This is a genomic window from Vibrio sp. JC009, assembly GCF_029016485.1.
Taxonomy (GTDB): domain Bacteria; phylum Pseudomonadota; class Gammaproteobacteria; order Enterobacterales; family Vibrionaceae; genus Vibrio.
Map to the genome: position 1 here is coordinate 979,120 of NZ_CP092107.1, position 115,343 is coordinate 1,094,462.

Here is a 115,343-nt window from a genome sequence, read left to right on the forward strand (position 1 = left end):
GGTGCGCTGCACAAAGTACAGAACCACGGTCGTTAAAGACTTCAACTATCTGATTATGAGAAATACCGCGCGCCTGTCCGTCTTTCTCATTCATGCGGATAATCCAGTAGTAGTAACCGTCTATCTCAACACGGTGGTCGATAATGTCGTTAATATGCGAGTCCTTACCGTCCATCATGGTATGGAAGCTATAACGGCTGTGAGGCGTAATCATCTGCAGAGGATACTTCTCATATAACTCACCGGAGTGCCGCCCTTCCCATGAAGGGATATATTTGGTCATTACCGGACGCTCAGGATCATTCGGGTCAAAACGCTTCAGACTGTTACAGACAAACTCAATCTTACCGCTCTGAGTTTGCAGACCTTCTCTGAACTGACCATTGTATTCCGCCGGAAGCGGGTTCATCTCAGGCACATCTTTCTTTCTGCCTTCGTAGTACCAGTTCCATGCAACCGGATCCCTGTCTTCTTCCTTCGGTGGCGGCACAATGTAGTAGCCCTTCTTGAGGAACTGTTTCCAGGAGATCTTCTCTGGAAGGTCAGTACCGTTAAACAGCCTGCGTACCCATTCCAGCTCTGAAGAACCTTCACTAAAGTAAGCGCCCACTCCCAGCTTAGTTGCTATCATGCGGAAGATTTCATAATCCGACTTGGACTCACCAAGCGGCTCAATACACTTATGCTGAATAGTGATAACCCTGTGGTTACACTGGTTGTAGTTATGGTGAATATAACCGCCACTACTTGCGAACTCACCGATATCCCAGCGCTCGAAGTTCGTACAGGCCGGCAGGATAATGTCGGCAAACTTAGCTTCACCTTCCAGCCAGATGGACTGGTTTACTACCGTTTCCAGATTTGCACTGCGGTACATATGCGCATAACGGTTGGTATCATTCATGGTACCGAAGTGAGAACCGCCGTACTTGTAGTACATCTTGATTGGCGCATGTCCCGGAGCCGGATATTTAAAGTCACAGAACTGACCTTCAATATGCTTGGTATCAGTTGGGTAGCCCTGGGTTTCTCCGTTAAGAATCGCTTCAGGAATACGCAGACGCGGCACCTTCTGCTTAACCGTGTTCATGGTCATAACCTGAGGCATACGCTGATACATATTTACGCCAACGCCTGTGCCTTCAAAGTCACCTGACAGGCCACCTTCCGCGTAACCCGGGAAGAAGAAGCGGGTATCAATCGGCGTGCCCTGCTGCAGACAGCCCATGTTCACACCCGGCTTACCAATGCCCTGCATCGCCATCAGACACACCATAGAACGGGCCCACTCAGCACCGGTTGCGCTACGACAGGCAGAACCGAAGCCCTGAATACCACCAGCAGCCAGATAAACCCGCTTGTTACCCCATTTACGAGCCAGAGCACGTACATCATGAGCCGGAATACCGGTTTCTTCTTCCTGCCACTCCGGCGTCTTCGGAATACCGTCTTCGTTACCCAGCACGTACTCCTGCCACTCCGCAAAACCTTCAGTCTTATCGGCAACAAAGTCTTTATCGTACAGGCCTTCTTTCATCCAGACATAGGCAATCGCCAGTGCCATCGCGTTACTGGTACCCGGATTAGTACCAAACCACTTACCGCCAAGCAGTGCTGCGGTATGGTTATAGAAGGGGTCAATATGAACAAATTCAATACCCAGCTGTTTAGCCCACAGACGACGCTGAGAACCTTCCATTGCACCGTATACGCCACTGGTCGATTCAGGGTCACTGGACCAGAATACGATCATCTCAGCGTGCTTTAGTGCATCCTCTACCGTTGAATAGGTGTCCGGTGAACCCAGGCGGATTGAGTTGCCCCAGTGGTGCATCGCACCCCAATAGAAGCCTTCCCAGCTATCCGGGTTATGTACAACGTAAGAAGTACCGATAATATTGAAAAAGCGTGGTCGTGCTGACAGCCAGTAACCCAGGTTACCCCAGGTATGGTGTGAGCCGGAGCCGTTCATAATCGCGCCCGGACCATGCTCGTCTTTCACCCGGGTAATCTCTTTGGCTACAATATCCGTCGCCTCTTCCCAGCTGATACGCTCATAGCCGGAGATACCACGGTTTTGCGGATTACGCTCACCATCAGGATCAAAGTCCACACGCTTCATCGGATAAAGAATCCGGTCTTTAGAATAGATAGTCGATTTCAGGCCCTGGGTATGCGGGCTTACTGTCACTTTCTTAGTAGGAGTAAACTCTTTACCACGGGCTTTGATTGTCCATGGCTCCGGATCATCATCGGCCAGTTCAATCGGCGTTATACGGATAATCTTGTCATCTTTTACATAAACAAATACCGGACCACCGTTGGTGTTGTTTACATAACGCATTGTACCGTCAGGCATTGGCGTACCAAACTTAACCTGATTGTCGACAATCGCACCCAGGATATCGGTAAAGTGAACGATCAGCTTTTCATTACCACGGGCATCCACCTTAAACAGCTTCGCCATGTCGATAACGTCCTGATAGTCACGCCAGGGCACCATCATCTTCATCGCTTCGGATGCGGTTTCAAACTCCATGACCACATCAGCACTGGTATCTTTACCCGCTTTAGACTTCAGTTTCCCTTTTTCAAAGGTAAAAACCCGGCCTGTTTTTGAAGTACGTACACAGATACAAGCACTAAAATCATTTTTAGCGATCAGTTCCCTAAATTTTCTGTCTTTCTTTGGCAAGAGTTTGATTGCCTGACTCAGGCCAAACAGAGTGACCTTGAACTGCTTATCTGCAGCTATATTTGTAATTTTCACATTGCTACTCCCAATGACTTCATTGATAGCCCTTTAGAGCAAGATGCAAGCCAGATTTGGGAGTTAAATATTTATGATCACCGTCATATCAAATAGTTACGCATTGATGATCCAGGTCAATTTAAGGAGAGTTTCACCTGATTAGCAAGGTGGGATATATCCTATTGTGTGAAATATGGTTATGAAATATCACAGCTACAAAGATAAGCAGGCGTTGTCAGCATCACTTTAAAGCGCATTAAAAAAGTTCCTGACAAACAGAAGCAATGAACTGAAAATTAGTTGAAAATTCTCAGAATTTCCATCTATGCAAGCAGAATTCTCATTTACAACATCGTTTATTTATTAAACTGTGATCCAACTGCCTTCTATGTGAAGAGCGCTTTCTCCACTATAAAAAAGATCTTTTCAGAATCACTTCAGGATTGATACCAGCCCCTGTCAAATCAGAAGTTTCTCAATGGAAGAGATTTTCCCCTTAACCAAACAGCAGTGCTTTAGTGGAGGCTGTAATGATTAAAAAGATAGGTGTACTGACAAGTGGTGGTGATGCACCCGGAATGAATGCCGCCGTGCGCGCGGTGGTTCGTGAGGGATTGCATCAGGGACTGGAAGTTTACGGAATATACGACGGCTACGCAGGTCTGCATCAGGACCTGATTAAAAAGCTGGAACGCGGCTCAGTATCAGACGTTATCAACCGTGGCGGAACATTTTTAGGTTCAGCACGGTTTCCTGAATTCAAAGAAGAATCCATTCGTAAAGAAGCAATTAAAAACCTCGAAAAACACGGAATCGATGCACTTGTGGTCATCGGCGGTGACGGCTCTTATATGGGGGCCATGAGATTAACTGAAATGGGCTACCCCTGTATCGGCATCCCCGCAACCATAGACAATGACATTCCCGGAACAACTTACACCATAGGCTATGACACAGCGCTTAATGTCGCAGTAGAAGCCATTGACCGCCTGCGCGATACATCCGCTTCCCATAAACGGATTTCCATTGTTGAGATTATGGGACGCTATTGTGGTGACTTAACTCTCAGAGCGGCGGTTGCCGGTGGTGCTGAGTATGTGGTTATCCCGGAAACCGGCTTTGATGAAGCTAAGCTGATTGAGGATATCAAAGCGGGTATCGCAAAAGGGAAAAAGCACGGTCTGGTTGCCGTTTGTGAGCATATGACCGATGTGGAACAGCTGGCGAAAAACATAGAAGCCAGCACTGGTCATGTTACCCGAGCGACAATTCTTGGCTACATTCAGCGTGGCGGCTCACCAACCGCGCGTGACCGGATTATGGCTGCCCGTATGGGTTCCTATGCTGTAAAGATGCTGCTTGAAGGGCATGCCGGTCGCTGCGTGGGCATGCTCAACTCAAAAATGGTTCACCATGATATTATTGAGTGTACCCAGGATATGAAGAGACCTTTCAGTGAAGAGCTGTGGGGACTTTCTACTTCCCTGTTCTGACAACAATACGCCAAAGCTCTGCCTGTGGAAGGGCTTTGGCGCAGATACTCTCTGTTTAATCAGACCCACCAGAGCTTCCTACAGCATGTTCTTTAGTTTTGCGAGACCATAAGCGTTTACTGTGCTTGCGTCTTTAATCTCTCCGGATGTAATCATCAGCTCAAACTCTTCTAAACTGAACTCTTTAGAAATCAAGCCCTCTTCTTCATCATCCAGCTTTTTCGTGCCCTTACTAAGATCAGACGCCAGATAGATATGGTATCCCTGGCTTGAATATCCATACGCCAGATATTGAAACCCGACATACTCCATTTTCCCCGCAATCAGCCCTGTTTCTTCTTCGAGCTCTCCTTTAGCAAGCAGAAGGTGATCGGCATTTGGGTCTGATTCCCAAGAGCCTTGAGGTAGTTCCCAGAGCCTTTTACCAACCGGGTAACGATATTGCTCCACAAGATGAATCACATCGTTCTCTATCGGAATAATTACAACGAAATCAGGTTTGTCGACCACACCGAATATTCCTTCAACACCACTGGCTCTGCGTATTTTATCTTCCCGTACACTCATCCATTTGTTTGAATAGACTACTTTGCTTTCAAGGGTTTCGAACTCTTTCATTGGTGATGTTTCCTCTGGATTATTCGTCTTTTATCTCTGGATCCAAAAACAGGGACCGGTCCCGATGATTGGTGATTTAGCCACCTGACTCAAGTAACAGATACCAATAATGTGAGTAAACACCTCACTTTGTTTTGGTAGTTAGCCGACGGCTCGGTTAATCAGGCTATGACATACAACCTAAGCCAGTCATAACCTGAGGATGAACAGATAATTGCTGGAATTGGTATTAAACGACAGTAAAAACGTCTTCCATTGCCAAACGTGATTTTGGCAGACCATGGTTATAGTCACCATCTTCAGCATGGTAACCCATAGCTAAAGCCACATCACATACATAGCCATCCAGTTCATCAGCAAAAACCTCACTTACCAATTCCGTATCAATTCCTTCCATTGGCGTAGAATCGATACCCAGCCTGGCAAGTACATGTAACGCATTACCCAGAGCAATATAAACCTGAGATTTTGTCCAATGACTATTAGAGCCACTTTCATCCCTATGGAGATCGGCAAAGTGAAACGCTCCGTTTAGCATGGCGTCATAGTTTTCTTCAGTCAGGCGACCCAATTCCACATTGATATCCAGTACCTTTCTGTAATCCTCTTTCTGGTAGTTTGGATTGTGAGCAAAAAGAATGACGTGTGATGCCTCTGTTGCATGAGGGCGGTTTGGTTGATACTTGTTCGCAAACGTCGCATCCAGACGACTTTTCGCTTCGTCACTTTCAATAAGCACAAATTTCCACGGCTGTGAGTTAATAGATGAAGCCGATAAGCGGATAGCTTCTTTTATGATGCTTATGTCTTCTTCTGAAATACGCTTGCTGGCATCGTATTTTTTTGTGGTATAGCGTTTAGTCAGGTCTTGTATAATTGAGTGGGTCATATCTTTCTCCTTTTGTTTATCTACCAGTGGTTCCTATCTTTGATTTTGGCGTAGGAAAAGCCATCGTATAAGCATCACGGTTGTACCAATGCCATTGGGGCTGATAAACACAACGCATTAGCTGACAAATTAACTACAAAACAGATTCTAACACCTGCCTTTAGGGTTATTATTTCTAATTAATCAATTATAAATTGACTACATCTATCTATTTCAGAGGATTGATAAGAGCAATACTTCTCCAAAACCAGCCACTTTTCTGCTGGATTCCATATTGAAATCAATTTGCCATTACGGAGTTAAATCATGCGCTCAACCCTAACCTCAGCACTCTTGGGGCTGTCCTTATTCTTTGTTAATACAACTCAGGCTGCCTCCCTGTCCCCCCAGTGGGAGCTCTCTGGTTTTTCCGGGCCAGAATCTGTGTATGTATCTCCAGAGCACCGGTGGGTCTATGTCACGAACATTAATGGCGAGAAAAACGGCTTTATCAGTAAGCTATCCAAAGATGGGCAGATAAACCAACTGAAGTGGGTTGACGGGTTGGGTATGCCAACAGGTATGGGAATGTTTGAAAATAACCTCTATGTCGTGGATGGCAAACAGGTGCATATTATTGATGTTGAAACAGGAAACATCCGCCAGAGTATTAAGGCCAAAGATGCCACGATGCTTAATGACCTGACGATTAGCGATACAGGGCAGGTATTTGTGGGAGATATCGCAGCGGGGAAAATCTACACTATCGTTGAAAACCAGTTAGTTGTCTGGCTGGAAGATAAAAACCTTCCCCACCCTAATGGATTACTGGCTCAGGGAAACACACTGGTTGCTGCAAATCTGGCAAGCAAACTGGCTCAGCAATTTAAACCAGAAGAGTTCGGCTCAGTTTACAAGATTGACCTCGCGACTAAGTCTGTGACACTAATGAATTCCAGTTATCGCCTTGGTGGCTTAGATGGCGTAACTGAATTTAATGGTTCTCTTATTGTCAGTCATTTCCCGGCAGGTGACATTTATCAGGTCACGGATAGCGAACGCGTCTTATTAGGGAAAGTAGATGTCAGTGCTGCGGATATCAGTGTTGATGACAGCTCAGATACACTTTTTATTCCGTTTTTGTTTAACGGCAAAGTCGCAGCGTACAAAATCATCAACGACTAATTACAAAAAGTGAAAACTCTGGGTTTATCTTTTGGTTATTCACTCTGAAAAATGCATTAGAATGGAAGTTCTGATGCATTTTGCTTTTTTGAAAGCTGACGGAAATCATATGGATATTGCCACCCGCCTTGACCTGTTCCTTGACATTGTTTATCAAGGCTCCTTTGCTAAAGCTGCTGAACTCAGACATATGGACAGAGCGGTAGTGACCAAACAATTTAAGATTCTGGAAGAAACACTTGGGGTCAGGTTGCTTAACCGAACCACTCGTTCTCTGTCGCTAACAGATGCGGGGCGCGAGATATTAGAGCAAGCCAAAGTTATCCGAAATGAGATAAATAAAACTCAGCGTTTAGCGGAATCCTTTCACACCGAACCCCGGGGGCTATTACGGGTAACCAGCCATGTGTCATTTGGAAACCTGTACCTCCAGAAAGCCATCAACCTCTTTATGAAAAAGTACCCGGATACCTATATCGAGCTTTCACTGGACGACAGACTGGCAGATATCGTCGGTGAGAAATTTGATATTGCCTTTCGGCTGGATTCCCCTAAAGACTCAACAAATATCGCTAAAAAACTAGCTTCAACCAAACTGGTTCTTCTTGCGTCACCGGACTTTATTAAGGAACACGGCAATCCGCAAACGCTAAAAGAGCTCGTTGCTTTACCGGCAATTACTTACTCGAACGGCCCTTTTACATTGGATAAACTGGAGATGGCAGCTTCCGGACAGGACAAAATGGAAAAATACAGCATTAATGGGCGTTTCAAAGCAAACAGCGTTGACTCTCTCATTAGTGCCACTCAGGCCGGACTTGGTTACTCTATCGCAGATCTGTCTGTACTTAAGTCCAATATTAAAGATCTGGGACTTGTTCCGATACTACAAAACTACCGGTTCCCCAGTGATTTTGGCGCCCTATACGCCGTTTACCCGCACCGAAACCAGACCCCGCTGGTTAAGATGTTTATCGAAACAGTGCAAGAAGTGATTGGCACACCGCCAGTCTGGTATAGCTATGTAGAGAATTACTCTTCTATGTATATCTAATGATGTCTGTCGATGGTTAACTTATGTGCTACCGGTGAGTATCGTCATCTATGAGTCTTGCATCCATTTAACCAGCGGCTTTCTTAAACCAATCCGGCTGTGCCCTGCAGGAAAATGGTCAAAACGGGTAAACTCCTCAAATCCCAGGCGCTGATAAAACGCAGGCGCCTGCCAACTCTGAGTCCATAACCATAAGCCTGAAAGCTCTTGCAACCTGGCGTACTCTTCTGCTCTCTCCATAAGTTGCCTGCCGAGTCCGCTGCCACGACAGCTCTCATCAACCCAAAGCTCATCAATATACAGCCAGCCCCACAACAGGTCTGCCGTCAATGCTCCAATAAGATTGCCGTTTTCATTTTCAACGGTCCAGTTTAAACGCTCCTTTAAGTAAGGCGGTGCCATTTGCGTGTGGCTATGAGACTCAAAACCTGCCGTCAACTCATCTTGTTTCTTCGCGTCAAGCGCGCCTTTAGTAAAATTAATCTTCGCCATATTCCGTCTCTGTCATTAGCTTATTTAAAATGGTGGCTCTAACCCGGCTCATTCAGCCATAACGATTATATGAAAAGATTCAAAAAAATCATGAATTTTGCGCCCTTTCAGCCATTTTCTCATCTGTATATAGACTAGACTTATCTATCTACAGAGTTGCTATATAAGGAGTTTATTATGTATAAACATGTTTTAGTCGCAGTAGAACTTTCAGATGACACTGACACCCTGATAGATAAAGCCTCAGCCTTTGCCAAGAAGTTTGATGCAGAAGTCTCACTGGTTTATATCGATAGTGCGTACGGAGAAATCTATACCGGCTTTTTTGACCTGACAGACGAAGAAGGCCGTCATAACGTCGGTGAAAGAACCATTAATTATATTGACCGTTTTATCGAGCGTTCTGAAGTGCCAATCAAAAGCGCCTTAGTGGGCTCTGGCAACATTAAAAATAAACTACCCGAGTTACTCAACCAGGTAGAAGCCGATATTATTATTTGTGGTCACCATCATGATTTCTGGAGCCATATCGTTTCCACATGCCGTCAACTGATTGATTCAAGCTCGATTGATATCCTGATACACCCTATTGTTAAATAGAAAAAATATTCCACTTAGTTGCAGTACACAGCACCGGTAAAGACGGGCCTGGTACTGCAAACTTCACAGTTAAAGCAAAAGCTCCTCACTCACAGTGACCCCAATCACACACGCCAAAATGGCCCATTTAACAAAAAGACCAAAAGTGATAGAAGTCACATATATAACTAAAAAGCCACCAAGATATTAAGTGACGCAGATCACGCAAGCAAATTCAACGTTAAGAGGTCTTTCATGTTTCCCGGGTACCAGATAATTGAAAAGCTGCATGAGAGCTCCAACTCCATCGTATATCGTGCGCTTCGCCAGGCTGATGATAAGCAGGTAACCCTTAAACTTTTGCCGCAAAAACCACCGACAGCAAAGCAGCTTATTCGTTTTAAACGTGAATACGACATTTTGAATCAGTTGAATTTGCCGGGAATTATTCAGGTCCTGAGCTTTGAAAACATGGACTCAGGGCCGATGATCGTGATGGAGGATATTGCTGCCGATTCCGCAGATAAGCTTTCACTGGCGGGAAATATCAGAATCGACCATTTTCTGCAGCTGGCAATTCGTATTACTGAAATTCTGGGGCAGGTTCACCAGCAAGGCGTCATTCACCGAGACGTAAATCCATCTAACATTCTTCTGCGCTTTACAGAAAGCAGAGATCACTCCGATGAATGGCTGGATGACATCAGACTGATTGATTTTGGCAGTGCCACCAGTGAGCATCAGAAGAACCAGGACTTCAGCAGCCCGGGCCAGTTAGACGGTACTCTGAAATACATCTCCCCCGAGCAGACCGGCCGAATGAACCGGCCGGTGGACTATCGCACCGATTACTACTCGCTTGGCGTCACGTTTTACCAGCTACTGACCGGAAAGCTGCCCTTTTATAGCCAGGATGCTCTCACACTGATACACCAGCATCTGGCTAAGAACCCTCTGCCTCCGCACGAAGTGAAAGAGAATGTTCCTGAGATGCTCTCGGCAGTGATTTTAAAACTGATGACCAAAAGCTCAGAAAAACGTTATCAATCTGCTGAAGGCATAATCAGTGACTTACAGAAATGCCTTAGCCATTTTCAGTCCAGCGGAACCATTCACCCGTTTAAGCTGGGTGAAAAAGATGTTTCCAGTCAGTTCTCCATTCCTCCGAAGCTGTACGGCCGCAAACAGGAAACAGCACAGCTTCAGAGCACTTTTGCCCAGGTTGCTTCAGGCACAACAACGCTGATGCTGGTGAACGGCGTGGCCGGTGTTGGCAAGACGGCTATGGTCAAAGAGATTTATGCCTCACTGACCAGAACAAACGGCAGCTTCCTGTCGGGTAAGTTTGATCAGTACCAGAGAAATATCCCCTATACCGCAATAGCGCAGGCATTTAACGGGCTCTGCAGCCAGCTTCTGGGCGAGTCAGAAAAGGAGCTAAGCCGCTACAGAGAACGAATTCTTTCCGCTGTAGGAATTAATGGTCAGATCCTGATAGAAGTGATCCCCCAGCTTGAGCTGATCATCGGGCCACAACCTCCGGTAATTCAGGTGGGCCCGCAGGAAGCTCAGAACCGCTTTAATCTGGTATTCGGCAACTTTATAAAAACGCTCTGCCTGCCCGAAAACCCCATGGTTCTGTTTATCGACGACCTGCAATGGGCAGATATCCCTTCACTCACTTTGCTGAAAAACCTGATGCTGGATCCTGGTCTGTCACATCTTCTGGTGATTCTGGCTTACCGGGATAATGAAGTGGATGACAGCCATCCGCTTACCTCAACCATAAATGCCATAGCAGAAGAAGACGGAAAAATTACCACGCTTCACCTGGACAATCTGAAGAGCCGTGCCGTTTCAGAGCTTATCGCCGATGCTTGTTTCTGTACGCCGGAGGAGAGCCTTCCGCTGGCAAACCTTGTCTGGAAAAAAACAGCCGGAAACCCGTTTTTTACCCGGGAGTTTATCAAGACCTTATATCTGGATGGTTTGCTAACCCTCAATACGGAAAAGCGCCGCTGGGAATGGAATCTGGACGAAATAAGAACCCGGAACGTAACCGATAATCTTGTGGAACTCCTGACCTCCCGAATGAGGCGCATGCCTGAGCAGAGCCAGAAACTGCTTCAGAAAGCCGCCTGTCTGGGTAACCGCTTTCATCTGCAGGTGCTGTATCAACTGTGTCAGCAGGGCGGTTGCCGCAGCAGGAAGAGTCTGATACCTCCGATGGAGGAAGGCCTGCTGATCCCACTGAATCAGATCCCATGGATGATTTCCAGCCAGTGGGAAGATGAAATGAAAGAGAGTGAATTTAAATTCGCTCACGACAGAGTTCAGCAAGCTGCCTATTCCATGATCCCGGAAAACGAACTGCCTCACATCCATCTGGAGATGGGCAGGCAGTTGCAAAAGATGGCTGTCGATAGCGGTAAGCTGGACGAGCAGATATTTGATATTGCCCAGCACCTGAACAAAGGCCGCAGCCTGCTCACCAGTAAAAAGGATAAAGCCGGGCTGGCACAGCTAAATATCACTGCCGGATTGCGTGCTAAACAGTCATCTGCCTACCTTTCCGCTCTCGTGCACTTCCGCATAGCCCGGGAGCTCTTAGATAATAACTTCGATAGCCACTACCGGGAGATGATACAGTGCAGCACAGAAGAAGCGCACCTCAGCTTCCTGATGGGCTCATACGAACAGATGCAGCAGCATATCGACCTTGTCATCAGCAAAGCCCGCAGTGAGCTTGATGCGGTTCAGGTCCGCAACGTTTATCTTCAGTACCTGATTGCTCAGGGGCGTCAGGGGGAAGCGGTAGAGCACGGCCTTCAGGCGCTGATTACCCTGCAGATCACGCTTGATGAGCAGGCCGCTGAATTTGATGTCGAATCGCTGACGGAACTTCCTGATATGGAAGATCCGGTAAAACTCGCCGCAATGCGGATCCTCAACACCATAATTACTCCCGCCTGGGCCGCTAATCCGCACGCCTTTGAAAAGATTGGCATCACCATGACCAATCTCTCCTACCACTACGGTAACTGCGATTTTTCTGCCGTGGGCTATGTATTTTACGGCGGGCTTTTATGCGGTCAGGGTGATATTGAACGCGGCTATCTGATGGGCAAAGCCGGCGTTGACCTGGCTGATAAAAGAGGGGCAACGCATCTTCAGGCCCGTATCCGGGTGTTGTTCTGCGCCACGGTAATGCACTGGAAACGCCCGCTGGATGAGAATGTAAAACTCTTCTATCAAGCCTATGAGCCGGGCGTAACCACAGGGGATCTTGAATACGCCTGCTACGGCCTGGTTGAGCCGGATATTTATCAGTACCTTATGGGTGCCCCTCTTCCCGGGCTGATAGACAGGTATCAGGACAGTTGCACAAAAATCAAAGCACTGAGACAGGAGTTTCACTTCCACTATCTGGCGCCTGTGTACCAGTCTGCGCTAAACCTTTCCGGACAGGAAACTACCCAGAATCCGGCACTGCTTGAAGGACAGATTTTCGACTACCGGACAATCATAGGTGAGCTGAAACAGGACAGGCAATATACCCTTTTATGCACCTCCTTTCTGACCATGACCATGAACGCATTTATTCTTGGAGACTATGAACAGGCGCTGGTTTATGCAGAAGAAAACGAGATCTATAAAACCGGTGGCGGAGGCATGTATTTTCTTCCGGCCCATAATTTCTACCACTCACTGTGCCTTGCAAAGGGAAAAGATCTTGCTGACAACGAATCGCGCAAAATGGTGCTGGCACAAATAGTAAAAAACCAGAAAGAGCTTGAGCCCTGGGCCCGGAGTGCTCCCGGAAATACTCTGCACAAATATCACCTGGTGGAGGCGGAACGCGCGCGAATAGAGGGCGATGGCTATACTGCCCTGAGAAACTATGAAAAAGCCATAGAGCTGGCCGGTAAGAACGGGTTTATTCATGAGCAGGCACTGGCCTTGGAACTGGCTGCCGATCACTTTGCACAAGAGAGAATGCCTTTAGTCCGGGATGTCTACCTGAACAAAGCACTGCATCAGTTCCAGCAGTGGGGCGCGCAGGCAAAAGCAGAGCAGATGTTAAGGCAATACCCTGAACTTTCTGCAAACGAGTGGCACCACCTGGAACCGGGAACGGTAAGCACGCTGAGCCACCAGAAAGAAGCGCAGATAGATTTATTCAGCATCATCAAAGCTGCTGAAGCCATCTCTGAAAAGCTGGAACTAAACAGCCTGCTTAAAGCTATGCTGCGCATTGTGATTGAAAGCGCCGCAGCAGAAAAGGGCTGCCTGTTACTTCCCCGAGAAAACGAATGGTATCTGGAAGCCGAAGGCAGAATGGGAAATGATGATATCCGTACATTTACCTCAGTTTTACTCAAAGAGTGTCACCAGGTGCCTTTGAACGTTATCCGCTACGTACTCAGAACACAGGAAACCCTTCTTTTAGAAGATGGCGGCACAGAAAATAACTTCTCTTCCGATCCCTATATCGCAGCAAATAAACCCAAATCTATTCTCTGTTTCCCTCTGGTCCAGCAGGGAGAGCTCAGCGCCATCATATACCTGGAGAACAACCTTGTCCGGGGCGCCTTCTCACCCGACCGGATGGAGTTACTAAAACTGCTCTCCTCACAGATGGCAATTTCTCTGGAGAACGCACGTTTGTATACCCAGCTTGAAGAGAGAGTTCAGCTACGCACCTCTGAGCTGGAAATAAGCAACCAGCAACTGGAAATCGCCAGAGATAAGGCAGAGGATGCCGCCAAAGCCAAAAGCGCTTTTCTTGCCAATATGAGCCATGAGATCAGAACCCCAATGAACGCTATTATCGGCCTGACCAACCTGACTCTGAAAACAGAACTTGATGGCGTGCAGCGCGACTATCTGAGCAAAATTGAAGGCGCCGCTGACTCACTGCTTAGCATCATCAACGACATTCTGGACTTCTCTAAGATAGAAGCAGGAAAAGTTGAAATCGAGAATGTTGAGTTCTCACTGAATGATGTCCTTAAAAAACTCTACGACCTGTTTTCTCTCAAAACAGAAGAGAAAGGGCTCGGCTTTGAGATAGAGATTGCCTCAGGCACAAGCCGGGAGCTGTTGGGTGACCCCATGCGGCTGGGACAGGTACTGGTCAACCTGGTGGGCAATGCCGTGAAATTTACCAAGACAGGAAAAATCCTTGTCAGAGTAAAAGAGCAAAAAGTCGTGCTTAACTCCGCCGGTGAGCAGGCTGAACTTCTGTTTGAAGTTATTGACACCGGCATAGGCATCACGCAGGAGCAGCAGGAAAAACTATTCCACGCATTTGAGCAGGTAGACAGCTCCACCACCCGGAAATTCGGAGGCACAGGACTTGGCTTAACTATCAGCCACGCCCTGGTGGAAATGATGGGTGGCTCTGTGTCTGTATCCAGTGAGCCGGGCAAAGGCAGCCGCTTTAGCTTCACAGCGCGCTTAACCCGCGCAACGTCAAAAACCGGTCAAGCCACATCAGAGGCGCGGAATAAAGAGCCGGATATCAACCAGCTAAACGGCCGCCGTGTGCTTCTGGTTGAGGATAATAAAGTAAACCAGATGGTTGCTGAGGCACTTTTAAAAAGCCAGGGCATAGAAGTCGTTGTAGCTGAAAATGGCAGAATCGCCGTAGACACGGTTCGCAACAATGCTCCGTTTGACACCATTCTTATGGATATACAACTGCCTGAAATGGATGGTTATCAGGCAACCAGACATATCCGGGAAATCTGGTCAGAAAGCGAGCTGCCAATCATTGCTATGACAGCTCATGCTATGGATCAGGAAAAACAGAAATGCCTGGACGCCGGAATGAACGATCACATAGGCAAGCCCATTGTTCCGCAAGCCCTGTTTGCTACTCTGGCCAAATGGATAAAGAATCATGCTGTAAGGTAGTTTGGAGCAACCGAGCTGCCTTGAGCTCGGTCACTTTACGCAAGCCTGGATCTGACCAGAATACTGGCAACCGGTAGGGAGACGAGGGCAACAATGCCCATGGGGATAATATGCGCGATAACCTCTGCTGCCGGCAGGGCTTTTAAAAAAATTCCCTGCACGATAATCAGGTAGTGCTGAATAGGCAGCCAGTAGGCGATATGCTGAAGTATCTCAGGCATATTGGCAACCGGCGTTGCAAAGCCGGACATCAGCATCAGGGGCACAACAATGGCAAAACACCCCAGAATAGCCTGCTGCTGAGTATTCGATACGGCTGAAATCATAAGCCCTAACGATGAAGTAGAAATCAGAAAGGCAATCAAAGCCAGCTGCAGCCACCAGAAGGATCCCATAAAAGGAATGTGAAACAGGAATACCCCTGCCGCAATCATCAGATTTCCCAGCACATAGCCGACAATCAGTGGCGGAATTGTCTTAGCGGCGATGATTTCTCCCGGATGACAGGGCGATACCAGCAGTTGTTCAAAGGTCCCTAACTCTCGCTCTCTGGCTATGGACAAAGCCGTCAGCAGCAGGGCAATAACCATAGAAAGCACCCCCGAAAGACCGGGGACAACAAACCACTGATAATTAAGATTACTGTTAAACCAGTGGCGAACAGTAACCGGACTTACGGTGGTCTGCGCCGGATTCACCCTTGAGATAAACTGCTGGCTGATGCTCTGAATATACCCGGTGACCACCTGAGCCGCATTTGCCCTTCTTCCGTCAGAAATCACCTGAACCTGAGGATTTTCGCCCGAAGATAAGGCCTTAGAAAAATCAGAAGGCACAATAACCGAAACCAGACTCTGCCTCTGGTTCATACGCTGTTCAACTTCCCGGTACGAATAGACACTCGCCACATGCCCGACAAAATCGGCCTTTGAAACCTGGTCTAAAAACTGCCGGGAATAGTAACCATTATCCTGATTAAAGACCGTGATATTGACGTTATACACATCCAGCGTAATGGCATAGGCGAAGATAACCAGCTGCAAAAGCGGAGGGGCAACTAAAATGATCCGCGTTTTCTTATCATGCAGAATGCAGAGAAATTCTTTAATAATCTGAGCTCTTAATGCCGGGGAAAATAACATAACTCTACTCCTCCAGTGTCTTAGAGGACTTTTTGTGAGCGATAATAAAAAATACCAGCCCGATAAAAAGCATTGCCGCAATATTTGGGATAAACAGAGGCCATATATCCCCTGCCAGAAAGACTGTCTGGATACAGGCGATATAATATTTCACCGCCAGTACATAAGTTAAGAGCTGGATAACATAAGGCATGGAGTCAATCTCAAACAGGAAGCCTGATAGCAGATAGGCAGGAAGAAATGCCGACATCAATGCCAGTATAGAAGCCACAAACTGATTCTTTGCGACTGTAGAGATTAACAGCCCCTGGCCTAAAGCCGGAACCAGAAAACAGGACGAAAGCAGAAGAACCGCCCACCAGGATCCCACCAGCGGTACATCAAAGGCGTAAGTCGCCAGCAAGACACAAATCACTGTTGCAATTAAACCCAGTCCAAAATAGGGGATCAGCTTGCCGATAAGGATTTCGTTAACCTGGGCAGGGGTAGAAATCAACGCCTCCATTGTGCCTTTCTCCCACTCCCTTGCAATAACCAGAGCGGTTAACAGGGTGCCTATCATGGTCATCACTATGCCGATGGCGCCTGGGATCAGAAACCGTTTACTTTCCACTTCCGGGTTAAACCAGACACGGTTTTCCACATTAATACTCTGCCCCTGAATATCTGACAGGGTTTGCTGAGCCCATAACATGGCGACGTTCTGAGAATAATTGGCAACAAAGTTGGCGGTATTGGGCTGAGAGGCATCGGTAATAATCTGGATCAGATTGCTTCTCTCTCCCGATGCAATTCTTTGTGAAAAATTATCGGGGATAATCACCACACCATTGAGTTTTCCCGAAGCCACTTTTTCCTGAGCCTGCCGCAGGTCACGTACCGGCTCAACGATAAAATAACGGGTCCGGCTAAAGGCAGAGGAGAGAGACTCAGACCAGGAGGAGTTGTCCTGCTTCACCACCGCAATGGGAAGCTGCTTAATATCCAGAGAAACTGCAGTTGCAAACAGAACCAGCAGCACCACGGGAAGAATAAAGGCGATAACAATGGCCGATGGGTCACGGATCACCTGCAGTGACTCTTTAACGATTAACGCTCTGACGCGTTTTAGACTGAATGTGCCGGCCATATCACTCGTCCTCATTTTCAATCAGCTTAATGAAGGCTTGCTCCATTGTCGGATCCGGATTATCCGGGGTACTCCAGCGGCGTTTAAGGTTATCCGGACTGTCCAACGCAATTAGCTTCGAGCGGTACATCAGGGCAATCCGGTCGCAATATTCCGCCTCGTCCATAAAGTGAGTGGTGACCATTACCGTCATGCCTTTGGCGACAAAGCCGTTAATATGAGTCCAGAATTCACGCCGGGTGATGGGGTCCACCCCGGACGTAGGCTCATCCAGAAACAGCACCTTTGGACGGTGCATGACCGCACAGGCCAGAGCCAATCTCTGCTTGTAACCAAGCGATAGATCATCCGGGTTGGCATTAAGGTAAGGCTGCAGACGGAAGGTCTCAATCATGTCCTGAATCCGCTGCTTTTTCACTTTACCGGTCAGGCCGTACACTCCGGCGGAAAAGTCCAGGTTCTGCTTAACCGAAAGCAGGTTATAAAGTGAGAACTTTTGCGCCATATAGCCCAGTTGCATTTTTGCCTGAGTGGACGCGCTTGCCAGATTCACACCCGCCACTCTGGCGCTTCCCGAGCTGACCGAAAGCAGGCCGCACAGCATTTTAAATGTGGTCGACTTACCCGCACCATTGGGCCCGAGCAGGCCAAAAACCTCTCCGCGCTGAACTGAAAAGGAGACGCTGTCGGTGGCCTTAAAATGACCAAACTGTTTGGTTAGCTCGGTGCATTCCACCACGTTTTGCAGTTCATTACTGATCTGCTCCATCTTCTCCGCCAGGTCTGATCGCCCGGACGGAGCCCCGCCCAGCAGATCTATAAAGGCATCTTCAAACCTTGGCGGACACTCCACCACCTGCGCCTGCTCCTGCCCGGCAAACTGCTCCAGTTCCTGACGCTGCTCTGCACCGGAGAGCACCGCACGAATGGCCTGCCCCTGAATCACACCATCAGAGCTAAAAGGCATATCCAGAAGGTGGCGCAACACATCCCTGCGCCTGTCGTAGACATTGTTCAGCTTATAACTGCGGTGGGCAAGCCGCTCAGTCAGTACATCGGGTTTTCCTGAATAGAGCAGTGCTCCCTGATTCAGAAGCAGTACTTCATCACACTGTTCTACCTCATCCAGATAAGCGGTAGCCCAGACCACAGCCATCCCCTCATCAAGCAGTTGATCAACCATAGCCCATAAATCGCGACGGCTAAGAGGATCCACGCCAACGCCAGGCTCATCCAGCAGCAAAAGTCTTGGCCGGGCCATCAGGGCGCAGGCAAGCCCCAGTTTTTGCTTCATACCGCCGGACAGATTGCCCGCAAGCCTTTCGGTAAAAGGTTGCAGGCGGGTAAACTTAAGCAGCTCTGAAAAAAGGTCAGATTGCGCTCTGGTATCGATACCGCGAAGCTGAGCGTATAACTGCATATTTTCCATTACACTCAGATCTTCATACAGACCAAAACGCTGAGGCATATAGCCTATCTGCTCTGCCAGTTCGTCATGAAACTCAACAGAATCTTTTCCTACCACTTCGATAGAGCCTTCCCCGGGGTTCAGTAAGCCCGCAATCATCCGCATCAGGGTGGTTTTCCCGGCACCATCCGGGCCCACAAGCCCGGTAAGCACTCCCGAGCGAACCGAAGCTGAGACATCATCTAACACCTTGCTGCCGGAGAAAGATTTGCTGACATTGCAGATCCTTGCCACCACATTCTGACTGGTCATAACCAAAGCCTCACTGCAGAGAAATGGTAACGGGTTGCCCCTGATTTAATCCTCTGTCGTCGCCGTGAACCACTATCCGGATGCGGTAAACAAGGCTGGTTCTCAACTCAGGTGTCTCTACCGATTTCGGGGTGAATTCTGCCTTAGGTGAAATATAGCCAATTTGTCCCTCGAAGGTCTGCTGACCGGAATCGGTATAAATCGTCACGGTATCACCGGAAGCAATTTGTCCCAGCATGGTCTCCGCAACGTAAGCACGGACATAAGTAGGGTTTCTTAAAGACAGGGAAATCACAGGACTTCCCGCACTCACCATTGAGCCGGGTTCCAGAATGCGGGTAAGCACAATTCCGTTTTCAGGCGCATAGAGTTTTGTGTCCTGCAAAGCGGTCTCTTTGATTGCAAGCTCTGCCCTGGCGACATCCACTTCCTGGCGGGCAATGGCGATGGTTTCCGCTTTTGTTCCTTCCTCCAGCAGAGACAGGCGCTGCTTAGCTGCGGCCAGTGCGGCACCGGTTTCACTGTAGCGGGCCTGGGCATTGTCCAGATTATCGGCACTGGTTGATCCGGTTTTGATCAAATCTTTCTGACGGTTGTACTGGTACCCTGCGTTTTTTAACGTAGCGGTAAGCTGAATCACTTCCTGTCTTGCACATTCAACTTCCTGCTCACGCGGGCCCTTTATCAAATCAGCGAGCTTTGCTTCTGCAACCAGCAGCTGGGCCCTGGCAAGATCAACCTGTCTCTGAAAAGGAATATCGTCAATCTCGGCAAGTAAATCCCCTTTTTCAACCTGCGCACCATCTTCAACATACATATGTTCAATACGCCCGGACTGACGAAAGGCCGGTTTGACTTCCCGGATATCGATATTGCCATAAATGACACTCTCATCATTCCGGGGCATATAATAATTGCTGTAGCCATACCAGCTTCCGGCAGCAATAATAACCAGTACAAGTGGGATTAGTTTCTTGCTCATAGCCGATTTACCTGCAAAGTTACTGACGAATTATTTAACTCTTCTAAGATAACTTTAGGTGTTTATCGGAATAACATCATTGATTTTTAAGAAAAATAATTATTCAGGAAAACCGCTCCTGAATAATTTGAAAAATATGGGGCAAGGTTTAATACCTATCTTTCATAGACCTCTACGCAGTTCTTTCCATTACGTTTCGCTGAGTAAAGCGCTTTATCTGCATTGCTAAGAAGCTTATCAAGAATAAAGTTTTCATCGGGAATCGTGACCGCTAACCCAATGCTGGAGGTCACCTTTACTGATTTGTCATTGACAATAAACGGACTTGAGCTGACAGATTGTAATATTTCAGCCGCTTTTTTTCTTGCTGCTTCTGTATCAACCTCAGGCAGAAAAATAACAAACTCTTCTCCTCCAAACCGGGCAAATATATCGGAATCCGTAAGCTGAGAATTAATGCGCTCAGTGAACTCTTTCAGAATAGAATCACCCACCAGATGACCATAGCTGTCATTCACTTGCTTAAAGTTATCTAAATCGGTGTAAATAATGGAAACCGGCTGATTCTTATCCTTTGCAGCCTGCAGGTAAGATTCAACATGATTAAAGAAGTAGCGCCTGTTTCCGATTTGAGTAAGCGGATCTTTAAGAGCCTGCTCTTCCAGTTTGCGGGACTGTTCCATAAGTTTGCTATTGGATTCCTGCAACTCTATGGTGCGCTCAGAAATAACCTTCTCAAGACCTTCATTAATCGTTGCTAACGCTTCTTTAGCCTTAATAAGGGGAGTCATTTCCCTCGCAATCCCAAAGATCCGGGTTTTACCGTCAGCAGAATTAAGGACAGGGATAATCATGGTATTCCAGTGCCTGGTTTTACCATGAAGTAAAAAAGTTTCGTCGTAGGTGTGGGGAATGTTTTCTGCAAGACACTTCCGGTAACGAAAATCGACACTTGCGTGAATGGCATCATCCAGCAGTTCTTTTAACTTTTTTCCTTTATATTCATTACCCATCTCGAAATTACGGATCTGAGCGGGATTAAGATCCTCTATTGAGAACTCATCGTCCTCATCAAGAACCATGATAAAAATATTGTCATCCGAGTGCTGCCAAAAGTGTTCCAGTATGCTCATTTTACCGGCATGTATAGATGACTCGTAACTTAAGTCTGGTGATTCATCACTCATAAAACCGCTCATATCTTCCCTGATACCCAGACCAAAATAATAGTACTATTACTGCTTTCCGCCAAAGGTAATATTGCTGATTTTTGATTCGAAACATATTTCATCCGATCCATATTCAAAGTTGACGCCTCACAACCTATTCGGCTAAGGTTTTGTGCGGTAGATATTTGATAGAAAGGATGAATTGATGAAGTCTCACCTGACATTTTATGACTTTGAATCTAATGAATTATCTGATTGTGGTCAGGTTCTGAACATTGAGCTTTCAAATCACGGACTGGACTGGCCGGGAGTCATAATAGAAAAAGGCAATTCACCGCATTTTTATCCAACCAATGTTTATACGCCCTATTTCTATTTTGCTCTGGCGCTGGATCAGGATCTCAACTGGAGCGCAGAAAGAGATGGCAGCCTGACATCGTTAAAAACCAGTCCGGGAAATATCTGGATCAACCCGCCGAAAACCCCCTTTACCCACGACATTTCAGAGCCCTGTTACTTTGTTATTCTGGCCGTGGAAGAGAAAGAGTTTCTGGCTAACTGCCCACTCAACCTTGAGGGGAAAGAGCTTCAGTTTCTGAATAACTACAATGTGCTGGACGAAACAATTAAAGGAATCATTGAACTGTTTTTATTAGAAACACAGGCGAAAGGCCGGAACGGAAAGGCGTATTTAAGAAATATGTTGTCCCTGCTGGCAACCCATTACATTCAGAACTATTCCAACTACTTCGACCTGCAGGATGTTCAGCTCTCTTCGTCCAAGTTTGACCAGGGGCAGGTTGATAAAATCGACCAATACATCAGCGACAACATCGGCAAACATATCTCGGTGGAAGATCTCGCAGACCTGCTAAGATGCAGTAAGTTTTACTTCCTGAGAGAGTTTAAAAAACTGGTTGGCGTTACGCCCTATCAATATCTGATGAATAAACGGCTGGATCAGGCCAAAGCTCTGCTATCTTCAGACAAAGTTAACATTGCTTCCGTGGGACACGAGCTAGGCTTTAATGACCAGTCCCATTTTACAAGGGCGTTCAAAAGCCGATTCGGAATGACACCAGGACAGTATATAAAACAGTCCGGTGCTTAACCATATTCCCCGGGATTCGGGGTTTTCAACCCGCCCGGCTGGCGCTTTTAGCAAGCTTCAGCCCAGCGGTTCATATCCACATCTGTGACATTATCATTGATAACGGAGATAAACGGCAGCAGCTCCAGCGAATGATAAGAGTTAAATCCATAGTCAGTCACAACTGCACTGCCCTGAACCACACACTTTCCGCCCATACTTACGATGAAGCTCTCAACCATCATCGCTGATGATTCACAATAGGTCTCAATTTTATACACACTGCTCATACTTCTTGCTCTACTACATCTAATTACTGCTTTTTATTTGTAATACAATATATATACAAACTCAGGTTAGAATTCCAGCACTAATTATGAAAACTGTCACTTTCTGTACAATTAATAACCATCTTTTCAGTTTTGAGACAATCTTTGCATAACCAGGAACAACTCTGTTAAGCCACATCAGGCAAACTATGCTGAATTCTTTCATGTGCTCTTATCAGGGCATTGAAATTATTACTCATTCTTTCAATACCCCCCCTATACTGAGCCATTCTCTGATCTAAATCGTTACTGTGCTCCCCAAGAGACCTTAGCTTATGTGAAAATTCCTGCAATTCGGCTCTGCGTTGATTAATCTGTTCCACAGCTGTGCTGACATTGTCGTAAACCACATCCATTGCCTGTTTTGATTCGTCAGCATTTAAGGTAAGTACGTCCACCCTCTGTTCAATGCTGGTCGTAGAAGCGTGAGTTCTGCCTGCAAGCGTCCGCACTTCATCGGCAACAACCGCAAATCCACGTCCTTGTTCCCCCGCTCTGGCAGCTTCAATCGCAGCGTTCAGCGCCAGCAGGTTAGTTTGATCTGAAATGCTGTTAATTTCCTGGGTCAGGCCATTAATCTTGTCAACACCTTCACTCAGATTGATGACCATCTGCCGGGAGTCAGTGATGTGTTCAGCATCCGCCATTGTGCCTTCTTCCATTTTATCCAGCGCTTCGATGCAACTTAAAATATCCAAATCCAATGCTGCAACCTTGTCTGAAATAGCACAAGATCTCCCAGCAGAATAATCCGCAAAGGTGTCCAGATCTTCAGATAGCCTTGCAACAATATCTGAAACCAGTACAGATAACTCACGAACACTCCCGCTCAGAGATTCTTTTAGCTCATCCCGTTGGATCTGACTATCATGCCGCTCAGAAATAACCGCAAGCTCTGCTTCATTGAGTCTTTTAGCCAGTTTCTCAACCAGAGCTTTACCTTCGGTAATACTTGCTACACTTTCTGCCGTAACCAGATCATCAACAAGCAGGCCGGAAAGGCGATTATTAAAGTCTTTTATTGGCTGAACATAGCAAAGATGAATCAGCCCCAGATTGGTCACTGATAATAAGAGAATAAAAACTAGATCTCCATAATAAAATATTTCATCAAAGTAGTTATCGGTTAATAAAAATAGAAAAATAAATGTTAGATTAATTATAATTATTTTATTAAACGTACTCATAATTACCACCTGATACTTATTCTTAAAAAGTATTTTTCAATTAACTCATAATACTCCTCATAACTGAGCCAATTGTTGATAAAAGTAGCAACTATCTTTTCCTGATTTCCCATACATAAAAACTCACTTCCCATAAAAAAAACGGCTTATAACAGCCGTTTTTTTATCGAAAATGATTTATCAGGTACGGTTTCCAAAATAAACCGTACATGCGTAAAACACCACTCCGGCAAAAATTACGCCCATCATCCAAATATCTGTCTGATCCATTATTCTTCTCCTTCAGTATTTGTGCCGATTATTTTTGAAACCACCACAGAAATAACAATCACTGTAAAAATTAATCCTGCTGAGTGTAAAAACAGTTCTGCTGCAAAATTCATTATATTTCTCCTTAGTACGAAGTCGCTGGCTGAGGCTTACTGAATTTCGCAGGTTCAGCATCCGAGGAAAGCGAAAGTAATACTACCGTCATTATCAGTGCTACCGCTGCGGTAATGTGCGCATTGGCCAATGGCGCTGTTGAAGGGAATGCATCCACAATCATTTGCTTAACCGGACGGATAGTCCACGCCAGGTTACATGCCCAGGATACCAGCAGTGTTGCTGTTGCCGCTTTTGCATTACGCTTCCAGAACAGACCCGCAACTGTTACGAAGAACAGTGGAGCAAGCCATGCAAACAACCAGTTGATAGCAGGTACAATCGCAGGCTGGTTGAAGAAGGTCAGCACTGCACCAACGATACCGAAGATAAGGATCATACGCTGCATAGTGCGCTTCTCTTCAACAGGTGTCATATCCGTCTTAGAGTTAGCCTGAATAATGTCCTTAGTAAAGATGGTTGCCGGAGCCAGTACCGTCATAGCGTAAGTAGACAGCAATGCGCCCATAAAGCCAGCCTGAAGCAGAACGACCAGCCAGGTTGGAAGCAGTTTAACCACCAGTGTTGCACCCGCCAGCTTAGGACCAAGCTCTGCAAACTCAGGAATTGTCGCAGCCGCAAGGCCAACCAGTACCGGGAATACACCGAACAAACCATTGATTGGCGCGGCAATCCAGATGGAGCGACGGATAACCTTTTCGTTCTTGGCTGACATTGCCGCAGCCATACCCTGCTGGTTAACTGACTGAGAAAATACCACTGAGAAAATAGTTGCCACACCAAAGCCAAACAGCAGATCAGGTGTACCAAAGATGCTTAGCTTGAATTCAGTTCCATTGTCCACGTAGAACTGTTTAACACCTTCCCAACCCTCCGGCAGAGCGAATGCTAGATAGAAGCCTGCGATAATAATCGAACCGTACATCACCACTGCGTTAACCAGGTTAACCCACATGGTTTGCTTGATACCGCCCATGGTTACATAAGCCAGACCAAGAATCGCACCGACGATAACAGATACAGGAAGAGACCAGCCACTGGATGCGGAAAGTGCGATACCCAAAGCTTGTGTTTCCAGAGAAACCAGTCCGAACACAACCATACCACCCACACAGGCTGTCAGGTTGCGCATCTGTTTACCAAACATATCACCCTGAAGTTCAGGGATTGTGGCACAGCCAAGGCGACGCACCCAGCGGCCGGTACCCAGACAGATTACACACATTAGAATGGTATGAGCAAAACAGAACCAGAGTGCTACCGCACCCATGCCAAACGACATTTCCATTAAGCCATATACGTGAGCAGAACCAAGGTAAGTAATTGCCAATGTAACGGAGAACATTGCCATATTGGCATCTGCACCACCGCGCGCCATATCTGTTACTGTACCCGCTGCTTTATCTTTTTGATTTAAATACCATCCAATACCACCGATAACGACGACATTGTAGATAAGTACCATTAGTAGTACGGAGTTCATATTCCGTCCCCCTGTTTCACATGTTATTTAATTATTGAGTTGAATACCTATTGGACTAAGTAGATATTGCATTACTACTAAATATAAAAAATGGAACTAAATCACCCTTCAAAATATATCCTATTCCATCAGCGGGAACCCACTTCCCGCCAAAAAAACAACCGTAAATACAACCAGATAGAAACAGAGGGCGTCAGTATAATTACTGACGCCCTCTGCTTATCTAAACTTTTTCTAAACTAGTTTTAACTTGTCGCTTTAAATTCATTTACCTGCTCCCTGTGGTTCGCCAGGAAAAAGTCTTTAAATGATTTAACACAGTGCGTCATAAATCGCTGAGGCAGGTAATAAATATTTAAATACCAGTCATCAGTTTCATATTCATCTAATAATGTCACCAGGCTTCCATCCTGAATATGTTTCTGCACAACAAATTCCGGTAAATAAGTAATACCGGTAGAATGAAGTGCTGCGGATAACATTACCTTAGCATCAGACACTTCTATGGATTTCACAATCCGGATTGGAACCGCTTCACCGTTTTGTTTATAGACCCACTGGTTCTGATTTTGCAGTGCTTTTGAATAGAGGCAACGGTGATTAACCAGATCCTGTGGAACCAGAGGTTCACCATTTTTTTTGATGTACTCAGGAGAAGCGACGGTTATAAACTTTTGGGTAAGAAGATTTCGACGAACCAGTAGCAGTTCTGAATCTTTGTTTGCCGCATAACCTGCAACGGCAGAGATAATAAAATCGTGGTCCTTGTAGTAATCCATCCCCCTTGGGGTCATGGTTAACTGAATATTCACCAGCGGATTATCTTCAATAAATTCGCTGATAATAGGCAGCACCACTTTTTCGGCATAGATAGGCGTACAGCAAACCTTGATATTACCGCGGGTTTCGGTGGTGAACCCGGTAAGCTCATTAATCATCAGATGAATATCATCTGTGATTTCCGAGAATTTGCTGTAAAGGAAAGAACCGGCTTCCGTCAGTCTTTCATTCGGGTTATTTCTTTGATACAGGCTAATGCCCAGTTCTTCTTCCAGGTCGCTTAACCAACGGGAACCGGTACTGGTTGAAATTCCCATGGTTTCCGCTGCTTTAGTAATTGAGCCGGCATTAATCAACTCGATAAAAAACAGCATGCGAACCAACTGCTGAGGATCTATAACCTGAGACCCATTTAAGCTAGCTGTGTTTTTTAATTCCTCGTCCAACATAACAACATCTCAAACTTCGTATTATTATTCAGGCATTGTATTACAGATCACGTTCTGTAATTAGCTGACAAATGTATTACTGAGACCTGAGGCAATAAAAATGGGAGTGATGCCATCGCAAAACTCCCAAAAACGTTGAACCAGATCTATTAAGGCAGAAAAGGTTTATTACTCGTAGCTTTTCCAGCTTGGGAAGTTCGACTTATTCAGATTCAGGATCTGACGAGCTTCATCCGGAGTTGCAATTTCAAGGTCGTTGCACTCAAGCATACGCTTAGTACGCTCAACAAACTCAACGTTAGACTTAGCTAATTGACCGCGACGGTAGTAAACGTTGTCTTCCATACCCACACGGATATGACCGCCAAGTGCGATACATGCGTTGATGATCGGAAGGTGACCACGGCCGATACCCAGACCACCCCAGGTAAAGTTATCACCCCAGTGACGACGTACTTCATCAAGCATCTGAAGAAGAATATGAACTTCAGCCGGAGAACCACCCGGTGCGCCCAATACAAACTGGAAGTGAGGACGGATGAATGGGTTATGCGCTTCAGGCTCACCCGCTTCGCGTGCTTTCGCATTCGCCTTTTCAATCGAGTTGCGGTAGAACAGCACGTTGTGAATCATACCGATATCGAAGATTTCGATTTCAGGAGTAACGCCAACCAGAGGCATCTCTTTAGCCAGTTTGCCCAGGAACACAGGTGTATTTTCAAATACTGTTGTGTGTGCCCAGTTCATTGTACCTGCATCGAAGGTTGCGATTTCAGGGCGAAGCTCCTGGAATGGCAGCATACGGATTTCATCTTCGATACCCAGACCACCGGAAGTAGTCAGGTTGATTACGATGTCACATTCAGCTTCACGAACATAGTTCACAGTTTCCTGAAACTTAGCGATATCCATAGTGGCGTTTTGATTATCATCACGTACATGAATATGAGCAATCGATGCACCTGCAGCATGACACGCAATGATTTCATCTGCTTCTTCACGTGGCGTTACCGGCACATCAGGGAACATATCTTTCTTTGGCCAGGCACCAGTACAAGCAACGGTAAGAATACGTTTATTTGCAAGAGACATAATTATTTTCCTCTTATTTTTGATGCGCCATCAGCGGGAAAACCCTGAATCCGGCGCGAATTTATCTAAGCCATATTCCCTGAGGAACAAGCCTGAAATGTATAAATCGGATTACTATTCGTGAGGTTAAGACGCTTTAAGCGCGCTCAATAACCACTGCACAAGCCTGTCCGCCACCGATACAGAGAGTTGCCAGACCGTAACGCTGTTCACGCTTGGTAAGCTCATGAACCAGAGTAACCAGAATACGTGCGCCGGATGCACCGATTGGGTGACCAAGAGCAATCGCACCGCCGTTTACATTTGTGATTGCAGGATCAAGATCCAGACCTTTACACACTGAAAGTGCCTGTGATGCAAAAGCTTCGTTTGCTTCAACCAGATCCATATCTGCCACGTCCAGTCCGGCGATTTTCAGTGCCTTCTCGGTAGCAGGAACCGGAGCGTAACCCATGATTTCTGGATCAACACCGGCAGCAGCCTGAGAAACAAAAGTTGCCAAAGGTTTCAGGCCCAGTTTATCTGCTTTTTCTCGGCTCATCAGTACAAGAGCTGCCGCACCATCGTTCAGACCGGAAGCATTCGCTGCCGTTACCGTGCCACTGCCATCGCGAATAAACGCAGGACGAGGTCTTGCAACGCTTTCCATTGTCGCGCCAAACTTAGGGAACTCATCGGTATCAACCACAACGTCACCCTTACGGCCAGGAATGGTGTGCGGAGCAATTTCATCTTTAAATCGGCCGGAAGTTACCGCAGCTTCGGCGCGGTTTTGCGACTGAACGGCAAACGCATCCTGCTCTTCGCGGGAGATTTCATATTTCTTAGCAAGATTCTCAGCCGTGATACCCATATGGAAACCACCGAAAGCATCCGTCAGACCATCATTCAGCATGGTGTCAGTAAGCTGAGAGTGACCCATTTTTACGCCGTTTCTGTGTGACTGCAGCACATGCCCTGCATTGGACATAGACTCCATACCACCGGCAACAACGATTTCAGCTTCACCCAGACGAATCTGGTTTACGCCGTCCATCACCGCCTTCAGGCCAGAGCCACACACCATAGAAACCACATTCGCGGTTCTTTCATTCGGGATACCGGCAAACTTAGCAACCTGACGCGCAGGGTTCTGACCAAGACCACCAGACAGCACGTTACCAAGAACAACATTATCTACCTGCTCAGGTGTGATGCCCGCTTCTTCAATCGCAGCCTTAACTGCCGTGACACCCAGATCAATTGCGGAAACATTCGCGTAAGCACCAAGATAGGCGCCAATCGCTGTACGTTTCGCGCTGACTATTACTACTTCTTTCATCATCGAAGCCTCAAAATGTAGGTAAAAAATGATTCCACCACCCTAATTCAGGTAGGTAGGTGAGACTTGGGAAGTCGGATGGTGGAATCAAACTTAATTAGGTATTAGTGGTCACCATATGGGTATACGCGATCCGGTACTTCGTTCACCTGATCTTCATCGATAACCGCCATCAGACGTGACATAGAGCCGTCACCACAGTACAGGTTCAGTGGAACACCAATGATGGTGCAACGCTTACCAGCAATTTTCGCTACATTACCGCCAACGTTTTCCCAGCCTACTTTACCGTTACCAAGAAGCAGCTTGTGACATGGTTCCCATACGCCGTTACACATGCCTTTCTCTTCAACCAGGCCGTACAGCTCCTGATACGCTTCTTCACCGTGGATCTCTTTGTACAGGTCACGGTCAAAGTGAGCGAACTCTTCGATACCGAATTTCTCGATATACTCGTGACGCAGAGGAAGGCCGGAATAACCTTCAAGCCCCATAGACAGACGTCCAGCCAGCTTTTCACCGATAGAAGTATGCAGCGGATGGTCAAGAGCCTGCTGGTCAACACCAAGCGCCTTGATATCGTGCTTCATGCACCAGTGACCAACAGATGCACCCACACCAGTTGCGTAGTGGTAGTACTGCTTGCTGTCGTCCCACTGCTCTGCCATACCTGTGTAGATGATAACGATCATGTCTTTCAGCTCTTCATGAGTCACACCGGTTTTCGCCAGTGCTTCATCCATGTGCTCAGCCTTAATCAGAGTCCACTGCTCAAGGTGAGAAAGGTCCAGACATACTGCATCACCACAGTAAGCTTCCAGATCCATCTCGTGAGTGTAGCGGGCACGACGGCCATCAAACTCAGTTTCGATAACGTGACGAGGTGAGTCCGCGTGAGTACCACAGTGCATTGGCATCTTGAAGAACTGAGTCAGTACGCCAGACTTAGCCAGACCGTGTGCACGGGTAATTTCAGGCTGAGGGAAGTAAGGCCACTGTGGCGACTGTGAGCCTACCGGGTGTGAAAGATCGACAATTACTTTGCCGGCAAAAAAGTTATGGTTCTTGTTAGTCATTGTGACTATCTCCAGATGATTAGCTTTATTCTGAGCGACCCTGGTTTCTAATCCTGGCCGCTCAGTTATTGTTAAATTAGTTTTCCAGTGAACGACGGTACTTCGTCTGATCAATCAGATATTTAAATAAACCGTCTTTAGAGGCTGCAGTCTGCTCGGGCGTCCAGTTCTGGAAGCCTTCACCAGTCTTAAAGCCTGATTTTCCGTCTTCTACCAGCTTCTTCAGCGTTGTACTTGGTTCAATTCCTGAGTACAGGTGCTGGAACATATAATCATGAATGTTCAGGCTAAGCTCAGTTGAAACCATGTCTGCATTTTCAAACGGAGCCAGTTGAGGAATACGGAAACCGAAAGAGTTCTTGATGCACTCATCAATGGTTTTCGGATCAGCGATACCTTCGTCCGCCATGTAGAAAGCTTCACGCCACAGAGCATGTTGAAGGCGGTTTGCCAAAAAGCCCGGAACGTCTTTCTTACACTCAGCCGGAGCCTTGCCACAGTCAGTCAGCAAATCCATCGCAGCCTGAATTACGTCATCTGCACTGTCTTTTGTGCGGATCACTTCCACAAGCGGAATAAGTACCGCCGGGTTCCAGAAGTGCATACCGATAACACGGTCTTTCTTCTCAACAGCCTCTGCAATTTCAGTAATCGACTTCACTGAAGTACCGGAAGCAAAGATACAGTCCGGACGAGCATGCGCTTCCATTTCACGGAAGGTATCGTGCTTGATATCCATCACTTCAGGAACCGATTCAAAGATAAGATCCGCATCTGCATAGGCTTCAATCGCATCAGCTGTGATAGAGATTCGGTCCAGAATTGCATCTTTCTTATCCGCATCCATCAGGCCTTCGCGGATAAACATATCCAGCTGAGGAGCCATATCTTCCGTCGCGCTGCAGTTAGCCACGTTACGGGTTTTGATGGTTACATTGCGGCCGCCACCAGCGAAGATCTGAGCAATACCAACGCCCATCATGCCCGAGCCACCAACAATGGTTATATTTTTAATATCGTTATGATTCATAGTATTTTCCTGTTTCTGCCCAGGCAATTAACCTGCAGTGCAACCGCCGTCCACGTAGATAATCTGACCGTTGATAAAGTCCGATGCCGGAGATGAAAGGAACATAACCAGACCAATCATATCTTTAGTTTCAGCAACGCGGCCCATTGGCAGACGAGCCAGGAATGGAGCGATACGGGCAGGATCTTCACAGATTTCCTGAGTCAGAGGAGACTTGATAAGAGTCGGTGCAATGGCGTTCACATTGATAGTGAAGCCTTCTTTCACACCCTTGATAGACCATTCGGTGGACATCTGCTTGGTCAGTGAGTCAACCGCAGCCTTAGAAGCAGAGTAAGCAGTGTAACCATCAGGGTGACCACAGAAACCGCGAACACTTGATGTGTTTACAATCTTACCGTGTCCCTGTTTCATAAAGTACTTACCAAATACCTGACAAGGAACCAGAGTACCGGTTACGTTTACGTTCAGTACCTGGTTAAATTTATCAACCGGCATCTCTTCTGCAGGAGCACGGAACGCCATGCCCGCGTTGTTTACCAGAACATCGATACGTCCATACATTTCATGAACCTTATCTACGATAGCCTGCTGTGCTTCAACGTCTGTCACGTCACCAGTGATTGCCGTACATTCACCACCAACTTCAGCCACAGATTTTACTGTCTCTTCCAGTGTTTCAAGACGACGCGCCGTCACGATAACTTTTGCGCCGTGCAGAGCAAATGCCTGTGCATAAGCCGCACCAAGCGTACCGTTACCACCGGTAATTACCGCAACCTTGTCTTTCAGGTCAAAGCAGTTTGTCGCGAAGTTGTTGTCCCAGGTAGATGTCATAACCATTTTGATATTTCCTTAACTAAAATTTGTTTATGCTGCTGTAATTGTGACCAGTACTTTTGCCTGGCTACCGCCGCTAACCCATAGCTTGCGCTTTTCGTTTGGCAGCATAGAAATTGAAGAACTCTCACCAACAACGAACTGTTCACCGGCTTCATTTTCAACCGTGATTTCGCCTTCAAGAACAAAGTAGCTTTTCTCTGTTTCAGCACCGAATGTACCTGCGCCGTACTGCCACTCAGCACCACCGTCTGCTTCAAAAGTTGACAGACCCTGCCAGAATTTTTTCAGGCCGGTCTCTTCGCCCTGAATTTTCACGCAGGTTACGCCAAAGTGACCCGGTGGCTGATATTCATTCACGTCCTGGATTTTTGTAAGTTTCATTATTCTTCTCCGAATGTTTTTATTTCTTGTGGAACAATCAGTTCGGTACCTGTCTTCTGAAGTACTTCTTCAACTGTGGTGTTATAAGCCACTTCTTTCAGTACCAGACCTTCAGCTGTAGGTTGGATAACGGCCAGCTCAGTAACGATTAAATCAACACAATTAGTCGCTGTGAGAGGAAGGGTGCAGTTATCCAGAATCTTTGGTTCGCCTTTTTTGTTGCAGTGAGTCATCATGATGATCACTTTCTTGGCGCCGTTCACCAGATCCATAGCGCCGCCCATACCGGCTACCATTTTTCCGGGAATCATGTAGTTCGCCAGATTACCCTTGCGATCCACTTCCATGGCGCCCAGCACAGTTGCGTCAACATGTCCGCCACGGATCAGGCTGAATGAAAGTGTTGAATCAAAATAGCCGGCACCTTCAGTTGCGGTGACCGGTGTGCCGCCTGCATTGGTCAGATCCCAGTCTTCTTCACCTTCAGCCGGCGTTGAATCCAGACCGACCATGCCATTCTCAGACTGAAATACAATGTGCTTTTCCTTAGGAACAAAGTCTGCAACAGAAGTTGGCATGCCAATGCCCAGGTTCACCAGATCGCCGATATTCAGTTCTTCGGCAACGCGTTTTGCGATTAAATCTTTCATCGACATCTGCCTTACCTCACAATGTAATCAACTAGAACAGAAGGAAGAGTGAAAAAGTTGGGATCAACTTTATCCGGCTCGTAGATTTCATCAGGTTCAACTAAAACCAGTTCAGCAGCAGTCGCCATAACCGGGTTAAAGTTCGCTGTGGTTTTGTTAAACATGGTATTGCCGTACACATCGGTAACGGTTGATTTGAGAAGCGCAACGTCTGCTTTAAGCGGCTCTTCCAGCAGGAACTCCTCTCCTGCAACAGTGACCTTCTGCTTGCCTTCTTCCACCAGAGTGCTAAGACCTGTTTTGGTAAGCACTCCACCAAGACCGGCACCGGCAGCGCGAATTTGTTCTGCCAGCGTGCCCTGAGGAATCAGGTCGACTTCCATGTCACCGGAGTTCATTTTCTCACCTGCGATACGGTTCAGGCCTATGTGAGAGGCGATAAGTTTCGAAACCTGGCCATTCTCGATCAATTTCCCTACGCCTTTCTCTGGTAATCCCGCATCATTACAGATGATGGTAAGGTCTTTAACACCGGACTCTGCAATGGCATTCACCAGGCTTTCTGGTGTGCCAATTGTCATGAACCCACCAACCATTACGGTCATCCCATCTTTTAGTTTGGATGCCGCTTGTTGGGGAGTTATAATCTCTTTCTTAAGCATCGTTGAACGTCTCTTTACCGTCTAAGTGGGCCCAACTTTACTCCTTATAGAATTTTCCAGAACAGCATAAATGAAAGGACGTCTTTCATCGGTGAAAGGTATTGTTTGAGAAATATCACAGAAATGGGGGTTTTATGTACGAGTTCACAAAACCCATGCGCCATATTCCACCAATGAAACGGAGGTGTTTCACTGGCGCAAAATTATTTTTGATTTAAGAAGAGAATTTAGTAGCTTTGAGAGGAATTGAAGTGATTAAAAAGCCATCAAGCTTAAATAGGTATTGATTGATGGCTGATTTAAAAATCAAACCGGATAGTCGTAATAGCCCATCTGCTCAGAGATGGTTCTGCCTGCATCGTGAAGCAGTTTTACATAATAAGACTTACGCTTTTCATCAAAACGTATAGTCGGGAATGAGATAGACAGGCCATAAATAATATTACCAAAGCGGTCATAGACTGGCGCACCGATACAGTACACGCCCAACTCCTGCTCTTCATTATCTTCCGCGTAATGCTGCATCTTCACGGTTTCCAGTTCCGCCAGCAGTTGCTCTACGTTTTCCAGAGTCTTATTGGTACTTTTTACAAACTCAACTTCTGCCAGCGCATCACGCACAAACTCTTCGGAGCGGCCTGACAGAAGAACTTTACCTATCGCGGTGCTATACAAAGGGTTACGACGGCCAATTCTTGAATACATACGCAGACTGTAGCTGGAGTCGATTTTATGGATATAGATAATCGAGCCCTCATCCAGAGCACCAAGATGCACGGTTTCTCTGGTCTGCTCTGAGATGTAACGCATCTGCTTTTCAACCAGCTCAACGACATCCACATACTCCAGTGACTTTGAGCCCAGCTCAAACATCTTCAGGGTAAGCGCGTATTTATCTGCTTCATCCTCCTGAGCCACATAGCCCAGAGATTTCATGGTCTGCAGAAAGCGGTAGGTGGTTGCTTTTGAGGTCATTAACCGCTGTGACAGCTCTGAGACACCAATCTCTTTTTGCTGACCCAGAGCTTCAAGAATACTGAAAACCTTTAATACTGACGATACTGCTTCCGGCTGTGTAGACTTTGCCATGACTTAACCTTATTCGTATAACGTCCCATCATTATAACCAACTGAATTTATGAAACTAGTAATTTCAAAACCGCTTTTTAAAATTAGGAAAACACAAATGTATGAATAAGGGTCTGGGTTGTCTGATTCTTAAACTTAAGCATACCAACACTTCACCATCTAACCAGCTCACATTTTTAACATCTGATTCACGCCGAGCGTGTTTTTTTGGCTAAAGTTATTGGGTTAGGGTGGAATGTTTATCTGTTTGTGAGAATTTCTCAGCGGATTGTCACCAAATTGTACAACCTGTGTAGATTTCGCATGTATTTGATGCAAAATTAAAGAAAACACAACATCAAATACTATTTGTATCGATTATTAGTTTCCATTAAGGTGTTCTTGAAACCGATTACAAATTAACAATAATTAAACATATAAATGTAGTTTCATAGGGCTAGATTTTACAACATCAGTAGGTAGTTTATGGGTAAGGGATATTACGCATATATTCAGTTTATTTTAGCAATTCTTATTCTATTCAATTTTACATTACTCACCGGACTTCCTTCTGTCGTCTTGTGGGGAACGGGTCTGCTGCTTCTTGCTTTAAATTTTGCTGTAGCGATTAAAGCTCAAAGCCAGACCGGAAAGTTACTCAAGCAACAAAACCAGGATCAAAAAGAACTCGAAACGCTAAGAGATAAAACAGACAAAATTCAGCAGCAGCTTAACGATACCTACAATATCTTCAGCCAGATAGCCCCTATCTGGCAGCGTCAGTTACAAACCTGTTCAGAGCAGATGGACGAAAACATCGGCGTTCTGACCGAGAAGTTTGCCTCACTGACAACAGAGATGAATCAGGTAACCCAAGCCTCAAACTTCGGCGATGAAGGCAATGTGCTGCATAACGATGAGAGTGATCGTCAGCGCCTGGAAAACATCTCTGAGAAGTTTATGCAGATCGAAAACTCCAATAGCCAGTTGGCCTCCCGCATCAATAACCTGACCCAGTACACCTCTGAGCTTGAGTCCATGGCCAGCAACGTTGGCGATATCGCCGACCAGACCAGCCTGCTTGCTCTTAACGCAGCAATAGAAGCGGCGCGTGCCGGTGAGTCCGGAAGAGGCTTTGCCGTGGTTGCAGATGAAGTGCGCAAGCTTTCTTCCCAGTCAGGCGAAACCGGTTCTCATATTATCGAAAAGATGTCCGAGGTAGGTAATACCGTGCAGGAACTGTCCGGCGTATCTGACCAGACAAGCCAGTCGATCACCGACGCGATAAGTTCCAGTCAGGAAGTGATCGAAGGAGTTATCGGCCACCTGACCGTTCGCTCAGACAAACTGAGGGCTGAAGGTAACACATTGCTTCAACTGAGCCAGCAGACTCAGGCAGAAATCGAAGACATGCTGGTTGCTTTCCAGTTCCAGGACCGGATCAGCCAGATTATTGCTCAGGTTATCGGCAGCATGGATCAGATGTCCGCTCTGTCTCAGGAAAGATATGAAAAACGGAATTCAGGAGAAGTGCTGGAACCATTGGATATAGAAAATCTGATAGAAGAGATGAAGCAGGACTATGTGACCTCTGAACAATTTAAAAACCATAGTGGTGACGGTTCAGGCCGTGACGGCCAGGAAGCCGCAGCGTCCTCAATCTCATTTTTCTGATTAATTAATGTAAGGAGTCATTAAGTGTCAAAGAACATTTTAGTTGTTGATGATTCAGCCTCTATCCGCCACGTGGTTGGCGTTGCACTTCGCGGTGCAGGTTATAACGTCCTTGAAGGGAAAGATGGAAAAGATGCACTGACCAAACTGGATGGCACAAAAATCCATCTGATCATCAGTGACGTTAACATGCCTAACATGGACGGTATCACCTTCCTGAAGGCGGTACGGGCAAACCCGCGCTATAAGTTCACCCCGGTCATTATGCTTACTACCGAATCGGGCCAGGCAAAAATGGCCGAAGGTAAAGCGGCGGGAGCAAAAGCATGGGTGGTTAAACCCTTCCAGCCAAAACAGATGCTGGATGCCGTAGCTAAATTAATTCTGCCTTAATTAAGGCCTGAATATTCCCCTGATAAAAACAATCCGTTAGTGGCTAGGTTGTGGGAGTACAAGAATGGGAATGGTTGCAAAAAAGAAAAATGAAACGCTGAAATTCCAGATGGATAGCGAAATGACTATCTATAACGCAGCCGAATTGAAAGAAGAGCTGTATAAAAAATGGAATAAGGTGACGGAAATTGAGCTGAACCTTTCTCAGGTTGATGAGCTCGACTGCGCAGGAATCCAGATCCTGCTGCAACTCAAATATGACAGCGAACGCTTCGGCAAGCAGATACGCTTTGTCGAGCACAGCCCGGCGATTATCGAAGCGCTGGAAATGCTGAATCTTATCGGTCACTTTGGTGATCCGGTTGTTCTTTCTGCTGAAAAACCGGAGGCATAACCATGAGTGACGAAGCTAAACAGATATTTGTCCAGGAATCGGAAGAGCTGCTCCAGGAAATGGAAGATGCCCTGCTGATGATGGAAGAAGATCCGGAAGACTCGGAACACCTGAACAGTGTTTTCCGTGCCATGCACACCATCAAAGGCTCTGGCGGCATCTTCGGCTTTGACTATATTGTCACCTTTACCCATCCGGTCGAAACCGAGCTGGATAAAGCCCGTTCAGGTGAACGCCCGGTGGATCAGGATCTCATCGCCCTGCTGCTGAAATGTAAAGACCACGCCGCTGCACTGGTGGATTTTGCCTCTCAGGCAGACACAGGTTCTAAGCTTCCCGATGAGCTGGAGCAGAACGGCCAGGCGCTTATCGCCGAAATCAGTGCCGAACAAACCGGATTGACCCGTTCGGAAGCGGTTATTGTTTCTGCCGATTCAGAAACACCCTCAGTTGAAAAAATGTTTGAAGAAAGAGCATATGCCGACAAGCACTGGCTTATCGCTCTGGACTTTAAACCCGATACCTTCAGAAATGGCTTTGATCCCCTCTCCTTCCTGCGCTATCTGACCAACCTTGGTGAAATCATTGAGGTGATGACGTTGTACCGTATGGAAAGCAACGAAGATGAGGAGATGGATGCAGAAAGTTGTTATCTCTCTTTCCGCATTGCCTTTAACAGCTCTGCGACAAAAGCCGAAATACACGACGTATTTGAGTTTGTCGCCGACGACTGCGATATCAGGATACTTCCTCCGCAATCAAGACAGACAGAATATATTGCGCTGTTGCAAGAGGCTCCGGAAAACGAAACCCGTCCGTTAGGTGAGCTCTTGTGTCATATCGGCGCCCTTACGGAAACCGAACTGAATCTTGCCCTGGATCACCAAAGCGAAACCACCTCCGAGCAGGAAGAAGACAGAAAGCCACTGGGCAAAATCCTGGTTGAGCAGCAGGTAATCAATAAAAGCGTTGTCAAAGAAGCGCTGAAAAAACAGGAAACCATAAAGGAAAAAGTCAGCAAGGAAGCCCGCTCTATCCGGGTTGATGCCCAGAAGCTGGGACAGTTGATAAACCTTGTGGGTGAACTGGTGATTTCAAGCGCCTCTATGCGCACCAAAATCAGCAAACTTAATCTTCCTGAAGTCAATGATGCGGCCTCCAATATGGAACTTCTGGTTGAAGAGATCCGGGATAATGCCCTGCAACTGAGAATGGTCCAGATTGGCGAAACCTTCTCCCGCTTCAAACGTGTTGTCCGGGACGTAAGCCGGGAGCTGGGCAAAGAGATCAATCTGGAGATTAACGGCGGCGAAAGCGAGCTGGATAAATCCGTTATAGAAAAACTGAACGATCCCCTGACCCATCTTGTGCGTAACTCACTGGACCACGGTATTGAAATGCCGGAAGAACGTGTGGCAGCGGGCAAGCCTGCAAAAGGTGTCCTGACACTGAACGCCTATCATGACTCCGGGCATATTGTCGTGGAAGTTTTCGATGACGGTGCCGGGCTGGATGTGGAAAAAATACGCGCCAAAGCGGAAGCCAAAGGCATTGTTCAGCCTGATCAGGTACTAAGCCGTCAGGAAGAGCTGCAACTTATTTTTGAGCCGGGACTCAGCACCAAACAGGAAGCGTCTAACCTTTCAGGCCGTGGCGTAGGTATGGATGTGGTGAAGCGGAATATCGATTCACTGCGCGGCTCTATCGAGCTGGACAGTGAACGCGGCAAAGGCACACGAATAACCATCCGGCTACCGTTAACGCTTGCGATTATCGATGGCTTCCTGGTGGGCATTGAACAGGAGTCCTACATTATTCCGCTCAGCATGGTGCAGGAATGCATTGAGTTCGGAGCTGACCAGCTGCAGCAAAACAAGAATTACGTCAACTTCCGTGGCGAGGTAATGCCTTTTATTCATTTGCGCAGTTTCTTTGGTTTACCTTCAGCAGAGCCGGTGCAAAGGGAATCACTGGTTATCGTCCGCTTCGGCAGAGCCCGTGCCGCGCTTGTTGTTGATAACCTTCTGGGCGAACAACAGACGGTTATCAAGCCATTGGGCGCAGTATTCCAGAATTTGTCCGGTATCAGCGGAGCAACGGTTCTGGGCAGCGGCGACATCGCTCTGATTCTGAATATTCAGGAGCTTATAGAAAGGGCAGAGCAAGTTACCGGAATTGCAAACAAGCTTCCTGACAAGGCAGCAGAATTACCATTATATGAAAACTAACCACAAGGACTCTGGATCGTGACACAAGAACTAGCAACGTTAAATCAATCCACTGCAGTGTCCGCCGGGAGCAGCGTGACACAATACCTGACTTTTATGTGTTCAGGAGAGCGGTTGGCCGTTGAAATCCTCGACGTAAAAGAACTGATCGAGGTCACCAATATGACCCGTGTTCCCATGACGCCGGATTTTATCCGTGGTGTTATCAACCTCAGGGGCAGCGTCGTTCCTGTGGTGGATCTTTCCGCCCGTCTGGCCGGAAAAAAATGCTCACTGACCAAACGCAGTTCCATCGTTCTGGTCGAGGTCACTCAGGGCGAACATACCCAGACACTGGGAATGCTGGTCGATGAAGTGAGTGAAATCCTGGAGATAGAAGAAGGCAATATCCAGCCACCACCAAGTTTTGGCGCGAATATCCGCACTGACTTTATCCAGGCGATGGGCAATGTAAACGGCGAATTTATCATTCTGCTGGCAATAGACAAGGTACTTTCCGTAGAAGAGCTTTCTGCTCTGAATGAAATTGCCTCCTATGCGGGCGCAACCAATAACGAAACCAGCGAGCCACTTACAGGCATTAGCGTATAAATAAAGGGCAGTTCAAAAGCTGCTTAAGATTACAACATAGAAAAAACAACACAGTTGGAGTAGACACCTATGTTAAATAAACTAAGACTCGGCACACAGATTGGTCTGGGATATGGGGTTTTAATCATTCTATTGATTGCCGTCTCAGCATCATCTTACATCGGCCTTCAACACTCAGTTAAAGGCTTTAATGACTATCGCGAATTAGCCCGCGACGCTAACCTGGCCGGACGTGTTCAGGCCAATATGCTGATGGTTCGTCTGTTCGCAAAAGACTTCCTGATCAAGAACTCTGATAAATCCAAAGGCGATTTTGAAGAACGTTTTGCCCTGCTGAAAGAGCTGGTCGGTGATGCTGAAACGGATATTCAGAAGCCGGAAAGAGCGGAAAAGGTCGATCAGATCAACAATCTTATCGGCGGTTACTATACCAACTTTGAGCAGGTGACCGACCTGATTCAAAAGCATGATGAAGTGCTTTATGACAAACTTGGCCCTCTTGGCTCAGAAATGGCCAATGCGCTTGATGAAATCGCAACGACAGCCCATAACGAAGGCTATGACGAAGTCGCTTATTTTGCTTCCCGTGCCAGAGAAACCCTTCTGAACGGTCGTCTGTCTCTGGTCAAATATACTGATCAGAATCTGCAGAGCGATATGGATAATGCCCTTAAGGAACTGACAACAAATCTGGACGCCTTTTATGAAGACCTGGATCTGCAGATTGTCAATCCTGATCGAAAAGTGCTTCTGAACAAGTTCCAGAAAGCCAGAGAGCAGTATCTGGCAGGTGTTAAAACTATCCATGAGGTCACCGTTGAGCGTAACCGTATTATCCAGAGCGAACTGGACAGAATCGGTCCAATCGTTGCTGATGCCAGTGAAGAAGTAAAACTGTCAGTACAAAAAGATCAGGATATCCTTGGTCCTCAGGTAAAACAGGTTAATGAAAGAACCATTCAGACCGTTATCTGGGTTAGTGTCCTGGCTATCGTTGTCGGCATTGTTCTGGCTTACATCTTAGCCCGCATTATCCGTCGTCCGCTTGGTGGTGAACCACGCGAGATGGAAAATATTGCCCGCGATATCGCTGACGGCGACCTGACCATTAAGTTTAATGATCCGGACAAAGCCACAGGCGTATACGCCGCAATGATGGATATGACCAATGGCCTGAACGAAGTAATACAACAGGTTCGCTCTGGTTCAAACAACCTGAGTGCCGCTTCCCAGCAGGTAAATGCAACCGCGCAGGGCATCAGCCAGTCAGCCACTGAACAGGCATCCGGTGTTGAAGAGACCACAGCAGCTGTTGAACAGCTAAACGCTTCTGTGCAGCAGAACACTGAAAATGCCCGCGTAACCAACAATATGGCAACGACGGCAGCTCAGCAGGCAGAACAGGGCGGACAGGCCGTGGTTCAGACCGTTGAAGCAATGAAACAGATTGCGGACAAGATTGGCCTTATTGAAGATATCGCCTATAAAACCAACCTGCTTTCTCTGAACGCCGCTATCGAAGCCGCCCGTGCCGGTGAGCATGGTAAAGGCTTTACCGTGGTGGCCTCTGAGGTACGTAAGCTGGCTGAAAACAGCTCCACAACCGCGCAGGAAATCAATGAACTGGCGACACACAGTGTTGGCATTGCAGAAAACGCAGGCAACCTGATCGCTGAAATCGTTCCTAGCATCAAGAAGACCGCCGATCTTGTAGAAGAGATCACCGCATCTTCTGAAGAGCAGGCATCCGGTATCGCCCAGATCAATGAATCCATGGTGCAGTTGGATAAGGCAACTCAGCAGAATGCTTCCGCCTCTGAAGAGCTGGCTGCAACTGCAGAAGAGCTGAGCGGACAGGCAAGCCAGTTGATTCAGGCTGTCGCTTTCTTCAAGGTTCAGGACCTGATGCGGACAGGCAGTATCAATGCGCAGCCAATTGCTACCCCTGTCAATGCGAAAAAGGACAACTACGACAATCTGGATAACGCAGAGTTTGTAAACTTTTAATTGAAAAACAACAGCATAACCCTGAAGCTTCAGGGTTATGCTGCTCCAGATCTGACTTAGCTAAAACTCTGTCTCCGGTTTAAGGAGAACAGGACCGAAAAGGTCTATAATTAGAGGATAGGCTCTATTGGATCGACTCTGGGTAATAATAACTTTTGAAAAAATCGGTAATTGATTTGTTTTCAGGCTTTAATCTATCAAGCAGTAATAAGAGCAACCTGGCCGCAGAGCTGGCAGGCAGCCGCCTGGCAGAAGTCACTCCTGTCAACCGCCATGAGTTTATGCTCTTTAAGGAACTGCTCTACAAACAGGCCGGTATTCATCTGGCGCCGTCTAAAACAACGTTGCTGGAATCGCGTCTGGGCAGCCGTCTGATCTTTTACGGCTTCAAAACCTACTTTGACTACTATCAGCAGGTTCTCAGAGATGAGAATGAGCTACAGATTTTTATTGATCTGCTGACCACCAACGAAACCTTTTTCTTCCGTGAAATTGCGCATTTTGACTATCTTCAGCAGCATATTCTTCCCCATTACCGGTACAGCCCAATGCGGGTCTGGAGCGCGGCCTGTTCCTCCGGGGAGGAAACCTACAGTCTGGGAATGATTCTGGACGACACCTTGGTAAACCGGAACTGGGAACTGATAGGCTCGGATATCAGCCAGAGGGTTCTGGAAAAAGCGGCCGCCGGTCACTACCAGATGCAACGCCATGAAGGCATTCCGGCACAATACCTGAAGAAATACTGCCTGCGCGGAACCGGCTCTCAGGAAGGCACGCTTCTGATTCATCAGGGTTTGCGCGAACGGGTTCAGTTCAGCCAGGTAAACCTGAATGCCCAGCTTGCCACTATGGGCCAGTTTGACGTGATTTTCCTGCGCAATGTTCTTATCTATTTTAATCAGGAAAAGAAAGAAGATATTGTAAGACGGGTAGTAAACCAGTTAAAACCGGGTGGCCACTTATTTATCAGCCATACAGAAAATCTTCAGGGAATAGATTTAAAATTAAATATGATTCGCCCATCTATTTTCCAGAAATCGGGTGGCACTAATTAGTTTGTTTGCATATAAAACATATGTCATATTTAATATAACGAATAAAAAATAATTGGATTAACGCCATGATAAATGTTCAGTTAGTTGATGATTCAGCTCTGGTTAGAAAACTTCTTCAGGAACAGTTAGAAAAAGCGCCGGGAATTACCATTTCGGGCTCAGCTAGAGATCCTATCTTTGCCATGCGAAATATGGAAAAGCAGTGGCCGGATGTCATTATTCTGGATATTGAAATGCCACGTATGGATGGCATCACCTTCCTGAAAAAAATCATGAGCGAAAGGCCAACCCCTGTCATTATCTGTTCTACCCTGACAGAAAAAGGCGCAGATACCACGATGCAGGCAATGGCTGCCGGTGCTGTAGATATTATCACTAAACCTCAGTCGGAGTTGCGCTCGTTTATGCAAGAATCAAGAGACAGGTTGGTTCATTCAGTAAAAGCGGCCGCTCAGGCAAGAATGGCTAAGGTCCGGGCCTCATCCTCAACTGGAGCAAAATTAAAACCAACACCTCCGGAGCCAACTGAAAAACTGACAGCGGATGCCGTTTTACCCGCTCACTCAGACAGAAAGGTGTTCAATACCACAGACAGGGTGGTTGCTATCGGCACCTCAACCGGTGGCACTCAGGCACTGGAAAAAGTGCTGACCCGCCTGCCCCGCACGGCACCGGGCATTGTGGTTGTTCAGCATATGCCGGAGCAGTTTACCGCCGCTTTTGCAGAAAGATTGAACCAGCTCAGTGAAGTGACCGTAAAAGAGGCAAAAACCGGCGACAGGGTCATGCCGGGCACAGTGCTTATCGCCAATGGCGGTAAACATATGCTGTTAAACAGAAGTGGCGCGCAATACACTGTGGTGATCAAGGACGGACCTCTGGTAAGCCGTCACCGCCCGTCGGTGGATGTGCTGTTCCGCTCCGTTGCAAATGCTGCAGGCCAGAACTCCATCGGCATTATCATGACAGGTATGGGCGATGATGGCGTCAAAGGCATGCTGGAAATGAAGACCTCCGGCGCGGACACCTATGCCCAGGATGAAGCCTCCTGTGTGGTATACGGAATGCCTAAAGAGGCAGTCAGGCATGGCGCAGCCATGTATGAGGTTTCCCTGGAGAATATTCCGGAATTGATCGCTTCTTTTTCGTGAGATTAATTCCAAAATTAAATTTAATGTTTCCGAATTAATTATAGGTTAACCCAAAATACAAGGTTATTGATTATTTTATAAACGGGCATGATTATCCTAATAACATCAAGCCCGTTTAATTTTATGAAAGATAGATTTTAACACTCAAAACAGCTCACTAAAATGAGTTAATTATTAATAAATGGATTTATCTAAAAACTATTTATTCAATATAAATACAATTCCATCAGATGATTATTCCTTACGTATTAACTTTAACCAAAAACACCAATTTTTTTGATAAGAAACTTAACCAAGTTTGAATTTTTGTCTAAGATAACTAAGTAGGCACAAATAATTTATACATATTGCCGGGCTAGGGACGTAAAAAGAAATGAGTAAAACAATTTTAATTGTTGATGATTCCGACTCACTCAGACAGGTCGTATCCATCGCACTAAGCGGTGTCGGGTATACTGTACTAGAGGCCAGAGACGGAAAAGAAGGCTTGCTGCAACTGAATGATAACCGGGTTCACCTGATTATCAGTGACTTTAATATGCCAAATATGAACGGCATAGAGTTTGTCAGAAATGCCAAGCAGATAAACAAGTACAAATTTACCCCAATACTCATGCTCACCACAGAGAGCCAGAAGCATCTTGTCGAAGAAAGTAAAAAAGCCGGGGCCATCGCGTGGATGCTCAAGCCATTCCGGCCTGAGAAGATGATAGATACGGTAAGCAAGCTTATTGCTTAACCCTCTTCTGCCGACAAGTAACCGGGGTCAATTCACATGTCTTCCACTGTCTTTCAGCTACCTGAAGAATTGATGGTCTATAACGCATCCGAGATACACGCTGAACTATATAAAGCAATGCTCGGAGCCTCTTCGATCTCACTAGATGCCGGTAAGGTTGAAGAGATAGATGGTGCAGGTTTTCAACTGCTGCTCTGGTCCCGGGTTAAGTGCCAGAAATTGAGCAAAGGCTGGGAGCTTGTTAAACCAAGTGAAGAAGTGAGTAACTGTTTTGCGCAGCTTAACCTTCCTCTTCCGGCCGGTATCGATGAGGAGGAGTTATGATCCCGGGAATGGAACAGGCGGTAATTACCTTTGTTACCGAATCAAAAGAGCTGCTTGAAGAGATGGAAGCCAGCCTTCTCCAGCTGGAAGAAAATGGTGCGTTCGCGGATGATGAGCTGATTAACTCCGTATTCCGCTCTATTCACACCATTAAAGGCAGTGCAGGGATCTTCGGCTTTGAGCACGTAGTAAATCTGACTCATATTGCAGAAACCATCCTGAGCCAGGTCAGAAACAGTGAAACCAGGCTGGATAAATCTTTAATCAAGCTGTTTCTTTCATGCCGTGATATAACCGATGAGCTGGTTCTCAACGCCTCTGAAGACCGCGAACCTGACTGTATACTGCTGGACAAGTCACAAAATTTGATAGAGGCACTGACCGCATACCAACCAGATATATCCGGTGCGCCCTCGTCCTCATCAACACAGGACTCAGCTCAGGATAAAGAAGAGCAACCAGACAAAAGCAGCAATACCAAAGAAGCTCAATGGTATATCTCCTTCCGGCCAAGGCCTCATGTTTTTCTTGACGGCATTGACCCCCTTTCCTGTATCCGGTATCTGAACAAACTCGGCAGAATCAAGCATCTGGATGTCATTCAGGATCAGTTGGCAGGGACTTCGGATTTTGACCCCGAGCTCTGTTATCTGGGGTTTGAAATTGCCTTTATCGGTAATGTCAGCAGACAGGAGCTTATTGATGTTTTTGAGTTTATTCAGTCCGATGCTGATATCACCATAATTCCGCCTGACAGCTCCGTTCAGGACTACATCTCTCTGATTAAAAGGCTGCCTGACAACAAACAGAAAGTCGGCCAGATCCTGGTTGATGCGGGCGCATTAACCCGCAAGGAGCTGGAGTCCGGCCTTGCACTGCAAAATGAGCTGAAGGAAACACAGGGCAAACCTCCGCTGATTGGTTCAATGCTGAGTGAATCCGGTAGCGTCAGCCCGGAAGTGATTCAGGCCGCCATTGAAAAACAGACAATAAAGGCCGGTAAAACCATACAAAAAGTCCAGACACTGCGGATAGAAAACGACAAGCTGGATACCTTGATTGATCAGGTAGGGGAAATGGTCATTACCGGAGCCAGAACCAATCTGCTGGCACGCGAAACCGGCAGTGAACCCCTGATCGAAGCCATGGAACTGCTTGGCCGTCTGGTGGAAAACATCCGTGACAGCTCACTGAAACTGAGGATGGTAAAAATCGGCAACACCTTTAATACCTTCCGGCGTGTTGTCCGGGATATTGCCGAAGGCATGGAAAAGAAAGTGATCCTGAATACTAAAGGTGATGAAACCGAGCTGGACAAAACCTTTCTGGAAAAAATCAGCGATCCGCTTATGCATATTGTGCGCAACGCTATCGATCACGGAATAGAAACACCTGAGGAAAGAATTAAAAAAGGAAAGCCCGAGTCCGGTGCCATTGTATTGAACAGTTATCACGATTCAGGATCCGTTGTGATTGAGGTCAGTGATGACGGCAGAGGCATAGACAAAACAAGGGTGCTGGAAAAGGCACTGGAAAAAGGGCTGATTTCAGAACAGGCCAGACTCAGTGACAGAGAAATTTATGCCCTTATGTTTGAGCCTGGTTTTTCCACCGCCGAACAGGTTACCAACATCTCAGGCCGCGGCGTCGGCCTTGATGTGGTTAAACGCAATATCGAATCCCTGCGCGGAGAAATAGAGATTGATAGCGAGCCTAATCAGGGTTCAACTATCCGTATCCGCCTGCCGCTGACCTTGTCGATTATCGACGGCTTTATGTTTGAGGTCGGAGGCGAAATGTATGTGATCCCGCTTGATACTGTCGTCGAATGCATCGGGCTTCACGACGTCACTCAGGAGTGCCATGTCAGGGGCAGCCACTATATAAATCTCAGAGGCGAAGCTTTACCTTTTATCAGGCTCAGGGAGCTTTTCGACTGTCACAATAAACAGGGCAATGACTCAGAAACTCTGGTTATTCTCCAGTCCGGAAAGCTAAGGGCCGGCATAGTGGTAGATACGCTCAAGGGAGAGTTGCAAACGGTAATTAAACCGCTGGGACAAGTGTTCAGACAACTCAAATGCTTCAGCGGCGCAACCATATTGGGCAACAGTGATGTAGCAATGATTTTAGATGTACCGGCGTTAGTCCGCCTGGCAACGTCAGTACATGAAAAGAATAACAACGACACCGGATTAGCGTTGAGCCAGGAAGAAAGCACCAAGCACCTGGATTTAACCGCAGAGCCGTTAACAGCCTGATAGACCGGTAGAGGAATTGTCTATGGAAAATATTTGTAAACAAATAGCCGCAATGGAAATTGCTTTCGTTCTGATGGATAAAGACTGCACTGTATTAACAGCATCAGACAAAGCCGTACAACTATTCGGTTGCAAAGCGGGTAACTCTCTGTTTCAGGATAATAAGCTACAGTTTCTTAATCCGGATTATGAAAGCTACCCATTTGAATCTGAGTTGAGAGCACGTCTGGCAAAAACGCCATCTTCGGATATTGAGGTGGGAATTACCTCTGAAAGCTTCGCCATTAACTGGTACAGGGTGAAGTTAACCGGCTATGAAGACAATTATATTCTCTTTCTGGAAGATATTACCGAACTGGTAGGGACAAGACGCCTGAACAAACAGCTGTCTGAACGCGACTCTCATACCGGCCTGTTCTACAGGGAAGCCTTTCTGACCGAAATCAAGACTCATTATGATCAGGGTACGGTTTGCTGTATCCGCATCTGTAATTACCAGAGAATTAAAGAGATCTGGGGAACCGCTGTTGCCAATCTGGTCTTTATGGAAATACTGGCACGGGTTCAGTCTGAATGGGAATACGCCATCTGCTGTAAACACTCCATAGACAGTTTTAATATTTTTGTTGATTCCGGACATGAGCTTGAGATTGAGCCGCTGTATAACCGCCTGAATGAGCCCTTTCATTTCAACGGACATAACTTTTTCAGCAATATCGCCCTTGGCTACTATCAGGAAAAAGAAGGTGATGAGCTGGAGCGGAGCCTGAACAAAGCTGAAATGGCGATACTGGATGTGATTGACAGCCGTCATCGTCTGGCAGAATTTCAGGAAGAGCTGGCCAGCCATATGGAGCATCAGACCCGGCTTGAAGCTACTTTCCAGCACGCCATAAACTCAGGCGCAATAGACGAACAGTTTGAAGTGGTTTTCCAGCCGCTGAATGATGAGAAGAGAGGCACGCCTGCCGGCGCCGAATGCCTGATGCGCTGGAAACTGGATGGCAGCTATGTTTCACCGGTGGAGTTTATTCCGATTGCAGAACGGCTGGGAGAGATTTCTGAACTGACTTACCTGACCATCCGCTCAATCGCCTCCATCATCAAAAAGATGCAAAACAGCGGTCTGGACTACAATCAGTATATTTTTGCCGTCAATATCAGCGTGGTTGAGATATTAGATGTCGATTTTGTGGACAAGATCTGCAACTACATCAACAAACATCAGCTTAGCCCTAAACAGATAAAGCTGGAGCTTACTGAGTCGGCGTTTATTGATAATTTCAGCTATGTGAATTCTGTCCTGACCAAACTACAGCACAGAGGCTTCAGGATATCCATTGATGACTTTGGTACCGGTTTTTCCAGTCTGAGCTACCTGTGCCGGCTGAATTTTGATGAGATAAAAATCGACAAATCCTTTGTTGACGATGTTGTCTCAAACAGAAAAATTCAGACCGTGTTCAATACCATAGTCTCTCTGGCCCAGAACCTGGACAAGCCGGTTGTAGCAGAAGGGGTTGAATACAGTGACCAGCTAGCTTTCGCCAGAATAAAAGGCATTCAGTATGTGCAGGGGTATTATTACAGCAAGCCGCTAAGCAGTAATGATTTTGTCGAGTATCTGCTTGAACATCAGGTAACAGCTTAACTCCGGCACCTGGCAAACCTCAGCCAAAATCTCATTCCCACGCCCACCGCGTGGGAATGTTTGTCTTAGCAACTACACAAGGCAGATAAAAGGCGCGAACTAGACAATCTTCTCAGCAGAAACAATCACACCATCCGTATCTGCATATAAGTAATCACCGTTTTTCACTTCAATATCACCAAAGGCAAGGTCAACACCCTTTGCACCTTCAGTTAACGGGATGTATTTGCGCGAACAGGTACCTAACGCATACAGGGCTACCGGAATATCTTTGATCTGGAAGGTGTCTCTGATGTAGCCATTAACAACGATGCCTGAATAGTTGTTGTTTCTTGCAAACTTCATCAGGTTTTCACCCACCACGGCGTAGTATTCACGATCCACATCAACCACAACAACTTTACCTGTGCCATCTTCGTCACGAAGCAGTTTGATCAGTTCCGAATTGTTCTTATCCAGTTTTACGGTTACGACTTCACCCTGACATTTCTCAGCGCCACCGAAATTTGAATAACCAGGGCCTAAAACACTGACTCGTTCCGGGTACTCGTCACAGATATCTGCGGTAAAAAATTCCATATAAATTCCTTCCTTAATAGGTATTGGTCACTCCCGCATAATAGCACTCTGTGAACATTTTTTTACATCTTTTTTGAAATCATGTACGGTTACGCTACTTGGTCAAAAAAACACTAAAACTCCCCATAAAAAGACTGCTTCAGAAGCCGTTCAGAGCAAGTCTGATTAAATATAAAAATAGACCATTCCGGGGAGTCATAAACACAGGATTTCAGGTTAAAAACACAATATGAAAGTAGTTACGGGCGTAGTCGGCAATGATATCCACGTTGTTGCTAACCGACTCATTGAACTCTCTCTCGACGCCAGAGGCTATGAGGTGTTCAATTTAGGTGTAAATACGCACCTTGAAGAGTTCTTCGATGCCGTGGTGGAAACCGGGGCAGAAGTACTTTTGATCTCTTCACTTAACGGTGAGGCCGAAGGCTGGAGCCGTGAGGTCAGAGCGTTAAAATCCAAATACAAAGGATTAGATGATCTGATCATGATGATTGGCGGTAACCTGACCGTTGGTACCGGTGATCCGGAAGAGATTCAGGAAAAGTACAAAAAGTATGGCTTTGACCTGGTGTGTCACCAGGTAGACTTGAACGTCGGCCTTGACCTTTTGGATGATTTAATAAGGGAGAGGAATTTAGCATGAGCCTGCTTCAGGAAGAAAGAGAGATCATTTTAAGCAACGAATATGTCGACAACTTTGACTTCGACGAAGTAAAAGAATTTGTTGCCGGTGCCAGCAAAGAGCTGTTTATCTCTCACCATTTCAAAAACAAAAGCAAGATGTTAGTACAGCCACGTGGCGGCTTCCCTACTTATAAAAAACAGTTTGCCCTTAACGAATTTTTCGTCAATGCCAACGTTGATGTACTTCCGCTGACAATCGATTCCAACACACGTCTGAATGACTACGGCACGGCGAAAAAGATGCTGCGCCTGAGTGAAGAGAACGATGTGGATATGCTGAACGGTTACCCGCTGGTGAACCACGGCTACCGTACTACGCGTAAGATGATTACCCACTTTAATAAGCCGGTCAGTCTGCGCCACGGTACGCCTGATGCGAGGCTGCTAACCGAAACGGCTATCGCTTCAGGTATCTTCGAGATCGAAGGCGGACCTATTACCTATCTTCTGCCGTACTCAAAGAACTTCCCGCTGGATAAAGCCTTTATGTACTGGAAGTATGTAGAGCGCGTGTGTGCGAAATACTCTGAGCTTAACGCACCGATTAACCGTGAGTCCTTTGGCCCGCTTACAGCGACGCTTGTACCGCCGTCAATCACTATCGTTATCCAGCTTCTGGAAATGCTGCTTGCCCTTGAAGAAGGCGTAAAATCTTTCTCTGTCTCCTTCTCTCAGACCGGTTCTATGAATCAGGATATCGTGATGGGTGCGGTCATTAAGAAAATGGCAAGACACTATGCAGAATCTATTGGCTGCGGCGATGCTGCCATTCATCTGGTTTATCACCAGTGGATGGGCGCATTCCCGACCAATAAAAGTTATGCAGAGCAGCTGATTAACATGTCTACCGTTATCGCCGCTATGGTTGGTGCAGATAAGATCATCACCAAGACCCGAGAAGAGGCGTCCGGTATTCCGACGAAAGAAGCGAATGCAAAAACCGTTGCCGATACTCAGTACACGCTGGGCATTCTCAATGGCCTGCCTAATATTGTTGACGAACAGGAAGAAGAGATCCTGACTGCCGAAGTGATGGCAATTATGGAAGCTGTGTTTAACGACCCGGCCGATACGCTGTGGCGTAAAGTCTTTAACTCCATCAAGTGTGGCATTATCGATGTGCCTTTCTCACCGCACATCATCAACCACAACAAGATGATCACCATCAGGGACGCCAATAAGAACATCCGCATCATTGATCGCGGCGGTGTGCCAATCCCTGATCGCTGCTTCGAGTACGAACGCTCGCAGTGCGACCTGAACAAAGACACCACCAGTATCGTTAGCGACATAATTCATGATATAGGCATTATGCAATGAGCCAGGAAAAACTATTTATCGACATCGGCAGTACCTACTTCAAGGTTTCCGACTCACAACATATCGAGCAGCACTTCAGGGATTTCAACAAAGACATCCTTGATGACCTGATGCAGAAATGCGGCACACGGGTGAGCCAGTTCAACCAAGACGATATCTATATCTGCTCTTCCGCAAATGGTGGCCTGAGCACGCTGATTATTGGTGTGACAAACTCATTCTCGCTGAAGTACGCGACAAACATTGCCTTTAACTCAGGCATCAACATCATTGATACCATCCTGTATCAGAACATTGAAGACTACTCTGTTCCAAGTGATCTGGTGGATGTGGTTATCGTGGTTGGCGGTGTAAACAGTAACGGCTCTATTTTTGGTGATGAGCTGTACAACTATCTGGAGCAGTTGAACTACTCCAACATTGTTTACGTGGGTAACGAGCAAGATGCTCAGTCTGTGGCTGAAAATGTAGAGAACCTGGTGACGCTGCCGAACATCATCGACAGCCGTCTTCATATTGTGGAAGAACACCTGAAAGAGTATCTGACCAACCTGTATCAGCAGGATATTGAAGGTAAAGAGGACATTAAGAGCCTGTACCAGATCACCTCTAATCAGATCTTCTCAACACCTTACATCGTAAATCAGGCGCTGCCTCATATTGATGCAGGCTACTCTGTGGTGGACCCGTTTATCGTGCTGGATATCGGTGGTGCAACGACGGATATCCACTACTCCAAAGATCTGGTTATCGATGAAAATATCGTAACCGAAAACGAATATGACCGTCTGGTATTCAAAAAACTGGGCGTGTACAAATCCAAACAGTCACTGATCTTTGCAGCGCAAAACAACGAGTTTGTTTATGAGCTGTTGATGCACCTGAAAGTGACGGAAAACATCTTCGAAGAGCAGAGCGAAAAAGCCACCAAGATACTGATGCAGCTTGCTATCTTCCTGGTGCTCTGCAAAATTTCTCATTACCGTAAAGCCTATATCAACCTGAAATTGCTGGCGATCAATTCTATAGTAATCACAGGTGGTATTACTAAAGTGCTTTCAGTTGAAGAGGTTGAAGACATCATCGCCTTCTTCTACAAGAAAATTATGACGTCGGAACATAAGCCTGTGACCATTATGGACAGCAACTATGATATCTGGACGTTAGGCGCAAAAGGAAAACTAGAATGTCAATAAACTGTATCCGAACCCTGCTGGAAAGTGCCGTTAAGACACATGCGGATAAAACCGCTGTCACTTTGGACAGCAGCAAGGTTACCTACGCGGAGCTCTATAAAAAAGTCAATCAGGTCGCACTCTACCTGAAGGAACTGGACCTGCCTAAAGATTCACGAATCGGCATCTACTCCAATAAGCGGATTGAGCAGGTCATCGCCCAGCTTGCGATCCTTTCAACCGACTATATTCTGGTGCCGATGTCGAAAATGCTCAAGCCAGAGCAGGTGAATTACATCATCAAAGATTGCGATATCAAGTGCATTATCACGGATAAAGCGAAGCTGGAAAGCCTTGATGAGATCAACTACGAAGGCCATGTCATCTCCTATGATATCGCCGGCAGCGAGATTGCTTCGTTTGAAGAGATCTACAAGTACTACAACAAACCTTACGAGTGCGACATCAGCGGGCACGACTCCGCAGTAATTACTTACTCCTTTGGCCTGTCAGGCACACCAAAGGGGATAGTTATCTCGCACCGTAACCTGATTGACTCAGCTCGTGTGGTTTCTCTGTATCTGAAACTGACTGAAGACGATGTTATCTCAGGCGTTCTGTTCTTCAATCTGGACTATGGCCTGAATCAGGTGTTCTGTAGCCTGTACAAGAAAGCGACCCTGGCACTGCACCGCTTTATCCTGCCGGATGAGTTCTTCAGCCACCTTATTGACGATCAGGTGACGGTTCTTCCGGTTATGCCGGTTTACATCTCTCAGATGTTTGAAGAAGGCACAGCCCGTATTCCGAGCCCTGAACTGTTCGACAAGGTTCGTATCATCACCTCTTCCGGCGGTAACGTTAACCGCAGAATGGTGGATGACTGTAAGCAGACTTTCCAGAAGGCTGACTTTTACTCAATGCATGGTCTGACAGAGGCCTTCCGCTCTACTTACCTGGATCCGTCTCAGATTCAGATAAGACCGGAATCTATCGGTAAAGCGATCCCGGATGTGGAGCTTTATGTCCTGAATGAAGAGGGCAAAGAGTGTGCACCACGTGAAGTGGGTGAGCTTATCCACCGTGGCGGCTATATCTACAAAGGCTACTGGAATGCACCGGAAGAGACAGCGGAACGTTATAAGTCGGTTTCTATCCTGAAGGATGCGATTAATCTTGAGGGCCAGCTGGTCGATGAACTTGTTGTGGCGACCGGCGATTATGTTTACCGCGATGAAGAGGGTTACCTCTACTTCGCCTATCGTAAAGATGACATGATCAAAACCCGCGGCTTCCGCGTTTCTCCGTATGAAATCGAATCGGTAGTAGCCAAGAACCTTCCGGATATCGACCGCTGCGCCGTATTCGGTATGGAAAACGAGCTTATCGAAGAGGAAGTGGTACTGGTTTACTCAGCACCAAGCCAGATCAGCGAAACTGAGATCCTGTTTGAGCTGAACAAACACCTGGCGTCCTACATGATCCCGGCCCGTATCGTTTACAAGAAGCACATGCCGCTTCTGCAAAATGATAAAAACCGGGTGAATAAGGAAGCACTGAAAGAAGAGCTGTCAGCCTATTAACCTTTTATAGGGACAGGCACCTCAACTACGGGGACAGACACCTTAATTATGAGGAAAGGCACCTTAATCCTGTATTTATTAATTCGGACGCCAGCACCATGCTGGCGTTTTTATGGGGACAGGCACCTTAGTTACAAGGACAGACACCTTATTAGGTATTCAACGGATTTCTAATCAACCCAAAGCGGGCAAAACTCCTGCGGTGATCAAAAACTGCGCGGCAATAATAACAAAGCCGCTACCAGCAGCCAGAGTCAGGCTCATGCCACCACCCTTTACTTGGTATAGGTTGTCATATGTTGCGTTGGAACGTGCTTTTTTCACCATAGCTACCGGCAAAAAGATCGCCAGAACCACAAGTGCAATCGCAGCGTAGCCTAACGCAGTAATAAACCCTTGCGGATAAAAAAGCGCGAAACACATCGGAGGCAGAAAGGTAACCAGTGCAGATAGAATGCGGTTCTGACTCTGTCCGCTTTTCTTCATCGAGTCACCAAGGAATTCAAACAGACCAAGGCTCACACCTAAAAATGAGGTCAGCAGTGCCAGGTCTGCAAAAATACCGATTATCTGACCCAATTTACCAAAGTGAATTTTCTCAGACAGTGCTCCGATAAGCCCTGTCAGCCCCTTATTATCAAACAACTCCTGCTGACTGATCACCCCAAGCGTCACCGCCTGCCAGAACAGGTAAATAACCAAAGGGATAGCAGAACCGATAACGATAGCCTTCTTTAGAGATCGGGTATCGCCATCCAGATAATTCACAATTGCCGGAATACTGCCGTGGAAACCAAACGAAGTAAAAATAACCGGAATAGCTGCAACAACCAGCCCCTTTTCCAGCGGCATGTTAAGCAGATAAGCTTCGGTGACATTAGGTGCAAGGAAAAAAAGTACTATAACCATTACCGCAAGCTTGGTTGCGAAGAGAAGCCGGTTAATACGGTCAACTGTTCCAGTACCGATAGTTACAACCGAAGCCACAATCAATGTAAAAATAACTGTCGCAGTCTGGTTGCTTATGGATATGCCCGACAGTTGCCCGATACGCTGTCCAAACTGAGCCCCGCCACCAGCAATATAAGCGGCGCACAGAGCATAAAACAGAAACAACATGGAAATACTGGCAATCCATTTACCTCTGTTACCCAGAAACTGTTTTGCCAGAGTATGCAATGTGGCGCTAGCCGGAGCATGCTGATGCAATTCCAGCATCAATAATGCGGTATAGGTCATCAAAGCCCACAGCAGCAGCATCACCGCAAGAGAAGTAGTAAAGCCGATCCCGGCAGACGCGAGAGGAAGAGCAAGCATACCGGCACCAATTGTGGTACCCGCAATGATCAGTGTGCTTCCAAGAACTTTTGAATTTAGCATTGTAAGGATTTATTTACGCCATTAAATTAAGACAGGGACAGACCTTAACCTTCGATACAAACCTATTCAACGTAATATGTAAATTTGCAACCACAGTAATTGTAATGAATATTTTACACCAACTTTGCCGGGACAGGCACCTTATCAATGAGGACAGACACTCGATCTATTTTCACACCAGAAATAAGTCAAAGACGCGTTTATAGACGCCTGTTTACCCACAAACCACCAAACTTAAAATCTCTATTTTTGGGAAACTACCGCTTGTTGGTTTCTATCTGCATACGAAACCCAAATCGCTTTGGATTTGTTATCAAATTAGGAAGGGAAAATGCACTGTAGGTTAAGTTAAGGAGTACCCAACAACCCTATGTCGATTAAGCTCAGGAATTGCTCTTTCAATACTCCGTTTGTGGCCAACCAATAAAGCGCGCTTACATTCGAGACAGGTACATATTTGTAACCATTCGCTCTGTTCAGATTTTAGTCGCTCCAAAATCGGAGGTAGACTATTATCAATACTCATCTTACCTTCCCGAAGTTGCCGCCCGGTCCAATCGACTAATTCAATATAGTCCATCAAACGAAATGGTATTCCTTCCGCATTAGTCCTGCTTCCTGCAAAAGGATACAATCCTGCGGGTGTTGCTTTTGTTTCGATTAAATTATCTATCCGCTCTTTGATCGAAGTATGCTCAGATTTTTCCGGAGTTTCTGCTTCACCCGCCCGAACCGGATTTAAATCAACGTAGGCCATGGCTGCCAGTACTGCTTTATCATCGACCAAAGCCTGACTCTTAAAGCGACTCTCCCAGAAATGCCCTCTACATTCGTCTTCCAGGTTGGCTTTTTTAGCTATATCCATATTGAGCTCTTTCATAAACCAGCTTAGATTGAACAAACGTTCACGCCAATCATCAATGATAGCCTGAGCTTTTAGATATTCTGTTTCAGATTTCAGTTCTCTGCTTAGAAGTCGCTGAATTAATACAGGTTGATGATGCTGAGATGACCAGCGCTCAATAACCTCCACATCTGATAATGCTTTAGCTTTTTTTCTATTGAGGTGCACCACTAGGTGATAATGATTACTCATAACTGCATAGGCGCAAATATCAATACAGTACATCATCGATAGCTCTTTGATACGGGCTTCTATCCATTCTCTGCGGTGTTCATAGCAACGCTGTGACTGAGCATCGTATCCACATAAATAGGTCCTGCGTACACAACGGGAAACACAGTGATAATAAGAGGTTACATTGGGGTTTACCTGCTGGCTTCTGGCTGTAGTCATAGTGGTCACCTAAATAGAAAACGCCATAAATGGTATCTGTTTTAGGTAAGAATTAATTTTTTGATTCAGTAGGTTACGAGCCAAAGAACATAAATCTGCAATAAGGCGGTCATGTTGCATCGGGTGCCTGTCCTAATAACTAAAGTGCCTGTCCCGATAATATTCTCTCACTTTTTGCTGTTAACTCTTTCCAAACCCAAAAAAGTCAGTAGACTCGGGATCCTGTTTTAAGTAACCCTGTTTTTCTCCGGAGTGTGTTAATTGGAAAAGCATGAAGAAGTATTAGTTTCCCTCAGACAAATTATCCGAGCGATCGATCTGCATTCAAAAAAGCTTAGTAAAGAAGCTGGTTTAACCGGGCCGCAGCTGATTCTGATGCGCTCAATCAGAGAACTGGGCGAAGTCACGATCAGACAGTTGTCCAACCACACTAATATGAGTCCTGCAACCGCAACGACAATTCTGGACCGACTGGAGCGTAACGGCCTGGCCGAAAGGATCAGAAGCACAACGGACAAAAGAAAAGTGCATGCCAATCTCACTGAAAAAGGCCTGCAGTTGCTCGACTCAGCTCCGCTTCCCCTGCAAGAGAATTTCATCAATAAATTCCAGAGCCTGGAAGAGTGGGAGCAAAGCCTGTTGCTCTCTTCCGTTCAGCGCATTGCAGGTATGATGAACGCTGAATCTTATGATGCAGCACCTGTACTTGAGCTGGGCAGTATCACCGACCCAGGCGTAACATCCAAGTAAGCACTTTTCCGCAGCATCCCGCATAAGAAACACCCTGATACCTCTTGGCCTCGCTGGCTGAGAGGTATTTTTTTGCGACTAACTCTTTATAGCATTAGTTTGAACAATAACGTTATTTAATATATCACTAAAAAGACCAGCTAATTTCGTTAGACATCTACCCAGAGAAAATCGAGGGTAATCGCTTATATTCAGAGAGTTAATTCACAAAAATTTCAGTAAATTCACTCATACTAACATTTCTATCATCTGCATCGTGAATTTATGGTTACAGATCTAATAGTTTGAACACTAACTAAAATGCATGTATGCTTATTAACGTTTTAGATACATGGACAAAAAAGGATTTAACCATGAAATGGAATTATGCAGCGCTTGCACTGTTTGCAAGTGCGTCTGTTCAAGCCAGTGAATGTGGCCACGTAACTATCGCAGATATGAACTGGAGCTCTGCCAGTCTGATTGCCAATATTGACCGATTTGTTCTGGAGCACGGATTTGAGTGTGATGCAGAACTGGTTCCTGGCGATACCATGCCGACTACTGCCTCAATGATCGAAAAAGGCCAGCCCGATATTGCCCCGGAAATCTGGACTAACGCGGTAAAAGAAGCTATCGACAACGGTGTGAGCGAAGGGCGTCTTGCCTACGCAGGGGAAGCACTGGTTGACGGTGGTGAAGAAGGTTTCTGGGTTCCGAGTTATTTGGTAGCTAAATACCCTGAACTAAAAACAATTGAGGGTGTTAAGCAGCACCCAGAACTATTCTCACACCCAGAAAACCCTGACGCTGCTGGCTTCTACAGCTGTCCGGCTGGCTGGAACTGTCAGATATCCAGCGGAAATCTGTTCAATGCACTTAACCTTGATAAAGCTGGCTTTGAGCTTATCGATCCGGGTTCAGCTGCCGGTCTGTCAGGCGCTATTGCAAAGGCATACGAACGTAAAGAAGGATGGTTTGGTTACTACTGGGCACCAACTGCCATTCTGGGTAAATACGAAATGGTTAAAGTGGACTTTGGCACCGGCGTTGATAAAGAAGAATTCCTGAACTGTACTTCAATGGAAGACTGTGATGCACCGAAAGTCACTATGTACCCTAAAGCTATAGTAAACACCGTTGTTACAGACGCTTTCTCGAAAAAGAATCCTGAAGCGATGCAGTACCTGGAAATGCGTGGTTTAAAAAATGCAGATCTAAACAAAATGTTGGCATGGATGGAAGATGAGCAGGCTGACGCTGAAGAAGCAATGTTCTACTTCTTTGAAACATACCCTGAAATTTGGAAAACATGGGTATCAGCATCTGTAGCAGACAAAATTGCTGCTGAGCTCTAATATAAAATTTTGTTGTATTTAGAGTAACCTGAATAAGGTTACTCTTTTGATTTAAAGGATATAGTCATGGCCGATAGTAGTTGGTTGACCAGCTTCCCGGAAATGGAGCGTTCCAGTTTACGTGCCATACGTAAAGCACTTGATGGCGCATATAAAGATTTCTCTCGTGAATATGGCGACTTAATCGAATCCATATTTGACCCTCTTCTCTCTTTTCTTATCTGGTTTGAGAAGCTGCTTTTAAGCACTCCGTGGTGGCTGGTATTAATTATCTCGACGGGTTTAGTTTACCTTGCCAGTCGCTCAGCCAAGCTTGCTGCCGGCTGTGTTGTTTCTCTGTTGCTGATTGGTTATTTTGGCATGTGGGAAGATACGATGCGCACACTAAGTATCATAACCGTGTGTACATTCCTCGCCATCGTGCTTGGTATTCCAATTGGTATTGCAATGGCACGTTCAAATCGTGTACAGGCTATTGTGACGCCTATGCTTGATGTCATGCAAACCATGCCAGCATTTGTGTACCTTATCCCTGTCGTCATGCTTCTGGGTATCGGTAAAATTCCAGGCCTGATTGCGGTTATCATTTATGCAATCCCGCCTGTAATTCGTCTGACCAACCTGGGCATCCGCCTGGTGGATAAAGAAGTAATGGAAGCCGCAACCGCATTTGGTGCCAACAAATGGCAACGATTGGTAGGGGTGCAGCTCCCTCTGGCCATGCCAACTATTATGGCAGGTATCAACCAGACTATTATGATGGCCCTTTCCATGGTGGTTATCGCTTCTATGATTGGTGTTAAAGGTTTGGGACAACCAGTACTGAAATCCATCACCAACCAATATTTCACCCTTGGCCTGCTTAATGGTTTCGCCATTGTTGCTCTGGCAATACTATTCGACCGCGCTTCTCAGGCTTATGCGAAACGCACCCAGGCACACTTGGGAGGAAACAAACATGACTAAGCCACTGATTAAGATTTCCGGCCTGTACAAGATTTTTGGCCCGAAACCAAAAAGCATTCTGCCTATGGTCAAAGAAGGCCAAAGCAAAGACGAAGTGCTGGCAAAAACAGGTCACACTGTAGGGCTAAAAGATATCAACCTTGAGATAAACAAAGGTGAGATCTTTGTGATTATGGGCTTGTCCGGCTCAGGTAAATCTACTCTAATCCGTCACTTTAACCGCCTTATCGACCCTACCGAAGGGCAGATCGATGTAGAAGGTGTGGATGTCATGGAGTTTTCAGCCAAGCAACTGGAAGAGTTCCGCAGACATAAGATGTCGATGGTTTTCCAAAGATTCGGGCTGTTCCCGCATCGCAAAGTTCTGGAAAACGTTGGTTACGGTCTTGAAGTACAGAAAATCCCAAAAGAAAAGCGCCTGGCACAGGCCAGCGAATGGCTCGAAACGGTTGGCCTGAAAGGCTATGAAGATCAGTACCCTTCTCAGCTATCAGGCGGTCAGCAGCAGCGTGTCGGTCTTGCAAGGGCTTTATGTACCAATGCCGAAATCCTGCTTATGGATGAAGCCTTCTCCGCACTTGATCCGCTTATCCGAAGTGAAATGCAGGACCAGCTGATTGAACTTCAGGAAACTCTGCATAAAACCATTATCTTTATCACTCATGACCTGGACGAAGCTCTTCGCCTTGGTGACAGAATTGCTATCCTAAAAGACGGTGAGCTTGTGCAGCAAGGAACGCCGGATGACATCCTGCTTAACCCGGCTACAGATTATGTAGAAGCCTTTGTGAAAGATGTGAACCGAGCACGGGCACTGACTGTAGAAACAGTTATGCAAAAACCTGCGCTGCGTATTACGGCAACCACGATTGCAGAAGCGCTTAAGCAGATGAAGATGAAGAATCAGGACTACGGCTATCATGTAACCGAAGACGGTTATCAGGGCCTGATCACTGAAGAAGGTCTTAAAGATGCAGCCAACAGCGAAGGCGACTTAATTGAGCCAACGATTTACGAGGATGTCCCGACCATATCTCCGGAAGCGGCCATCGAAGAGGTCCTTACTGAGTCGATCTCTTCTGATTACTCTCTGCCGGTAATTGATGAAGACGGTAAGCTGAAAGGTGCTCTAGAGCGTGAAAAAGTCGCTGATATTTTCTCAGAAAAGTCTCAGGCAAGTGAATCCGAAGAAGTAAAAGAAGGCTGATAACCAGTGACAAAAAGTGTAATGAAAGCCGTAGTCACCACCGGAAATGGTGGCTACGACAAATTGGTTTACAAAGATGTTCCAGTTCCTGAGTTAGAGCAAGGCGAGGTACTGATAAAAGTACTTGCAGCCGGGGTGAATAATACCGAAATCAACACCAGGCTCGGCTGGTACTCCTCCTCCGTTACTGCTTCGACCAACGATACTTCCGATGAAAGCAGTGAAGCGGATGAAAACAAGGCAGACGGTGGCTGGAATGAAGGTACGCCATTCCCATTCATTCAGGGTACTGACTGTTGTGGCACAGTGGTCGCAGTTGCTGATACCAGCGACGAAGACTTGATGGATAAACGAGTGCTAATCAGACCTTGTATCCGCAAAACGGATTTCAGCTCTCTGGAAAATATCTGGATGGGTTCAGACTTTGACGGCGCATTTGCTCAGTACGTTAAAGTGGCTGCCAGTGAAGTATTTCCAGTAGCTTGTGATTGGTCAGACGCAGAGCTGGGAAGTATTCCCTGCGCCTACGGTACATCGGAAAATATGCTTCATAGAGCAGAGCTTAGTGCAGGTGAAACCGTACTGATCACAGGTGCATCCGGCGGTGTTGGCTCGGCTACGGTACAACTGGCAAAGCGCCGCAATGCAAAAGTAATTGCCATTGCCGGTAAAAGTAAGCATAAAAAAGTTCTTGAACTGGGCGCTGATATCGTACTGGACAGAAGTGACGACTGGCTGGCACATCTGGGCGAACAGTCTGTTGATGTTGTGGTAGACAATGTTGCAGGCAATGGATTCCCCGCCATGCTAAAACTTCTCAAACGTGGTGGCCGTTTTGTTTCTTCCGGTGCCGTAGCAGGCCCAATAGTCGAGCTGGATATGCGGGATATGTACCTAAAAGACATCAGGCTTATCGGAACAACCGCCTGGGATGAACCCGTCTTTCCAAATCTGGTGAAATATATAGAGCAAAACGAAATCCGCCCGGTAGTCGCAAAAACCTTCCCGCTTGAAGAAATCGCGCAAGCACAAGAAGAACTCCTTATGAGGACACACACCGGAAAGTTTGTTCTGATCCCTTAACTCCTACGGGGACAGGCACCTTAATTGTAAGGACAGGCACCCAAATTAAGGTGCCTGTCCTCGTAAGAAAACCCACAAACTAATCGAAATTAAGATGCCTGTCCCCATAAGAAAACCCAGCCCACAGAATTACAAATGAAAGGAAGCTAAGCTAGTCCTATACTCACATATACACAGGTGCCATACAGGAGTATTTAGGTTTAGATGTACCGATACTATGCAAAGCTCCAGAAGAGCGTTGAACATCTTGCTGTTCAGGGGCAAAAACGCTCTACCACTGAGACTCTCAGATTAAACCACTATATCTGGCTGGTGCTTGTTGCTACTGTAGTCAGCCTTCTCTTTATCGGTGTAAATATTGCGGCAGGTACCTACCCGCTGGCGATAGCTCTCGCGCTTTTCCTGTCCTCCATGATTGGCAGTTTGTGGATGATTCCGCGAACACTCAATGTCTCACTTATTTACCATATAAATAATCTGGTATTTGTTTCCATGCTGACCTTTGTATCCGTCAAAGGTGGTATAGATAATGGCAGCATACTATGGATATACACTTACCCGGTGCTGTCTGTGTTTCTGTTTGGTAATACCATCGGCTCAATATGGAGTATTGTTCTTCTTATCCTGAATATCTATTTCCTTGCGTTTCAGCAGGGCTCAGAGGGAGATTACTCCTTGGGATTCACACTGCGCTTTGCCATTGCCTATTTAACTATGCTAACCGTAACCACCCGGCTTGAATATGAGAGACAGGCCTATATCCAGCGAACCAAAAGACAAAGACGCTTTTTGGAGAGAGAAAGAAAGTCTCTTCGTGGGGAAATATACCGCAGAGTTGAACTGGAAGAGCAGTTAGTCAAATTAGCCAATACCGATGGGTTAACCGGCCTATATAACCGTCGCTGTTTCTGGGACGAAGCGCTGGAAGAACTTGCTGTATCCCAAAGATACAAAATTCCTATGTCACTGGCGGTAATAGATATTGACCACTTTAAGAAAATAAACGATAGCTATGGCCACCAGGCAGGCGATGCGGTACTCAGGTATTTCGGTGAAATCTGCACTAAAGAGCTAAGAAGCACAGATATTATCGGCCGTATTGGTGGCGAAGAGTTTGCGGTATTGCTTCTGCATACAGATACTCAGCAAGCCTCGGATATCATGGAAAGGTTCAGAGAAAATATCAGCCAAAAGTCGGTTCAGTTTAAGGATAAAGAGATTCCATTTACCATCAGTATCGGCATCAGCTCTATCAGCACCCAAGCTACCGATCTTGAGCTTGCCTATAGCTGCGCTGATATCGCCCTCTACCAGGCTAAGCAAGATGGGCGAAATCAGCTCAAATTGTCGGATATTCCACAAAGCTAATCTGATATAAATTAAACTTATACCAATCCCAGTAATTAGCTGTTCAGTGATTGCGCAGGAAAAATCGCTAAGAGCAAGGCAAAATTTGCAGTAACTAGTGGATCTAATTACAAAAATTTTAACGCCGCTATTAGCGATTTTGACAAGCAAGGATGAACAGATAATTGCTGGGATTGGTATTACAGCTCAGATGATCAACAAAATCCATAAACTGATTCATATCACGCCAGGTTAGCCGAACTCCAGTAAGCCCCATGCTCAGGCAGAATATGGCAGATCAGCTGATACTGAGCATCATTAATCTGGTTATCCTGCAAGGCACAGACAATCGCCCGGTGTTGCTCAAAAGAGCGCTGGAGGTGGTCTTCGTTTCCGCCAAGGTGGTTTCTTGCCGTGGACATCCGCGATGAAATCAGGGCATAAGACTCCTGAAAATAACGGTTATCACACAATGAAATCAGTGTCTGGTGAAACTGGTTATCCAGGTTCAGATATTCCAGCGAGCTTGAATTATTCAGGCACACTTCCATCTTATCCAGAATAAAGCACAGCTCCTGAATCAACTGCTTAGGGTTATTCTTCCATGCCAGCTTCAGCCCTTCCGACTCAATAAAATAGCGAAACTCCAGCAACTCATTAAATTCCTGAGTGTTAAAACTGAATACAAAAGTACCACTCTTAGGTTTGATCTGGACAAGGCCTTCACTCTGCAGCCTTTTTAAAGCATCACGAATGGGCGCTTTGGTCGCATTTAGCTTGTTCGCCAGTACCGTTTCCGAAAGTTTCATTCCCATCGGCAAAGTACCGACAATAATCATTTCTCTGATTCGCCGATAAATAACATCTTTCAGCAAGTCCTGTTTCATCTTTCCGCTCACACTCTTTATTGTATTATTATATACCCTACAGCCTGCATCTAAAATGTCAAGCGAGAGAAAAAAAAGGAGCAGCAAAGCTACTCCTATATGCCTTGATTACCGATATTACAGCAACATAGATGGCAGAAACAGCGACAACTGTGGAATAAAAGTTACCATCATTAGCATAACAAACATGGCAATCAGGAAAGGAACAATGGATTTTACCAGCTCTTCCAGGGAAACATTTGCCACACCCGTTGCCACAAAAAGGTTTGCGCCCAGTGGCGGGGTACAGAATCCGATTGCCAGGTTAACCGTCATAATGATACCGAAGTGAATCGGATCGACACCCAGAGCCTGAACAATAGGCAGCAGAATCGGTGTAAGTATGATGATGGAAGCGATGGTCTCCATAAACATACCCACAATAAGCAGCATAATGTTGATGAGCACCAGCACAATCAACGGATTCTCGGATACCGCAGTAATGGCATTGGCTACTTCAACAGGCACACGCTCCAGTGTCAGTAAGCGACCAAAAGATGCCGCCATCACAACCATAACAAGCACCGTAGCCGAAGTAAGTCCTGACTTCAGAAATACACTATTCAGATCCGAAAGTTTCAGGTCACGATAGATATAAAGACTAACCATCAGCGCATAAACTACCGCAACACCGGCCGCCTCTGTTGGCGTAAAGATACCGCCGTAGATACCACCCAAAATAATCACAGGAACAATCAGAGCCCAGATAGAGTGCTGACGCCAGCCTTTAGGTGCCGCACCATCTATCGACGAAATCGCATCTTCCATATTCTTCGAAGCACGGCTTGCCGGGAACAGGTTCTTATTAACCGTCATCTTAGCGACAAACATATAACCCAGACCAAACAGCAGCCCCGGTAGTACACCCGCAAGGAACAACTTACCAATCGACTGGTTTGCCGTAACACCATAAATAATCAATGGAATCGAAGGCGGAATCATTACTCCGGTAATACCAGCCGCAGCGGTAATTGCCGCAGAGAAAGGACGCTTATAGCCCACACGCTCCATTTCCGGAATCATGTTTGAACCGATAGCCGCAACCGTTGCAGGGGATGAGCCTGAAATCGCAGCAAAGAACATACTCGCCAGTACATTTACATAGGCAAGACCCGCTTTAAAGTGACCAACAAGATTATAGGCTGCACCAACGATTCGCGATGACAAACCGCCACGCTGCATGATCTCACCGGCAAGAACAAACAGAGGAATTGCGACAAGCGGGAAGGAGTTGCCGCCCATAACGGCACTCTTGGCAAGCAGAGTAATGTTAGGCGTCTTAGGCAGATATTCCAGTACCACAAGGGACGAAACACCCAGACAAATTGCAACCGGCGCACCAAGTAAAACCAGAAGCAGGAATACACCAAATAAGGTTACCGTAACCATTATTTACCTCCTTGGTGAGAAAGTGTGGATTTTGAATCTGTAGACTTCACAGGCACTTTCACCAGAGAAGAGATATCCTGATACAGATTTTGAACAAGGCGCAAGGCACTAAGCAGCGCACCAGCCGGCAGTGATGCATACAGCCACTGCATGCTTACCCGGGTTTCAGTCAGAGGCCAGTACAGTACAATTGAGCTCTGGCGGGCAATAATCGGGCTACTGATCTGACTCCAGCCATAAAGAAACATCTTCACCATGCACCAAAGCACCACCAGGTTGACCGCGATACTGATCAAATCGAAAACCCGCTTAGGGAACAGATTGATCAGAGCCGTAACCGCAATATGCTTACGGGTTCTAAAGCCATAACTCACACCCACCCAGATAAACCAGATAAAGCACCAGCGCACAAACTCTTCACTCCATGGAAGTGAATTACTGAACACGTAGCGCATCACTACCTGCAGGAAAATCCAGAAAACAATATTCACCAGCAGAAAGTTAATCAGCCAGGCTTCTATATTTTCGTCAAATAACTTCAACCATTTCATCTTATATTCCTCTGATCCGGCCCCCAAAAAGAGTGCCGGACCATGCCACGTATGGCTGTTACTTATTCAGGGCTTCGATCAGCTTAGGCTCAACCAGCTTAGTGTACTTTTCACGAATTGGTGCAGTCACAGCCTGGAACTTCGCTGTCTCTTCCGGAGTCAGATTAGTGACCGTTACACCGGCTGCTTTAATAGCAGCTAACTGCTCTTTTTCTTCGCTGGCAATCACGTCTTGCTGATAATCAATTGCACGCTCAAGCGCAGAATCGATCAGAGCCTTATCTTTCTCAGACAGACTTTCATAGAAGTCAGGGTTAGCCAGAACCATATGAGTTGAGTATACGTGACCAGACAGAGTCACACAGTTCTGCACTTCGTAGAAACGGGAAGAGTAGATGTGACCCAGAGGGTTCTCCTGAGCGTCAACCACGCCTTGCTGTAGCGCAGAGTACACTTCGTTGAATGACATCGGAGTCGGGTTTGCCCCCATCGCCTTAAAGGCATCCATATGCGCTTCAACCTGCATGGTACGAATTTTCACACCATCCAGATCTGACGGCTGCTTGATAGGACACTTGTTACTGGTGATATTACGGATACCATTTTCCATCCAGCCAAGACCTGTAATACCGAAGTCCTGAACTTTACCCAGAAGCTGCTGCCCGAATTCACCATTCAGAGCCTTAAGAGCAGCTTCACGGTTAGCAAATGTGTATGGAAGGCCAGGTACAGAGAACGCAGGGTCCCAGCCAGCCATAACTTCTACAACAGGCGCTGTCATCTCAATGATGCCTGACTGCACAGCTTCAGTAAGCTCACGGTCACCACCAACCTGCCCGTTAGGGTAGATATCAACGGTAATATCGTTATTGGATTCTTTCTCAACAATCTCTTTGAACTTCACCCAGGCTTTGTGCATGTGGTAGGTGTCAGCGGCTCCGTGACCAACCCGGATATTCGTTTCTGCAAAAGCTTGTGTACTTATCACGCCTGAAATTGCGATAGAAAGGGCCAGGCACAGGGTACTCTTTTTCATGTTTATATTCCTTTGATTGACATTTCAGTTTGCCATTTCATTTTCACCTGATATTTCACTCATTTTACGTGATCACGATCGTCTTTCCTAAAAAATGGGGGTTTTTTGGTCGTTTTTGGTGACTCCAATCACACAAACTAACATTTTAGATTGCTGACATCCGATTTGAGGAATTAAATAAACGCAAAACTAACATGTCAGATTTAGGAAACACATCATGAAAAAAGTCGTTGTTATCGAACCTGGATACCTTGATTACAAGGAAGAAGAAAAAGTGCTTAGCGCTCATCAGGCAAAGTTCACTTCACTGCCAATCGGCACACCTAAGAGCCAGATTCTGGCAGAAGTGGCTGATGCAGATGCCATTATGGTTCGTGAAGCTATCGTTGATTCTGAAGTTCTGGACGCAGCGCCAGAGTGTAAGGTTGTCGTCCGCTACGGTGTTGGTGTCGACAATATCGACCTTAACTACGCAAAGGAAAAAGGCGTCTATGTAGCAAACGTGCCCGATTACGGCTCTGAAGATGTTGCTGAGCATGCAGTATCACTTCTTGTTTCAGCTACCCGCCGTGTCGTAACCCGGGACCGTGATGTTCACGACGGAAAATGGGGCATCGGCCAGGCTGAACCTATCCCTCGTATGGGCGGTAAGGTTCTGGGTGTTGTTGGCTTTGGCCGTATTGCCCGCTGCTTTGCAGAAAAAGCCTCCGGCCTGGGCTTCAGAACAACTCTGGTTTTCGACCCGGCATTAACAGAAGAGCAGGCAAAAGAGGCCAATGTACAAAAAGTTGACCTGGAAACTCTGGTTCAGGAATCCGACTTTATCTCTTTGCATGCGCCTTTAAATGAGCATACACGCCACATGATCAACGGCGATCTTATCAGCAAGATGAAGCCGATGGCGGTACTGGTAAACACCAGCCGTGGCGGACTGGTTGATGAGCAGGCGCTTTACGACGCACTAAAAGAAAACCGTATTCACGCGGCAGGTATCGACGTATTTGAAACCGAGCCAGTCCCTTCAGACAACCCTTTACTCACGCTGCCAAACGCAATCTGTACCGACCACACAGCCTGGTTTACTGAAGAATCCGTAGTGGAGCTTCAGCACAAAGGAGCCATGGAAGTACTGCGCGTATTTGACGGCACCAAACCAAACAGCTGGGTTAACCAGTAATACCAAATTAAATCGATTTTTAACCAAAGGAAATAAACCATGTATAGCAAAGAAATCATTGACGGATACCGCGAAATCTTCTCAACCGCATCCATTGCAGATGCCTGTGATCTGCTGTTAGGCAAAACAATGTACCTGCCTTTTGATGTAAAAAACCGTATCAATGAAAAGAAAATTGTTGGCCCTGCTGTAACCATCGTAGAAGAAGCAACACTGGAAAAAGTGGCTCCTCAGCATGCGCTTGATGCTATCGATGAATCAAACGAAGGCAGCGTTATCGTTATCTCTGGTGACGCTGCACTGGAAACAGTTGCAGTATGGGGCGGTCTGATGACAGCTGGTGCAGTAGCAAACAAACACGAAGGTGCCGTTCTTAACGGCGGTATGCGTGATATCGCTGAGATCCGTCGTGACTACGACTTCCCTGTTTACGCAAAAACAATTTCACCGGGTACCACTCTTGGCCGTTTCAAAACTGTAGCAGCGAACAAGCCGGTACAGATTGGTGAAGCACTGATCCGTCCGGGAGACCTGATTATCGGTGACGTTGACGGCGTAGTTTGTGTTCCTCAGGAGCATGTAGAAGCGGTGCTTCGTGAATCTCAGTCTATCGATTCACGCGAACTTGAGCAGGCGCAACTTATCATCCAGAGCGGCTCTCTTCGCGAAGGTCTGGCTAAGTACGGCCGTATTTAAGATTTCTGTCTAAGTAAAAGCTGGCCGGTTCGGTCCTGTTTCCGGCTGGCTTTCTGCACTTTTTATTTGAGATAACGATTATGAGTATTGATATTGTTTCATTTGGCGAACCGCTATTTGAGTTTTCCCAGATCCCCGGCCAACAAAAAGAGATCTCTTACCTGAGTGGCTTTGGTGGTGACACTTCCAACTTCTCTGTCAGTGCTGCGCGTCAGGGCGCAAAGGTCGCTATCCTTGCACACCTTGGCAGCGATGTTTTTGGTGATCAGTTTGTCGACCTGTGGCAACAAGAAGGTGTAAACACGGACTTTGTGGTTCGCAACCCGGACGCACCAACCGGCGTCTACTTTATTTCCCACGATGAACGTGGCCATCACTTCACCTTCTACCGCAAAGGTTCTGCAGCATCACTGGTTACTCCGCAACAGATCCCAACAGATGCAATCGCTCAGGCTAAACTGCTGCACACCTCTGCGATTACCCATGCTATCAGCGACTCTTCAAGCGACTCTGTTTTTGAAGCTATTGATATCGCGAAACAGAACGGCACTCAGGTTTCATTTGATACTAACCTGCGTTTAAAACTCTGGCCTCTTTCAAGAGCAAGAGCGGTAATTCATGAAACCATCCGCCATGTAGATATCTGCATGCCAAGCCTGGATGAAGCGCAGCTACTGACTAACCTTGAAGATGCCAACGAAATCGCAGACTTCTACCTTGGCCTTGGCGCTAAAACTATCGTGCTGAAGATGGGCAAAGACGGCGCAATGGTCGCAACCCGGGATAAACGCTTTACCGCTGGCGGTCACAAGGTAGACACAGTAGATGCAACCGGTGCCGGTGACTGCTTCTCAGGTGCATTCCTGAGCCAGGTAGTAAAAGGCGAATCCCTGGAGACGGCTCTGGCTTACGCGAACTGCGCAGCGGCTCTGACCACAACAGGCTACGGCGCGGTTGCTCCGATCCCAACAGCAGAAAAAGTTCTGGCCTTTAAAGCAGAGGTAAAAGCCTGATGGAAAAAGCGCTCGAACTACTGGCTAAAACCAGAGTAGTACCGGTTATCCAAATAGACAATCTGGATGACGCGATTCCCCTGGCAGAGACGCTGGTAAAAAACGGCCTGCCGATTGCGGAAGTCACGCTGCGTTCTCCTGTTGCCATGGATGCAATCAGGTTAATTAGCCAGAAACTGCCTGAAATGCTGGTCATCGCAGGCACAGTCACCTCACCAGAGCGGGCCGCACAGGTAATGGAAGCCGGAGCCAGCATGGTGGTCTCTCCCGGCTTTAACCCAAAAACCGTCGGCTACTGCGTTTCTAACGGCATCGATATTATCCCCGGCGTAGCAACACCGGGCGAAATGGAACAGGCGATGAACTTCGGCCTGTCCACCGTTAAGTTCTTCCCGGCTGAAGCCAACGGCGGTATCGCAACTCTTAAAGCCGTTTCAGCACCTTACAGCCAGCTGAAATTTATGCCAACAGGAGGCATTACGCCTGCAAATATTCAGGACTACCTGGCACTACCGTCCGTAACCTGCTGCGGCGGATCCTGGATGGTGGATAAAAAACTGATCGCCAATAAAGACTGGGGCAAGCTAGCAGAGCTTATCCGTAAAGCAGTCGAACAGGTTCAGATCTGAAATTGATTAATTGCTCCCAACTCCGGCAGCTCTGCTTAAAACAGACTGCCGGAACACTCTATTTATAACAAAAGAAAGCAGGTTCAGGCTCATAACTCTATGCTAACAGGTGCCGATGACATGACAGCAGACCATGATAACTGTCTTAAAATGAGACTTTTTTACGCATAGCCTTAACCGCGCCGTTTCTCTTCTTGGCGTCAACGCGGCGACGCTGAGAGCCCTTGGTCGGTTTGGTGGGCCTGCGTTTCTTTACCTGGACCATGGCGGAGCAGATAAGATCTTTCAGACGGTTCAGAGCATCTTCTTTATTTTGCTCCTGAGTCCTGTAGGACTGAGCTTTGATAACAATAACGCCCTCTTTACTGATCCTTGAGTCTGAAAGAGCGAGCAGCTTCTGCTTATAGATATCCGGCAGAGCAGAACGCCTGATATCAAACCTCAAGTGGATGGCACTGGAGACCTTGTTTACATTCTGCCCTCCGCTACCCATTGCCCGGATGGCCGAGAGCTCAATCTCCCAGTCTGCAATTTCAACATTGTTGGATATCTTCAGCATAAAAGTGTCTGTCGTAAAATCTAGACAGGCACTTTAACTCACTAACACACCATTATCCAAACCAATAAGCATCTACAGGTAATTCCGCTAATCAATTCCATTTACTTATTGCGAGCAAAACATCCATACACTCAAAAAATGTTTTTTATTTACAATAACATAACACAGAAGTTCAGAAATACCATGATACTGCTTCCCAAGGTTACATTCATCAATGTTAAGGTGGTAAAAATGAAGCAACTACGTAGTTTGGTTAGTATCAGTGTCTCGGCTGCCCTGTTATGCACTTCAGGTACAACGCAGGCAAATGTTCACAGCAAGTCAGTGGTTGAACAGGGTCAGAAACTTGAGATCATGGATACACGTATCGGTAAGCTGAAGTTTGAAAATGATCATCTGGTCGGTATTCCTACAGAGGAAACCAGAGATAAGATTTTCGATGCCATCGATTTCCAGCGTGCGTCTCAGGCGTATATCTGGTCCGTGCCACTAACCAGCTTCTACGCCTGGAAGCAGTCCTTCTACGACATGGGCGGTGAAGATGGACAGATTAATTTCTTTGAAAGCTATGAGTCGCGTTTTGGTGGCCTGACATACAACACCACAACGCCGTATGTGCTTGCTTTCTTCAATGTACTTAAGCAGCCAACCATGATCACCATCCCGACAAATGAAGTTCGTGGCGCGGTACACAATATGTGGCAGATTGGCCTATCTCAGATGACCAAGCCTGGAAAGTACGTCATCATTCCTAAAGACTCTGATATTCCGGCTAACCTCCCTGCCGGAGCAAAAGTTGTTGAATCCGATACCAACTACGCATTCCTTGGCATTCGCCTGATGGCGAAAACCCGCGATCAGCGTATGAAGGATCTGAACAATATCAAAATCACTGACCTGAATGGCAAGCCAATCAGCAGCAACGGCATCAATATGCCAAAACGAGGCCTGGATGCCAAACACCCTCGCGGAATGGCTTTCTGGGAGCTGCTAAATGAAGCGATTCAGACAGAGCCGGTTCACGAGCGTGACCGCATGATGCACGATATGCTCCGTCCGCTGGGTATCGAAAAAGGTAAACCATTTAAACCTAATGCAAGACAGACCCGACTTCTGAAAGAAGGTGCTCTGGTTGGCGAAATCATGACCAAGAACATCGATTTCAGCAAAACCGGTCGCCTAGAGCATGCAGAATATGGCCCGGAAGGAAACCGCTGGGAAATTGCAACAGCATCAACACCAAACCAAAACCGTGACTACGGTATGGATCTGGACGGCCGTGCTGCCTGGTTCTATGAAGCGGTAAGTAACGATATTGCCATGCACGGTATGGTCAATGGCGGCTGGGGTCAGGTATATCTTGATAACTACCGTGACAGCAACGGTAACGGCCTGGACGGCAGTAAGCACTACACGCTAACGGTAAGAGGTGATGTGGACTACGCCGAAACCTTCTGGACAGTAACGGTTTACAACATTGAAAACCGCGGGATTGTAGAAAACGATCTTAAGCGTGCAGATGTGGGCTCTAACGTCCCTGGCACCCAGAAAAACAAGAACGGAGACTATGTGTTCCACTTCTCGCCAACGCAGCCAAAAGGCGTAGCAAAAGCAAACTGGGTACAGACAAACCCTGATGAAAACTGGTTTGTATACTTCCGCGCCTACTCTCCGAGCAAAGACTTTGTTGCTCAGAAACCGGAAACCATCCTGCCAAACTTCGTAGAAGTTAAATAGCAGAAGCCCAAATGCCCGTATCCGTTACGGGCATTTTTCTATTCCATGCAATCTGTTTTCTATGACCACAATTGCCAGCTAATACCAATAATTAGCTGTTCAGTGATTGGTATAACATAGTGTTTGGTTGTTTCATAATCTAGTCCTCTGAAGTTATTAAATAGTTTTGTTAAGACAACGAGGAGCATTATATTTTTCTTAGTGAGAATGATAATAAGAGATTGAGAAGGATCACTTTTAATGAAAAACTGATAATGGGAGGATTGGTTGGCCGACAGCAACAAAGTCATAGTTTGAGTCAGGACTGAAGCGCTCAATCTTTACTTTTTGGTTTTAACTGTCCACGTTTCCTCCAATGACATGTTGATTATTTCACGCATAATTTCATTAGGCTCTGGTGGATTTTCTAATGCATACATTACTGACTCCAGTACAAACATGCTAACAGTGGTATTAGACAGAATTGCCGTCTCTTCCAAAGCGAGTTTTTCTTTCGTTGAAAGCCGAAACTCTACCCGTTCTTTTATAAATGAAGACATTTTGTACTTCCTCTCATCAAATATGAGAGGACTCCTTAGGTTCAATTAAATAAAAATTAGAGAAGTGAAAAACACTTACAGTGTTTTCCCGCACATATGAATTCTGGTACTTGGCTAGAACGATGTCCATTGATTTGTACAGAATCTAACCGTAACTTTACAATAGAGTTGGTAATTTGAGGTTATATGCGAATTCCGTTACCACTCAATTGGTTTACCATCCCGGAAAAAGCCGCCTGTCGGGCCGTTGTCCGGAAGCGTTGCAGCCCAGACGATTCCTTCAGCGCCATCTTTCACCGGGCGACCGCCAAGTCCGCCCATGTCTGTGGCAACCCAGCCGGGGCAGACGGCATTAACTAAAATATGATCACCTCGTAATTCATCTGCCCACATCAATGTCAGCGCGTTTAGTGACGCCTTAGAAACACTGTAGGCAGGCGTTCCTCCTGACATGCCGTGCAGAGCACCACCGCCACTGCTGACATTCACAATGCGCGGATGTGAAGAGTTGCGTAACAGAGGCAAAAAAGTCTGAACCATCCGCCATGGGCCGTAGACATTGGTATCTAAGGCTTCCTGAACCACCTCTAAATCGGCATTTATTGCCTTCTGCCAGGTGTCATAATGAATAGCGGCATTATTAACCAGCACATCCACCCTGCCAAATTCAGCGGTCACGCGTTCATTTAACCTTTCAATGCTGGAAGGATCAGCCACATCCAGCTCAGCCGGAACAATATTCTCAAAGCCCAGCTCTTTTGCCGTATCCTGAGCTTTCTGCAGTGAGCGCGAAGTCAGAATAACCAGATAGTCCTGCGCGGCAAGCTGTCTGCTCACCTCTTTTCCCAAACCTCGGTTTGCACCTGTTACGATAGCAATTGGTTTCATTGTAAAGCCTTCCTGTAAAACCGGAGAAATAACCATTGTTAATAAATATATCGGATATCACCGGTTTTGATTAGATGCGGCGCCCGGAATAGACTATTAGGTGAAACCTAACAATAGCGGAAGTTAAACCCGCTACACGCCTAACTGCTCCAGCAGGAAGTCTATAAATACCCGCACCCGCTTGGCCTTCTGAGTATTGCGGTGAAAATAGATATACAGCGCAGGATAGGGATACCAGTACTCTTGCAGAACAGGCACAAGTTTCCCTTCTGCAAAAAAGGGCTCAACCATAGGGTCGACAATACGCCCTATTCCCAGCCCTTTTATCGCCGCATCCATCATAAGGTCAGTGTCGTTGCAGACCATTCCAATCGGCATATCCACCAGCACTTCCGAGCCGTTATTATTCAGCTTAAGAGGAGCAAGCTGATTGGAAGACATAAAACGGTACTGGATCAGCTTATGTTGTTTCAGATCTTCCGGTGTTTTTGGTTCTCCGTATTGACGAATATATTCTGGAGAGGCAAACAGCGTCTCTTTCATGGGAGTCGTAAGCGGGCGGGCAATCAGGCCCTCCTCGATTCTGTCCCCAAAACGGATGCCTAAGTCATAACCCTCGCTGATAATATTTACCGCCGCATCAGAGACCGAGATCTCTAACTCGATATTCGGATACCTAAGACAAAACTCGGCATAAACAGGCTGAATCAAATACTGGGATACAAACCGCGGCATAGTGATCCGCACCTTACCTGACGGCACGTCACTCAGTTCACTGACATTTTCCACGGCAATATTCAGATCAGCGATGGCGTTAATCGTCTGGTCATACAGCATCTGCCCGGCTTCGGTCAGATCCATCTGCCGGGTGGTGCGGGTAAAAAGCGGAAGCCCGAGCTGCTCTTCCAGCGTTTTCAGCGCCCGGCTTACTGAGGGCGGGGCGAGTTCCATTTTTCGCGCAGCAGCAGTAATACTGCCTTCCTCCGCAATAGTGTGAAACATCAGCAGTTGGTTATACATGGTGCCGTTCATTGCTTTACCCCCCGGAAAATTTATTATTAGTTTGTACCTAATAATCTTTTAAGTAAACATGATCTAAAAATTAATATTCTTCCTGAGTAAACTGTATTCATCAATTTGAGAAGATTTCTAACTGAAGAGATGAACAAGATGAGTAAAGTACTGGTAATTTCTGGTCACCCGAATCTGGCCGAATCTTATACAAACCGCGTAATTCTGGATGAACTGAATACTCAGCTAAGCGATGTGTCTGTACGCCGTCTGGACAGTCTGTATGCAGATTCAAAAATCGATGTTGCCGCAGAGCAGAAAGCCCTGACTGAAGCTGAGGTGATCGTACTGCAATTCCCGTTCTACTGGTATTCAGTACCGGGTTTAATGAAAACCTGGATCGATGAAGTCATGACATTTAACTTCGCCTTTGGTCCGGAAGGCGACAAGCTAAAAGGTAAAGACTTTATCCTGTCATTCACTGTCGGCGGTCCGCAGGAGTCTTACCAGCCGCTGGGTTACAACCACTTCAACATTGAAATGTTTATGTACCCGCTACAGCAGATGGCTTATCTGGCCAGCATGAACTACCACGCTCCGGTTTATACCCATAGCATGGTTTACATCCCTGGCGTGTATAACACACAGGAAGAGGTGGAAGAGCGTGCACGTAACCACGCTGAACGTCTGGTTGATCAGATTGCGGTTATCACAGAGTCTGCTGACAGCCGTATCCGCAAGTTTGTTGCAGAGTGGTTCAGCAAATTTGACCGTATGGCACCGGAGAGCAGCTACTTTACTTCGCACCTGGCACAAGATGTCCGCTGGGTTATGCCTGACGCTGAATTCAACGGCCATGAAGGCTTCCGCGACTGGTACGCCATTGCACTGCGCACCTTCAAGCCGGGCTGTCAGCATCTGGTTGATCAGGTACAAATCACAGAATCAGAAGAAGGTTATGACGTTGAACTGCGTATCCGCGTCCTTGCTGAAACCTTTGAAGATTCCATATTCAAAGGCGAAGAAGCTAACTTCCTTGCCAACGAAACATGGAAGCTGACTCTGGATGATAAAGGCCAGATTACTATTTCAGACTACCGTGTTGCAGTTGTAGACTAACCTGAATCTGTTAAGAGATACGAGGGCACATATGAGGCAGATACAAGCCAAGATAGGCTTCTGAAAGCCGGATGCCCTCTTCCGCCATCTCTGCCTCTATACAATGATGCTCGCGATAGGAAAGTGAATACACTTTATCTGCGGCCTGCAGAGCAATGGCGAAGATATTGATACTGGACGGAAGCGTTGGAATATCGAAAAATCTACGATAGATAGATTCAACGCGTCTGCCCAGTACCATGAAGAAGTGATTGGTAACTTCCTGAAAAAGCTTTAACGTGCTGATAGCAAAATCCCGGTACGCTTAGCCCGGGGGATTTTGCGATTGTTCGTAGCGCTCTTTAGCAGCCTTTAATTCAAGCCTGGTCCGCACAAAAAGATACAGCCAGGCAGGGCTGGCAAGGGCATTGATAATGATAAACAGGAATCCGGCTAACCTGGCAGTATTACTTACATCCGGCGCCAGGTAGGTAGCAACGACAGCCGCGATGGCGAGTGCGAGCCCCAGCCAGGTTGCAAATCCCATTATCTTTGCCCTGACTTTCCATCTTGCGTAATCTGCTTCTTCAGAACCCATAAAGGTTATTCCTGATGGCCGTCGAATTAGTGAGTATGATTTCATTCTACGGAATATCGGTTACGCTCTACTGATCACAATCAAATTGCCTGAAAATCCTGCGTTTTCAGGTACCTCACCTCAAGGTGTATTTAATTTCCAGGAACTTATCAATATTACCAAGGAACAGGTCAATCAGATGAGGGTCAAAATGCTTCCCCCGCTCTTTTTCAAACAGGTCCAGAATTCTGTATATATTCCACGCTTCTTTGTATGGGCGATCCTGAGCCAGAGCATCAAAAACATCAGCCACGGCGGTAATTCGTCCGTAAATATGGATATCCTCTCCCTTTAATCCGCGCGGATATCCGCTACCATCCCATTTCTCATGATGCTCGTGAGCTACGGTTGCAGAGGCTTTAAATATCTCTCTCTGAGAGTGCTTAAGCATTTCATAACCAAGCTCAGCGTGGGTTTTCATTATCTCAAACTCTTGCCGGGTTAATTTATCCGGCTTATTTAAGATGTCATCTGGAATGCCCACTTTGCCAATATCATGCATTGGAGAGGCCTGCTTAAGTAATTCGGCTTCTTTATCGTTCAACCCGTAGAGTCTGGCCAGCAGATAGGAATACTCAGCAACACGTTTAACATGCATGCCCGTCTCTTTTGAGCGGCTTTCTGCGATGGCACCTAAGGTAAAGACAACTTCTTTCTGTGTTGCCAGGATTTCATCAGAGAGCTTGGTAATATCGGTAATGTCATGCATCAGGACCAGATTCTCTATAACCTTACCGTCCAGATCGAGAATAGGCACAAACAGGTTGGAAACCGTGTACTCCTGACCATCTTTGGCCACATTAACCAATATATCTTCAACTCTTTGTTTTTTAGCAAGCTTTGTCCGGATTTCACCACCTACGCTGGGGTGTGCAAACGCACTGTGCCTGAATTTCTCGCTTTTTGTTCCTATCAGTTCGTCATGGCTGTAACCGCTAAGCTCAACCATCTTTTTGTTGGCGTAGGTGATAACATAGTCGTTGTTGGTTTTTACCACCGCAATAGCAGAGTTAACGGCATCTTCGTACTGGCTGGTATAGTGGATTTTTTCCTTGAGTGTTGCGGTGGTGATATCAAGCTTGTCTTCCAGGATTTTCCGGTATTCCTGAAGCTCTGTAACATCATTCCGTATGCTGAGATACTCTCTGACTGATCCGTCTTTGTTGTAGATAGGCGATATCTCAACCAGCACAAAATAAGGCGTTCCGTCTTTCTTGCGGTTTTTGACTAAACCTTTCCACATTTTGCCTGAGGTAATGGTATTAAGCAGTTCATCACGAATTTCTTTTACGGTGTCAGAATCCGTTAGCTCATCGTGACTCATCCCCAGAAGTTCCCTCTCGGTGTAACCGGAAACGTCCACCAGGTTCTGGTTTACGCTACTTATATGCCCGGTTTCATCCGTGGTGGATAATATCGCAGCTTCATCCACGCATTTTCTGAACTGCCCTAAATAATGAATCGTCTCATCCAGCTCTTTCCCTGTCTCTGCAATAAAATTCGACAATGCATTCAGGCGAACGGATTCCATATCTTTTTCCGTTGGCTCCACCGTAATAGAGAGCTTTTCAGAAGGCGTTGACTCATTAAGAACCACATAAGTGGTGGTATCATTCAAAAAACTGTTGCAGACGTTTATCTTGTCGTGGAAATACTCACCGTAGGTAATAAAGCCTGAGGTTGGCGCCACTTTATTCAGATACCGGATTTCCGAGTTTAATGACACTCCAATGATTTGCCTTCTTGCCGCACAGCTGTATATGTAAGCGGCTTCATTGTAGAACTCATAACGCTGAAGCAGATCTTTCTGGTTTTCTTTCTCAATTTGCTGAGCGTTAGCAAAGCCAAACCGGACCGTCGTTCCCTGCGGAACATCGCCTGCGTACGTTACCGAACCAGTGGTTTTATCAGCGGCAACCGGTCCCCGGGCGATATTAACCTTTGTTTTGGTAAAAAGCAGCGGAAAACTATTTCCGTAAACGGCCGGATTACTGGCCACCTCAGCACCAAGATACTTCTCATAAATATCAAGTGTGGGTTTACCGTTGATCTCATAAACCGTATTACCCTCTGATTTTGTTATCGTAAACTCCGCGCCGATTTCCTGCAGGTTCATCCGGTAATTTGTATCTACCTGCAACACATCTGAATCCAGCAGGCCAATTACCACATCATCATCAAATGTTTTCTCAGTACATACGGTACATTTCTGAAATCTGATACCGTCTCCGGCATTCCCGCCCACAATGGCCAGATCCGGATGCTTTTCAGTAAGGCTCTTTAAAAGCTCAGGTGAGTTAAAACGGTAAGTATTAGCAAATATGATTGCCAGCTTTGTTCTCTGATTTATCCTGGTATGAAGATGGCTGACTATCTCTTCAGGCGACAGGCCCGAATAAGAGATAGTCTCTGTGCTGGTGCTTTCAAAAACAGACAGGGAGATGATCACGTCATCGTCGATGATATCCCCGTCCGCAATAACACCTGCGGTAGTCGTGCCAATTATTGATGCTCTGGGGAGCACTTCTCTGATATCAGCCAGCACAGCGCTGATCTCATCATTTTCTTTGCCACTGATAAATACCTGGATAAGCACCTGGCTGTTATCCGGTATTCCGTTAACACTGATGAAAGCCTGAAATTTATCGAGTGATTGAAATGAGTGGTTATAAAGTCTCAATGCAGTCCCTGCCGTTTATCGCCAACATATTGGAGTTATAGTTCTAATCAATCTTAGTTCTACAATAAGTACCAAAATTGGATAGAGTTAACGTTTTGTAAATAATTCAGGCTAAATGCAGTGGTTGTCTAAATATTGAAATTCTTTGCCCAAACCGGTGGCGTACCGACAATTTCCTGTACCGTATCAATAAAGGCTTTCACCAGTGGCGGCTGATTTCTGTGGGAGTACATCGCATAGATGTCACCATATGAAGGTAACTGATACTCAGGCAGCAGTTGAACCAGTCCCAAAGATTTGATGTCTTCAGAAAGCATAAAATGGCCTATCTGCGCATACCCCAGTCCGGCCTTAACAGCTTCTAAAATCAACTCTGTTTCGTTAACCATATATTGCCCCCACATGTTATATGAGCGAGGCTCAGCAATATCAGGGCCGGATGAAATCTGCAGCTTGTTCATAAGAATGTCGCCGTTTGAATAGATGATGGAAGGCAGTTCCACCAGCTCCTCAGGTGTCTGAGGTAAGCCATGCTTCTCAATAAATGCCTCAGAAGCCACCAGAGCAACACTGTTGTCAGCAAGTTTTCGCGCTATCATGCTGGACTCACGGATAGGGCCGATACGAAATACAAGATCAAATCGTTCACCAATCATATCAACACGGTGATCATCAAGATAAAGTTCGATACTGGCTTTTGGGTATTTGACCGCAAACACCTCAACCGCCTTTTGCAGATACTTGCGGCCAAACATGGTTGTACTGGATATCCGGATATGCCCTTGCGGCTCGCTGTGAAAGGTTTCGGCAATCTGTTTTGTCTCATTCAGCAGATCGGTTACCTTTTCTGCCTGCAGAACGATTTCCTGACCAACGCTGGTTAACGAAACAGAACGAGTGGTTCTGTTAAGCAGCCGGACACCTAATGAGTCTTCAAGCTGCTTAATCTGTTTGGACAATACTGAACGGTCAATATTGAGGCGGTCTGCTGCTTTAGCAAAGGATCCATGTCTGGATACTTCTAACAACAACTCAAGTCTGCTGGCAAAATCCATAACTTAACCTGATATATAAAAGAACTTTATTAGGTATATTGTGGCATTTTTTTTCAAATAAAGGTTTATGAATGGATAAGCAAAGCCCCCTGGTGATTTAACTCATCAGAGGGCTTTGTTTCAGTGGATATAGCTACAGATCACTTTCCTGTTTTCTTTCGGGCCATCGCCTTCGACAACAAATATACGCTGCCACTCACCCAGAAGAAGTTCGCCATCTTTTACCGGAACAGTTAACTCACAACCACACAGCACCGATTTTACATGAGCATCAGAGTTCGGCGACCGGTGAACATAATCATCTTTCTCAGGAAACAGCCTGGAAAAGATCATCTGCGTATCTTTAGTGACCGTATCCATTTTGTCACTGATCACCAATCCGGCTGTGGTATGAGGAAGAAAAAGCTGAACAATGGCTTCTCCTGATTCATCATGGATAAACGCAGAGACCTGCTCAGTGATATCGGTAAAGCCATCCCGGCCCAAAGTTGCGCAGCTAAGCTCAGTTCTCTTTAGCATAGCGGTAATCCTCATACATTCTTCTTAATGCCGTTCTCCAGTCATCCAGCTCAACGTCAAAGGTATTCTTGAAAGCAATGGCATTAAATGCGGTATAGGTAGAGCGCTTGTCATATTTGCTTTCAGAGTTGGAAGTTAAGATGCTTTTGTGTGGCAATCCTGCAATTCTGGCAAACTCAACCAAGAGATCATAACGGGAACCCAGCCCTTCATTGCTGATATGGTAAATACCAAACAGTCCGGATTCAGCCACTTTCAGCATGCTCTCTGCGGCGTCCTTAGTATAAGTTGGATTGCAGATCTGATCGGTTGCCCCTTCCATCAGAGTGCCATCCTTCATATTCTGCCAGGTCTGGAACATCAGGTTTTCTTCCGCTGCTCCTTTAAAGCCAAACAGCATCGGAACCCGGACAATGTAATGGTTAGGGCACACTGACTGAATGGCCTTTTCTGCCAGATACTTTGACTGACCATATACGTTGTTTGGATCCGGCGTATCAAATTCAGAGTATGGCCATTTGGTATCACCGCTAAACACTGAATCCGAACTTACCTGCATAAAGGCACTGCCAAGTCTTGTCGCCATCAAAGCCAGGTTTTTCGGGCCAAGTGTATTTACCGCAATGGCAATATCACGATGACGCTTACAGTTGTCCGGGTGACGATAGCCTGTTGCGTTAATAATTAAATCCGGGTTGATGGCTTCCAGTTTCGTTTTTATTTCATAAATCTTTGAAACATCACCTTCTGACGGATCTTTAAATCGGATAACTTCATGCCTGGATTCAAATACGTCGGCAATTTCTTCACCGAATAATCCACTAGCACCAAAAACTGCTACTTTCATGTTTCACCTATTGAATATTAAAAAGTGGCTCATAGAGAGCCACTTATATTTAGTCTTCTAATAAGGTAGCCCGACAAAAACTACCTTCGGCTCCGGTTATTTTCAGAGGAAAAGCGTTAAGCGTATAAACACCAGGTTCGATGTCTTTTACATAAGCACATTCCATAATAATAACTTCGTTACCTAACAGAATCATATGAGATGGTTTATCCGGAGAAACTTTGGCATCAACACTTACATAATCAACACCAACAAATTTAACTCCCTGATCTACTATATATTGAGCAGCTTCGCTCTCTATATAAACATAATCATCTTTAAATTCTTCCATTCGGTATTTTAGGTTTGAAGTTTTAAAAATAATTTTGTCTGCTTCGAATTTAATATTGGATAAAAATTCTTTACTGACGGCTGGATATTCATCCGGTACTTCTATTACCTGGCACTTTCCGTAGAAACGCTCTAGCGGAATATCATCCATTGTTTTCCCGCCTTTAATATAGTGGCAGGGTGCATCTAAATGTGTTCCTACGTGGGAAGGTGCCTGAATATATGAAACCTGATTTTGATCTCCATTTTCAAAACTTCTCAACCATTTTCTTTCGAAAGGCGCTAATGATGGATATTTCATCATCCCTTCCGAAAACGGGACTGAGATGTCATGAATTTTCATTAGATCATTCCTAGGTTCACCAGTGCTTCTTTAATGTTTGCTTTTTCTTCTTCCGTTGCCGGTACAAATGGCTTGCGAGGGTAACACTTCACGATGCCACGAATCTCAAGCATTGAGTAGATAGCCAGCTGAGTAGACTTAGCAAGGTACATTACATCGCGCATTTCGTTGACTGTGAACTGGGTTTCACGACACTTGTCATAGTCCCCTTCCATACCTTCTTTGTACATCTTCTGACAGATTTCCGGGAAGGCATTTGCCAGGCCAGGAATAAAGGCTTCACAACCAAGCGCTCTTGCTGAAAGCCACATTGCTTCTGTACCAAGTGCCAAATCAAACGAGTCATCTTTCAGTACACGTTCATTACGGGCATAAGTAAGGATGTCGAAAGTTGCATCTTTAATACCAGCCAGACCTTTCGCTTTCAGGCGCTCAATCACATCCAGTGAGATTTCATAACCCTGGAACTGAGGGTTGTCATACAGGTATACCGGAATATCAACGCTATCAATCAGGTCGCCATAGAAATCTTCCAGATCCTGAGAGTTATGCTTGAAGTAGTATGGGCCAACAGCGGCTACCGCTTTTACACCAACACGTTCTGCGTGTTGTGCCAGAGCAATCGAGTCACGGTTATTTGTAGAGCCTACCATAGCAACAACAGGGATCTTACCTTCGGTTTCTTCAACCACTACTTCAGCAACCTGCATACGCTCTTCCACAGACATCAGGGCACCCGCACCGTATGAGCCACAGATAAACAGGCCATCAACCTCATCACGTAAGTAGCGAACCAATTTTCTCAATCCAGGGATATCAAGGTCACCATCTTTAGTAAATGGGGTAATCATTGGGGGTACAACACCTTTCATTCTAAACATTTTCAAATGCTCCTTCGTTCACTTTAGATTTAATTAATTCAAGAAACTCTGTTTCTGTTTCACTGTTAATTAGTTTTTCAATAAGTTCTTCGTCGTCGAAGACCTCTGCAATATCCTGAATAAGTTCGATATGGCTTGTGCTGTCTGTTGCAGCAAGAGCAATAATTAACTTCACAGGATCGTTTTCTTCATGGCCAAATATTACGGGCTCGGCCAGGGTAATAACTGAAGCGCAAACTTTTTTAACCCCTTGTTCAGGTCTCGCATGAGGCATTGCTACATTTTTAGTAATAACAATATATTGCGCTTCATCTTTTACTGTCTGAATCATTGCATCGATATAGCGTGATTCAATAAAGCCACCATCTAACATTAATTGACCAACAGACTGAACAGCTTCATATTTATCACCGGCCTCTACCTTCACTTTGACCAGATTATTTTTTAACATCTCATACAACATCTAATATCGTCCTCCTGTTAAGGGATTAGATTAATTAACCAGGCCAGAGCTGCACCGTAAGTTGCACTATCGGTATAGTTGTATACAGCACCTGAATCAGCAGCGATTCCCTGGTATTGATAAATGAATCCCCATCCGAAGGCAGAAATAAAGCCTGCAACCAGGGTTGTGAAAATTACGCCTCGGCGGCCACCATAAACATCAGCAAATACACCTAAGATGCCGCCCTGCCAGAAGTTAATCCAAACCGCTGGTAGCACGATAATCGGAGCGTTCATCATCACCATGACCAGCGTAGCCAGCACAGCACCAATCAGGTTGAACAGGAAGCCGATAAATACAGCGTTTTGCGCAAATCCAAATACAGTTGGGTAATCCAGACCAGGCAGTGCACCCGGAACAAACTTCTCAGCAATACCTTCAAATGCAGGAACCAGTTCGGCAATCAACATACGCACACCTTGCAGAAGCACTGTCAGACCACCGGCAAACTGCATTGCAAGAAGAAGCAGGTAGATAATCCAGTTTTGTCCGCCAGCCGTTTTGCCAACGATTTCAGGACCCGCAACCGCACCCAGTGTTACCCAGATAACCGCAGCGATGATCGCCATACTTACCGTAGAGTCACGCAGCCAGGCCATGCTTTCAGGCACATTGATGTCTTCACAGGTTTTGTCAGGATTACCAACCCACTTACCAACCACACTGGCAAAAGCGATACCTGTTACTTCATGACAATAAACTGTGTATTCATCGGTCATTTTTCCTGATTTGCGCATGAAGTAGCCGATAATGGTCGGGCTAATCCAGTACTGAAGGCCACAAATAACACCAGACAGAAGCACCACACCCCAGCCAGGAAGGTTTGTTGCGGCAACCATGCCCACAATCCATGCAGACCAGTGCAGCATCAGGTGTCCGGTAATGGCGACATTCTTGTAGCGGGTTATTCGCGCCAGTAGCAGGTTCAGTGCGAAGCCGATAACCACCGCCAGGCCAACCTGCCCCGCGAAATCTTTCATCACAACACCCATGACGAAGAATTCTTGCGGCTGTACACCTTCCACACCAATCATCTCGCGAATCCAGGACACGATTGGGTTAATCGCGTTCTGTAGCAGGATGACACCGGCCATCAGTACGTAAAAACCAATGATGGCTTTTACCGTACCCATCAAAATATCACTGCTGGATTTTCTCTGAAGTAACAGACCGACTAATACGATCAGACCAAACAAAACCGCCGGCTGACCAAAGATTTGAGTTGCAATAAAATTTAAAAATTCCATCTGTGCACCTCAGTTTTTATTTAAATTGGTCAATAATTGAAGATATCTTTTCACCAAGCTCTTTTTTACTCACCATGTTGTCCATGATAATAGTTTGCTTGGCATCGCAGTTTCTTATTTGTGGAAATATATCCGGTGTAGTAATCAATACGTCAGGTTTTAATCCACCCGCGCCTGAAACATTTGTATTTTCAGCTTTTACCTTTACACCATGAGAAGTGAAAATTTTCTCGGCATTCATTTTAAGCATAAGACTAGAGCCTACGCCTACAGAACAGACGCATAATACGTTAATCATAATTTATACCTTATTGTTTACGTTATATTATTTTCATCATATTTGATGATTATTAGAAATTCTTATCTTACTTTCTTTATCTCGATATATCTTGCAATAAAGAATAGAGCTCTGATGATGTGTTTACCGCTTCTATTTTTTCTACCACATCATCAATATTAAATATTTCTGCAATATCCATTATCACTTTGCTATGCTGGTTGTTATCTATTGCAGCTAACACCAGTATTATTTTTATTTCTACTTTTTTATTATTCTTAGTAACAAGTATTGGCTCATCTAATACTGCCAGGGCAACACCTATCTTTAATACCCCCGCTTTAGGTGAAGCATGTGGCATAGAAAGACTGTCTCCGATTAAGAAATAATGATCATATTTATTTTTATGTCTGATTATTTCTTCCACATAACTGTCTTTAATATAGCCATACTTAACAAGTGGTTCACTGGCTTTTGTTACCGCCTCTTCCCAATTGGAAGCCTTTAAGTTGATCTGACAACATTCAGGCAGAAGAACATCCATTAAGTTCTGTGATAAATCCGTATTCCGGTTCAGCCCTAACAGCTTCATCAAATCCTGCTCAAGCTGTTCCTTATTATTAATCGTACAGTGCTGGTCAATAATATTAAGCATTTTTGAATACTGACTCAGCTGTATATCCGAATACCCGGTAGATAAAAAGTACGCAACAATACGTCTGATATCTTCCTGAGTAAGAATCGGATTAATCACAATAACAGGCTTACTCAGTGTCACTGACATATCTACTGTGGAAATCACAATATCTATATCGCTAAGGTTATAATCATTAATGTCTTTAATCGATAACTGGTCGACAACCCTGATATTCGAAAATTCTGTCTCTATTCTGTTGGTTAAAATCTTTGAACTGCCAATCCCCATTCCGCAAACAACAATGGCACGGTACAAATTCATCTTCTTGTGCGGCGTGACATGTTCCAGGCCAAGCTCAATATAGATAACAAGGTAACCCACTTCATCATCGGAGATATCCGTTCCGTAGTAACGGTTAAACCGCTGAGCCGCCCTTTGGCACACTATGTAAGAACGGTGATAGTCCTTTTTAATTGTCTCCAGCTCCGGATTTATAACACTGACATCATACTTGATGCGTAAAACCGCAGGCTTAACATGCACAAACAGATTGTTTTTCAGCTCATAGTTGTCGTTCAGGTTTACGCCGTACTCAAGCTCAACCTCTTCAAAGATAAGATCCACCAGTTTTCTGGACATGTCATCTTTGTTTATCGATTCAACCTCGGTTAACTGAGCGCCCAGTATATGCAGAACCAGGTAAGCCACTTCGTTCTCATCCAGCTTGATTGCATACAGATCCTCAAGAGGCATAAGTACATTGGTAACAACTTTATATTCATCCAGTTTTTTTAGCTGGGATAACTCTTCTTTATCCAACTGAATCGGCTTGTTCATTTTTAGCCGTTCAATAGATAATGCTATATGCATAATGATACCGGCGTAGGATAGATCGGTAATTTTTATGCTCAGCTTAGACTCAATTATTGAGATTCTATTTTTAATATCGTCAGTATCTAAATTGTCAACCAAATTATTCACAAATTTATTGATACTGTGATTTTTATTATCATTTAATAAAAAATAATCTGATTGAAAGAAATACTCTACCAGTCTCTGTTTATTAATATTGCTGTAGATCACATCCATGATTATCTTTCGGCGAGACTTCTCATCAATGTTTATTAAAAATCCATTTTTATCCCTGGTGTATCCTACTTTTCTGTCTTTCAGCTCATTTTCAATTTTGCCAAGATCATGCAACACCGTCGATTTAGACACAAAGAAATTATCAGCCAAATCAGTAGTTTTTAACGGCTCGTATGACTGTAACAGCATGATAAGAGTCATGTTATAACGCTCATCATTTGTTGCATATACCCGGGTTTTGCTACCGTCTATATCAATAAACTCTTTTACTTTTTCTCTGTTATTAAGAGTGACTCCAACATGAGGTTTTGTCTTTATATCAATGCCGTTCGATGCTGCCCACTCGGTTAGATCACGCAAGTCATACTGAATGGTTCTTACACTCACATTATTTAATTCCGCAATTCTTTTTGCTGTCACCGGAACCTGTGAGTTATATAAAATTTTCAGTATCTCTTGTTTTCTAACTGACAACATAATCAAACCTCATCTCTTATGCTTCTATTCTATGATTACAGTTTCGAAATGCAATAAGTACGTGGTGGATGATTTTGCGTGTTTAATAAGTGCAATTTCGTGCGTTCATTGCACTTATTAAAAAATGAGATCTAACACACAGAATGCTGACTACATTATATGGTTAGAGCAAGAGAGAAAATAAACGACTAGCCGTCTATAGCGCTTCAGTACTCTGCCGCTATCATTACGCAGCGGACTCAGCAAATGGTGCAACCTGAGATGAAAAGCGCACAAGGTGATGCAAGAAGGCCTGAAACAGCTCTCCCACAGAAGATATTCCAAGTTTTCCGTAAGCACTTTTACGATGCACTTTTACCGTGCAAACAGATATATCCAGGCTATCCGCTATCTCTTTATTGCCAGATCCCTGAATAATTAAGGAAACCACATCTCGTTCCCGGCTTGTAAGGAGATCGCTGGCGAAATGCGTCAGTGACAAACGAATCACCTTGGCAAGATCTTCGCAACCATCTCCTTCCCAAATATTAGGAAAGTCGTATATTGATGAATTAGGATGCAACATAATAAATACTCACAAGATAAATACTCCCATCAAAGGGAACTTAATTAAAATAATAATTAGGGCTGTAATTCATCATATAGGCAATATGCAAGCCAATTGTTTAGTAAAAACAAATCACATTATAATCAATGAGATAGGACCCACCCTTACAGAGTAATTTCAACTCCGCCTATCCATACCTGTGATATTTCCTAGTTGTGTGATATATCACAACGAAATATCATCAGCTAACTGATAAATTAAGGTATCTTAGGCAACTTTAATTTAAGACCATGGAAAGAAATAGTTTTTACCGTCATGCTATAGAAGCATTAACAGGTAGCTTAAATATTGAAGAAGGGTTAAAAAACTGTATCACATTTTTATCGACTGTGATCCCTTGTGATGTAATTTCTGTCCACCTGTGGGATGAAAACTTAGGCTCTCTAAAAATTCACGCAACAGCAGACAGCGAGCAGGGGCACCTTTGCGATATCATTATTCCCGTTAAAAAAAACTGGCAACATCTTCCACGTTGGGAATATGACCTTGATATAAGGATAGTGAATAACTATCTGGACGATCCTATCAGCGTTATGGTCCAGGAGAATTTAAAACCTATTTATGGAGACCATATATATTCGCACCTGATATCCCGTGTAAAAGTTGGCACCGAACGAATCTGCGACATTGTATTGCTTGCAAGGGGTGAAAACCGCTTTACCACAGATGATGCAAAACTTTTCACCTCTCTGGACTCTCCTTTCGGTATTGCAGTCTCTAACAGCTTAAAACACCTGAAAATATTAGAGATGCACGCCAAGCTAGTGGATGAGAACGCTCTTCTCAAAGACAGAATTAAAAAGTTTTCCCAGTCTCAGGTAATCGGAACCAATAGCGGGCTGAAACAGACAATGCAAAAAGTCCTTGAAGTGTCCGCCACCAATGCTCCAGTGCTTATTTCCGGAGAAACGGGGGTTGGTAAAGACATCATTGCAAATGCTATTCAGCAGCAATCCCTGCGTAAAAATGAACCTTTTATCCGGGTTAACTGTGGAGCCATCCCGGAAGAACTTGTTGATAGCGAACTGTTCGGTCACGAAAAAGGATCTTTTACCGGCGCATTGGAGAAAAAGCTGGGGCGCTTCGAAAGAGCTCACAAAGGCACCATCTTTCTTGACGAGATTGGCGAACTTTCAAAAGCCGCTCAGGTAAGGATGTTAAGGGTTTTGCAAAATGGTGAAATCGAAAGAGTGGGCGGCAATGAGACTATCAAGGTCGATGTACGCATCATTGCTGCAACCAACCGCTCTCTTGAGGAGATGGTAGAAGCAGGTGAGTTCCGGGCCGATCTCTATTACAGGCTGTGCCTTTATCCTATAAAAGTACCGGCCCTGAAAGACCGGTTGGAGGATATTCCGATATTTGCCAACTATTTTATTTCACAAAGCAGCCAGAAGTTCCATATCCCCACGCCTGAAATTGCCTCTGGAGAAATAGATAAACTGCAGTCTTATCACTGGCCGGGCAACGTTCGTGAACTTGCTAATGTTGTAGAGCGAGCGGTGATCTGCGCTCAGGGAAAACCTGTTAAGTTTGATATTCATACAAACGAAGACAGGCCTTCTTTTGTCAGTTCTTTGAATAACCAATCAATTTCAGCAGTAGCAACTTTGAATGAACTGAATAAAGAGCACATAGAAAGGGTTCTGAAGTTAACAAAAGGAAAGATACAAGGCCCTGACGGTGCCGCACAAATTCTGGATATTAACCCTCATACGCTACGAAGCCGGATAAAGAAGATGGAAATTGAATATAAAAGCTAACGCGACAGGATAGAAGGCTCTTTAATTATTTAACGCGAATATCAGACCATGGATACCGCTTCTGACATCGCAAAGCTGGAGTCAATTAAGCGCCGGGTAGAAGGATGAATGGCTTCCTGTGCCAGATTCCCGCTCACCAGGGTTTCAACAATACACCCGTTATCCATAACATGGATGGTGTCACAAAGGGTTTCAGCCAGGGCCAGATCATGAGTGATAAATATGCAGGCAAAACCTAACTCTTCTCTCAGTTCTTCAAACACAGCAAGAACCTGCTTTTGTATGGTGGCATCCAGAGCCGAGGTCGCCTCATCGCAAATAAGCAATGAAGGGTTGATACCTGTAGCCCGGGCAAAAACAATACGCTGTAGCTGTCCACCGGAAAGCTGATTGGGATAACGGGTGAGAATATCCTCGGCCAGTCCTACCTTAGCCAGCAAGGCTTTGGCATGAGTGTCCGGATTGATATCTTTCAGCCTTTTGAAGTTTTTAAAGGGCTCCAGCAGATACTGCTTCACCTTCATTCTTGGCGGGAAGCTACTCAGGGGATCCTGGAAAACCATCTGAACCTGCTGGTAATAGTCCATAAGGTTTATGGAACCTATCTCTTCTCCCCTGAGAAGAACCTGCCCGGAATCCTGACTATGGATCCGGCAGAGCAGACGGGCCAGTGTGGATTTACCCGACCCGCTCTCGCCGACGATTCCAACACATTCTCCTGCCCGGATTTTAAGGTTAATATCTTTCAGCACATGGGTTACTTCCCCCTTCTGCTCAAAGAATTTGTCCAGTTGCCGGATTTCTAACAAGGTTTTTTGTGTACTACTCACTTCTTGTCGCCTTTAGGTGAGGAATGGCCCGCACTAACTGGCCGGAATAGGTATCTTCATCACGTGAAATAACCTGTTTCACTGAGCCATAATCGACTATCTGCCCATTTTTCATTACCAGCAAATTGTCAGCAATGGATGCACAGGCGCTGATGTTATGGCTGACCATGATGACCGAGGTACCATACTGTTTCCTGCGGGCATTTAGTTCCTTAACCACCACTTCCTGTGTGGTCACATCCAGTGCAGAAGTGGGTTCATCCGCCAGAATAAGCTCAGGATTCATAGCCAGTGACATTGCGATGGCGATTCTCTGCTTCATTCCGCCACTAAGCTGCCAGGGGCGGGAGCTTAAGATGGCTTCGGGATCCTTAAGCCTGAGCTTTTCTATCTCCTCTAACGCCAGCAGTCTCGCTTGTTGCTTAGTCAGGTTTTTATGGTTACGAATCGCCTCAACAAATTGTCTCTCAACGGAAACCATCGGGCTCAGTGATGCACCGGGATTTTGAAAGATCATCGCAATCCGTCCTCCCCGCAACTGTCGCCACTGCTCTGCTGAAAGCGCTGCGGTATCCACCCCGTCAAATTCATACTTGCCGTTCTCTGTCACAGCGCCACTCCCCAGCAGATTGATAAGAGCGCGGATCAGCGTCGTTTTGCCGGAGCCGCTTTCTCCTACAACTCCGAGGATCTCTCCGCGCTGAAGACTAATGCTGACATCCCGGAGAGCCTTATGCCCTCCGGGGTAGCTGATTGACAACGACCGGACATCAACAAGTGGCCGGTTATCTTTATCAGTCATTGGCAAGCTTCAGTCTTTCATCGATGTAGTAAACTTCAGAAACGAATTTATGCACGCCAGAAATTCGTTTGTTATATACCACGTTGCCTTTCTGATAGAACAGGAATATGCCCGATACGTCATCCATCAGCATTTTGGCACCTTCCGCGCCCAACTGAGTACGTTTTTCTTTATCTATGGTGCGGCTTAGCTCGTCCATCAGTGAGTCAAACTTCGGGTTGCTGTATTTACCTGAGTTGCCGTGAGAATCTGCGATGAAGCTGGACAGGAAGTATTGAGGATCCAGTGTCGGAGCTGAAGTCCATCTTTCAAACAGGAAGTCGTACTGGCCCTGCTTAGCGGCTTCAGTATGGTTTTCCATCTGCTTCACTTCCATACCAATGCCCACTTTTTTCAGCTCAGACTGCATCGCGATACCAATGTTTCGCGCCTGAGCACCGTGGTTGGTCATACTGATATATTGAAGTACGATATTTTTACCATCAAGCTCGCGGATACCATCGCCATCTGTGTCAACAAAGCCCGCTTTATCCAGCAGCTGAATGGCTTTTTCCTGATCGTAGCCGTATGAGTCCGCGCCTTTGTGGCCGAATGGCAGCAATTGGTTAAAAGGACCGCGCGCTGGGATACCACCGGCAATTTTCTCTGCGTATACATCTTTGTGAATCGCATGGTGGATCGCTTGTCTGAACTCAGGGCTCTTCATCCAGGGCTTAGCAAAGTTGGTACGGACAAAAAAGATCCTTAGATTCGGGCTGCTGAGCACTTTCAGGTTCTCATCTTTTTCAAGGACCGTCAGATCCGCCGGGCTTATCTGTGGTGCAAAATCAAGTTCACCAGACTGCAGAGCCATAGCACGGGTGCTTTCATCAGAGATGTATTTTACATTAACCTTGTCGACTCCAGGCTCTCCGCGCCAGTGGTCCGCATGTTTTTTCATCACGATGCCGGTTTCAGATGAGAAGCTCTCCACCATAAATGGACCGGTAGCCACAGGCTGGTATTTAAATCCATCCGGGTTCTCTGACGCCGCCTGCGCATCAATAATGATAAACACTGGATCAGCCAGCATATTCAGAAGTGTTGCGTATGGACGTGTGGTTTTTACAGTTAGCTTGTTACCATCGGCTTCAATTGTATCAACCGGGATTTTCATGTCTTTACGGTTGGTCATTTCAAGCGCTCTTTCCAGAGAAGCTTTTACCGCTTTTGCATCCGCAACTTTGCCGTTGTGAAATTTAATGCCGTCCCGGATAGTAAACTCAGTGGTCAGTTCATCAACCTGTTTCCAGCTTTGGGCAATAACCGGCTTAAATTGCAGGTTTTCATCGATCTGAATCAAGTTTTCACCAATGCCTACGCGGGCAACGGTCCAGCCGTTCCAGCTTGTGGTCGGCTCGATATCACCATCCAGCCAGAACACAGACATGTTTACGGTACTTTCTTGCGGCGCGGCCTGCACTGCCGACATAGGCAGCATCAGTGCCATCGCGGTTACCAGGGGAGTTAGTATCTTCATCTATTTTTTCACTCTTCGGATTATGTTATGGGTTTTAAATTCGTTCAGGATTTAAATATTTACGTGTCGCATCACCCAGGATGTTAAACACGACAACGACAGCAAAAGTAGCCAGGCCGGGGTAAATAACCAACCAGGGTGCGCTCTGCAGATATTCTTTACCTTCGCTCAGCATATTTCCCCACTCCGGGGTTGGTGGCTGGACTCCCAGCCCGAGGAAGGAAAGCCCGGCAAGCGCGAGCATCATATTGCCGATATCCAGACTAAGCTGAGTCAGCATCGGCGGAAGAATAGCCGGCAGAACATAGTGACGGATAAGCGTGAACCGGCTGGCTCCCGCCATACGACCGGCAATAACTGCATCACTCTGCATCGCCGTCCTCACCAGCACTCGGCTAAGGCGGGCAAATTTAGTCCACCAGATAATAGCGAGGGCACATATGGTATTGACGATGCCAGGGCCAAGCAGGCCAACCACAGCAATGGCAAAAACAAGGTCGGGGAAAGCGAGAATGGTATCAGCCACACGCATAATACAGGTATCAACCGCACCGCCACGCATACCTGCAGCGATGCCGATCAGGATCCCCAGTACAAAAATCATACTCAGCATGCCAAAGGTCATACCCAGTGAGATACGGGCGCCATACAATAAACGGGACAGAATGCAGCGGCCAACCTGATCGGTACCCAGCGGATACAGCGCACTTGGCGGCTCCAGAATATGAAGAAAATCGGTTTCCAGCGGATCATGGGGTGCAAGTGAAGGGCCAAGCAACGCAATGGCGACCAAAGCTGTTGCAAGAAGAACCGCCAGAAAAAACTGATGCCTTTTATCGATATTTCTGCTGATCATTTATTCGACCCCGCCAGCATCAGTCTTGGGTCTAATATCTCAGCGACCACATCAGCAAAGAAGTTAACTGTCACATAGATCAACACCATGATAAGTACATAGGCTTGCAGGACAGGGTAATCCCGGTGTGAGATAGACTCTATCGCCATACTTCCCAGCCCCGGCCATGAGAATATCGATTCAACAATGACGGTTCCGCCAAGAAGCAGAGCACAGGAAAGACCAAAAAGTGTCGCCAGGCCACCAAGTACATTAGGCAGGACATGGAACAGAACAATTGAACTCTCTTTACACCCCCTCGCCCTTGCGCCAACCACATACGCCTTGGTCATCTCTTCACTGATCATGGACTGAATCTGACGCGTATAGCGGCCAATCAGCGGGATCGCCAGAGTAAAGGCGGGCAGTACAACACTCTCAAGTGCATGCGGGTCGGTTAACTTAAACCACTTCAGGTAGACGATAAAGTTAAGTATCAACATCAGACCCAACCAGAAGTCAGGCACAGAGACTCCGGCAAAAGAGAGGATTCGTATCAGGTAATCCGAAGGTTTGCCTTCCCGTAGCACCGCCGTAATGGCAAACAGAAAAGAGAACACCAGCATGATAACAATGGCTGCCACTGCCAGTCTGAACGTCATTGAAAAACGGTGACTGATCATCTCTGCAACGGGCTCACCTGTTCTGAGCGATACACCTGCATCAAGAGTCAGAATACCGCTTAACCAGTTCCAGTATTGAACCAGAAAGGGTTGATCCAGCCCCATCTTCACCTTCATTTCAGCCAGTGCCTCTGCAGAAGGAGAGATCCCACGAATTTCAAAATAAACTTCTGCCGGATCACCGGGGCTTAACCAGGTAAGAAAAAAAGTCAGCAGTGTTGCAGCTAACATCACCATTGCAAGCTCAGTTAGCTTTTTCGCTATGGCCTTTTTCATAAAGCAGACCTTAATGATGAAAAGTGCTGCCCCAGAATCTGTTTCCAGGCAAAGACAAGTGTCAGGCTACGGATAATGCAAAACACGGTAAAGGTTATCCATAAGCCGTGATTCCCTAGTTGGGGGACGAGTGTAAACTTAAGCGCAAGGAAACCGATAAGCGCATATACCATGGCGTTTCTGATTGGAGCAGAGCAGGTTGCACCAATAAAGAAACCGGCATAAACAAGGCCTGGAGCCATGGCGATAACAAATGCAATCAGGTAGAAGAAATACTCGTTACATACCGTCAGTACATTCTCTATATCGGTAAACAGATAGAGTATTTCGTCCTGGAATATCGTCAGGCAAAGAATAACGATCAGGCTTTTTATACTCATATGAAGATGAGCAATACCTCTGAGACGGTTAAGGCTCTCAAGATCTTTGTTACCCACACTTCTGCCACCAATAACGGATACTGCGTTAGCATGACCGTCAAACAAGTAAGCAATTAAATACTGTATCTGGAACAAAATAGCATTGGCAGCCAGAATATCTGTTCCCATGCTGCTGCCGGTCGCAACAAAGATATTGGTCATGGTAAGCAAACAGATGGTTCGTATAAACAGATCTCTGTTCATAGCCGCCATCCTGGCGATAGCTTTTGCTTCAAAAACACCGCTTAGATATTTGCGAAGCTGAGTAACAGGTAACCTTCTGAAGATAAGAAAAGCTCCCAAAATGAAGCCTAACGCCTGTGAAATAAGGGTCGCATAGGCAACACCTTCCACTCCCATATGCAGGGAATGAACAAAGATAATATCCAGAATAATGTTCAGGCAGTTAATACCGATTTGCAGGAAAAGTACCTCACGAACCAGTCCCCTTCCCATGAGCCAGCCAAGGTTAACGTAACCTATAAGAACAAAGGGTGCGCCCCAGATCAGAATATCAAAGTAGCTTTTAACGTGAACGGCTATGTCCGGATCGACCTGATAAACCGCCATGGCGCCATCTATCACCAGGCTCTGGATCAGCACAAAAAGCAGACCCACTGCCGCAGCAATAACTCCGGGACGAAGCCACGCCAATGCGACCTCATCATCGCGGTTATTTGCCAGTGTTTGGGCGGTGAAGCCAGATGTCGCAACACGAAGAAAACCGAGCAGCCAGTAAAGCGTATTAAAAATGACGGTACCGACAGCCACCCCTCCGATAAAAGTCGGACTGTCCAACCGGCCGACTACCGCAGTGTCTACCGCTCCGAGTAACGGCTGTGTCATGGTAGATAAAATAAAAGGTATTGCGAGTTTTAGGTATTCTTTTTGAGAGCAGTAATTCACTGCATACTCCCTTAACATTCTTATAAAAATATCTTATATGACCTTCGCATTGCAGATAAAAGCTCTGCATAAGGCTTTTCATATTAAATGAGAGAACAAATTTGTATCAATTACTAAATACAAATTATCAGAAGGATCAATGTGAAGCTGTCATCTTCCCGGACAAAGCCAGTGATATTCGATGGCTCGCTCACCAATTACAGTTGCGGGAATAGAGCCAAACTTTCACCTAATCTCCTATTATAAGCAGCAAAAATAAACCACTTCACCTAAGAGGCGGTAGAATTGTAAATGATATTGATTGTTATTTCCATAGTTAATCTATAAAAATAGACTACATACAAAAACAATACATAAATTATATTTCAAATAAAAAGTAGTAGCCGTAGCCTACAAAAAAAGCTGGAAGAGCTGAGTAAAAAGTAGCAACCAGCGCCGCCTTTGGCGCTAATGCTATTGCGGGGAAAAGAGCATCACCGTCGTTAGAGATAGCATTGGCTAACTGAGCAGAGAGTGGTACCGCACCGGAAATATACAGGCTGGTCACCAAAATTTGTGGGCCGCAACCCGGCAACAAACCGATAGCAATGCCAACCATAGGCAACCAGATACCCCAGTGAGAGAACAAGGCTGCCAAATCTATTCCTGCAAAAGTAGTCACCAATTCAAAAATCAGGAAGGCCATCACTACCCAGGCGGTCACAAAGTTAGTGTCCTGAGCTGTTTTCTGCAGAGGGTGAGAGGCGATGCATTTCTTATCTTCTGATACCGAGGACTCGTAGTCTTCAATCTCTTTGGTGAACGCCCACAGGCTCAGACAGGTAATGATAAGAATCGTACCAGTCCACTCTATAGTCATATCGGGCAGGCTCAGCGCTGCATTTACATCAACCTGAAAAGAGCCCAGAAAAGCAATAATAGTTGCTGGGATCAATAATAGCTGCCATACCTTACCCTGAATATTGATAGCCATCTGCTCAAAACGAGTATGTCCCGGACTATTATGTCTGCCAGCGAAATCAGCAGTCATCTTAGGACGAAGAAAATCATCCTGATGCAGAGCATTAACCGCCCAGCCTGTAATCGCGCCCACAACAACACCTGTCGCAACGACAGCCGCACCAATATCTGGCTTACTGGCCAAAAGCAGAAATGCCGCATCACCCATAGTTGCGGTCAAAACAGCAACAATTGCACCAAATCCAACCCGGCCACTGACAAATTGAGTGGTAACAATGATCGCACCACCACAGCCCGGTAATGCCCCCAGTAACGCAGCAAACAGTACCTGGTAGTTTCGAGAATAACTATAAAGCCGGACAATACTGCTGTCTCTGTTCATAAATACAGAGAAGTAGTGGTAAATCGCCAGAGTAAATGCAACGTAGGCCGATACGGCCCAAAAGGCATCAGAAAGCGTATTAACCGTCAGCTCTCTGGTTGGTTCCGCAACAATCAGCGAAAGCATAAAAATAGGCAACAAGCCTCTTTTATATTTAGGCTTGAACTGTGTGTCAGCTATCCAGCGTGTAAAGGCGTTATTAATCTGTGACGGGACCATAGCTTACTCAATCCAACTTAAATGCGAATAATTCTCATTATAGTCGTTAGTTTTTCAATAGCAAGCCAGAATAGTCAATCATACTAATCTGAATGGTATGATAAGTATCAGTACAAATCTAAAACCAGCAGGATGGCAAAACCGATAAACAACAGACCGCTGATTTTGTGCAACAGATTAATGTTGAGCCGCGCCAGCAACTTACGGCCCGCATATATTCCCATCAGGGAAGTAGCAGCTAAGGCAATAGTTGCACCAAACCAAACAGCCAGAGACAGATGCGTTGTGCTCATGGTTACGACCGCCAGCTGAGTTTTGTCACCCAACTCAGCCAGAAAAATCAGCATAAATGTTGTAATCAAGATGCTGCGTGTCGTTATCTTCTCATTTGCCACTTCTTCTTCATCGTCGTCTCCCGCCAGCAATGAATGCAGGCCAAACAGTACAAACAAAGAAGCAGCTGCAATAGTTAGCCAGGTTTCAGGGATAAGGTGAGATAAGCTGCTACCAACAGTGACAGCCAGAATATTAAGCAGCGAAAACGCCGCTATTGCACCAATCGCGACCGGTTTGGCCTTATGCTTCGAAGCCAGAGTCATACACACCAACTGACTTTTGTCTCCGAGTTCAGCCAGGAAAATCACCCCAAATGCGAGAAATGATGAGGAAAAAAGTTCAAGTGAAAGGTTCATATAATAGTTCTAATTGGCAATACTCAACTGCGGGCGGGCGATGATATCACAAAACATACAAATTAACCGAACGGCACTATAAACCATTAGCCTCCAGCTAATGCATTATTAGTCATACACTATCTAATCAATAGGCCTCAGATTAAATACTATTAGCCCGGTAATATCTTGGAACCCTTAAGGCATTCAACATGAAAAAATATCTGACGATTGCGGCATTCCTGCTCTCTGCTCTGGGCTTTTCATACCAGGCACTATGCAGCGACTCAATTCATCTGGCAGCCTACCACGGTAATGAAGAAAAAGTTATTGAGCTTTTAGCCTCACATCCGGACCCTGATGCCCGAGACTCATATGGTGGTACAGCCTTGCACGCGGCTATGTTTCAGAACAATACAGAGATTGTCCGGCTTCTTGTTGACGCAGGATATGATGTTAATGCTGTCGGACCAAGTAATGGTTACACTCCTTTGCATGATGCAGTTTGGGCTGACAACCTGCCGGCATTAAAGATTCTGGTAGAAAACGGTGGAGACACTCGCATTAAAGGGCTGGACGGAAATACGCCTCTGGAAAAAGCGCGTAAGGAAGGAAAAGACGAAATTGTTGTTTATCTTAGCAAAGTTCAAAAGTAAGTTAATGAGACCACCGTTTCAGGTGGTCTCTGCCTTTGTTTTATCCGCTTCCCGTTTCAAGCCCGCTGAGTTGCTCAAACAAGTCTCGCGGACTTTCACCCAAAAGCTCTCCGATTTCTTTTAGTTTCATCTCACCGGAGATCTCACTGTTTTTCTGCTGCAGCTTGCTCAGCGTCACTTCTAAATCCACGCCGTAACGTTGACTCAACTCAGTAAGAGTTATTTTGCCAAACCCTGTTGAAGGTGCTTTAAGCTCTGGTTGCTTCTTATCTGTCTCAACAGGTGCTGAAGACATCATAGCCAGCTAATCAGCCCAATGTGCAACACGACCTTCAGGAACAATAAACAAGACGATGCTCGGCACCACTATCCCATTTCTGCAATTCACATGTCCCGTATTGCTGATTTTTTCCACTCTGGCTCATCGCTAATATTCTTTCCGTACCTTGATTTCGAATAGCGGCATACAGCCCTGACAGGAGACGAATATGAAAGCGGTAGTTTTAGAGCAAACCGGCGGTAGCGACAAACTAACATACAAAGACATTGAAAAACCGGCAGTTAAAGAAGGTCAGGTTCTGGTTCAGATGAAGGCAGCACCTGTTAACTTTATCGATACGGTTATCCGCGAAGGCAATATGCCTCCAGGCATGATGCCTGAACTGCCGTTTATCTCAGGTGTTGAAGGTAGCGGTATTATTGCAGATGCAAACAACACAGAGCTGAAAGAAGGTCAGAAAGTGGCTTTCCTTGGCCCTATCGGAGCTTCCACTTACGCTGAGTACACAGCAGTAGATGCAGACAAACTGATCCTGCTACCTAAATCAGCGAACCTGCTGGAAGCCGGTGCAATGCCGGTCACTTACTTCACCGCTTACCATATGCTTCATAACGTGGTTCGCGCAGAGCAAGACAAATTTGCGCTGATTTATGCATCAACAGGTGGTGTTGGCACCGCGCTTATTCAGCTTGCAAAAGTAGCTGGCGTTAAGGTTATCACCCTTGACCGTAAAGACGAGAAAGTTGAGCAGGCACTAAAACTTGGGGCTGACTACGCCTTTAACTCAACTGGTAACTGGGTTGAAGAAGTGAAGAAAGTGACTAACGGCAAGGGTGTGGACTACATCTTTAACCCTGTTGCCGGAGACACCATCAAACAGGATCTGGAAGTACTTGCTACACTGGGCCACATTGTTGTCTTCGGGTTTCTGGCTGGCGTAGGCGAAACAAACCTTCAGGCTGAAGCCGTACAACATTTTAGTAAGGCTCCGACCATTACTTACTCTGAAATCTATGCCACATTCTTCAGCGATTTTCCACTGGTTAAGAAGTCCATGGATGCTATCTATCAGCTGCTTGATGAAGGCAAAATCAAGCCCGTCTATTCCACTATGCCTCTGGAAGAAGCATCAAAGGCGCATGACCAACTGGAAAGCGGCCAGATTATGGGCAAGCTGCTACTGACTCCGCAAAGCAATTAATCACTGATATTCGTATAACAAAGTCCCGCACTGGCGCTGCTTGTGCGGGAGTCAAATAACCAGGAGAACAATATGTCTCAACAAAATACAGGCAAAGTCGCATTGGTAACCGGTGGCAATCAGGGACTCGGTTTTGCCATTGTAAAAGGACTGGCTAACCGTCTGAGCTCTGACGATACTGTTTACCTCTGCTCACGCAGCGTTGATCGCGGAGCCACAGCTCTGAAAGAGCTGGGCCAGACAAATGCGAAAGTAGAAGTGCTTCAGCTTGATGTCACTGATGCAAAATCAATTGAAGCTATAGCTGTACTTCTGAAAGAGCGCCATGGCGGAATCGATATTATAGCTTCTAATGCTGCGGCGAGAATCAACAAAGATGTACCTCAGCCTGAGCAAGTACGTGCGTTCGTAGCAACTAACAATCATGGTTCACGCGATCTGCTTGAAGCACTATGGCCACTTCTGAATAAGGGTGCGCGTTATGTAATGGTAGCCAGCGCCTTTGGTCAGCTTAACTACCTGCCTGAAAGACTTCACAAGCTGTTCGATACTGACACACTGTCTCTGGAAGATATTGAGCAGAGTATGGACCATTTTGTTGAATCTATGGAAAGTGGCCGAGCGGAAACCGAAGGCTGGCCTGAGTGGATCAACATTTCTTCAAAGATCGGACAAGTGGCAACAGCACGCGTAGCTGCTCGTATGATGAACGAATCCCGCGCAGATGATGACATTCTGATCAACGCAACCTGCCCGGGTCTTGTGGATACTGATGCATCAAGGCCATGGTTCGACGATATGAATGAAGCCCAATCACCAGACCAGGCGGCTCTGGCAATACTGGACTTGCTGTTAACCAAAGCAGGAACAAAAGAGCCAAACGGCCAGTTGGTTCAGTTCGGTCAGTGCCTGCCTTGGCTGTAAGTTAACATTCCACCTTCAAGACTATGAAGCTAATTAATGGAGCCAGAGTGAACCTCTGGCTCTATTTGTTCTGATCAAACCGCATGCGCCAGCCACTTGCACGGCTCTAAGCTCATATCAGAAAAAGTCGCTGTAAAAGAGGATTTCAGCGGGCTGCAGGCGTAAACACCAAACTTCACTTTATTTGATGCAGGCAATGGCGGATTACATTTGCCCATTTCAGCCGTAGTTTCGCCCAGAGAATGCAGGTGGAAGATCCGCATCTGTTTGAACGTCTCACCATCTAAAGAGTACTCAATCAGAAAATCCGGACCTCTGCGGCTCAGGCGGTACCAGATATGATCCGGCAGCGGAATATCCGTTGTTGCCCAGTCGGAATACCCCAGGTTTGTTACCACACTACCCAGACGTGAAAATTGCTCATTTTCATACTCAATTGAGGCTTTAAACCAGTTTTCATTATCGAGATAAATAATCAGACCACACTGGTCAAACTGAGCCTGATAATCAAAGCTCACCTTTGCTGTAAAAGTGAAGTTTTCTCCTGATTCAAGCTGCAATGCAGGCGCATTATCATTTCTGAATCCGTAGTACGAGCGCTGCCAGAAGTCAGTTTCGGGTTCTGTGGTAATTGAAACAAGTTCAGGGGTAACATTATGTTGCTTAGGCTCAAATATCCATTCGCCTTTAGTAAAATCTATCATTGTTCTTTTTCCTAACCGTTTGATATGCCGATTGTAAAGCTGCTTGTTGTGAAAAAAAGAGGGGGATGTCATGTTATCCCCCCATCTGAAATCAGGACAACTGGTTGAGGCACTGAAAACTTATACACATAGCACGCTTTCTCCATGCAATAAAATGTCAATCCACTCACCAACCCCTTGTTCCCATGCTCCAGCGTGGGAATGCATACCGCGTCTGAAGACAACCACATAACAAGCTGAAATAAAAGAAAATAAGTTCAGAGACAGTTTATACTCCGGCTGATAACTTTGAGTCTAATATGCATTCCCACGGAGGACCATGGGAACGATAATCCTGCATAACTATTCAAGCAACTGATACCGGGTACTGCGACCTGCACCAGACTTAACCAAACACCCCTGTTCTACCAACGCAGCCAAATGACGAGTGGCAGTCGGTTTGCTTACCTTAGCGACTTTGTGGTACTGAGAGGTATTAATTCCATCAGCAAAGTCCCCATCGAGCATTCGGTTAAGCACTTTCACCTGTTCTTCAACCAGTTTAGTTTGATCCACGTTGCGCCAAAAGTTGGTTTTAAACACGGTCTGAGTAATCTCTTTTAACGCCCCATTTAACGTTTCGTTTAACGTGTCAAAGAACCAGACTAACCAGGCAGTGATATCAACGTTTCCTTTCTGAGTCCGCTCCAAGATCTCGTAATAACTTTTTCGGTTCGCCAATATACCAACTGACATTGCATAAAAGCGTACTGACTGCTGCTCAGCCTGAGCCAGTGCCAAATCCGTTAATAAGCGAGTAATACGACCATTTCCATCATCAAGCGGGTGCAGCGTAACAAACCACAAATGAGTGATTGCAGCTCTGAGCAGCGGGTCGAGTGAAGCATCCTCCCTGGAGTCATTAAACCACTTGATGAATTGCTCAAGTTCTCCATCGAGTATGTCGCGCCCCGGAGCCTCAAAATGAACGATAGGCCTGTCGATTCGCCCGGAGACAACCTGCATTGGAGCATCACCACGCAGGCGACCACCAATAACTGGATTAAATATGGTATAGCCCTCTGGAAATAACCTGTCATGCCAGTGCAGAATTCTTTCAAGCGTCAAAGGAGTATCCAGGTTTTCTACAGCATCTATCATGATTTCGGCAAGGCCATCAGTTTGTTCTGTTGTTGGGAAAGGTCGCTCTTCTGTCAGGCCCAGTTTGTTAGCCAAAGATGAGCGTACAGAGAAAGCATTGAGCTTTTCCCCCTCAATCGCACTAGAATGGACAATGTTCGCCAGTAAGGTATCCAGCATACTCTCTTTCTGATCCTGAGCCTGGCTGAGCATCTTACCCAGCAAGATACCCTGATTGAGACGCGTCTGTCTCATCATCGGTTCGATGACGGTTTTATCCCAATTAAAAGTTGGCCAGTCAGCTTGTTGCCAGATCCACATAAAGATACCTTGATTTGAAAAGTTTGTTTTTCAAATCACATTATGAGTTGTTTATAGGCCGAAATCAAATCACAACATGATTTGATTAATGGATAATTCTAATCAGAATCCACATTAAAACCCTGTCGGACTAATATCAGACAGAAGCACACGATCTGTTGCCGTTAAGCAGTCTTGGCGATACTCACACCATGGGACTGGAAGATATCAACGAAGCTTTCTCTTCCTGATTTCTCTGCTTGATGTAGTCAACAATATGCCTGATCTGGCTAATGGTATGCCTTCTCCCCAGATAATACGCAAACATTGTCCGGGTTCTCGGCTTATAGTCGGGCACTGAAAGCTCAACCACCTGCGGATCTTTTATCATTTCACTTGGAAGCATACCGATAAACTGTCCGCCTTTCACTGCGTGATAGGCCAAATCCAGGTCATCTACCACCAGCTTTGCGCCGGGCTGAAACTTCTTTTCGCTCATCTTCTGATCCATAAATGTCCAGGTGCGAGCGGGAGCAGAAATAACAGCGGGAAGTTGCGCCAGTTGTTCTAAAGAGACATGGTCTGGATTGATATTATGAGCGGCTACAAATGCATTGGTGGCACAAAGAGAGTAAGGAATATCCCACAAACGCAATGCTATGGCTGAAGAGTCGGTTAAGGGACCAACACGAAAAGCCAGATCAACATTTTCCTGAACCAGGTTTAAATTGACATTCGATAAAGAGAGTTCGAGGTTTAACTCCGGATGCTCGGAAGCAAAGTCAATTAGCCAGTTACCCAGAAAATCTAAACCGGCACGCACAGGCATAGAAACAGAAAGAGAGCCTTTAAAACGAAGCTCGTCATCAATCGCCAAATCAACGGAATCACTAAGAGATTCCAGTAATGGCGCACAGTCGCGATACAGCTGCAACCCCCTGTTTGTTACTTTGACTTCTCTGGTGGTGCGATGCAAAAGGTGAAGTTCTAACGCATCTTCCAGAGCATCAATTCTCCGGCTGACGGTACTATGCGGAATGCCTAAGAACTCAGAAGCTTGTTTCAGGCTTCCTTTTTCTACAACCGCGCAAAACACATTCAGATCATCAAATACTCTTTTCATACCAGACTCCCACTCTCGCTTGTCTGCTATTCTAATCCAAAACAAACTGCGAGATTATCCCAAAAACGCAATTCAGTTATCCAAAACTGCTCAACCACAGTTCAGACATTGCTAACACCTTATAATTCGAGGTTTTCAGGTTGATTGTGGAAATTTCAGAAACAGTCTATGGAAAGATATCGTGATGTAAATCACATTTATCTATCTATAATACACCGCATGTTAGACCTAAGCAGTGTAACGCAACATCGCGTCCACATGCTAAAACGCAGTAAGTACAGATACCATGGCTACAAAATATTTTTTATCCGATAAGTTTGTTTTCTATCCTGAGTCCGGAGTGCTGGTAGAAAACGGTGATGTTGAAAAAACGGTGAATATGGGCAATAACGAAAGCCAGTTACTTTCAATGTTTGTCAGAAACCCGAATAAAAACTTATCCCGTAAAGCGTTGCTTGATTCCGTTTGGAGCGAGCAGGGTTTTGTTGTCGAGCCATCCAGCTTAACTCAGTCTATCTCAACGTTAAGAAAGCTTTTAAATGACTCTGCAAAAGCGCCTGAATTTATTAAAACCGTGCCTAAAATGGGTTACAAGCTGATTTCCCCGGTAGCCGTAGAAAGTAACGAAGTAAGTAAAGTCACGCCTGATACAGCATCGGAAAGCCAATTCAGTATTCAAGCGTTAGAAACTACCAGCTCATATAAAAACGAAGAGACTTTTGGCTTCTTTTCTTCTCTTGCTAATGTTTTCCGCAAGATGCAGCAAACTTCCTTTTACTATTTATCTGGCATTTAAATCAGATTTTTCTTGCTTAATTATTAAGCATTTCTATGTAAATCCACTGACCTTTTCTTATGATAGTTATCAGCCTGCAGCATTCGCTGCAGGTTTTTTTATTTCTGTTGTTTGTGAACAAAAAAGCACTAATTGAATTTCGGGATATCAACTTTCAATCATTTAACCTATTGTTAGTGACACAGTTACCAGCCACACAAACAGGAGCAAGAAACGTGGAAATGGATGATTTAGACTTCGATTTACCGGAAGGTATGAATCAGTTTTTGGATAGCCGGACTGAAATAGAACTGAATATATATGATGAGATGGCGCTATCTATCACCGAGGAGGAAGAACTTCAGACTGCACCAATCCAGGAAAGTACCAAACAGCTTGAATCTGAGCTAAAACAGCTGGCTGAATCCGGCACTCTGGATACTGACATGGAAGAAATGTGCTGGGAGTCTCTTGTTAACCTTGGTACAGAGTGCGTATTAAATGGCCTTGATGGCAATGGTGCCGGAGCGCAGCAAGTATGCTCACTGCTGTTTTTGCCGGTAGCATACACTGGCCGTTATTCCGATAATGATCTTCAAGCTCTTTCACAAAAGATAACCGAACTGCCGAGGAAGTTAGGCTTAATCGGTGACAACAATTCTTTTGTTCTTTCACCATTTTCATTTCCTGTCACCACGGCAACTGACGTTTCTTTAAAGATGCAACTATTGGCAACCTTAGCAAAAGCCGTTTCCGGATTGGAAGCTGACACCGATATTCTGAGCACTGGTGCCGATTATGCTGAGTCTGTGGATTCAGATATGACCTTACGTACCGGCTATTTCCCTGTACTGCTTACCGGCACATTTGCTGAAGATGATTACGACGCAGGCAATGAGCCGGTAATAGATGAAATAGAAAATAGCGTGGAACTGTTTCAAAGCATTAATGAGTATTTAGCCGAGGCAGATAACGACCTAATGCTTATACGCCCTCCGGTTCAGGCTCCACTTGCCATTGCGGCCACTGAGCAATTTAAAGCAAAAACGACAGCCCTTCTGTTCCAGACCATAAGCCAGAAAAGCAATGAGGCGTGTGAAGTGGAAATGGCCCGCAGTAATGAAGGTATTTCAGTAACCCTGAAAAACAGTCAGGGTGAATGCATCGAAGAGCAGAGTTTCTCGGCCCCGACAGACGCTCTTGCCGAAGCCATAATAGAAACCGTTAATGAAGGCCTGCGAGAATAGCAACAGGTCAATTTTGTACAATTAATTACTTTTTCGATTGGATATATCTAATGGAACAATTCAATTCGAAGTAAAAGGGCATTAAATGAAAACGATCGGCTTACTGGGTGGCATGAGCTGGGAGTCCACTCTCAGTTACTACAAATCAATCAACGAAGGGGTAAAAGAGAGCCTTGGCGGCCTGAACTCAGCAAAGATCTGCATGTATAGCGTAAACTTTGAGGAAATTGAAAAGCTGCAACATCAGGGGAAGTGGGATGAGACTGCGGAAATTCTGTCTGATGCAGCTGCTTCAGTCGAAAAAGGTGGTGCGGACTTTCTGTTAATCTGCACCAACACCATGCACAAAGTCGCTCCTGAAATTGAAACCAAAATCAATATTCCCATATTGCACATTGCGGATGCCACCGCTGAAAAACTGCTTGAAAACGGAATCAGGAAAGTCGGCCTGCTGGGTACCAAATTTACGATGGAGCAGGACTTCTATAAAGGGCGCCTGACAAACAAGTACGGGATTGACGTCGTTGTTCCTGATGAGGATGACAGAACCAGAGTGCATAACATCATTTACCAGGAGCTATGCCGGGGAGAAATCAAAGACGACTCCAGAACAGCCTATACGCAGATAATCGACAAACTGAGAGATCAGGGTGCTGGTGCGGTGATTCTTGGCTGTACTGAAATCGCCCTGCTTGTTCAGCAGCAACATACCGATGTAGCGCTATTTGATACAACGGCAATTCATGCACAAGCCGCTGTTCGTCTGGCAACTAAGCAAGATTAAACATTAGCATTATTTCTGTTTAAATAGGTTATTTGTCAGGCCCAAAAAGAGCTCTGACATACTCGTCATCTGAGCTTTCCCACTCCCATGAAAAAGAACTATCGCTCTTTACAGAGCGATAGTTCAAAAGCGCAATTACAGCACATACAAGGATCAGACAAAAAACTAAGCTCATTACACTCATGAAACTTTTACCCACTTCAGTAATTAGTTGCTGAAATGGTAAAGTGCCAGAGCCTTGCGATAAATATCAGAAACCTCAATACAATATTGTTGATATTGCAATAATTCTACGGCACCCCGTGACCTTTCGAAGCAACCCACACACGGAACCACTGCTCTCTGGTCAGTTCGATATCAAGCGCCCTGATTGCCGTTTCCACTCGCTCAATTTTACCTGAACCGATAATTGGCAAAGGCTTAGACGGCAGACGTTTTACCCAGGCGTAAATCACCTGATCAATGGACTCTGCACCAACTTCTGTTTTTATGGCTTCCAGCTCATTACGCACACGCTGATGCTGCTCACCATCACCAGAAAATATCGCGCCACCAGCCAGACAAGACCAAGCCATAGGGCGAACTCTTAGCGTTTGCAGGAGATCTAAAGTGCCATCATGGGCCACTTCGAAATTAAGCGGATTAATCTCCACCTGATTGGTCACCAGAGGAGTATCCAGACGAGACTGCAACAGTTCAAACTGGCGAGCTGAGAAGTTCGAAACACCGAAATGGTTCACTTTGCCAGCCTGCTTTAGCTCTGCAAAGGCTTCTGCCACCTCATCTGCATCCATCAAAACATCAGGGCGGTGAATCAGCAACAGATCGATATTCTCTATATTTAATCGCGCCAGTGAGTTATCAACCGACTCAATGATGTGCTGCTTACTGGTATCGTAATGATTCACTTTGCGCTCAGGAAACTTATCGGAGCAGAGTTTGATATCGCACTTTGTCACTATCTCAATCTGCTCACGCACAGATTTATCCAGCGCCAGAGCTTCACCAAATAGCTTCTCACACTCGTAGTTACCATAAATATCGGCATGATCCACCGTTGAGATGCCCAGTTCAATATGCTGTTTCAGAAAAGTCAGTCGCTCCTGCGGCGTCATTCCCCACTCTGCCATTCTCCAGTAGCCCTGAATAAGCTCAGAAAACTCCGGCCCCTTCGGCGCTATTAATACTTTATCTACCATTTTACTTCTCCCCCATTGTTATTATCTGGTGCAACAATCCTATGCTTGTTTCAGAAGGCCCTCAATGGTAAAAAAGCTAATTTCGAACCAGAGTACGAATTTATGAGTTTTGCTGAGAGATTAAAGTCGCTGATCGGGGAAGAGAGCATCAGCGGATTTGCCCGCCGGGTAGACATGAGCGAAGGTTTAATCCGCAAATATCTCAAAGGCAGCGAACCAAGCCTGTCAAAAGCAAACCAGATCGCAATGAAAGCAAACTGCTCCCTGGAATGGCTGGCAACAGGTTGCGGCTATCTCTACCGACAGGCCGAAGTGGTGGATATGGAAGCGCTGCAAATGGCGTATGAAGAGGTGACCGGCCAGCTTATGTCGGAAAAAGAGCGTGAGCAAAACCGACTGATTATCTCCGGATATCAGTACCTGAGAGCACATAAAAAGCCGGACGGCTACCTGGATAAGCCGGGAATGGCAGCGTTTTTAAGCCGGCATCCCCGGGAAAATAAGGCTGTCACAAAGTAAGGTGCTTTTTCAGAAACTCAATAAATACCGACACCCTGCAAGCAACAGCAGATGATTTATAGTAAACCGCATTAACCTGTTCACGCTCGGGCATGGTGACTTTTTCAGTAGCCAGAAGAGGAACCAGCGTACCCTGCGCGATATCTTCATGCACCATAAAGTTAGACAGGCAGGCAATACCAATACCAGACAAAGCCAGATGGCGAACTGCTTCACCATTACTTGCTGATATTGAAGCTTCTATATATTCCCCCCCCTTAAGGCCCCATTGATTTAGAACTTTAGGACCAGTAAATCCGATTAGCTTGTGCTCCTTCAAATCTTCCAGCTTTTTAGGCACACCATGTTTTGCCAGATATGCAGGAGATGCAACGATATGAAGCGGGCTATGACCCAGGTTTCTTACATACAGCGTTGAGTCAGACAATTTTCCGATTCTGATGGCGATATCGGTTTTATTCTCCAGCAGATCAATAAACCCTTCATGGGAAGAAAGATCCAACGTAATTTGCGGATATTCCTGTTTGAATTTCTCTACCAGCGGGACAAGCTGGTGAATGATAAACGGGCTGGCGGCATCAATTCTTAACTTGCCCTTTGGCGCATCTCCCAAAGAAAGCAGAGACTCTTCAGTCTGCTCAATCTCCAGAAGAAATTTTCGTGCAGCGTTTACAAAGTAGTGCCCTTCTTCGGTTAACTGAAGGCGTCTTGTGGTTCTGTTTAGCAAAGTGACACCTAACTTCTGCTCTATTTTACTGATTACCCGGGACACTTTAGCCACCTGAATATTCAGAGCCTCTGCCGCAGCAGAGAAACTGCCGTGGTCGACCACAGCGACAAGAATTTCCAGTTCATCAGATCGAGTCAGCATTACGGGCTCCTTAAAAACAGATAAAACAGACGGTGGGCAACCGATGATAACATTAACTCAAACGACAAAAATAGCACCGAATTTACAAAAGATTATTGTAGAAAACGCAAAAATATACAAAGTCAGCTGAGTACTATTTTCTGCAAAAATCATTTGTCGAAACGGCCATTTTTGCCTTTTCAGATTTATGAATAATAGCCTCCGAACCAAAACGAACTATATGTATTTTGAGAGGATATTATGCCTATTGCATTATTTGCGCTGACGCTCAGCGCCTTTGCCATCGGTACTACAGAATTTGTTATTGTCGGCCTGATCCCGACCATGGCTGCAGATCTTAATGTATCACTGCCATCGGCAGGTTTGCTGGTCAGCCTTTACGCCCTGGGTGTGGCAGTGGGCGCGCCGGTATTAACTGCACTAACAGGAAACTGGAAACGTAAAACCGTACTTCTTGCCGTAATGGCGCTTTTTGTACTGGGTAACCTGCTGGCCTGGCAGGCTCCGGGATACAGTACACTGGTCACGGCCCGTATTCTGACCGGCCTGGCTCACGGTGTGTTCTTTTCTATCGGATCCACTATTGCCACCGGACTGGTTGCGAAAGATAAAGCAGCAAGTGCTATCGCTATTATGTTTACCGGCCTGACCGTTGCACTGGTAACAGGTGTGCCTCTGGGTACCTGGATTGGTCAGTCATTTGGCTGGCAGGCTACCTTCCTGATTGTTGCTCTACTGGGTCTGATTGCACTTATTGGCAGCGCTATTCTGGTTCCGGGTAACCTTAAGCAACCACCTGCAACAAAGCTTTCATCTCAGCTTAAGGTTCTGACAAAGCCTCGTCTGCTGCTGGTTTATGCCATCACAGCACTTGGTTACGGCGGCACCTTTACCGCATTTACTTATCTGGCTCCGATTTTAGAAAATGTAACCGGCTTTGAGTCCAGTGCTATCGGTCTGATTATGCTTGTTTACGGTGTATCTGTGGCCGTGGGTAATATCTGGGGCGGCAAAATGGCCGACACAATGGGGCCGACTAAAGCGCTGACTTATATCTTCCTGGCTCTGGCTGTCATTCTGCTGATATTTAACGTCACCGCAGTAAACAGATTCACCGCAGTCGCCACGATTCTGATCTGGGGTGCCTTTGCTTTCGGTAACGTACCGGGGCTGCAGGTTTATGTGGTAAAACTTGCTGAAAAGTATGCACCAGATGCTGTGGACGTTGCTTCTGGCCTGAATATCGCGGCATTTAATATCGGCATCGCTCTGGGCTCATGGGGTGGCGGCATGGTTGTCGAGCGGGCCGGCCTGATGCACACACCATGGATTGGCGCGGTAGTCGTGTTCGTTGCTCTGCTCCTGACCCGCCTGAGTGCAAAATTGGATAACCGCGCTCCTGCCGCTGCTCCGGCAATGAGCTGGTAATACACAATTCCTTAAAAACAAGAAAGAGATTGTCCCGAAAGGCAATCTCTTTTCTTTAAATCCAACGCAGATTTATCGTCTTATTTTCCGGGTAATCCGCTTTATCAAGCCTTCTTCTGTTGGCGGCTCATAGATATCTTTTTTAAGTTGTTCAACGTCATTAGTCATTACAACTTTATTAGTAATGGCATTACGCACTGTCCCGGAAGAAGAGCCGTTGCGCTTACTTTCTTTGACCCGTTCAGCGAGCATGCTAGAGCTTTGTAACTGCAGCAACCTATTAACCTCAGCAACAACAGTGTCCGGCTCATCCTTAATTTGCCGTGCTGTCACCTTCAGAACCATACCAAACTGAGCTTTTAACGTACCACCTTGTTTAGAAGACACCTTCCAGCGCGCGCTACCACTACTTTTCGCGATTTCTATTGGCAGGTATAAACCTTTGGTTGGATTAACGACTATAAGCGCCACTCTTCTGTTACCACCCAAATCATCTTTAAGCGAATGATTTAAAAGGATATCAGAGTAAACCAGTATAGGATTACTTCTATAGATCAATCTGGATAACTCTTTGATGTTCTCTGTTAATTCTTCTGTCTGCATTCTCTGGTTAGCACTCCTTAAAAGTCTGATTGTACAAATTTACACCAACATACAGAACGAAGTATAGATAAAGATGGTCTTTTAGTGAAACTAGTCTCCTATTTTATGTCTTATCAAATGTAACGACGGAATATTTAAACTAAGCCTGAATAAATGGCAGGCTATCGCACAACCGAACGCGGGTACCCGGTCAAGCTAGAACACCGGCATCTCCTGCACACCATCCCAGAGTAATTTAATTCCGGACACAAATAGAAAAAAGTAACAGATCTGATAAAGTTTTTTCTGACTGACCCGGTTTAACATCCACACTCCCAGCATGACACCAACCGGCGCAACCGGAAACAGTGCCAGGGAAGTAGAAAGGTTAGTCATATTCATCTTTCCCAGCCAGATATAGGGGATCAGCTTGAAAAAATTCATCGCACCAAACAGCACAGCCATAGTGCCAATTACCTGCATTTTCCCCAACCCCTGAGGCAAGAGGTAAATACTGATTGGCCCGCCTCCTGCATGAATTGTGGTACTGGAGAATCCGCTAAGCAGGCTCCAGAAATACCCCTGCTTCTTGCCCGGCGCACTTTTCGGCTTATTAGACAATACATATTGCAAACTGAATAAAATGGACAAGACACCGATAAGGATCTCCAGACCATATTCCGGAGTCACACTAAGAAAATAGCCTGCAACCATAATCCCGACCACAGCCGACGGAAGCATGACCATCAACTGCTGATAATCACAATTTCTGGCATGATGCCAGATGGCAATAATATCCATAAAGAAAAGCAGTGGAAGCAAAATAGCCGCTGCTTCTATGGGAGAGGTTGTTAAGGCCATCAGAGGAACGGCGATAATGCCAAGCGCGCCACCCAGCCCACCTTTACCAATGCCATAAATAAGGACGGCAGGAACTGCCGTCAGATAGAAAAACGGATCTGTAATCATAAGGTTTGCTTAACAACTAGGAACCCAGCAGGATCTGCTTCCAGACTGCAACTTCATCAAAAAGAACATACTCGCGGCGAAGCCCCCACGGCCCGAACTCGGCGTGAGATGCGCCCATAATGTAGACCTTGGCACCGGTCGGTGCACCAAAATGCCCGTAGCCTTCATGCTTTCCTTCCAAAGACCAGCGGATTGCAGCGCGCGGTGACATCATGTCATCATCCCTGCCAATCCGGTGGTGAATCTTAAATTCAGCATTAGGAAAAGCCGATCTTAGCCGCATCCAGAAATCATCTATCTCTGCATGTGAGCAAGCCTGAGCGCCACTCGGATACTCGGCAATACAAGCACGGTCATACTCTTGTGGAATAACTGAGAATTCAGCCTGCATTATCCGCTCAAGAATGGACTGATACTTCATACCCCACTCATTATCGTTGCCGACCCCCGAATAGGGCCCCTGAACATCTTTTTCAGGCGTAAAAGGGAACGGGCAGTTTGCCGGTCCACCGGACTCATCGATAACCTTGATCGCCTGCTCTTTGGGCGTCATCCCCAAATGTTTGGCAATAGCACCGTGGTCACGAATCAGCCACTCATCATCAATCTGATTATTCAGTGCATGACAGTCCGCTATAATGCGGAAAAAGACCTTCTTTTTGGTCTCTCTGTGAGTCGCCGTAGAAATAATACGGTGCGAAGAGTACAGGCCGGTTTCATCATCGCCAGACCAGATCACATCCTCGCCAAACAGAGTACGGTCAGGGAACTCTGCCAGCACCTCCATGGTACTGTTTATCACTCCTTTATTACCTGTGGCAAAGGTCAGCGGAGTGCGGACAATAACATCATCAGCGTAGTAACGGTGAAGAGTATGCAACTGGCGGTCTTCCCAGATCTCTTTCGTGATC

The 115,343-nt window shown here is 46.0% G+C and carries 106 protein-coding genes (2 of these 106 only partly in view); 43 read left to right on the forward strand and 63 right to left on the reverse strand.

Annotated elements, in window-relative coordinates; translation table 11 throughout:
• Nucleotides 1-2,770, reverse strand: the 5' portion of a protein-coding gene (locus L3Q72_RS19220) for a molybdopterin-dependent oxidoreductase (RefSeq protein ID WP_275132160.1). 200 nt of this gene lie to the left of the window's left edge; 2,770 of the gene's 2,970 nt are visible here — the first part of the coding sequence; it begins with the start codon at nucleotides 2,768-2,770; the stop codon falls past the left edge of the window.
• A 512-nt stretch (nucleotides 2,771-3,282) separates the two neighbouring features.
• On the opposite strand from L3Q72_RS19220, the gene pfkA reads away from it, so the two are divergent.
• Nucleotides 3,283-4,245, forward strand: coding sequence for a 6-phosphofructokinase (gene pfkA, locus L3Q72_RS19225; protein ID WP_275132161.1), 963 nt, complete (start codon nucleotides 3,283-3,285; stop codon nucleotides 4,243-4,245).
• Between the two features lie 78 nt (nucleotides 4,246-4,323).
• On the opposite strand, the gene L3Q72_RS19230 is transcribed toward pfkA, so the two are convergent.
• Nucleotides 4,324-4,863 (reverse strand): NUDIX hydrolase, encoded by a 540-nt coding sequence (locus L3Q72_RS19230; protein ID WP_275132162.1) that lies wholly within the window; start codon nucleotides 4,861-4,863, stop codon nucleotides 4,324-4,326.
• 229 nt (nucleotides 4,864-5,092) lie between these two features.
• The gene (locus L3Q72_RS19235; RefSeq protein WP_275132163.1) at nucleotides 5,093-5,752 is read right to left on the reverse strand and encodes a nitroreductase family protein; all 660 of its coding nucleotides are present in this window, start codon (nucleotides 5,750-5,752) and stop codon (nucleotides 5,093-5,095) included.
• 306 nt (nucleotides 5,753-6,058) lie between these two features.
• Between L3Q72_RS19235 and L3Q72_RS19240 the strand changes: the two genes are divergently transcribed.
• Nucleotides 6,059-6,916 carry a hypothetical protein gene (locus L3Q72_RS19240; protein WP_275132164.1) on the forward strand — a complete coding sequence of 286 codons (858 nt, stop codon included), beginning with the start codon at nucleotides 6,059-6,061 and terminating at the stop codon, nucleotides 6,914-6,916.
• 73 nt (nucleotides 6,917-6,989) lie between these two features.
• Entirely contained in the window at nucleotides 6,990-7,970 is a 981-nt protein-coding gene (locus tag L3Q72_RS19245) for a LysR family transcriptional regulator (RefSeq protein ID WP_275132165.1), read from the forward strand.
• Nucleotides 7,971-8,018: 48 nt separating this feature from the next.
• Here the strand turns inward: L3Q72_RS19245 and L3Q72_RS19250 are convergent, their stop codons facing one another.
• A complete protein-coding gene (locus L3Q72_RS19250; protein ID WP_275132166.1) occupies nucleotides 8,019-8,462 on the reverse strand; it encodes a GNAT family N-acetyltransferase in 444 nt (147 codons plus the stop codon).
• Nucleotides 8,463-8,639: 177 nt separating this feature from the next.
• Between L3Q72_RS19250 and L3Q72_RS19255 the strand changes: the two genes are divergently transcribed.
• On the forward strand, nucleotides 8,640-9,062 hold the full coding sequence (locus tag L3Q72_RS19255; RefSeq protein WP_275132167.1) for a universal stress protein: 423 nt from the start codon (nucleotides 8,640-8,642) through the stop codon (nucleotides 9,060-9,062).
• Nucleotides 9,063-9,296: 234 nt separating this feature from the next.
• Entirely contained in the window at nucleotides 9,297-14,960 is a 5,664-nt protein-coding gene (locus L3Q72_RS19260) for an AAA family ATPase (RefSeq protein WP_275132168.1), read from the forward strand.
• A gap of 35 nt (nucleotides 14,961-14,995) precedes the next feature.
• Here the strand turns inward: L3Q72_RS19260 and L3Q72_RS19265 are convergent, their stop codons facing one another.
• The 5 genes from L3Q72_RS19265 to L3Q72_RS19285 form a co-directional block, all read right to left on the reverse strand.
• The gene (locus tag L3Q72_RS19265; protein WP_275132169.1) at nucleotides 14,996-16,102 is read right to left on the reverse strand and encodes an ABC transporter permease; all 1,107 of its coding nucleotides are present in this window, start codon (nucleotides 16,100-16,102) and stop codon (nucleotides 14,996-14,998) included.
• Nucleotides 16,103-16,106: 4 nt separating this feature from the next.
• Entirely contained in the window at nucleotides 16,107-17,231 is a 1,125-nt protein-coding gene (locus tag L3Q72_RS19270) for an ABC transporter permease (protein ID WP_275132170.1), read from the reverse strand.
• A 1-nt stretch (nucleotide 17,232) separates the two neighbouring features.
• Complete coding sequence (locus L3Q72_RS19275) at nucleotides 17,233-18,951, reverse strand: ATP-binding cassette domain-containing protein (RefSeq protein WP_275132171.1); 1,719 nt, start codon at nucleotides 18,949-18,951, stop codon at nucleotides 17,233-17,235.
• 10 nt (nucleotides 18,952-18,961) lie between these two features.
• The gene (locus tag L3Q72_RS19280) at nucleotides 18,962-19,933 is read right to left on the reverse strand and encodes an HlyD family efflux transporter periplasmic adaptor subunit (RefSeq protein ID WP_275132172.1); all 972 of its coding nucleotides are present in this window, start codon (nucleotides 19,931-19,933) and stop codon (nucleotides 18,962-18,964) included.
• 155 nt (nucleotides 19,934-20,088) lie between these two features.
• Nucleotides 20,089-21,132, reverse strand: coding sequence for a sensor domain-containing diguanylate cyclase (locus L3Q72_RS19285; RefSeq protein ID WP_275132173.1), 1,044 nt, complete (start codon nucleotides 21,130-21,132; stop codon nucleotides 20,089-20,091).
• 175 nt (nucleotides 21,133-21,307) lie between these two features.
• Here L3Q72_RS19285 and L3Q72_RS19290 point away from each other — a divergent pair, with 175 nt between their 5' ends.
• Entirely contained in the window at nucleotides 21,308-22,213 is a 906-nt protein-coding gene (locus tag L3Q72_RS19290) for an AraC family transcriptional regulator (protein WP_275132174.1), read from the forward strand.
• A gap of 47 nt (nucleotides 22,214-22,260) precedes the next feature.
• On the opposite strand, the gene L3Q72_RS19295 is transcribed toward L3Q72_RS19290, so the two are convergent.
• The 13 genes from L3Q72_RS19295 to kdgR all read right to left on the reverse strand — a co-directional run bounded on the left by L3Q72_RS19295 (nucleotide 22,261) and on the right by kdgR (nucleotide 34,948).
• Nucleotides 22,261-22,482, reverse strand: a complete 222-nt coding sequence (locus L3Q72_RS19295) for a hypothetical protein (RefSeq protein ID WP_275132175.1) — start codon at nucleotides 22,480-22,482, stop codon at nucleotides 22,261-22,263.
• Between the two features lie 167 nt (nucleotides 22,483-22,649).
• A complete protein-coding gene (locus L3Q72_RS19300) occupies nucleotides 22,650-23,585 on the reverse strand; it encodes a methyl-accepting chemotaxis protein (RefSeq protein WP_275132176.1) in 936 nt (311 codons plus the stop codon).
• A gap of 517 nt (nucleotides 23,586-24,102) precedes the next feature.
• Nucleotides 24,103-25,575 carry a sodium:solute symporter family protein gene (locus L3Q72_RS19305; protein ID WP_275132177.1) on the reverse strand — a complete coding sequence of 491 codons (1,473 nt, stop codon included), beginning with the start codon at nucleotides 25,573-25,575 and terminating at the stop codon, nucleotides 24,103-24,105.
• A 245-nt stretch (nucleotides 25,576-25,820) separates the two neighbouring features.
• Nucleotides 25,821-26,729, reverse strand: coding sequence for a LysR family transcriptional regulator (locus L3Q72_RS19310; protein ID WP_275132178.1), 909 nt, complete (start codon nucleotides 26,727-26,729; stop codon nucleotides 25,821-25,823).
• A 243-nt stretch (nucleotides 26,730-26,972) separates the two neighbouring features.
• A complete protein-coding gene (locus L3Q72_RS19315; RefSeq protein ID WP_275132179.1) occupies nucleotides 26,973-27,896 on the reverse strand; it encodes a 3-keto-5-aminohexanoate cleavage protein in 924 nt (307 codons plus the stop codon).
• Between the two features lie 136 nt (nucleotides 27,897-28,032).
• Nucleotides 28,033-29,217 carry an acetyl-CoA C-acetyltransferase gene (locus L3Q72_RS19320; protein WP_275132180.1) on the reverse strand — a complete coding sequence of 395 codons (1,185 nt, stop codon included), beginning with the start codon at nucleotides 29,215-29,217 and terminating at the stop codon, nucleotides 28,033-28,035.
• A 104-nt stretch (nucleotides 29,218-29,321) separates the two neighbouring features.
• A complete protein-coding gene (locus L3Q72_RS19325; protein WP_275132181.1) occupies nucleotides 29,322-30,293 on the reverse strand; it encodes a cyclase family protein in 972 nt (323 codons plus the stop codon).
• A 76-nt stretch (nucleotides 30,294-30,369) separates the two neighbouring features.
• Nucleotides 30,370-31,323 (reverse strand): 3-hydroxyacyl-CoA dehydrogenase family protein, encoded by a 954-nt coding sequence (locus tag L3Q72_RS19330; RefSeq protein WP_275132182.1) that lies wholly within the window; start codon nucleotides 31,321-31,323, stop codon nucleotides 30,370-30,372.
• Between the two features lie 27 nt (nucleotides 31,324-31,350).
• Nucleotides 31,351-32,166, reverse strand: a complete 816-nt coding sequence (locus L3Q72_RS19335) for an SDR family oxidoreductase (RefSeq protein ID WP_275132183.1) — start codon at nucleotides 32,164-32,166, stop codon at nucleotides 31,351-31,353.
• A 27-nt stretch (nucleotides 32,167-32,193) separates the two neighbouring features.
• On the reverse strand, nucleotides 32,194-32,547 hold the full coding sequence (locus L3Q72_RS19340; protein WP_275132184.1) for a hypothetical protein: 354 nt from the start codon (nucleotides 32,545-32,547) through the stop codon (nucleotides 32,194-32,196).
• A complete protein-coding gene (locus tag L3Q72_RS19345) occupies nucleotides 32,547-33,203 on the reverse strand; it encodes a 3-oxoacid CoA-transferase subunit B (RefSeq protein ID WP_275132185.1) in 657 nt (218 codons plus the stop codon). The genes L3Q72_RS19340 and L3Q72_RS19345 overlap by 1 nt, the downstream gene beginning before the upstream one ends.
• 5 nt (nucleotides 33,204-33,208) lie before the next feature.
• Nucleotides 33,209-33,859, reverse strand: coding sequence for a CoA transferase subunit A (locus tag L3Q72_RS19350; RefSeq protein WP_275132186.1), 651 nt, complete (start codon nucleotides 33,857-33,859; stop codon nucleotides 33,209-33,211).
• 306 nt (nucleotides 33,860-34,165) lie between these two features.
• A complete protein-coding gene (kdgR, locus tag L3Q72_RS19355; protein ID WP_275132187.1) occupies nucleotides 34,166-34,948 on the reverse strand; it encodes a DNA-binding transcriptional regulator KdgR in 783 nt (260 codons plus the stop codon).
• 465 nt (nucleotides 34,949-35,413) lie between these two features.
• Between kdgR and L3Q72_RS19360 the strand changes: the two genes are divergently transcribed.
• From L3Q72_RS19360 to L3Q72_RS19415, 12 genes are all read left to right on the forward strand, one after another.
• A complete protein-coding gene (locus tag L3Q72_RS19360) occupies nucleotides 35,414-36,601 on the forward strand; it encodes a methyl-accepting chemotaxis protein (RefSeq protein ID WP_275132188.1) in 1,188 nt (395 codons plus the stop codon).
• A 24-nt stretch (nucleotides 36,602-36,625) separates the two neighbouring features.
• Complete coding sequence (locus L3Q72_RS19365; protein ID WP_275132189.1) at nucleotides 36,626-36,994, forward strand: response regulator; 369 nt, start codon at nucleotides 36,626-36,628, stop codon at nucleotides 36,992-36,994.
• Nucleotides 36,995-37,058: 64 nt separating this feature from the next.
• Entirely contained in the window at nucleotides 37,059-37,388 is a 330-nt protein-coding gene (locus tag L3Q72_RS19370) for an STAS domain-containing protein (RefSeq protein WP_275132190.1), read from the forward strand.
• 2 nt (nucleotides 37,389-37,390) lie between these two features.
• Nucleotides 37,391-39,616, forward strand: coding sequence for a chemotaxis protein CheA (locus L3Q72_RS19375; RefSeq protein WP_275132191.1), 2,226 nt, complete (start codon nucleotides 37,391-37,393; stop codon nucleotides 39,614-39,616).
• A gap of 18 nt (nucleotides 39,617-39,634) precedes the next feature.
• A complete protein-coding gene (locus L3Q72_RS19380; RefSeq protein WP_275132192.1) occupies nucleotides 39,635-40,207 on the forward strand; it encodes a chemotaxis protein CheW in 573 nt (190 codons plus the stop codon).
• Between the two features lie 69 nt (nucleotides 40,208-40,276).
• Nucleotides 40,277-42,214, forward strand: a complete 1,938-nt coding sequence (locus L3Q72_RS19385) for a methyl-accepting chemotaxis protein (RefSeq protein ID WP_275132193.1) — start codon at nucleotides 40,277-40,279, stop codon at nucleotides 42,212-42,214.
• Between the two features lie 155 nt (nucleotides 42,215-42,369).
• Nucleotides 42,370-43,272, forward strand: a complete 903-nt coding sequence (locus L3Q72_RS19390; RefSeq protein ID WP_275132194.1) for a protein-glutamate O-methyltransferase CheR — start codon at nucleotides 42,370-42,372, stop codon at nucleotides 43,270-43,272.
• 65 nt (nucleotides 43,273-43,337) lie between these two features.
• Entirely contained in the window at nucleotides 43,338-44,423 is a 1,086-nt protein-coding gene (locus tag L3Q72_RS19395) for a chemotaxis response regulator protein-glutamate methylesterase (protein WP_275132195.1), read from the forward strand.
• A gap of 373 nt (nucleotides 44,424-44,796) precedes the next feature.
• Nucleotides 44,797-45,162: a response regulator gene (locus tag L3Q72_RS19400; RefSeq protein WP_275132196.1), complete on the forward strand. Its 366-nt coding sequence runs from the start codon at nucleotides 44,797-44,799 to the stop codon at nucleotides 45,160-45,162.
• Between the two features lie 36 nt (nucleotides 45,163-45,198).
• Complete coding sequence (locus L3Q72_RS19405) at nucleotides 45,199-45,486, forward strand: STAS domain-containing protein (protein WP_275132197.1); 288 nt, start codon at nucleotides 45,199-45,201, stop codon at nucleotides 45,484-45,486.
• On the forward strand, nucleotides 45,483-47,747 hold the full coding sequence (locus L3Q72_RS19410) for a chemotaxis protein CheA (protein ID WP_275132198.1): 2,265 nt from the start codon (nucleotides 45,483-45,485) through the stop codon (nucleotides 47,745-47,747). The genes L3Q72_RS19405 and L3Q72_RS19410 overlap by 4 nt, the downstream gene beginning before the upstream one ends.
• Nucleotides 47,748-47,769: 22 nt before the next feature.
• Nucleotides 47,770-49,398 (forward strand): GGDEF domain-containing phosphodiesterase, encoded by a 1,629-nt coding sequence (locus L3Q72_RS19415; RefSeq protein WP_275132199.1) that lies wholly within the window; start codon nucleotides 47,770-47,772, stop codon nucleotides 49,396-49,398.
• 99 nt (nucleotides 49,399-49,497) lie between these two features.
• On the opposite strand, the gene L3Q72_RS19420 is transcribed toward L3Q72_RS19415, so the two are convergent.
• Nucleotides 49,498-49,977, reverse strand: coding sequence for a hypothetical protein (locus L3Q72_RS19420; RefSeq protein WP_275132200.1), 480 nt, complete (start codon nucleotides 49,975-49,977; stop codon nucleotides 49,498-49,500).
• A gap of 229 nt (nucleotides 49,978-50,206) precedes the next feature.
• Here L3Q72_RS19420 and glmS point away from each other — a divergent pair, with 229 nt between their 5' ends.
• The 4 genes from glmS to L3Q72_RS19440 are packed head-to-tail and all read left to right on the forward strand — an operon-like array spanning nucleotide 50,207 to nucleotide 54,739.
• Nucleotides 50,207-50,620 (forward strand): methylaspartate mutase subunit S, encoded by a 414-nt coding sequence (gene glmS / locus L3Q72_RS19425; RefSeq protein WP_275132201.1) that lies wholly within the window; start codon nucleotides 50,207-50,209, stop codon nucleotides 50,618-50,620.
• Nucleotides 50,617-51,981, forward strand: a complete 1,365-nt coding sequence (locus tag L3Q72_RS19430; protein ID WP_275132202.1) for a hypothetical protein — start codon at nucleotides 50,617-50,619, stop codon at nucleotides 51,979-51,981. Before glmS ends, L3Q72_RS19430 begins: the two co-directional genes overlap by 4 nt.
• On the forward strand, nucleotides 51,978-53,177 hold the full coding sequence (locus tag L3Q72_RS19435; protein WP_275132203.1) for a glutamate mutase L: 1,200 nt from the start codon (nucleotides 51,978-51,980) through the stop codon (nucleotides 53,175-53,177). The genes L3Q72_RS19430 and L3Q72_RS19435 overlap by 4 nt, the downstream gene beginning before the upstream one ends.
• Nucleotides 53,168-54,739, forward strand: coding sequence for an AMP-binding protein (locus tag L3Q72_RS19440; protein WP_275132204.1), 1,572 nt, complete (start codon nucleotides 53,168-53,170; stop codon nucleotides 54,737-54,739). Before L3Q72_RS19435 ends, L3Q72_RS19440 begins: the two co-directional genes overlap by 10 nt.
• 174 nt (nucleotides 54,740-54,913) lie before the next feature.
• Here the strand turns inward: L3Q72_RS19440 and L3Q72_RS19445 are convergent, their stop codons facing one another.
• Entirely contained in the window at nucleotides 54,914-56,119 is a 1,206-nt protein-coding gene (locus tag L3Q72_RS19445; RefSeq protein ID WP_275132205.1) for an aromatic amino acid transporter, read from the reverse strand.
• Between the two features lie 343 nt (nucleotides 56,120-56,462).
• Nucleotides 56,463-57,416 (reverse strand): transposase, encoded by a 954-nt coding sequence (locus L3Q72_RS19450; protein ID WP_275132206.1) that lies wholly within the window; start codon nucleotides 57,414-57,416, stop codon nucleotides 56,463-56,465.
• Nucleotides 57,417-57,677: 261 nt separating this feature from the next.
• Here L3Q72_RS19450 and L3Q72_RS19455 point away from each other — a divergent pair, with 261 nt between their 5' ends.
• The 6 genes from L3Q72_RS19455 to L3Q72_RS19480 all read left to right on the forward strand — a co-directional run bounded on the left by L3Q72_RS19455 (nucleotide 57,678) and on the right by L3Q72_RS19480 (nucleotide 64,127).
• A complete protein-coding gene (locus tag L3Q72_RS19455; RefSeq protein ID WP_275132207.1) occupies nucleotides 57,678-58,166 on the forward strand; it encodes a MarR family transcriptional regulator in 489 nt (162 codons plus the stop codon).
• 353 nt (nucleotides 58,167-58,519) lie between these two features.
• A complete protein-coding gene (locus L3Q72_RS19460) occupies nucleotides 58,520-59,503 on the forward strand; it encodes an ABC transporter substrate-binding protein (protein WP_275132209.1) in 984 nt (327 codons plus the stop codon).
• 66 nt (nucleotides 59,504-59,569) lie between these two features.
• Nucleotides 59,570-60,469: a proline/glycine betaine ABC transporter permease gene (locus tag L3Q72_RS19465; RefSeq protein WP_275132210.1), complete on the forward strand. Its 900-nt coding sequence runs from the start codon at nucleotides 59,570-59,572 to the stop codon at nucleotides 60,467-60,469.
• Entirely contained in the window at nucleotides 60,462-61,676 is a 1,215-nt protein-coding gene (locus tag L3Q72_RS19470; RefSeq protein WP_275132211.1) for a glycine betaine/L-proline ABC transporter ATP-binding protein, read from the forward strand. Before L3Q72_RS19465 ends, L3Q72_RS19470 begins: the two co-directional genes overlap by 8 nt.
• A 21-nt stretch (nucleotides 61,677-61,697) precedes the next feature.
• Nucleotides 61,698-62,759 (forward strand): alcohol dehydrogenase family protein, encoded by a 1,062-nt coding sequence (locus tag L3Q72_RS19475; protein ID WP_275133758.1) that lies wholly within the window; start codon nucleotides 61,698-61,700, stop codon nucleotides 62,757-62,759.
• Between the two features lie 204 nt (nucleotides 62,760-62,963).
• Nucleotides 62,964-64,127 (forward strand): GGDEF domain-containing protein, encoded by a 1,164-nt coding sequence (locus L3Q72_RS19480; protein WP_275132212.1) that lies wholly within the window; start codon nucleotides 62,964-62,966, stop codon nucleotides 64,125-64,127.
• Nucleotides 64,128-64,348: 221 nt separating this feature from the next.
• Here L3Q72_RS19480 and L3Q72_RS19485 read toward each other — a convergent pair whose 3' ends face one another.
• From L3Q72_RS19485 to L3Q72_RS19500, 4 genes are all read right to left on the reverse strand, one after another.
• Nucleotides 64,349-64,993 carry a GntR family transcriptional regulator gene (locus tag L3Q72_RS19485; RefSeq protein ID WP_275132213.1) on the reverse strand — a complete coding sequence of 215 codons (645 nt, stop codon included), beginning with the start codon at nucleotides 64,991-64,993 and terminating at the stop codon, nucleotides 64,349-64,351.
• 117 nt (nucleotides 64,994-65,110) lie between these two features.
• Nucleotides 65,111-66,421, reverse strand: coding sequence for a TRAP transporter large permease (locus L3Q72_RS19490; protein WP_275132214.1), 1,311 nt, complete (start codon nucleotides 66,419-66,421; stop codon nucleotides 65,111-65,113).
• A complete protein-coding gene (locus L3Q72_RS19495) occupies nucleotides 66,421-66,972 on the reverse strand; it encodes a TRAP transporter small permease (RefSeq protein ID WP_275132215.1) in 552 nt (183 codons plus the stop codon). Before L3Q72_RS19495 ends, L3Q72_RS19490 begins: the two co-directional genes overlap by 1 nt.
• 58 nt (nucleotides 66,973-67,030) lie before the next feature.
• The gene (locus tag L3Q72_RS19500) at nucleotides 67,031-68,008 is read right to left on the reverse strand and encodes a TRAP transporter substrate-binding protein (protein ID WP_275132217.1); all 978 of its coding nucleotides are present in this window, start codon (nucleotides 68,006-68,008) and stop codon (nucleotides 67,031-67,033) included.
• Nucleotides 68,009-68,225: 217 nt separating this feature from the next.
• On the opposite strand from L3Q72_RS19500, the gene L3Q72_RS19505 reads away from it, so the two are divergent.
• The 4 genes from L3Q72_RS19505 (at nucleotide 68,226) to L3Q72_RS19520 (ending at nucleotide 71,523) form a co-directional block, all read left to right on the forward strand.
• Entirely contained in the window at nucleotides 68,226-69,185 is a 960-nt protein-coding gene (locus L3Q72_RS19505; protein WP_275132218.1) for a C-terminal binding protein, read from the forward strand.
• Between the two features lie 39 nt (nucleotides 69,186-69,224).
• Nucleotides 69,225-69,881: an RraA family protein gene (locus L3Q72_RS19510; RefSeq protein WP_275132219.1), complete on the forward strand. Its 657-nt coding sequence runs from the start codon at nucleotides 69,225-69,227 to the stop codon at nucleotides 69,879-69,881.
• Nucleotides 69,882-69,961: 80 nt separating this feature from the next.
• Nucleotides 69,962-70,894: a sugar kinase gene (locus tag L3Q72_RS19515; protein ID WP_275132220.1), complete on the forward strand. Its 933-nt coding sequence runs from the start codon at nucleotides 69,962-69,964 to the stop codon at nucleotides 70,892-70,894.
• Nucleotides 70,894-71,523, forward strand: a complete 630-nt coding sequence (locus L3Q72_RS19520) for a bifunctional 4-hydroxy-2-oxoglutarate aldolase/2-dehydro-3-deoxy-phosphogluconate aldolase (RefSeq protein WP_275132221.1) — start codon at nucleotides 70,894-70,896, stop codon at nucleotides 71,521-71,523. Before L3Q72_RS19515 ends, L3Q72_RS19520 begins: the two co-directional genes overlap by 1 nt.
• Before the next feature lie 145 nt (nucleotides 71,524-71,668).
• On the opposite strand, the gene arfB is transcribed toward L3Q72_RS19520, so the two are convergent.
• Nucleotides 71,669-72,082, reverse strand: a complete 414-nt coding sequence (gene arfB, locus L3Q72_RS19525; protein ID WP_275132222.1) for an alternative ribosome rescue aminoacyl-tRNA hydrolase ArfB — start codon at nucleotides 72,080-72,082, stop codon at nucleotides 71,669-71,671.
• A gap of 231 nt (nucleotides 72,083-72,313) precedes the next feature.
• Here arfB and L3Q72_RS19530 point away from each other — a divergent pair, with 231 nt between their 5' ends.
• Nucleotides 72,314-73,819, forward strand: a complete 1,506-nt coding sequence (locus L3Q72_RS19530; protein ID WP_275132223.1) for a DUF1214 domain-containing protein — start codon at nucleotides 72,314-72,316, stop codon at nucleotides 73,817-73,819.
• 320 nt (nucleotides 73,820-74,139) lie between these two features.
• Here L3Q72_RS19530 and L3Q72_RS19535 read toward each other — a convergent pair whose 3' ends face one another.
• The 3 genes from L3Q72_RS19535 to L3Q72_RS19545 all read right to left on the reverse strand — a co-directional run bounded on the left by L3Q72_RS19535 (nucleotide 74,140) and on the right by L3Q72_RS19545 (nucleotide 76,278).
• Nucleotides 74,140-74,358, reverse strand: coding sequence for a DUF1778 domain-containing protein (locus tag L3Q72_RS19535; RefSeq protein ID WP_275132224.1), 219 nt, complete (start codon nucleotides 74,356-74,358; stop codon nucleotides 74,140-74,142).
• A gap of 198 nt (nucleotides 74,359-74,556) precedes the next feature.
• The gene (locus tag L3Q72_RS19540; RefSeq protein WP_275132225.1) at nucleotides 74,557-75,246 is read right to left on the reverse strand and encodes an SDR family oxidoreductase; all 690 of its coding nucleotides are present in this window, start codon (nucleotides 75,244-75,246) and stop codon (nucleotides 74,557-74,559) included.
• 132 nt (nucleotides 75,247-75,378) lie between these two features.
• Nucleotides 75,379-76,278, reverse strand: a complete 900-nt coding sequence (locus L3Q72_RS19545; protein WP_275132226.1) for a LysR family transcriptional regulator — start codon at nucleotides 76,276-76,278, stop codon at nucleotides 75,379-75,381.
• Between the two features lie 138 nt (nucleotides 76,279-76,416).
• On the opposite strand from L3Q72_RS19545, the gene L3Q72_RS19550 reads away from it, so the two are divergent.
• Nucleotides 76,417-77,376 (forward strand): NAD(P)H-dependent oxidoreductase, encoded by a 960-nt coding sequence (locus L3Q72_RS19550; protein WP_275132227.1) that lies wholly within the window; start codon nucleotides 76,417-76,419, stop codon nucleotides 77,374-77,376.
• A gap of 10 nt (nucleotides 77,377-77,386) precedes the next feature.
• On the opposite strand, the gene L3Q72_RS19555 is transcribed toward L3Q72_RS19550, so the two are convergent.
• The 13 genes from L3Q72_RS19555 to L3Q72_RS19615 form a co-directional block, all read right to left on the reverse strand.
• Nucleotides 77,387-77,617, reverse strand: coding sequence for a hypothetical protein (locus L3Q72_RS19555; RefSeq protein WP_275132228.1), 231 nt, complete (start codon nucleotides 77,615-77,617; stop codon nucleotides 77,387-77,389).
• A gap of 63 nt (nucleotides 77,618-77,680) precedes the next feature.
• Nucleotides 77,681-77,953 carry a hypothetical protein gene (locus L3Q72_RS19560; protein ID WP_275132229.1) on the reverse strand — a complete coding sequence of 91 codons (273 nt, stop codon included), beginning with the start codon at nucleotides 77,951-77,953 and terminating at the stop codon, nucleotides 77,681-77,683.
• A 115-nt stretch (nucleotides 77,954-78,068) separates the two neighbouring features.
• On the reverse strand, nucleotides 78,069-80,672 hold the full coding sequence (locus tag L3Q72_RS19565) for an FIST N-terminal domain-containing protein (RefSeq protein WP_275132230.1): 2,604 nt from the start codon (nucleotides 80,670-80,672) through the stop codon (nucleotides 78,069-78,071).
• Nucleotides 80,673-80,800: 128 nt separating this feature from the next.
• Nucleotides 80,801-81,727 (reverse strand): LysR family transcriptional regulator, encoded by a 927-nt coding sequence (locus tag L3Q72_RS19570; RefSeq protein WP_275132231.1) that lies wholly within the window; start codon nucleotides 81,725-81,727, stop codon nucleotides 80,801-80,803.
• 120 nt (nucleotides 81,728-81,847) lie between these two features.
• Nucleotides 81,848-82,246, reverse strand: coding sequence for a secondary thiamine-phosphate synthase enzyme YjbQ (locus L3Q72_RS19575; RefSeq protein WP_275132232.1), 399 nt, complete (start codon nucleotides 82,244-82,246; stop codon nucleotides 81,848-81,850).
• On the reverse strand, nucleotides 82,230-83,093 hold the full coding sequence (locus L3Q72_RS19580) for an NAD(P)-dependent oxidoreductase (RefSeq protein WP_275132233.1): 864 nt from the start codon (nucleotides 83,091-83,093) through the stop codon (nucleotides 82,230-82,232). Before L3Q72_RS19580 ends, L3Q72_RS19575 begins: the two co-directional genes overlap by 17 nt.
• A 49-nt stretch (nucleotides 83,094-83,142) precedes the next feature.
• Nucleotides 83,143-83,766 (reverse strand): cyclase family protein, encoded by a 624-nt coding sequence (locus L3Q72_RS19585; protein WP_275132234.1) that lies wholly within the window; start codon nucleotides 83,764-83,766, stop codon nucleotides 83,143-83,145.
• Nucleotides 83,766-84,647: a dihydrodipicolinate synthase family protein gene (locus tag L3Q72_RS19590; RefSeq protein WP_275132235.1), complete on the reverse strand. Its 882-nt coding sequence runs from the start codon at nucleotides 84,645-84,647 to the stop codon at nucleotides 83,766-83,768. Before L3Q72_RS19590 ends, L3Q72_RS19585 begins: the two co-directional genes overlap by 1 nt.
• The gene (locus L3Q72_RS19595) at nucleotides 84,640-85,110 is read right to left on the reverse strand and encodes a PTS sugar transporter subunit IIA (RefSeq protein WP_275132236.1); all 471 of its coding nucleotides are present in this window, start codon (nucleotides 85,108-85,110) and stop codon (nucleotides 84,640-84,642) included. The genes L3Q72_RS19590 and L3Q72_RS19595 overlap by 8 nt, the downstream gene beginning before the upstream one ends.
• Nucleotides 85,111-85,127: 17 nt before the next feature.
• Nucleotides 85,128-86,399, reverse strand: a complete 1,272-nt coding sequence (locus L3Q72_RS19600; protein WP_275132237.1) for a PTS transporter subunit IIC — start codon at nucleotides 86,397-86,399, stop codon at nucleotides 85,128-85,130.
• A gap of 16 nt (nucleotides 86,400-86,415) precedes the next feature.
• Nucleotides 86,416-86,697, reverse strand: a complete 282-nt coding sequence (locus L3Q72_RS19605) for a PTS sugar transporter subunit IIB (protein ID WP_275132238.1) — start codon at nucleotides 86,695-86,697, stop codon at nucleotides 86,416-86,418.
• A gap of 76 nt (nucleotides 86,698-86,773) precedes the next feature.
• Entirely contained in the window at nucleotides 86,774-88,879 is a 2,106-nt protein-coding gene (locus L3Q72_RS19610; protein ID WP_275132239.1) for a BglG family transcription antiterminator, read from the reverse strand.
• 226 nt (nucleotides 88,880-89,105) lie between these two features.
• Complete coding sequence (locus L3Q72_RS19615) at nucleotides 89,106-89,444, reverse strand: helix-turn-helix transcriptional regulator (protein WP_275132240.1); 339 nt, start codon at nucleotides 89,442-89,444, stop codon at nucleotides 89,106-89,108.
• A gap of 272 nt (nucleotides 89,445-89,716) precedes the next feature.
• Between L3Q72_RS19615 and L3Q72_RS19620 the strand changes: the two genes are divergently transcribed.
• The gene (locus tag L3Q72_RS19620) at nucleotides 89,717-91,249 is read left to right on the forward strand and encodes a sigma-54 dependent transcriptional regulator (RefSeq protein WP_275132241.1); all 1,533 of its coding nucleotides are present in this window, start codon (nucleotides 89,717-89,719) and stop codon (nucleotides 91,247-91,249) included.
• A gap of 41 nt (nucleotides 91,250-91,290) precedes the next feature.
• Here L3Q72_RS19620 and L3Q72_RS19625 read toward each other — a convergent pair whose 3' ends face one another.
• The 8 genes from L3Q72_RS19625 to L3Q72_RS19660 form a co-directional block, all read right to left on the reverse strand.
• On the reverse strand, nucleotides 91,291-92,079 hold the full coding sequence (locus L3Q72_RS19625; RefSeq protein ID WP_275132242.1) for a dipeptide/oligopeptide/nickel ABC transporter ATP-binding protein: 789 nt from the start codon (nucleotides 92,077-92,079) through the stop codon (nucleotides 91,291-91,293).
• Nucleotides 92,072-92,881, reverse strand: a complete 810-nt coding sequence (locus L3Q72_RS19630) for an ABC transporter ATP-binding protein (protein WP_275132243.1) — start codon at nucleotides 92,879-92,881, stop codon at nucleotides 92,072-92,074. The genes L3Q72_RS19625 and L3Q72_RS19630 overlap by 8 nt, the downstream gene beginning before the upstream one ends.
• A complete protein-coding gene (locus L3Q72_RS19635; protein ID WP_275132244.1) occupies nucleotides 92,874-94,400 on the reverse strand; it encodes an ABC transporter substrate-binding protein in 1,527 nt (508 codons plus the stop codon). Before L3Q72_RS19635 ends, L3Q72_RS19630 begins: the two co-directional genes overlap by 8 nt.
• Nucleotides 94,401-94,434: 34 nt before the next feature.
• Nucleotides 94,435-95,256, reverse strand: a complete 822-nt coding sequence (locus L3Q72_RS19640; protein ID WP_275132245.1) for an ABC transporter permease subunit — start codon at nucleotides 95,254-95,256, stop codon at nucleotides 94,435-94,437.
• The gene (locus tag L3Q72_RS19645; RefSeq protein WP_275132246.1) at nucleotides 95,253-96,194 is read right to left on the reverse strand and encodes an ABC transporter permease; all 942 of its coding nucleotides are present in this window, start codon (nucleotides 96,192-96,194) and stop codon (nucleotides 95,253-95,255) included. Before L3Q72_RS19645 ends, L3Q72_RS19640 begins: the two co-directional genes overlap by 4 nt.
• Nucleotides 96,191-97,519, reverse strand: a complete 1,329-nt coding sequence (locus tag L3Q72_RS19650; protein WP_275132247.1) for an MATE family efflux transporter — start codon at nucleotides 97,517-97,519, stop codon at nucleotides 96,191-96,193. The genes L3Q72_RS19645 and L3Q72_RS19650 overlap by 4 nt, the downstream gene beginning before the upstream one ends.
• Before the next feature lie 358 nt (nucleotides 97,520-97,877).
• Entirely contained in the window at nucleotides 97,878-99,080 is a 1,203-nt protein-coding gene (locus L3Q72_RS19655; protein ID WP_275132248.1) for a putative manganese transporter, read from the reverse strand.
• A 107-nt stretch (nucleotides 99,081-99,187) separates the two neighbouring features.
• Entirely contained in the window at nucleotides 99,188-99,772 is a 585-nt protein-coding gene (locus L3Q72_RS19660; RefSeq protein WP_275132249.1) for a TMEM165/GDT1 family protein, read from the reverse strand.
• 191 nt (nucleotides 99,773-99,963) lie between these two features.
• On the opposite strand from L3Q72_RS19660, the gene L3Q72_RS19665 reads away from it, so the two are divergent.
• Nucleotides 99,964-100,407 (forward strand): ankyrin repeat domain-containing protein, encoded by a 444-nt coding sequence (locus tag L3Q72_RS19665; protein ID WP_275132250.1) that lies wholly within the window; start codon nucleotides 99,964-99,966, stop codon nucleotides 100,405-100,407.
• A 40-nt stretch (nucleotides 100,408-100,447) separates the two neighbouring features.
• Here L3Q72_RS19665 and L3Q72_RS19670 read toward each other — a convergent pair whose 3' ends face one another.
• On the reverse strand, nucleotides 100,448-100,702 hold the full coding sequence (locus tag L3Q72_RS19670) for a hypothetical protein (protein WP_275132251.1): 255 nt from the start codon (nucleotides 100,700-100,702) through the stop codon (nucleotides 100,448-100,450).
• A gap of 193 nt (nucleotides 100,703-100,895) precedes the next feature.
• On the opposite strand from L3Q72_RS19670, the gene L3Q72_RS19675 reads away from it, so the two are divergent.
• Both L3Q72_RS19675 and L3Q72_RS19680 read left to right on the forward strand, forming a co-directional pair.
• Entirely contained in the window at nucleotides 100,896-101,888 is a 993-nt protein-coding gene (locus L3Q72_RS19675; protein WP_275132252.1) for a zinc-binding alcohol dehydrogenase family protein, read from the forward strand.
• A 72-nt stretch (nucleotides 101,889-101,960) separates the two neighbouring features.
• Nucleotides 101,961-102,812: an SDR family NAD(P)-dependent oxidoreductase gene (locus L3Q72_RS19680; RefSeq protein ID WP_275132253.1), complete on the forward strand. Its 852-nt coding sequence runs from the start codon at nucleotides 101,961-101,963 to the stop codon at nucleotides 102,810-102,812.
• Nucleotides 102,813-102,886: 74 nt separating this feature from the next.
• On the opposite strand, the gene L3Q72_RS19685 is transcribed toward L3Q72_RS19680, so the two are convergent.
• From L3Q72_RS19685 to L3Q72_RS19695, 3 genes are all read right to left on the reverse strand, one after another.
• A complete protein-coding gene (locus L3Q72_RS19685; protein WP_275132254.1) occupies nucleotides 102,887-103,516 on the reverse strand; it encodes a DUF1349 domain-containing protein in 630 nt (209 codons plus the stop codon).
• Nucleotides 103,517-103,858: 342 nt separating this feature from the next.
• Nucleotides 103,859-104,956, reverse strand: a complete 1,098-nt coding sequence (locus tag L3Q72_RS19690) for a Fic family protein (protein WP_275132255.1) — start codon at nucleotides 104,954-104,956, stop codon at nucleotides 103,859-103,861.
• Nucleotides 104,957-105,140: 184 nt separating this feature from the next.
• Nucleotides 105,141-106,058, reverse strand: coding sequence for a LysR family transcriptional regulator (locus tag L3Q72_RS19695; RefSeq protein WP_275132256.1), 918 nt, complete (start codon nucleotides 106,056-106,058; stop codon nucleotides 105,141-105,143).
• A gap of 286 nt (nucleotides 106,059-106,344) precedes the next feature.
• Between L3Q72_RS19695 and L3Q72_RS19700 the strand changes: the two genes are divergently transcribed.
• From L3Q72_RS19700 to L3Q72_RS19710, 3 genes are all read left to right on the forward strand, one after another.
• Nucleotides 106,345-106,854 (forward strand): winged helix-turn-helix domain-containing protein, encoded by a 510-nt coding sequence (locus L3Q72_RS19700; protein ID WP_275132257.1) that lies wholly within the window; start codon nucleotides 106,345-106,347, stop codon nucleotides 106,852-106,854.
• A 221-nt stretch (nucleotides 106,855-107,075) separates the two neighbouring features.
• Nucleotides 107,076-108,080, forward strand: a complete 1,005-nt coding sequence (locus tag L3Q72_RS19705; RefSeq protein ID WP_275132258.1) for a hypothetical protein — start codon at nucleotides 107,076-107,078, stop codon at nucleotides 108,078-108,080.
• A gap of 85 nt (nucleotides 108,081-108,165) precedes the next feature.
• Nucleotides 108,166-108,864 (forward strand): aspartate/glutamate racemase family protein, encoded by a 699-nt coding sequence (locus tag L3Q72_RS19710; protein ID WP_275132259.1) that lies wholly within the window; start codon nucleotides 108,166-108,168, stop codon nucleotides 108,862-108,864.
• A gap of 290 nt (nucleotides 108,865-109,154) precedes the next feature.
• Here the strand turns inward: L3Q72_RS19710 and L3Q72_RS19715 are convergent, their stop codons facing one another.
• On the reverse strand, nucleotides 109,155-110,063 hold the full coding sequence (locus L3Q72_RS19715) for an aldo/keto reductase family oxidoreductase (protein ID WP_275132260.1): 909 nt from the start codon (nucleotides 110,061-110,063) through the stop codon (nucleotides 109,155-109,157).
• 102 nt (nucleotides 110,064-110,165) lie between these two features.
• Here L3Q72_RS19715 and L3Q72_RS19720 point away from each other — a divergent pair, with 102 nt between their 5' ends.
• A complete protein-coding gene (locus L3Q72_RS19720) occupies nucleotides 110,166-110,582 on the forward strand; it encodes a helix-turn-helix transcriptional regulator (RefSeq protein WP_275132261.1) in 417 nt (138 codons plus the stop codon).
• Here L3Q72_RS19720 and L3Q72_RS19725 read toward each other — a convergent pair.
• A complete protein-coding gene (locus tag L3Q72_RS19725) occupies nucleotides 110,572-111,453 on the reverse strand; it encodes a LysR family transcriptional regulator (RefSeq protein WP_275132262.1) in 882 nt (293 codons plus the stop codon). The genes L3Q72_RS19720 and L3Q72_RS19725 overlap by 11 nt on opposite strands.
• A 240-nt stretch (nucleotides 111,454-111,693) precedes the next feature.
• Here L3Q72_RS19725 and L3Q72_RS19730 point away from each other — a divergent pair, with 240 nt between their 5' ends.
• Nucleotides 111,694-112,881: an MFS transporter gene (locus L3Q72_RS19730; RefSeq protein ID WP_275132263.1), complete on the forward strand. Its 1,188-nt coding sequence runs from the start codon at nucleotides 111,694-111,696 to the stop codon at nucleotides 112,879-112,881.
• A gap of 72 nt (nucleotides 112,882-112,953) precedes the next feature.
• Here the strand turns inward: L3Q72_RS19730 and L3Q72_RS19735 are convergent, their stop codons facing one another.
• The 3 genes from L3Q72_RS19735 to L3Q72_RS19745 all read right to left on the reverse strand — a co-directional run.
• Nucleotides 112,954-113,484 carry a hypothetical protein gene (locus L3Q72_RS19735; protein WP_275132264.1) on the reverse strand — a complete coding sequence of 177 codons (531 nt, stop codon included), beginning with the start codon at nucleotides 113,482-113,484 and terminating at the stop codon, nucleotides 112,954-112,956.
• Nucleotides 113,485-113,679: 195 nt separating this feature from the next.
• A complete protein-coding gene (locus tag L3Q72_RS19740; protein WP_275132265.1) occupies nucleotides 113,680-114,432 on the reverse strand; it encodes a sulfite exporter TauE/SafE family protein in 753 nt (250 codons plus the stop codon).
• Between the two features lie 16 nt (nucleotides 114,433-114,448).
• On the reverse strand, nucleotides 114,449-115,343 hold the 3' portion of the coding sequence (locus L3Q72_RS19745; RefSeq protein ID WP_275133759.1) for a nuclear transport factor 2 family protein. The gene runs 50 nt beyond the window's last position; the window shows 895 of its 945 coding nt (coding positions 51-945); its start codon lies beyond the right edge, outside the window — the gene reads right to left on this strand; its stop codon occupies nucleotides 114,449-114,451.

Bases quoted from the DNA above. Each gene is read 5' to 3' on its own strand.
- L3Q72_RS19660 (WP_275132249.1), bottom strand. From the start codon at position 99,772: ATGAACCTTTCACTTGAACTTTTTTCCTCATCATTTCTCGCATTTGGG.
- L3Q72_RS19735 (WP_275132264.1), bottom strand. From the start codon at position 113,484: ATGCAGACAGAAGAATTAACAGAGAACATCAAAGAGTTATCCAGATTG.
- L3Q72_RS19270 (WP_275132170.1), bottom strand. From the start codon at position 17,231: ATGGCCGGCACATTCAGTCTAAAACGCGTCAGAGCGTTAATCGTTAAA.
- L3Q72_RS19265 (WP_275132169.1), bottom strand. From the start codon at position 16,102: ATGTTATTTTCCCCGGCATTAAGAGCTCAGATTATTAAAGAATTTCTC.
- L3Q72_RS19240 (WP_275132164.1), top strand. From the start codon at position 6,059: ATGCGCTCAACCCTAACCTCAGCACTCTTGGGGCTGTCCTTATTCTTT.
- L3Q72_RS19730 (WP_275132263.1), top strand. From the start codon at position 111,694: ATGCCTATTGCATTATTTGCGCTGACGCTCAGCGCCTTTGCCATCGGT.
- L3Q72_RS19610 (WP_275132239.1), bottom strand. From the start codon at position 88,879: ATGTTGTCAGTTAGAAAACAAGAGATACTGAAAATTTTATATAACTCA.
- L3Q72_RS19410 (WP_275132198.1), top strand. From the start codon at position 45,483: ATGATCCCGGGAATGGAACAGGCGGTAATTACCTTTGTTACCGAATCA.
- L3Q72_RS19500 (WP_275132217.1), bottom strand. From the start codon at position 68,008: ATGAAAAAGAGTACCCTGTGCCTGGCCCTTTCTATCGCAATTTCAGGC.
- L3Q72_RS19340 (WP_275132184.1), bottom strand. From the start codon at position 32,547: ATGAAACTTACAAAAATCCAGGACGTGAATGAATATCAGCCACCGGGT.
- L3Q72_RS19545 (WP_275132226.1), bottom strand. From the start codon at position 76,278: ATGAACGGCACCATGTATAACCAACTGCTGATGTTTCACACTATTGCG.
- L3Q72_RS19310 (WP_275132178.1), bottom strand. From the start codon at position 26,729: ATGCTGTTTTTTATCGAGTTGATTAATGCCGGCTCAATTACTAAAGCA.
- L3Q72_RS19685 (WP_275132254.1), bottom strand. From the start codon at position 103,516: ATGATAGATTTTACTAAAGGCGAATGGATATTTGAGCCTAAGCAACAT.
- L3Q72_RS19540 (WP_275132225.1), bottom strand. From the start codon at position 75,246: ATGAAACCAATTGCTATCGTAACAGGTGCAAACCGAGGTTTGGGAAAA.
- L3Q72_RS19395 (WP_275132195.1), top strand. From the start codon at position 43,338: ATGATAAATGTTCAGTTAGTTGATGATTCAGCTCTGGTTAGAAAACTT.
- L3Q72_RS19715 (WP_275132260.1), bottom strand. From the start codon at position 110,063: ATGGTAGATAAAGTATTAATAGCGCCGAAGGGGCCGGAGTTTTCTGAG.
- L3Q72_RS19490 (WP_275132214.1), bottom strand. From the start codon at position 66,421: ATGGTTACGGTAACCTTATTTGGTGTATTCCTGCTTCTGGTTTTACTT.
- L3Q72_RS19385 (WP_275132193.1), top strand. From the start codon at position 40,277: ATGTTAAATAAACTAAGACTCGGCACACAGATTGGTCTGGGATATGGG.
- L3Q72_RS19485 (WP_275132213.1), bottom strand. From the start codon at position 64,993: ATGAAACAGGACTTGCTGAAAGATGTTATTTATCGGCGAATCAGAGAA.
- L3Q72_RS19645 (WP_275132246.1), bottom strand. From the start codon at position 96,194: ATGAAAAAGGCCATAGCGAAAAAGCTAACTGAGCTTGCAATGGTGATG.
- L3Q72_RS19515 (WP_275132220.1), top strand. From the start codon at position 69,962: ATGAGTATTGATATTGTTTCATTTGGCGAACCGCTATTTGAGTTTTCC.
- L3Q72_RS19495 (WP_275132215.1), bottom strand. From the start codon at position 66,972: ATGAAATGGTTGAAGTTATTTGACGAAAATATAGAAGCCTGGCTGATT.
- L3Q72_RS19675 (WP_275132252.1), top strand. From the start codon at position 100,896: ATGAAAGCGGTAGTTTTAGAGCAAACCGGCGGTAGCGACAAACTAACA.
- L3Q72_RS19720 (WP_275132261.1), top strand. From the start codon at position 110,166: ATGAGTTTTGCTGAGAGATTAAAGTCGCTGATCGGGGAAGAGAGCATC.
- L3Q72_RS19640 (WP_275132245.1), bottom strand. From the start codon at position 95,256: ATGATCAGCAGAAATATCGATAAAAGGCATCAGTTTTTTCTGGCGGTT.
- L3Q72_RS19445 (WP_275132205.1), bottom strand. From the start codon at position 56,119: ATGCTAAATTCAAAAGTTCTTGGAAGCACACTGATCATTGCGGGTACC.
- L3Q72_RS19335 (WP_275132183.1), bottom strand. From the start codon at position 32,166: ATGGTTATGACATCTACCTGGGACAACAACTTCGCGACAAACTGCTTT.
- L3Q72_RS19575 (WP_275132232.1), bottom strand. From the start codon at position 82,246: ATGCTAAAGAGAACTGAGCTTAGCTGCGCAACTTTGGGCCGGGATGGC.
- L3Q72_RS19315 (WP_275132179.1), bottom strand. From the start codon at position 27,896: ATGTCTCTTGCAAATAAACGTATTCTTACCGTTGCTTGTACTGGTGCC.
- L3Q72_RS19295 (WP_275132175.1), bottom strand. From the start codon at position 22,482: ATGAGCAGTGTGTATAAAATTGAGACCTATTGTGAATCATCAGCGATG.
- L3Q72_RS19555 (WP_275132228.1), bottom strand. From the start codon at position 77,617: ATGGTACTGGGCAGACGCGTTGAATCTATCTATCGTAGATTTTTCGAT.
- L3Q72_RS19325 (WP_275132181.1), bottom strand. From the start codon at position 30,293: ATGACTAACAAGAACCATAACTTTTTTGCCGGCAAAGTAATTGTCGAT.
- L3Q72_RS19560 (WP_275132229.1), bottom strand. From the start codon at position 77,953: ATGGGTTCTGAAGAAGCAGATTACGCAAGATGGAAAGTCAGGGCAAAG.
- L3Q72_RS19415 (WP_275132199.1), top strand. From the start codon at position 47,770: ATGGAAAATATTTGTAAACAAATAGCCGCAATGGAAATTGCTTTCGTT.
- L3Q72_RS19585 (WP_275132234.1), bottom strand. From the start codon at position 83,766: ATGAAAATTCATGACATCTCAGTCCCGTTTTCGGAAGGGATGATGAAA.
- L3Q72_RS19375 (WP_275132191.1), top strand. From the start codon at position 37,391: ATGAGTGACGAAGCTAAACAGATATTTGTCCAGGAATCGGAAGAGCTG.
- L3Q72_RS19710 (WP_275132259.1), top strand. From the start codon at position 108,166: ATGAAAACGATCGGCTTACTGGGTGGCATGAGCTGGGAGTCCACTCTC.
- L3Q72_RS19470 (WP_275132211.1), top strand. From the start codon at position 60,462: ATGACTAAGCCACTGATTAAGATTTCCGGCCTGTACAAGATTTTTGGC.
- L3Q72_RS19680 (WP_275132253.1), top strand. From the start codon at position 101,961: ATGTCTCAACAAAATACAGGCAAAGTCGCATTGGTAACCGGTGGCAAT.
- L3Q72_RS19465 (WP_275132210.1), top strand. From the start codon at position 59,570: ATGGCCGATAGTAGTTGGTTGACCAGCTTCCCGGAAATGGAGCGTTCC.
- L3Q72_RS19350 (WP_275132186.1), bottom strand. From the start codon at position 33,859: ATGCTTAAGAAAGAGATTATAACTCCCCAACAAGCGGCATCCAAACTA.
- L3Q72_RS19235 (WP_275132163.1), bottom strand. From the start codon at position 5,752: ATGACCCACTCAATTATACAAGACCTGACTAAACGCTATACCACAAAA.
- L3Q72_RS19440 (WP_275132204.1), top strand. From the start codon at position 53,168: ATGTCAATAAACTGTATCCGAACCCTGCTGGAAAGTGCCGTTAAGACA.
- L3Q72_RS19305 (WP_275132177.1), bottom strand. From the start codon at position 25,575: ATGAACTCCGTACTACTAATGGTACTTATCTACAATGTCGTCGTTATC.
- L3Q72_RS19250 (WP_275132166.1), bottom strand. From the start codon at position 8,462: ATGGCGAAGATTAATTTTACTAAAGGCGCGCTTGACGCGAAGAAACAA.
- L3Q72_RS19245 (WP_275132165.1), top strand. From the start codon at position 6,990: ATGCATTTTGCTTTTTTGAAAGCTGACGGAAATCATATGGATATTGCC.
- L3Q72_RS19360 (WP_275132188.1), top strand. From the start codon at position 35,414: ATGGGTAAGGGATATTACGCATATATTCAGTTTATTTTAGCAATTCTT.
- L3Q72_RS19655 (WP_275132248.1), bottom strand. From the start codon at position 99,080: ATGGTCCCGTCACAGATTAATAACGCCTTTACACGCTGGATAGCTGAC.
- L3Q72_RS19570 (WP_275132231.1), bottom strand. From the start codon at position 81,727: ATGGATTTTGCCAGCAGACTTGAGTTGTTGTTAGAAGTATCCAGACAT.
- L3Q72_RS19345 (WP_275132185.1), bottom strand. From the start codon at position 33,203: ATGTCGATGAAAGATTTAATCGCAAAACGCGTTGCCGAAGAACTGAAT.
- L3Q72_RS19290 (WP_275132174.1), top strand. From the start codon at position 21,308: ATGAAGTCTCACCTGACATTTTATGACTTTGAATCTAATGAATTATCT.
- L3Q72_RS19370 (WP_275132190.1), top strand. From the start codon at position 37,059: ATGGGAATGGTTGCAAAAAAGAAAAATGAAACGCTGAAATTCCAGATG.
- L3Q72_RS19405 (WP_275132197.1), top strand. From the start codon at position 45,199: ATGTCTTCCACTGTCTTTCAGCTACCTGAAGAATTGATGGTCTATAAC.
- L3Q72_RS19520 (WP_275132221.1), top strand. From the start codon at position 70,894: ATGGAAAAAGCGCTCGAACTACTGGCTAAAACCAGAGTAGTACCGGTT.
- L3Q72_RS19480 (WP_275132212.1), top strand. From the start codon at position 62,964: ATGTACCGATACTATGCAAAGCTCCAGAAGAGCGTTGAACATCTTGCT.
- L3Q72_RS19630 (WP_275132243.1), bottom strand. From the start codon at position 92,881: ATGACTGATAAAGATAACCGGCCACTTGTTGATGTCCGGTCGTTGTCA.
- L3Q72_RS19280 (WP_275132172.1), bottom strand. From the start codon at position 19,933: ATGAGCAAGAAACTAATCCCACTTGTACTGGTTATTATTGCTGCCGGA.
- L3Q72_RS19400 (WP_275132196.1), top strand. From the start codon at position 44,797: ATGAGTAAAACAATTTTAATTGTTGATGATTCCGACTCACTCAGACAG.
- L3Q72_RS19725 (WP_275132262.1), bottom strand. From the start codon at position 111,453: ATGCTGACTCGATCTGATGAACTGGAAATTCTTGTCGCTGTGGTCGAC.
- L3Q72_RS19505 (WP_275132218.1), top strand. From the start codon at position 68,226: ATGAAAAAAGTCGTTGTTATCGAACCTGGATACCTTGATTACAAGGAA.
- pfkA (WP_275132161.1), top strand. From the start codon at position 3,283: ATGATTAAAAAGATAGGTGTACTGACAAGTGGTGGTGATGCACCCGGA.
- L3Q72_RS19275 (WP_275132171.1), bottom strand. From the start codon at position 18,951: ATGACCAGTCAGAATGTGGTGGCAAGGATCTGCAATGTCAGCAAATCT.
- L3Q72_RS19665 (WP_275132250.1), top strand. From the start codon at position 99,964: ATGAAAAAATATCTGACGATTGCGGCATTCCTGCTCTCTGCTCTGGGC.
- L3Q72_RS19705 (WP_275132258.1), top strand. From the start codon at position 107,076: ATGGATGATTTAGACTTCGATTTACCGGAAGGTATGAATCAGTTTTTG.
- arfB (WP_275132222.1), bottom strand. From the start codon at position 72,082: ATGCTGAAGATATCCAACAATGTTGAAATTGCAGACTGGGAGATTGAG.
- L3Q72_RS19460 (WP_275132209.1), top strand. From the start codon at position 58,520: ATGAAATGGAATTATGCAGCGCTTGCACTGTTTGCAAGTGCGTCTGTT.
- L3Q72_RS19255 (WP_275132167.1), top strand. From the start codon at position 8,640: ATGTATAAACATGTTTTAGTCGCAGTAGAACTTTCAGATGACACTGAC.
- L3Q72_RS19635 (WP_275132244.1), bottom strand. From the start codon at position 94,400: ATGAAGATACTAACTCCCCTGGTAACCGCGATGGCACTGATGCTGCCT.
- L3Q72_RS19420 (WP_275132200.1), bottom strand. From the start codon at position 49,977: ATGGAATTTTTTACCGCAGATATCTGTGACGAGTACCCGGAACGAGTC.
- L3Q72_RS19580 (WP_275132233.1), bottom strand. From the start codon at position 83,093: ATGAAAGTAGCAGTTTTTGGTGCTAGTGGATTATTCGGTGAAGAAATT.
- L3Q72_RS19230 (WP_275132162.1), bottom strand. From the start codon at position 4,863: ATGAAAGAGTTCGAAACCCTTGAAAGCAAAGTAGTCTATTCAAACAAA.
- L3Q72_RS19330 (WP_275132182.1), bottom strand. From the start codon at position 31,323: ATGAATCATAACGATATTAAAAATATAACCATTGTTGGTGGCTCGGGC.
- L3Q72_RS19320 (WP_275132180.1), bottom strand. From the start codon at position 29,217: ATGAAAGAAGTAGTAATAGTCAGCGCGAAACGTACAGCGATTGGCGCC.
- L3Q72_RS19535 (WP_275132224.1), bottom strand. From the start codon at position 74,358: ATGTCTTCATTTATAAAAGAACGGGTAGAGTTTCGGCTTTCAACGAAA.
- L3Q72_RS19740 (WP_275132265.1), bottom strand. From the start codon at position 114,432: ATGATTACAGATCCGTTTTTCTATCTGACGGCAGTTCCTGCCGTCCTT.
- L3Q72_RS19700 (WP_275132257.1), top strand. From the start codon at position 106,345: ATGGCTACAAAATATTTTTTATCCGATAAGTTTGTTTTCTATCCTGAG.
- L3Q72_RS19590 (WP_275132235.1), bottom strand. From the start codon at position 84,647: ATGTTTAGAATGAAAGGTGTTGTACCCCCAATGATTACCCCATTTACT.
- L3Q72_RS19430 (WP_275132202.1), top strand. From the start codon at position 50,617: ATGAGCCTGCTTCAGGAAGAAAGAGAGATCATTTTAAGCAACGAATAT.
- glmS (WP_275132201.1), top strand. From the start codon at position 50,207: ATGAAAGTAGTTACGGGCGTAGTCGGCAATGATATCCACGTTGTTGCT.
- kdgR (WP_275132187.1), bottom strand. From the start codon at position 34,948: ATGGCAAAGTCTACACAGCCGGAAGCAGTATCGTCAGTATTAAAGGTT.
- L3Q72_RS19615 (WP_275132240.1), bottom strand. From the start codon at position 89,444: ATGTTGCATCCTAATTCATCAATATACGACTTTCCTAATATTTGGGAA.
- L3Q72_RS19530 (WP_275132223.1), top strand. From the start codon at position 72,314: ATGAAGCAACTACGTAGTTTGGTTAGTATCAGTGTCTCGGCTGCCCTG.
- L3Q72_RS19475 (WP_275133758.1), top strand. From the start codon at position 61,698: ATGAAAGCCGTAGTCACCACCGGAAATGGTGGCTACGACAAATTGGTT.
- L3Q72_RS19600 (WP_275132237.1), bottom strand. From the start codon at position 86,399: ATGGAATTTTTAAATTTTATTGCAACTCAAATCTTTGGTCAGCCGGCG.
- L3Q72_RS19285 (WP_275132173.1), bottom strand. From the start codon at position 21,132: ATGAGCGGTTTTATGAGTGATGAATCACCAGACTTAAGTTACGAGTCA.
- L3Q72_RS19595 (WP_275132236.1), bottom strand. From the start codon at position 85,110: ATGTTGTATGAGATGTTAAAAAATAATCTGGTCAAAGTGAAGGTAGAG.
- L3Q72_RS19450 (WP_275132206.1), bottom strand. From the start codon at position 57,416: ATGACTACAGCCAGAAGCCAGCAGGTAAACCCCAATGTAACCTCTTAT.
- L3Q72_RS19690 (WP_275132255.1), bottom strand. From the start codon at position 104,956: ATGTGGATCTGGCAACAAGCTGACTGGCCAACTTTTAATTGGGATAAA.
- L3Q72_RS19605 (WP_275132238.1), bottom strand. From the start codon at position 86,697: ATGATTAACGTATTATGCGTCTGTTCTGTAGGCGTAGGCTCTAGTCTT.
- L3Q72_RS19620 (WP_275132241.1), top strand. From the start codon at position 89,717: ATGGAAAGAAATAGTTTTTACCGTCATGCTATAGAAGCATTAACAGGT.
- L3Q72_RS19695 (WP_275132256.1), bottom strand. From the start codon at position 106,058: ATGAAAAGAGTATTTGATGATCTGAATGTGTTTTGCGCGGTTGTAGAA.
- L3Q72_RS19435 (WP_275132203.1), top strand. From the start codon at position 51,978: ATGAGCCAGGAAAAACTATTTATCGACATCGGCAGTACCTACTTCAAG.
- L3Q72_RS19260 (WP_275132168.1), top strand. From the start codon at position 9,297: ATGTTTCCCGGGTACCAGATAATTGAAAAGCTGCATGAGAGCTCCAAC.
- L3Q72_RS19550 (WP_275132227.1), top strand. From the start codon at position 76,417: ATGAGTAAAGTACTGGTAATTTCTGGTCACCCGAATCTGGCCGAATCT.
- L3Q72_RS19510 (WP_275132219.1), top strand. From the start codon at position 69,225: ATGTATAGCAAAGAAATCATTGACGGATACCGCGAAATCTTCTCAACC.
- L3Q72_RS19670 (WP_275132251.1), bottom strand. From the start codon at position 100,702: ATGTCTTCAGCACCTGTTGAGACAGATAAGAAGCAACCAGAGCTTAAA.